113 protein-coding genes and 1 pseudogene (2 of these 114 cut by a window edge) are annotated in these 109,802 nt (G+C 68.2%); 58 read left to right on the top strand and 56 right to left on the bottom strand.

The features are described from left to right. Positions 1 to 213: the 5' end (the start) of a hypothetical protein gene (locus B161_RS0109760; protein WP_018633212.1), read on the bottom strand. Its footprint begins 234 nt before the window's first position; only the first 213 of its 447 coding nucleotides appear in the window; it begins with the start codon at positions 211 to 213; its stop codon lies off the left edge, out of view. A 335-nt stretch (positions 214 to 548) separates the two neighbouring features. Between B161_RS0109760 and B161_RS0109755 the strand changes: the two genes are divergently transcribed. Beyond that, the gene (locus B161_RS0109755; protein ID WP_018633211.1) at positions 549 to 1,088 is read left to right on the top strand and encodes a glutathione peroxidase; all 540 of its coding nucleotides are present in this window, start codon (positions 549 to 551) and stop codon (positions 1,086 to 1,088) included. A gap of 3 nt (positions 1,089 to 1,091) precedes the next feature. Here B161_RS0109755 and B161_RS0109750 read toward each other — a convergent pair whose 3' ends face one another. From B161_RS0109750 to B161_RS17710, 5 genes are all read right to left on the bottom strand, one after another. Next, the gene (locus B161_RS0109750; protein WP_018633210.1) at positions 1,092 to 1,367 is read right to left on the bottom strand and encodes a putative hemolysin; all 276 of its coding nucleotides are present in this window, start codon (positions 1,365 to 1,367) and stop codon (positions 1,092 to 1,094) included. Positions 1,368 to 1,393: 26 nt separating this feature from the next. After that, a complete protein-coding gene (gene glcF / locus B161_RS0109745) occupies positions 1,394 to 2,683 on the bottom strand; it encodes a glycolate oxidase subunit GlcF (protein ID WP_018633209.1) in 1,290 nt (429 codons plus the stop codon). A gap of 19 nt (positions 2,684 to 2,702) precedes the next feature. After that, positions 2,703 to 3,875, bottom strand: a complete 1,173-nt coding sequence (locus B161_RS0109740) for an FAD-binding protein (RefSeq protein ID WP_018633208.1) — start codon at positions 3,873 to 3,875, stop codon at positions 2,703 to 2,705. Further along, entirely contained in the window at positions 3,872 to 5,311 is a 1,440-nt protein-coding gene (locus tag B161_RS0109735) for an FAD-linked oxidase C-terminal domain-containing protein (RefSeq protein ID WP_018633207.1), read from the bottom strand. The genes B161_RS0109740 and B161_RS0109735 overlap by 4 nt, the downstream gene beginning before the upstream one ends. 105 nt (positions 5,312 to 5,416) lie before the next feature. Then, entirely contained in the window at positions 5,417 to 6,826 is a 1,410-nt protein-coding gene (locus B161_RS17710) for an OmpP1/FadL family transporter (protein ID WP_018633206.1), read from the bottom strand. A 370-nt stretch (positions 6,827 to 7,196) separates the two neighbouring features. Here B161_RS17710 and B161_RS0109725 point away from each other — a divergent pair, with 370 nt between their 5' ends. Continuing rightward, the gene (locus B161_RS0109725; protein WP_018633204.1) at positions 7,197 to 7,574 is read left to right on the top strand and encodes an NADH:ubiquinone oxidoreductase subunit NDUFA12; all 378 of its coding nucleotides are present in this window, start codon (positions 7,197 to 7,199) and stop codon (positions 7,572 to 7,574) included. Positions 7,575 to 7,631: 57 nt separating this feature from the next. Continuing rightward, positions 7,632 to 8,078: an outer membrane lipid asymmetry maintenance protein MlaD gene (mlaD, locus tag B161_RS0109720; protein WP_018633202.1), complete on the top strand. Its 447-nt coding sequence runs from the start codon at positions 7,632 to 7,634 to the stop codon at positions 8,076 to 8,078. Between the two features lie 97 nt (positions 8,079 to 8,175). Here mlaD and B161_RS19625 read toward each other — a convergent pair whose 3' ends face one another. Beyond that, complete coding sequence (locus B161_RS19625; protein WP_018633201.1) at positions 8,176 to 8,337, bottom strand: hypothetical protein; 162 nt, start codon at positions 8,335 to 8,337, stop codon at positions 8,176 to 8,178. Here B161_RS19625 and B161_RS18905 point away from each other — a divergent pair. The 6 genes from B161_RS18905 (at position 8,324) to aat (ending at position 14,464) form a co-directional block, all read left to right on the top strand. Continuing rightward, a complete protein-coding gene (locus B161_RS18905; protein ID WP_018633200.1) occupies positions 8,324 to 8,974 on the top strand; it encodes a hypothetical protein in 651 nt (216 codons plus the stop codon). The genes B161_RS19625 and B161_RS18905 overlap by 14 nt on opposite strands. A gap of 283 nt (positions 8,975 to 9,257) precedes the next feature. Then, positions 9,258 to 10,607, top strand: a complete 1,350-nt coding sequence (locus B161_RS0109700; RefSeq protein WP_169338277.1) for a M48 family metalloprotease — start codon at positions 9,258 to 9,260, stop codon at positions 10,605 to 10,607. An 89-nt stretch (positions 10,608 to 10,696) separates the two neighbouring features. Beyond that, entirely contained in the window at positions 10,697 to 11,485 is a 789-nt protein-coding gene (locus B161_RS0109695; protein ID WP_018633197.1) for a DsbA family protein, read from the top strand. A gap of 465 nt (positions 11,486 to 11,950) precedes the next feature. After that, entirely contained in the window at positions 11,951 to 12,460 is a 510-nt protein-coding gene (gene accB, locus B161_RS0109685; RefSeq protein ID WP_018633195.1) for an acetyl-CoA carboxylase biotin carboxyl carrier protein, read from the top strand. Positions 12,461 to 12,467: 7 nt separating this feature from the next. Then, positions 12,468 to 13,814 (top strand): acetyl-CoA carboxylase biotin carboxylase subunit, encoded by a 1,347-nt coding sequence (accC, locus tag B161_RS0109680; protein ID WP_018633194.1) that lies wholly within the window; start codon positions 12,468 to 12,470, stop codon positions 13,812 to 13,814. Positions 13,815 to 13,816: 2 nt separating this feature from the next. Beyond that, positions 13,817 to 14,464, top strand: coding sequence for a leucyl/phenylalanyl-tRNA--protein transferase (aat, locus tag B161_RS0109675; RefSeq protein ID WP_018633193.1), 648 nt, complete (start codon positions 13,817 to 13,819; stop codon positions 14,462 to 14,464). Here the strand turns inward: aat and B161_RS18900 are convergent. Then, positions 14,404 to 14,970, bottom strand: coding sequence for a DUF2155 domain-containing protein (locus B161_RS18900; RefSeq protein WP_157755600.1), 567 nt, complete (start codon positions 14,968 to 14,970; stop codon positions 14,404 to 14,406). The two genes, aat and B161_RS18900, sit on opposite strands and share 61 nt — an antisense overlap. 219 nt (positions 14,971 to 15,189) lie before the next feature. On the opposite strand from B161_RS18900, the gene B161_RS0109665 reads away from it, so the two are divergent. The 8 genes from B161_RS0109665 to B161_RS18895 all read left to right on the top strand — a co-directional run bounded on the left by B161_RS0109665 (position 15,190) and on the right by B161_RS18895 (position 23,384). Beyond that, on the top strand, positions 15,190 to 16,311 hold the full coding sequence (locus B161_RS0109665) for an extracellular solute-binding protein (protein ID WP_018633191.1): 1,122 nt from the start codon (positions 15,190 to 15,192) through the stop codon (positions 16,309 to 16,311). Positions 16,312 to 16,482: 171 nt separating this feature from the next. Further along, positions 16,483 to 17,559 (top strand): ABC transporter ATP-binding protein, encoded by a 1,077-nt coding sequence (locus tag B161_RS0109660; protein WP_018633190.1) that lies wholly within the window; start codon positions 16,483 to 16,485, stop codon positions 17,557 to 17,559. Further along, positions 17,552 to 18,751: an ABC transporter permease gene (locus B161_RS0109655; RefSeq protein ID WP_018633189.1), complete on the top strand. Its 1,200-nt coding sequence runs from the start codon at positions 17,552 to 17,554 to the stop codon at positions 18,749 to 18,751. Before B161_RS0109660 ends, B161_RS0109655 begins: the two co-directional genes overlap by 8 nt. Next, a complete protein-coding gene (locus B161_RS0109650; RefSeq protein ID WP_018633188.1) occupies positions 18,748 to 19,590 on the top strand; it encodes an ABC transporter permease in 843 nt (280 codons plus the stop codon). Before B161_RS0109655 ends, B161_RS0109650 begins: the two co-directional genes overlap by 4 nt. Then, positions 19,587 to 20,273 (top strand): hypothetical protein, encoded by a 687-nt coding sequence (locus tag B161_RS0109645; RefSeq protein ID WP_018633187.1) that lies wholly within the window; start codon positions 19,587 to 19,589, stop codon positions 20,271 to 20,273. Before B161_RS0109650 ends, B161_RS0109645 begins: the two co-directional genes overlap by 4 nt. Continuing rightward, positions 20,270 to 20,857, top strand: coding sequence for a tetratricopeptide repeat protein (locus B161_RS0109640; protein WP_018633186.1), 588 nt, complete (start codon positions 20,270 to 20,272; stop codon positions 20,855 to 20,857). The genes B161_RS0109645 and B161_RS0109640 overlap by 4 nt, the downstream gene beginning before the upstream one ends. Positions 20,858 to 21,240: 383 nt before the next feature. After that, on the top strand, positions 21,241 to 21,615 hold the full coding sequence (locus B161_RS19620; RefSeq protein WP_157755599.1) for a hypothetical protein: 375 nt from the start codon (positions 21,241 to 21,243) through the stop codon (positions 21,613 to 21,615). After that, positions 21,612 to 23,384, top strand: coding sequence for a M23 family metallopeptidase (locus B161_RS18895; protein ID WP_018633185.1), 1,773 nt, complete (start codon positions 21,612 to 21,614; stop codon positions 23,382 to 23,384). Before B161_RS19620 ends, B161_RS18895 begins: the two co-directional genes overlap by 4 nt. Positions 23,385 to 23,423: 39 nt before the next feature. Here B161_RS18895 and B161_RS0109630 read toward each other — a convergent pair whose 3' ends face one another. The 4 genes from B161_RS0109630 to B161_RS0109615 all read right to left on the bottom strand — a co-directional run bounded on the left by B161_RS0109630 (position 23,424) and on the right by B161_RS0109615 (position 26,964). Then, positions 23,424 to 24,062, bottom strand: a complete 639-nt coding sequence (locus B161_RS0109630; protein ID WP_157755598.1) for a hypothetical protein — start codon at positions 24,060 to 24,062, stop codon at positions 23,424 to 23,426. A 32-nt stretch (positions 24,063 to 24,094) separates the two neighbouring features. Then, positions 24,095 to 24,598 carry a hypothetical protein gene (locus B161_RS0109625; RefSeq protein ID WP_018633183.1) on the bottom strand — a complete coding sequence of 168 codons (504 nt, stop codon included), beginning with the start codon at positions 24,596 to 24,598 and terminating at the stop codon, positions 24,095 to 24,097. Positions 24,599 to 24,658: 60 nt separating this feature from the next. Then, positions 24,659 to 26,311: a helicase HerA-like domain-containing protein gene (locus tag B161_RS0109620; protein ID WP_018633182.1), complete on the bottom strand. Its 1,653-nt coding sequence runs from the start codon at positions 26,309 to 26,311 to the stop codon at positions 24,659 to 24,661. An 83-nt stretch (positions 26,312 to 26,394) separates the two neighbouring features. Continuing rightward, complete coding sequence (locus tag B161_RS0109615) at positions 26,395 to 26,964, bottom strand: GNAT family N-acetyltransferase (RefSeq protein WP_018633181.1); 570 nt, start codon at positions 26,962 to 26,964, stop codon at positions 26,395 to 26,397. A gap of 112 nt (positions 26,965 to 27,076) precedes the next feature. Between B161_RS0109615 and B161_RS0109610 the strand changes: the two genes are divergently transcribed. Next, the gene (locus tag B161_RS0109610) at positions 27,077 to 28,666 is read left to right on the top strand and encodes a lysine--tRNA ligase (RefSeq protein ID WP_018633180.1); all 1,590 of its coding nucleotides are present in this window, start codon (positions 27,077 to 27,079) and stop codon (positions 28,664 to 28,666) included. Between the two features lie 56 nt (positions 28,667 to 28,722). Here B161_RS0109610 and B161_RS0109605 read toward each other — a convergent pair whose 3' ends face one another. Both B161_RS0109605 and B161_RS0109600 read right to left on the bottom strand, forming a co-directional pair. Further along, positions 28,723 to 29,013: a hypothetical protein gene (locus tag B161_RS0109605; RefSeq protein ID WP_018633179.1), complete on the bottom strand. Its 291-nt coding sequence runs from the start codon at positions 29,011 to 29,013 to the stop codon at positions 28,723 to 28,725. A 31-nt stretch (positions 29,014 to 29,044) separates the two neighbouring features. Continuing rightward, entirely contained in the window at positions 29,045 to 29,740 is a 696-nt protein-coding gene (locus tag B161_RS0109600; RefSeq protein ID WP_018633178.1) for a glutathione S-transferase family protein, read from the bottom strand. A gap of 158 nt (positions 29,741 to 29,898) precedes the next feature. Here B161_RS0109600 and B161_RS17690 point away from each other — a divergent pair, with 158 nt between their 5' ends. The 3 genes from B161_RS17690 (at position 29,899) to B161_RS0109585 (ending at position 31,262) form a co-directional block, all read left to right on the top strand. Then, on the top strand, positions 29,899 to 30,288 hold the full coding sequence (locus B161_RS17690; protein WP_018633177.1) for a hypothetical protein: 390 nt from the start codon (positions 29,899 to 29,901) through the stop codon (positions 30,286 to 30,288). An 84-nt stretch (positions 30,289 to 30,372) separates the two neighbouring features. Beyond that, complete coding sequence (locus B161_RS18890; protein ID WP_018633176.1) at positions 30,373 to 30,804, top strand: hypothetical protein; 432 nt, start codon at positions 30,373 to 30,375, stop codon at positions 30,802 to 30,804. Between the two features lie 29 nt (positions 30,805 to 30,833). Continuing rightward, positions 30,834 to 31,262: a DUF6748 domain-containing protein gene (locus tag B161_RS0109585; protein WP_018633175.1), complete on the top strand. Its 429-nt coding sequence runs from the start codon at positions 30,834 to 30,836 to the stop codon at positions 31,260 to 31,262. A 30-nt stretch (positions 31,263 to 31,292) separates the two neighbouring features. Here the strand turns inward: B161_RS0109585 and B161_RS20285 are convergent, their stop codons facing one another. The 3 genes and pseudogenes from B161_RS20285 to B161_RS18885 form a co-directional block, all read right to left on the bottom strand. Further along, on the bottom strand, positions 31,293 to 31,544 hold the full coding sequence (locus B161_RS20285; protein ID WP_407635461.1) for an Hpt domain-containing protein: 252 nt from the start codon (positions 31,542 to 31,544) through the stop codon (positions 31,293 to 31,295). A gap of 121 nt (positions 31,545 to 31,665) precedes the next feature. Further along, positions 31,666 to 33,369: pseudogene (locus tag B161_RS20280) on the bottom strand (ATP-binding protein); the annotation flags it as partial. Between the two features lie 494 nt (positions 33,370 to 33,863). After that, positions 33,864 to 34,442, bottom strand: coding sequence for a molybdopterin-dependent oxidoreductase (locus B161_RS18885; protein ID WP_083922948.1), 579 nt, complete (start codon positions 34,440 to 34,442; stop codon positions 33,864 to 33,866). Between the two features lie 393 nt (positions 34,443 to 34,835). Between B161_RS18885 and ccrA the strand changes: the two genes are divergently transcribed. Beyond that, a complete protein-coding gene (gene ccrA / locus B161_RS0109570; protein WP_018633173.1) occupies positions 34,836 to 36,137 on the top strand; it encodes a crotonyl-CoA carboxylase/reductase in 1,302 nt (433 codons plus the stop codon). Positions 36,138 to 36,379: 242 nt separating this feature from the next. Here the strand turns inward: ccrA and B161_RS18880 are convergent, their stop codons facing one another. Next, on the bottom strand, positions 36,380 to 37,120 hold the full coding sequence (locus B161_RS18880) for a hypothetical protein (protein ID WP_157755597.1): 741 nt from the start codon (positions 37,118 to 37,120) through the stop codon (positions 36,380 to 36,382). A 266-nt stretch (positions 37,121 to 37,386) separates the two neighbouring features. Between B161_RS18880 and B161_RS0109560 the strand changes: the two genes are divergently transcribed. From B161_RS0109560 to sctV, 20 genes are all read left to right on the top strand, one after another. Beyond that, positions 37,387 to 38,310 (top strand): hypothetical protein, encoded by a 924-nt coding sequence (locus tag B161_RS0109560; protein WP_018633171.1) that lies wholly within the window; start codon positions 37,387 to 37,389, stop codon positions 38,308 to 38,310. An 8-nt stretch (positions 38,311 to 38,318) separates the two neighbouring features. Beyond that, positions 38,319 to 38,765 carry a hypothetical protein gene (locus B161_RS0109555; RefSeq protein ID WP_018633170.1) on the top strand — a complete coding sequence of 149 codons (447 nt, stop codon included), beginning with the start codon at positions 38,319 to 38,321 and terminating at the stop codon, positions 38,763 to 38,765. A gap of 54 nt (positions 38,766 to 38,819) precedes the next feature. Beyond that, complete coding sequence (locus B161_RS0109550) at positions 38,820 to 39,053, top strand: hypothetical protein (protein WP_018633169.1); 234 nt, start codon at positions 38,820 to 38,822, stop codon at positions 39,051 to 39,053. Positions 39,054 to 39,645: 592 nt separating this feature from the next. Continuing rightward, positions 39,646 to 40,164: a hypothetical protein gene (locus B161_RS0109540; protein WP_018633167.1), complete on the top strand. Its 519-nt coding sequence runs from the start codon at positions 39,646 to 39,648 to the stop codon at positions 40,162 to 40,164. A 21-nt stretch (positions 40,165 to 40,185) separates the two neighbouring features. Further along, positions 40,186 to 40,935, top strand: coding sequence for a type III secretion system inner membrane ring lipoprotein SctJ (gene sctJ, locus B161_RS17670; RefSeq protein WP_018633166.1), 750 nt, complete (start codon positions 40,186 to 40,188; stop codon positions 40,933 to 40,935). Beyond that, positions 40,932 to 41,612 carry a hypothetical protein gene (locus B161_RS0109530; protein ID WP_018633165.1) on the top strand — a complete coding sequence of 227 codons (681 nt, stop codon included), beginning with the start codon at positions 40,932 to 40,934 and terminating at the stop codon, positions 41,610 to 41,612. The genes sctJ and B161_RS0109530 overlap by 4 nt, the downstream gene beginning before the upstream one ends. Positions 41,613 to 41,724: 112 nt before the next feature. Then, positions 41,725 to 42,540: an HrpE/YscL family type III secretion apparatus protein gene (locus B161_RS0109525; protein ID WP_018633164.1), complete on the top strand. Its 816-nt coding sequence runs from the start codon at positions 41,725 to 41,727 to the stop codon at positions 42,538 to 42,540. Further along, positions 42,537 to 43,916 carry a FliI/YscN family ATPase gene (locus B161_RS0109520; protein WP_018633163.1) on the top strand — a complete coding sequence of 460 codons (1,380 nt, stop codon included), beginning with the start codon at positions 42,537 to 42,539 and terminating at the stop codon, positions 43,914 to 43,916. The genes B161_RS0109525 and B161_RS0109520 overlap by 4 nt, the downstream gene beginning before the upstream one ends. Next, entirely contained in the window at positions 43,913 to 44,455 is a 543-nt protein-coding gene (locus B161_RS0109515) for a hypothetical protein (RefSeq protein WP_018633162.1), read from the top strand. The genes B161_RS0109520 and B161_RS0109515 overlap by 4 nt, the downstream gene beginning before the upstream one ends. Continuing rightward, positions 44,452 to 45,489 (top strand): FliM/FliN family flagellar motor switch protein, encoded by a 1,038-nt coding sequence (locus B161_RS0109510; RefSeq protein ID WP_018633161.1) that lies wholly within the window; start codon positions 44,452 to 44,454, stop codon positions 45,487 to 45,489. Before B161_RS0109515 ends, B161_RS0109510 begins: the two co-directional genes overlap by 4 nt. Positions 45,490 to 45,588: 99 nt before the next feature. Beyond that, entirely contained in the window at positions 45,589 to 46,263 is a 675-nt protein-coding gene (sctR, locus tag B161_RS0109505; protein ID WP_018633160.1) for a type III secretion system export apparatus subunit SctR, read from the top strand. 10 nt (positions 46,264 to 46,273) lie between these two features. Further along, positions 46,274 to 46,543, top strand: a complete 270-nt coding sequence (locus tag B161_RS0109500) for an EscS/YscS/HrcS family type III secretion system export apparatus protein (protein WP_018633159.1) — start codon at positions 46,274 to 46,276, stop codon at positions 46,541 to 46,543. A gap of 13 nt (positions 46,544 to 46,556) precedes the next feature. Further along, positions 46,557 to 47,369 carry an EscT/YscT/HrcT family type III secretion system export apparatus protein gene (locus tag B161_RS0109495; RefSeq protein ID WP_018633158.1) on the top strand — a complete coding sequence of 271 codons (813 nt, stop codon included), beginning with the start codon at positions 46,557 to 46,559 and terminating at the stop codon, positions 47,367 to 47,369. Continuing rightward, complete coding sequence (locus B161_RS0109490; RefSeq protein WP_018633157.1) at positions 47,366 to 48,448, top strand: EscU/YscU/HrcU family type III secretion system export apparatus switch protein; 1,083 nt, start codon at positions 47,366 to 47,368, stop codon at positions 48,446 to 48,448. The genes B161_RS0109495 and B161_RS0109490 overlap by 4 nt, the downstream gene beginning before the upstream one ends. Before the next feature lie 173 nt (positions 48,449 to 48,621). Then, positions 48,622 to 48,840 (top strand): hypothetical protein, encoded by a 219-nt coding sequence (locus B161_RS0109485; RefSeq protein WP_018633156.1) that lies wholly within the window; start codon positions 48,622 to 48,624, stop codon positions 48,838 to 48,840. A gap of 2 nt (positions 48,841 to 48,842) precedes the next feature. After that, positions 48,843 to 49,046: a hypothetical protein gene (locus B161_RS0109480; RefSeq protein ID WP_018633155.1), complete on the top strand. Its 204-nt coding sequence runs from the start codon at positions 48,843 to 48,845 to the stop codon at positions 49,044 to 49,046. Positions 49,047 to 49,128: 82 nt separating this feature from the next. Next, on the top strand, positions 49,129 to 50,025 hold the full coding sequence (locus tag B161_RS0109475) for a SctD/MshK family protein (protein ID WP_018633154.1): 897 nt from the start codon (positions 49,129 to 49,131) through the stop codon (positions 50,023 to 50,025). Positions 50,026 to 50,244: 219 nt separating this feature from the next. After that, positions 50,245 to 50,679 carry a hypothetical protein gene (locus tag B161_RS0109470; protein ID WP_018633153.1) on the top strand — a complete coding sequence of 145 codons (435 nt, stop codon included), beginning with the start codon at positions 50,245 to 50,247 and terminating at the stop codon, positions 50,677 to 50,679. Positions 50,680 to 50,681: 2 nt separating this feature from the next. Continuing rightward, complete coding sequence (locus B161_RS17665) at positions 50,682 to 51,059, top strand: hypothetical protein (RefSeq protein WP_018633152.1); 378 nt, start codon at positions 50,682 to 50,684, stop codon at positions 51,057 to 51,059. 103 nt (positions 51,060 to 51,162) lie between these two features. Beyond that, positions 51,163 to 53,250 (top strand): type III secretion system export apparatus subunit SctV, encoded by a 2,088-nt coding sequence (sctV, locus tag B161_RS17660; RefSeq protein ID WP_051085758.1) that lies wholly within the window; start codon positions 51,163 to 51,165, stop codon positions 53,248 to 53,250. Positions 53,251 to 53,345: 95 nt separating this feature from the next. Here sctV and B161_RS0109455 read toward each other — a convergent pair whose 3' ends face one another. The 3 genes from B161_RS0109455 to B161_RS0109445 all read right to left on the bottom strand — a co-directional run bounded on the left by B161_RS0109455 (position 53,346) and on the right by B161_RS0109445 (position 56,346). Then, entirely contained in the window at positions 53,346 to 54,287 is a 942-nt protein-coding gene (locus B161_RS0109455) for a pirin family protein (protein WP_018633150.1), read from the bottom strand. A 132-nt stretch (positions 54,288 to 54,419) separates the two neighbouring features. Further along, complete coding sequence (locus B161_RS0109450; RefSeq protein WP_018633149.1) at positions 54,420 to 55,808, bottom strand: PleD family two-component system response regulator; 1,389 nt, start codon at positions 55,806 to 55,808, stop codon at positions 54,420 to 54,422. A gap of 172 nt (positions 55,809 to 55,980) precedes the next feature. After that, complete coding sequence (locus B161_RS0109445) at positions 55,981 to 56,346, bottom strand: response regulator (protein ID WP_018633148.1); 366 nt, start codon at positions 56,344 to 56,346, stop codon at positions 55,981 to 55,983. 97 nt (positions 56,347 to 56,443) lie between these two features. Here B161_RS0109445 and B161_RS0109440 point away from each other — a divergent pair, with 97 nt between their 5' ends. The 3 genes from B161_RS0109440 to B161_RS0109430 all read left to right on the top strand — a co-directional run bounded on the left by B161_RS0109440 (position 56,444) and on the right by B161_RS0109430 (position 58,333). After that, positions 56,444 to 56,743 carry a DUF3572 domain-containing protein gene (locus tag B161_RS0109440; RefSeq protein ID WP_026310327.1) on the top strand — a complete coding sequence of 100 codons (300 nt, stop codon included), beginning with the start codon at positions 56,444 to 56,446 and terminating at the stop codon, positions 56,741 to 56,743. A gap of 10 nt (positions 56,744 to 56,753) precedes the next feature. Beyond that, entirely contained in the window at positions 56,754 to 57,509 is a 756-nt protein-coding gene (locus B161_RS17655) for a hypothetical protein (protein ID WP_018633146.1), read from the top strand. 146 nt (positions 57,510 to 57,655) lie between these two features. Then, complete coding sequence (locus tag B161_RS0109430; RefSeq protein ID WP_018633145.1) at positions 57,656 to 58,333, top strand: alpha/beta hydrolase; 678 nt, start codon at positions 57,656 to 57,658, stop codon at positions 58,331 to 58,333. Between the two features lie 140 nt (positions 58,334 to 58,473). Here B161_RS0109430 and folK read toward each other — a convergent pair whose 3' ends face one another. After that, positions 58,474 to 59,034: a 2-amino-4-hydroxy-6-hydroxymethyldihydropteridine diphosphokinase gene (folK, locus tag B161_RS0109425; RefSeq protein WP_018633144.1), complete on the bottom strand. Its 561-nt coding sequence runs from the start codon at positions 59,032 to 59,034 to the stop codon at positions 58,474 to 58,476. Positions 59,035 to 59,149: 115 nt separating this feature from the next. Here folK and B161_RS0109420 point away from each other — a divergent pair, with 115 nt between their 5' ends. From B161_RS0109420 to B161_RS0109405, 4 genes are all read left to right on the top strand, one after another. After that, the gene (locus B161_RS0109420) at positions 59,150 to 59,776 is read left to right on the top strand and encodes a LabA-like NYN domain-containing protein (protein WP_018633143.1); all 627 of its coding nucleotides are present in this window, start codon (positions 59,150 to 59,152) and stop codon (positions 59,774 to 59,776) included. A gap of 2 nt (positions 59,777 to 59,778) precedes the next feature. Further along, complete coding sequence (locus B161_RS0109415; protein ID WP_018633142.1) at positions 59,779 to 60,231, top strand: molybdenum cofactor biosynthesis protein MoaE; 453 nt, start codon at positions 59,779 to 59,781, stop codon at positions 60,229 to 60,231. 132 nt (positions 60,232 to 60,363) lie between these two features. Continuing rightward, the gene (locus B161_RS0109410) at positions 60,364 to 60,546 is read left to right on the top strand and encodes a hypothetical protein (protein WP_018633141.1); all 183 of its coding nucleotides are present in this window, start codon (positions 60,364 to 60,366) and stop codon (positions 60,544 to 60,546) included. Continuing rightward, entirely contained in the window at positions 60,543 to 61,151 is a 609-nt protein-coding gene (locus tag B161_RS0109405) for a glutathione S-transferase family protein (protein WP_018633140.1), read from the top strand. Before B161_RS0109410 ends, B161_RS0109405 begins: the two co-directional genes overlap by 4 nt. 24 nt (positions 61,152 to 61,175) lie before the next feature. Here B161_RS0109405 and B161_RS0109400 read toward each other — a convergent pair whose 3' ends face one another. From B161_RS0109400 to dnaK, 5 genes are all read right to left on the bottom strand, one after another. Then, positions 61,176 to 61,439: a hypothetical protein gene (locus B161_RS0109400; protein WP_018633139.1), complete on the bottom strand. Its 264-nt coding sequence runs from the start codon at positions 61,437 to 61,439 to the stop codon at positions 61,176 to 61,178. A 153-nt stretch (positions 61,440 to 61,592) separates the two neighbouring features. Continuing rightward, positions 61,593 to 62,138: a hypothetical protein gene (locus B161_RS17650; protein ID WP_018633138.1), complete on the bottom strand. Its 546-nt coding sequence runs from the start codon at positions 62,136 to 62,138 to the stop codon at positions 61,593 to 61,595. Then, the gene (locus tag B161_RS0109390; RefSeq protein ID WP_157755596.1) at positions 62,114 to 62,641 is read right to left on the bottom strand and encodes a hypothetical protein; all 528 of its coding nucleotides are present in this window, start codon (positions 62,639 to 62,641) and stop codon (positions 62,114 to 62,116) included. The genes B161_RS17650 and B161_RS0109390 overlap by 25 nt, the downstream gene beginning before the upstream one ends. Positions 62,642 to 62,768: 127 nt before the next feature. Next, positions 62,769 to 63,935, bottom strand: a complete 1,167-nt coding sequence (dnaJ, locus tag B161_RS0109385) for a molecular chaperone DnaJ (protein WP_018633136.1) — start codon at positions 63,933 to 63,935, stop codon at positions 62,769 to 62,771. 111 nt (positions 63,936 to 64,046) lie between these two features. Next, positions 64,047 to 65,921, bottom strand: a complete 1,875-nt coding sequence (dnaK, locus tag B161_RS0109380) for a molecular chaperone DnaK (RefSeq protein ID WP_018633135.1) — start codon at positions 65,919 to 65,921, stop codon at positions 64,047 to 64,049. Between the two features lie 311 nt (positions 65,922 to 66,232). On the opposite strand from dnaK, the gene B161_RS0109375 reads away from it, so the two are divergent. Next, entirely contained in the window at positions 66,233 to 68,089 is a 1,857-nt protein-coding gene (locus tag B161_RS0109375; RefSeq protein ID WP_018633134.1) for an ABC-F family ATP-binding cassette domain-containing protein, read from the top strand. A 1-nt stretch (position 68,090) separates the two neighbouring features. On the opposite strand, the gene B161_RS0109370 is transcribed toward B161_RS0109375, so the two are convergent. From B161_RS0109370 to B161_RS17615, 20 genes are all read right to left on the bottom strand, one after another. Then, positions 68,091 to 68,639, bottom strand: coding sequence for an isochorismatase family protein (locus B161_RS0109370; RefSeq protein WP_018633133.1), 549 nt, complete (start codon positions 68,637 to 68,639; stop codon positions 68,091 to 68,093). Between the two features lie 63 nt (positions 68,640 to 68,702). After that, positions 68,703 to 69,560, bottom strand: coding sequence for a TIGR01459 family HAD-type hydrolase (locus B161_RS0109365; protein WP_018633132.1), 858 nt, complete (start codon positions 69,558 to 69,560; stop codon positions 68,703 to 68,705). Positions 69,561 to 69,669: 109 nt separating this feature from the next. Further along, the gene (locus B161_RS0109360) at positions 69,670 to 71,232 is read right to left on the bottom strand and encodes a hypothetical protein (protein WP_026310325.1); all 1,563 of its coding nucleotides are present in this window, start codon (positions 71,230 to 71,232) and stop codon (positions 69,670 to 69,672) included. Between the two features lie 124 nt (positions 71,233 to 71,356). After that, complete coding sequence (locus B161_RS0109355; protein ID WP_026310324.1) at positions 71,357 to 72,448, bottom strand: hypothetical protein; 1,092 nt, start codon at positions 72,446 to 72,448, stop codon at positions 71,357 to 71,359. 186 nt (positions 72,449 to 72,634) lie between these two features. Continuing rightward, on the bottom strand, positions 72,635 to 73,570 hold the full coding sequence (locus tag B161_RS17645; RefSeq protein ID WP_018633131.1) for an ATP-grasp domain-containing protein: 936 nt from the start codon (positions 73,568 to 73,570) through the stop codon (positions 72,635 to 72,637). A 120-nt stretch (positions 73,571 to 73,690) separates the two neighbouring features. Then, positions 73,691 to 74,422 carry a hypothetical protein gene (locus tag B161_RS18875; RefSeq protein ID WP_018633130.1) on the bottom strand — a complete coding sequence of 244 codons (732 nt, stop codon included), beginning with the start codon at positions 74,420 to 74,422 and terminating at the stop codon, positions 73,691 to 73,693. 259 nt (positions 74,423 to 74,681) lie between these two features. Next, a complete protein-coding gene (locus B161_RS18870) occupies positions 74,682 to 75,278 on the bottom strand; it encodes a hypothetical protein (RefSeq protein ID WP_051085747.1) in 597 nt (198 codons plus the stop codon). Between the two features lie 273 nt (positions 75,279 to 75,551). Beyond that, positions 75,552 to 76,397, bottom strand: coding sequence for a hypothetical protein (locus B161_RS18865; protein ID WP_018633129.1), 846 nt, complete (start codon positions 76,395 to 76,397; stop codon positions 75,552 to 75,554). A 184-nt stretch (positions 76,398 to 76,581) separates the two neighbouring features. Beyond that, positions 76,582 to 77,322 carry a hypothetical protein gene (locus B161_RS17625; protein WP_018633128.1) on the bottom strand — a complete coding sequence of 247 codons (741 nt, stop codon included), beginning with the start codon at positions 77,320 to 77,322 and terminating at the stop codon, positions 76,582 to 76,584. A gap of 279 nt (positions 77,323 to 77,601) precedes the next feature. Beyond that, complete coding sequence (gene moaB / locus B161_RS0109325; protein ID WP_018633127.1) at positions 77,602 to 78,129, bottom strand: molybdenum cofactor biosynthesis protein B; 528 nt, start codon at positions 78,127 to 78,129, stop codon at positions 77,602 to 77,604. A gap of 51 nt (positions 78,130 to 78,180) precedes the next feature. Beyond that, positions 78,181 to 79,785, bottom strand: a complete 1,605-nt coding sequence (gene xrtA, locus B161_RS18860; RefSeq protein ID WP_018633126.1) for an exosortase A — start codon at positions 79,783 to 79,785, stop codon at positions 78,181 to 78,183. Beyond that, the gene (locus B161_RS0109315; protein WP_018633125.1) at positions 79,782 to 81,026 is read right to left on the bottom strand and encodes a TIGR03087 family PEP-CTERM/XrtA system glycosyltransferase; all 1,245 of its coding nucleotides are present in this window, start codon (positions 81,024 to 81,026) and stop codon (positions 79,782 to 79,784) included. The genes xrtA and B161_RS0109315 overlap by 4 nt, the downstream gene beginning before the upstream one ends. Positions 81,027 to 81,030: 4 nt before the next feature. Beyond that, positions 81,031 to 82,068: a FemAB family XrtA/PEP-CTERM system-associated protein gene (locus B161_RS0109310; RefSeq protein ID WP_018633124.1), complete on the bottom strand. Its 1,038-nt coding sequence runs from the start codon at positions 82,066 to 82,068 to the stop codon at positions 81,031 to 81,033. 13 nt (positions 82,069 to 82,081) lie between these two features. After that, positions 82,082 to 82,963, bottom strand: coding sequence for an XrtA system polysaccharide deacetylase (locus tag B161_RS0109305; protein ID WP_205619238.1), 882 nt, complete (start codon positions 82,961 to 82,963; stop codon positions 82,082 to 82,084). Between the two features lie 101 nt (positions 82,964 to 83,064). Beyond that, a complete protein-coding gene (locus tag B161_RS0109300) occupies positions 83,065 to 84,159 on the bottom strand; it encodes an XrtA/PEP-CTERM system-associated ATPase (RefSeq protein ID WP_018633122.1) in 1,095 nt (364 codons plus the stop codon). A gap of 97 nt (positions 84,160 to 84,256) precedes the next feature. Beyond that, positions 84,257 to 85,936, bottom strand: a complete 1,680-nt coding sequence (locus B161_RS0109295; RefSeq protein ID WP_157755595.1) for a TIGR03016 family PEP-CTERM system-associated outer membrane protein — start codon at positions 85,934 to 85,936, stop codon at positions 84,257 to 84,259. A gap of 22 nt (positions 85,937 to 85,958) precedes the next feature. Further along, complete coding sequence (locus B161_RS18855) at positions 85,959 to 87,485, bottom strand: P-loop NTPase (protein ID WP_018633120.1); 1,527 nt, start codon at positions 87,483 to 87,485, stop codon at positions 85,959 to 85,961. A 22-nt stretch (positions 87,486 to 87,507) separates the two neighbouring features. Further along, positions 87,508 to 89,280, bottom strand: a complete 1,773-nt coding sequence (locus B161_RS0109285) for a hypothetical protein (protein ID WP_018633119.1) — start codon at positions 89,278 to 89,280, stop codon at positions 87,508 to 87,510. A 44-nt stretch (positions 89,281 to 89,324) separates the two neighbouring features. Continuing rightward, positions 89,325 to 89,930 carry an XrtA/PEP-CTERM system exopolysaccharide export protein gene (locus B161_RS0109280; protein WP_157755594.1) on the bottom strand — a complete coding sequence of 202 codons (606 nt, stop codon included), beginning with the start codon at positions 89,928 to 89,930 and terminating at the stop codon, positions 89,325 to 89,327. A 135-nt stretch (positions 89,931 to 90,065) separates the two neighbouring features. Further along, positions 90,066 to 91,163, bottom strand: coding sequence for a polysaccharide deacetylase family protein (locus B161_RS17615; RefSeq protein WP_018633117.1), 1,098 nt, complete (start codon positions 91,161 to 91,163; stop codon positions 90,066 to 90,068). 235 nt (positions 91,164 to 91,398) lie between these two features. Here B161_RS17615 and B161_RS19210 point away from each other — a divergent pair, with 235 nt between their 5' ends. Then, entirely contained in the window at positions 91,399 to 92,577 is a 1,179-nt protein-coding gene (locus B161_RS19210) for a GNAT family N-acetyltransferase (RefSeq protein ID WP_157755593.1), read from the top strand. Here B161_RS19210 and B161_RS0109265 read toward each other — a convergent pair. Both B161_RS0109265 and B161_RS0109260 read right to left on the bottom strand, forming a co-directional pair. Then, on the bottom strand, positions 92,481 to 93,698 hold the full coding sequence (locus B161_RS0109265; protein ID WP_018633115.1) for a glycosyltransferase: 1,218 nt from the start codon (positions 93,696 to 93,698) through the stop codon (positions 92,481 to 92,483). The two genes, B161_RS19210 and B161_RS0109265, sit on opposite strands and share 97 nt — an antisense overlap. After that, entirely contained in the window at positions 93,695 to 94,273 is a 579-nt protein-coding gene (locus B161_RS0109260; protein WP_018633114.1) for a hypothetical protein, read from the bottom strand. Before B161_RS0109260 ends, B161_RS0109265 begins: the two co-directional genes overlap by 4 nt. A gap of 117 nt (positions 94,274 to 94,390) precedes the next feature. Between B161_RS0109260 and B161_RS0109255 the strand changes: the two genes are divergently transcribed. Next, complete coding sequence (locus tag B161_RS0109255; RefSeq protein ID WP_018633113.1) at positions 94,391 to 95,806, top strand: putative O-glycosylation ligase, exosortase A system-associated; 1,416 nt, start codon at positions 94,391 to 94,393, stop codon at positions 95,804 to 95,806. A gap of 51 nt (positions 95,807 to 95,857) precedes the next feature. Then, positions 95,858 to 98,836: a bifunctional [glutamine synthetase] adenylyltransferase/[glutamine synthetase]-adenylyl-L-tyrosine phosphorylase gene (locus tag B161_RS17610; RefSeq protein WP_018633112.1), complete on the top strand. Its 2,979-nt coding sequence runs from the start codon at positions 95,858 to 95,860 to the stop codon at positions 98,834 to 98,836. 33 nt (positions 98,837 to 98,869) lie between these two features. Here the strand turns inward: B161_RS17610 and htpX are convergent, their stop codons facing one another. Further along, the gene (htpX, locus tag B161_RS0109245) at positions 98,870 to 99,790 is read right to left on the bottom strand and encodes a zinc metalloprotease HtpX (RefSeq protein WP_026310320.1); all 921 of its coding nucleotides are present in this window, start codon (positions 99,788 to 99,790) and stop codon (positions 98,870 to 98,872) included. 88 nt (positions 99,791 to 99,878) lie between these two features. On the opposite strand from htpX, the gene B161_RS0109240 reads away from it, so the two are divergent. Both B161_RS0109240 and B161_RS17605 read left to right on the top strand, forming a co-directional pair. Then, positions 99,879 to 100,064, top strand: coding sequence for a DUF1674 domain-containing protein (locus B161_RS0109240; protein ID WP_018633110.1), 186 nt, complete (start codon positions 99,879 to 99,881; stop codon positions 100,062 to 100,064). A 41-nt stretch (positions 100,065 to 100,105) separates the two neighbouring features. Continuing rightward, positions 100,106 to 100,873: an alpha/beta fold hydrolase gene (locus tag B161_RS17605; protein ID WP_018633109.1), complete on the top strand. Its 768-nt coding sequence runs from the start codon at positions 100,106 to 100,108 to the stop codon at positions 100,871 to 100,873. 3 nt (positions 100,874 to 100,876) lie between these two features. Here B161_RS17605 and epmA read toward each other — a convergent pair whose 3' ends face one another. Then, on the bottom strand, positions 100,877 to 101,914 hold the full coding sequence (gene epmA, locus B161_RS0109230) for an EF-P lysine aminoacylase EpmA (protein ID WP_018633108.1): 1,038 nt from the start codon (positions 101,912 to 101,914) through the stop codon (positions 100,877 to 100,879). Between the two features lie 105 nt (positions 101,915 to 102,019). Here epmA and efp point away from each other — a divergent pair, with 105 nt between their 5' ends. Further along, entirely contained in the window at positions 102,020 to 102,589 is a 570-nt protein-coding gene (efp, locus tag B161_RS0109225) for an elongation factor P (protein ID WP_018633107.1), read from the top strand. A gap of 191 nt (positions 102,590 to 102,780) precedes the next feature. Further along, positions 102,781 to 103,902, top strand: a complete 1,122-nt coding sequence (locus B161_RS0109220; RefSeq protein ID WP_018633106.1) for a PA0069 family radical SAM protein — start codon at positions 102,781 to 102,783, stop codon at positions 103,900 to 103,902. 116 nt (positions 103,903 to 104,018) lie between these two features. Here the strand turns inward: B161_RS0109220 and B161_RS17600 are convergent, their stop codons facing one another. Then, positions 104,019 to 104,360 (bottom strand): hypothetical protein, encoded by a 342-nt coding sequence (locus B161_RS17600; RefSeq protein ID WP_018633105.1) that lies wholly within the window; start codon positions 104,358 to 104,360, stop codon positions 104,019 to 104,021. 123 nt (positions 104,361 to 104,483) lie between these two features. Further along, complete coding sequence (locus tag B161_RS19615) at positions 104,484 to 105,635, bottom strand: OmpA family protein (RefSeq protein ID WP_018633104.1); 1,152 nt, start codon at positions 105,633 to 105,635, stop codon at positions 104,484 to 104,486. Positions 105,636 to 106,241: 606 nt separating this feature from the next. On the opposite strand from B161_RS19615, the gene B161_RS0109205 reads away from it, so the two are divergent. Beyond that, positions 106,242 to 107,708, top strand: coding sequence for a sigma-54-dependent transcriptional regulator (locus tag B161_RS0109205; RefSeq protein WP_018633103.1), 1,467 nt, complete (start codon positions 106,242 to 106,244; stop codon positions 107,706 to 107,708). A 148-nt stretch (positions 107,709 to 107,856) separates the two neighbouring features. On the opposite strand, the gene B161_RS0109200 is transcribed toward B161_RS0109205, so the two are convergent. The 3 genes in view from B161_RS0109200 to B161_RS0109190 are tightly spaced (at most 24 nt apart) and all read right to left on the bottom strand, a layout consistent with a single transcriptional unit that may run on beyond the window. Then, positions 107,857 to 108,624, bottom strand: coding sequence for an ABC transporter ATP-binding protein (locus tag B161_RS0109200; protein ID WP_018633102.1), 768 nt, complete (start codon positions 108,622 to 108,624; stop codon positions 107,857 to 107,859). Positions 108,625 to 108,648: 24 nt separating this feature from the next. Beyond that, entirely contained in the window at positions 108,649 to 109,347 is a 699-nt protein-coding gene (locus B161_RS0109195) for an ABC transporter permease (protein WP_018633101.1), read from the bottom strand. Further along, positions 109,344 to 109,802, bottom strand: partial view of an ABC transporter permease gene (locus tag B161_RS0109190; RefSeq protein WP_018633100.1) — the 3' portion only. Its footprint extends 228 nt past the window's final position; only the last 459 of its 687 coding nucleotides appear in the window; its start codon lies beyond the right edge, outside the window; it ends in the stop codon at positions 109,344 to 109,346. Before B161_RS0109190 ends, B161_RS0109195 begins: the two co-directional genes overlap by 4 nt.

The following is a 109,802-nucleotide window of genomic DNA, read 5'->3' as shown; positions in this document are numbered from 1 at the left end:
CACATAAGCATGGGAGTGCAGCTCCCAGCCCGCGCCTTCCTCTTGTCCGAACCAATGGGTGATGGTGGTGCTCTCGAAGCCGATCCCCACGGTCATCATCGAATGGCCGCTGTAATTCTGATAGATGAAGAATTGCGACGCGAAGAGCAGGATCAGGGCCACGGTCATCAGCTTGCGGGCGGGCGAGGCCCCCCAGATGCGCTTGAAGTGCATTTCAGCCTCCATGAACGCCCATAGATTGAGCGAATCCGGAGCATCCGACAAGAGGGCTCACAGCCTTGCGAGGGCGGCCGGAGGCCCGGCAAACCCGGAGAGGGGTTGCGCCCCGGCGGGGGCGAGGCTCATATGCGAGCTGGTCGCGTTTTTATGACGCGAAGCCTTGCGGCTCCGCTGGAAAACGCTCCCGGTTCTTGTCTGGTCGCGTGTTCACGACGCGAAGCTTTACAGCTTCGCTGGAAAACGCTCCTGCTTCTTGTCTGGTCGCGTGTTCACGACGCGAAGCTTTACAGCTTCGCTGGAAAACGCTCCTCCCAGCGAAAGGCCCCTCTATGACCGCTCTCGCCGAAATCCCTCTGACGCGCATCGACGGCGCGCAAGACAGCCTCTCCGCTCATGCGGGGAAGGTTCTGCTGATCGTCAACGCGGCCTCGAAATGCGGCTTCACGAAGCAATACGCCGGGCTGGAGGCGCTTTACGAAGCTAAGGCCGCGCAAGGCTTCGAGATCCTCGGCTTTCCCGCCAACGACTTCGGCGGACAAGAGCCCGGAAGCGAAGCCGAAATCGCCGCATTCTGCTCGGCGACCTATGGCGTGAATTTCCCCATGTTCGCTAAGATCGTCGCGACGGGGCCGGAGAAGCATCCGCTTTATGCCGCGCTGACCCAAGCCCTGCCGGAGGCGCTCGACGGCGCAGCGACCGCCGCTGATCTCGCGCGCTATGGGATCAGGCCGGGAGCGCCGGGCGAAGTCCTGTGGAATTTCGAGAAATTCCTCATCGGCCGCGACGGCGTTCCTCTGGCGCGCTTCGCCTCGGGCGTGACGCCGGAGGATCCGCGCCTGCTCGCCGCCGTGGATGCGGCGCTCGGCTGAGATTTATTGCGGGTGATCGCGGCGGAAGAGCGCCCATTCCTCCATCTCGCTCCCGTCGGGCAGCATGCAGACGCCGTATTCTCCGCCGCCGTCGGGAGTCCGGCGGATGCTGAGCACGCCGCGCATCTCCGCGCTCTCGCAGTAGATCGAAGCGGGATTGCCCATGCCCGCCATAGGCGGAGGCGCGTCCGAATAATCCGAAGAGGAGGAGCTCCGGGAGGCGCAGGCCGCGAGCAGCACAGGCGCGACGAGGAGCAACGTCAGGCGAGCGGGGGTCATGGGGTTTCTCCTGTGAGGGGGCGGCCTCAGGCGGGGATCGCCGCAGGACGCGGACCGCCCGTCGCCCAATCGAGCAATTGCGCCGTATGGACGATAGGCGCGGGAGCGCCCTCGGACAACTGAGTCATGCAGCCGATGTTCCCCGCCGCGATGACGTCGGGCTTGGTGCGGGCGAGGTTCGCGAGCTTCCTCGCCTTGAGCTTCCCCGCGATCTCGGGCTGGAGCAGATTATACGTCCCCGCCGAACCGCAGCAGAGATGACCCTCCGCAGGCTCCACCACGGAGAATCCCGCCTTTTTCAGCAGAGTCTTCGGCGCCTGCGCGATCTTCTGCCCATGTTGCAGCGAGCAGGCCGAATGATAGGCCACCTTCAGAGCGGGCGTCTCGCCGGAGGGCTTCAAGCCGAGGCTCTCCATGACCTCGGTGACGTCCTTGGCCAATCCGGCGATCACCGCCGCCGCTTCGGCCAAAGTCGGATCGGCGCGGAACATATGGCCGTAATCCTTGACGGTGGTGCCGCAGCCCGAAGCGTTGATCACCACGGCGTCGAGCCCGCCTTTCTCCTCGCGCAGACGCATCCAGGCGCGGATGTTCCCCGCCGCCGCCGCATGGGCGCTCCCGGTGAAGCCCATATGATGCGTGAGCGCCCCGCAGCAGCCCGCGCCCTCGGCGAGGCAGACCTCGACGCCATGACGGGTCAGCAGGCGGATGGTGGCCTCGTTGATCTCGGGATCCAACACGTTTTGCGCGCAGCCGGTCAGCAGAGCGACGCGCATCCGCCTTTCGCCTTGGGCGGGGATGATCCGGGGGCTAACGTCGAAGGGTTTGGGCAGGCTTTTGGGCGCCATGGCGACCATGCCCTTGAGCCGCCCCGGCAGAAACCGCGCGAAGGGCTTGGCCAGACGCGCCCCGATCAGGCTCGCCCGAAAGAGTCCCGGCGAAGGCAGCACCACCGCCAGCATCCGCCGGAGGAGCCGCTCCGGCAGAGGGCGCTTATAAGTGGCCTCGATATGGGCGCGGGCGTGGTCCACGAGATGCATGTAATGCACGCCCGAGGGACAAGTCGTCATGCAGGAGAGGCAGGAGAGGCAGCGGTCCACATGCTTCACCGTGGAGGCGTCGGCGGGACGATTCGCCTCCAGCATGTCCTTGATCATATAGATCCGGCCGCGCGGAGAATCCGCCTCGTCGCCGAGCAGCTGAAAGGTCGGACAAGTCGCCGTGCAGAAGCCGCAATGCACGCAGCGACGCAAGACGCTCTCCGAACGCGCCATATCCGGGTCTTTCAGAAGCTCGGGCGTGAAATTCGTCTGCATGAGGATTCGGCTTTACGGTTCAGGCGCCCATGCGCCCCGGATTGAAGATCCCTTGCGGGTCGAAGGCGCGACGCAGGCGCTGCGTCAGAGCCTCCAGCCCCGGCGCCAGAGGCTGAAAAGGCGGGACTCGCCGCCGCAGGGCCTCGGAGCCGCGCAGGAGCGTCGCATGGCCGCCGCCCAGACGCGCCAAAGCTCCGCGCAAGACCGAGGCTCCGGCTTCGTCGTCCTCGAATTCGCCCTCCGGGATGAGCGCCCAGAGCAGCCCGCCGCCCCAATCGTAAAAGACCTCGCCGCCAAGCGCCCGCGCCTCCTCCGCGAGGATCGGCCCATGGGCGGGCTTCAGCGAAATCCGCCAGACCGCGCCCGGCTTCCCGACGAAGGGCCGGACCTCGGCGATCTCGCGCCAGACGGCCCCCGCCTCCGCGCAGGACAGGATCTCCGCCGCGCCATGGGGTTTGAGCAGCCGGACCAGATCCGCCGCCCGCTCGGGCAGAAGCTTGGCGAAGCCCTCGATGCGCAGATGAGTCTCGCGGCTCTGCGGCAGATGGGCCGCGCCGGAGACCTCATAGGGCGAGCCGAGCGCCGCCGCCATGGCCGCCTCCGCCGCCGCGTCGGAGAGCCCGCGCAGGACCAGCCCCGCCATGGCCTCGGGGATGGGCGCCGTCTTCAGCGCGACCTCCGTGACGAGGCCCAAAGTCCCATGCGAGCCGCAGAGCAGCCGCGTCATGTCGAGCCCGGTGACGTTCTTCATCACCCGCCCGCCCGCGCGATGGACGCGGCCCTGTCCGTCGACGAAGCGCAGGCCAAGCGCATGATCCCGCGCCGAGCCCGCCCGCAGACGCCTCGGCCCGGCGATTCCGCAGATGAAGATTCCGCCCAGCGTCGGCTCGCCTTGGGTTCCGAGAAGCGCCCGCCAATCGGGCGGCTCGAAGCCGAGCCGCTGGCCGCGCGCCGCAAGCGCCGCCTCCACCTCGCGCAGAGGCGTCCCGGCTCCGGCGACGAGGGTCATCTCGCCCGGCTCATAAAGCGAGATTCCCGAAAGCGCGGCGGTCTCCAAGGGCTCGCCCTCCACGGACCGCCCCCAGATCCGATGCGCGCCTCCTCCCCGGATCTCGAATTTGCGGTTGGAGGCGGCGGCTTCGGCGATCCGCGCCGCAAGGGCCGCCTCGGCCTCTCGATAGACGGGAGTCATTCGGCGGCCTCGCGATAGGCCCGCACCGCCGCCAGAGGAAAGACCTTGCCGGGATTCATCCGCCATTCGGGATCAAAGGCCGATTTCACCGCCATTTGCAGCTCCAGCTCATGCGGCGCGAATTGCGCGCTCATGAGTTCGCGTTTCTCCACGCCCACGCCATGCTCTCCGGTGAGGCAGCCGTCCATCTCCACGCAGAGCTTGAGGATTTCGGCGCCGCAGGCTTCGGCCTTCTCCAGATCGCCGGGCTTATTGGCGTCGAAGACGATCAGAGGATGCAGATTCCCGTCGCCCGCATGAAAGACGTTGGAGACCCTCAGGCCGTATCGCTCCGAGATGGCGGCGATGGCGGTCAGAATCTCCGCCAGACGCGACAGCGGCGTCACCCCGTCGAGACAGATGTAGTCGCCCATGGCGCCCATGGCGCCGAAAGCCGCCTTGCGCCCCGCCCAAATCGCCGCGCTCTCCGCCTCCGAGGCGCTGACCCGCAGCGCGACGGGCTGGAACCGCGCCGCCACGGCCTCGATGCGGGCGAGCTGCTCCTGAATCTCCGCCTCCGAGCCCTCGGCCTCGACGATGAGCAGAGCCTCGCAATCGGGGTAATTGGGCTTGGCGAAGGCCTCGCAAGCCACGATGCAGGGGCGGTCCATGAACTCCAGAGCCACCGGAACCACGCCCGCCTCGATGATCGCCGCCACGCAGGCGCCCGCCGCCGCCGCCGAATCGAAGCCGATCAGCACCGGACGCGCGCCCTCCGGCATGGGCGTCAGACGCAAAATCGCCTCCGTCACGAGGCCCAAAAGCCCCTCAGAGCCGCAGACCGCGCCGAGCAGATCCAGCCCCGGCGCGTCCATATGCTCGCCGCCGATCTCCAGAATCTCGCCCTCGGGGGTCACGAGCGTCGCGCCGAGCAGATTATTCAGCGTCACGCCGTATTTCAGGCAATGGGCGCCGCCTGAATTCATCGCCACGTTGCCCCCGATGGAGCAGGCCAATTGCGAGGAGGGATCCGGCGCGTAAAAGAGCCCCTCCGGCGCGGCGGCCCGGCTGACGGAGAGATTCGTCGCCCCCGCCTGAACCCGCGCCACGCGGCTTTGCGGATCGATCTTCAGAACCTGATTCAGCCGCGCCATGCCGATCATCACGCAATCGGCGCCGGGCAGAGCGCCTCCGGTCAGAGAGGTGCCCGCGCCGCGCGGCGTGACGGGGACGTCTTCTTCGGCGCAATAACGCATGAGCGCCGCCGCCTCCGCCGCCGAGCCCGGCAAGGCCACGGCCAGCGGAATCTGACGATAGGCGGTCAGGGCGTCGCATTCATAGGCGCGCAGGGATTCCTCATCGGAGACCACCGCCTGAGGCGGCAGGATCCGGCGCAGGCCCGCGAGGATTTCGTCGCGCCGCGCGAGCACGGCGGCGTCGGGGGTCGGCTGCTCCATCGGGCGTCCCTCCCTTCGGGATAAGCCCTCAGAATAAACGCCGGGGGCGGAGGCCCGCAAGCCTCCGCCCCCGGAGGACGTCTCATGCGAAAGTCTCGCCTGAACTCAGAAGCGGTAGACGCCCGAGAGCATGAAGATATGCACGTTCGCGTTCAGATCGCCCGAGAAGGCGCCGCGCGAGGCGTCGGTTCCCGTGCCGTCGAGCGCGATCTTGGCGTCCTTGGCGGTGATGTAGGTGTAGCCCGCGTTGACCGAGATCTTATCGTTCACGTCATAGCTCGCGCCGAGCGAGAACCAGGTGCGGTCGGTGTCCGGCAGACGCGGCGTGCGGTATGCGGTCGGAACGGGGGTCTGGTCGTAGCCGATTCCCGCGCGCAGACGCAGCTCGGGCGTCGCCTGATATTCCGCGCCGAGGGCGAAATACCACGAATCGTCCCAATGATGCTCGGTGGTGCTGGTGGGGGTGCCGTCGTCGAAGTCGATGACGAGATCCTCGAAGCTGGACCACTGGGTCCATTGCGCTTCGCCGAGCAGCTTGATGCGGTCGTTCAGCTGATGCGAGACGCCGAAATTCAGCATGGCGGGCGTCGAGATGGAGGTCGCGCCGCCGCCGTCGGTCAGGCGGCCGAGGGACTGAATATTGCCCAGCAGCGAAGCCCCCGCGGCGGAGCGCGCATGGAATTCGGCGTCGCCGTCGATGTCGTGCTTGATCTTCGAGCGATAGCCCACGCCGACCATGGTGCCCGGCAGAGGCTCGGCGAGGACGCCCAAGGTGAAGCCCACGCCGAAGTCATGGCCCGAGACCTTGGAGAGCGCGTCGTAATCGGCGACGCCGATGGCGGGCGCCACGGCCGCGCAAGTCGCCGTGCCCGGCATGGCCGAGCAGACGGCGCCCGGCAGGCTGACGGCGCTCTCAAGCTCCGCCTTGGCGTATTGCAGCTGAAGGCCCGCCGCCACGGCGAGGTTGTCGCGGATCTTATAAGCGACGGTCGGCGCGGCGTTGATGGTCGTCAGCTCCGAAGAAGTGGCGTGATAGCGCCCGGCCCAATCGTCGCCGTAATCGGTGGTGAGGCCGAAAGGCGCGTTGAGGCTCAGGCCGACCGTCACGCGGTCGTTGATCGGGGCGGCCACATAAGTATGCGGCACGAGGCCCATCTCGTCGGAGGTCGAGGAGGTCGGGCCGCTGCTCTGGGGCGTGTAGATCAGCGCGCCCGTTCCGGGGTTCACGCCCGCCACGAAGGCCGACTGCACGTTGTCGATCTCGACGTTGGGCAGCAGGATGGCGCCGCCCGCCTCGGTCTGGAGGCCGTCCGCCAGCGCGATGGAGGCCGGGTTGAAGAACATCGAGGCGACGCCGTTGGCGCCCGCCGAGGCGCCCGCGAAAGAAGCGCCCTGCCCGCTCGCGGAATGGGACTTCAGAGCGAAGCCCGCCGCCTGAACCTGTCCGGACGCCAAAAGCGCCGCCGCCGCCGCGCCGAGCGCGAGACGCGTTTTAAGACCGCCGTTGCGGAGCATGGTCTTCCCTCCCTGAGCGCCCCGGTCTTGCCGCCGGAGCCTTGTTTCCGTCCCTCGCGCGCCCTTCCGGCCCTTCCGGACGGGGACGCGCCCTCTTGCGCCGGATCGCGGCGCTTCTGCGTCGAAGGCTATAATGGGGCGGGATCTTTATCCATCGTATCCTAGGGACAGGCGCGGCGCGCGGAGGATCGAATCGCATCGGGCGTGTCTCCTTCGCCGCAGTTTTCATGCGCCGATCCTCCCGCGCCGCCCCCTCCCGCCGGGCGCTCTGGCGGGGCCCCGCCTTCCGCGTCCATCGGTCCCCGCCCGAATCTCTGGACGCGCGGCGCGCTCTGCGCCTATAGTCCGCGCGATCAGCGAGGATGCGAGCATGGGCCTCAGGCAATTCTTCACGTGGTGGAACGGCTGGACCGTCGGCACGCAGGTCTTCACCCGCCGCTATGGCGAGAAGGTCGGCGAGGACGAGCAGGGCAACGCCTATTATCAGACCGCCGACGGCGCGCGCCGTTGGGTGATCTACAACGGCGTGGCCGAAGGCTCGCGGGTGCCGCCCGACTGGCACGGCTGGATGCATCACACCTTCGACGAGCCGCCCACCAAGGCGCCTCTGCCGCGCAAGCCCTGGGAGAAGGACCATCGTCCCAATCCCACCGGCACGCCCGACGCCTGGCGTCCGCCCGGCAGCCTGCACGGCCAGGCCGAGCGCAAGGCCGTGGTCGGCGATTACGAGGCCTGGGCGCCCGAATAAGCCCCGGCCTCCCCGCATTCAGTTCGAGACGAACGCGCTTTCACGACGAGGATGTGCATGGCGGAGAACGCCTTCGAAGCCGCGGTGGGCGCGGTGGTTCTGGCGGGAGCCATCGCCTTCGCCGCCTATGTCGGGCAACGCATGGACGGCCCCTCCAACGGCTACGCCCTCTCGGCGAGCTTCGCCAAAGCCGACGGCCTGACGGTCGGCGGCGAGGTGCGGGTCTCGGGGGTGAAGGTGGGGGCGATCTCCGACATCCGCCTCGACCCGGCCACCTATCGGGCCGAAGTGCGCATGAATCTGCGCGGCGACCTGCGATTGCCTGAAGATTCCTCCGCCAAGATCGCCTCGGACGGCTTGCTCGGCGGCGCCTACGTCTCCATCGAGCCGGGCGGCGACGCGCAGATCATTCCCGCAGGCGGCGCCATCGGCCACACCCAAGGCTCGATCAGCATTCTGGATCTCGTGGGCCGGGCCATCTACGGCGCGGGCGGCGGCGGCTGAACGGAGCGGCCCGCCCCGGAGCGAACCGGAGCGGGCGGCCTTTCAGCGAAGACTTCAGGCGGATGTTCAGACTACGCGGAGAATCCGCGCCTCTGCGTCAGTGCAGGGAGGCGCCGTCGGGCTTGCCGCGCTTGACCTTCGCGACGCCGATGGCTCCGGGCGCGGCGACGCTCTTGGCCTGCGCCTTGCGCGCCACCACCTTCACCGAATCCGGAGGCGTCTGAGCGGCGGCCTTGGGCGCTGCCTTGCGGACGGCCACGCTTTTGGTCGCGCTCTTCGGCGCGGCGGGAGCCTTCACGGCTTTCGGCGCGGCGGCCTTCGCCGCGGCGGGGGCTTTCACGACCTTGGGCGCGGCGGCTTTCTTCGGAGCTTCGGCCTTTTTCACGGCGGGCTTGGCGGCGGATTTCGCCGGAGCGGCGGCCTTCACGGCCTTAGGCGCGGCGGGCGCTTTGGCGACCTTAGGCGCGGCGACCTTCACAGCCTTGGGGGCGGCGACTTTGGCGGTTTTCGGCGCGGCGGGAGCCTTCGCCGCCTTAGGCGCGGCGACGGCCTTCACGGCCTTAGGCGCGGCGGCTTTCTTCGGAGCTTCGGCCTTTTTCACGGCGGGCTTGGCGGCGGATTTCACCGGAGCGGCCTCCTTCACGGTTTTCGGCGCGGCGGGAGCCTTCGCCGCCTTGGGCGCGGCGGGGGCCTTCACGGCTTTCGGCGCGGCGGCTTTCTTCGGAGCGACGGGCTTCTCGGCTTTCGGCGCGGCGAGCGTCTTCGGAGCTTTGGCGATCTTGGGCGCGACGGCCTTGGACGCGACGGTTGGGGCGGTCTTGGCGGCGGGCGCCTTCGTCTTCGGCGCTTTGCGGTCTGCGGCGGGCGAGGGCGTCTTCGTCATGGTCGGTCCTTAATGGAAATTGATCGGTTTCAAGTCCTCGTGCTCGCAGCATGAACGCGATGTCTTGCGCAGTCTTTAAAAAAAATGCGGTTTTTTCTCGATTTCGGTCATGAATTCAGCCTATTCGAGGCTTAACGCCGTTCAGGATCCGTCAATTCCTTCTCAAAAGGGGTTTCGACTCTTCCCCCGGCGGAAATCCGCGCGGACCCGCTGGCGGCGATGACGAAAGCCTCCATATGATCAGAGCGCGATTCCTTCGGGAGCGCGCGGCCAAGACGAGCGAAAGGGACGGAATCATGAGCCTGTTCAGCTGCGGGCCCGGCGCGGGACGACGCCTCGCCTCTGGTTTTCTGGCGCTCGGCCTGATCTTCGGCGCGGGCGCCGCTCCGGCTGCGGCGCGCACGATCATCCGGGATTCCGAAATCGAGCGCACCCTCAAGCGCGAAGCCGAGCCGGTCTTGTCCGCCGCCGGAATTCCGGTGAACGACGTGCGTTTCTTCATCGTGCAGGATCCGAGCTTCAACGCCTTCATCGCCGACGGCCGCACCATGGGAATCAACACCGGCGCCCTCCTCGACATGACGACCCCCGAGGAGGTCATGGCCGTCATGGCCCATGAGGCGGGCCATATGGCGGGCGGCCATCACGCCCGACGCGGAGACGCTCTGCGCGCCGCGCGCGGCCAGATGATCCTGACCACCGTCCTCGGTCTGGCGGCGGGCGCGGCGGCGGGCTCCTCCGACGTGGCGGCGGCGGGCGTGATCGGCGGACAGCAGATCGGACAGCGCGCGGCGCTCGGCTTCAGCCGGGGCGAGGAATCCGCCGCCGATCAGGCCGCCGTCGGCTATCTGGAGCGGGCGGGCGTGGATCCCTCCGCGCTGAACAAGGTGATCGAGCGCCTGCGCCGTCAGGAGATGCTGATCTCCATCCGCGACCCCTATGTGCTGACCCATCCCATGACCGCCGATCGCGCCGAAAGCGTGGCCGAACGCATCGCCCGCTCGCCGCTGAAGGGCGCCGCGCCCGACTCCGACCGCGCTTATTGGCACGCCCGCCTCAGGGCCAAGCTCGCCGGCTTCCTCCAGACCCCCGCGCGCACTCTGGCGGCCTATCCGGCCTCCGACCTCTCGGAGCCCGCGCGTCTGGCGCGGGCCTCGGCTTATCATAAAAGCGCCCTGCGCGACCAAGCCCTGGCCGAGATGGACGCGCTGCTCGCCGCCCGGCCCTCGGATCCCTGGTATTGGGAGCTGCGCGGACAGATTCGTTTCGAAAGCGGCGATCCCGCGGGCGCCGTGGCGGATTACCAGCGCGCCGTCTCCCTCGCGCCGGAGGAGCCGCTGATCCGCGTCGCCTACGGACAGGCCCTTCTCGCCGCCGGACAAGTCGAGGCGGGGCGCGACGCCCTGATCCAGTCCATCCGTCAGGATGAGTTGAATCCGCACGCATGGCGCCAACTTTCCATAGCCGCGGGGCGTCTGAACGATCAGGGCCTCGCGCTGACCGCGGCCGCCGAGGCGCTCGCTCTGGGGGGCGACGTCAAAGCCGCCAAGGCTCAGGCCGAGCGCGCTCAGGCGGTTTCGCCTCACGGTTCCGTGTGGTGGATGCGGGCGGGCGACATCCTCGCCTTGCCCGACGCGCGGCGTTAACGTAATTAGGCGCAAGGATGATCCGTCTTCCGCCCCGGATTTTCGATCTTGGGCGGACGCGCCCCCCCATCCCCCCGCAGGAGCCCCGCATGCGTCCCTCTCTTCGCCGTCTCGTCCTCGCCGCCCCTCTCTTCGCCGCCGTTTCGGGCTTGGCGCTCTTCGCCGCCGCGCCCCGGGCCGAGGCGCTCGACGAGGCCGAGAAGACCGCCCTGCATGAGGAGATCCGCGCCTTCCTGCGGAGCAATCCCGAGGTCGTGATCGAGGCGCTTCAGGCCTATGACGCCAAACAGCGCGCCGAGGCCGCTTCGCTGGAGACCAAGCTCCTCGCCGACAACGCCGACGCGCTGTATTTCGACAAGCATTCCCATATCCGGGGCAATCCCGAAGGCGACGTCACGCTGGTCGAGTTCCTCGATTATCGCTGCGGCTTCTGCAAGCGCGCCCACAGCAAGATCCTCGACATCGTCGAGGCGGACGGCAACATCCGCTACGTGATCAAGGAATTCCCGATCCTCGGGCCGCAGTCGGTTTCGGCGGCCAAGGCCACCCTCGCCTCCATCGGGCTGGACGAGGACAAGACCTCCGCGCTTCAGGATCTGCTCATGACCCATGACGGAGAGCTGGACGACGCGACCATCCTCGACCTCGCCAAACAGGCCGGGCTCGACGCCGACAAGCTGACCGCCGCCATGGCCGATCCGCGCATCGAGGACTTCATCACGCTGAACTACCGGCTGGCCCGCACGCTGGACATCAACGGCACGCCCGCCTTCGCCATCGGCTCGACGCTGCTGCGCGGCGATCTGCCCGCGCCCGACATCCTCGCGGCCATCGAGCAGGCCCGCAAAGGCAAGGAGCCCGGCGTCCGGGCGGAGTGAGGAAAGGCGGGAGGCCCGGATCTCCGGCGCCTCCTCCCCTTTCGCGCCCTTCCCATAGGGAAAGCGGGTCTTGCTCCCCGCGCGCGGCTCGGCTAGAGCTTGCGGCTCGACAAGAACGCCCCCGACCAGCGCGCGGGGCGGCGCGAGGCGCGGGATCCATGACGCGCCGACGCCGAAAGGGAGAGGATGGAACATGGCGGATCGCATGGCGGCGGAGGCGCGTTCCGCCCATCTGCCTCAGGGCTCCGCTCCGTCTTCTCCGGATTTTTCCGGCTCCCCGACCCTCGTCGCGCTTTCCTCCCTCGCCGCCCGCGGCCTCGGGAGGCGTCTCCCCTTCTTCCCTCCGAGCGGCCTCAGGCGCGACCTGAGGCCCCGGCGCGCCGCTTCCGTCGCGGATCTCCGGCGCGCCCTCCCTGCGGCTCAGGCGGAACCGCCGAGGAGCGCCGCCATCAACCGGAGCTCTCGATGAGCAAAGACAAGACGGAATCCGACGTCGCCTTCATCCGCGCCCTCGCGGAGCTTCTCCAGACGACCGATCTCGCCGAGATTTCGGTGAAGCGCGAATATGGCGAGGACGACGAGCTTGAAGTGCGCCTCTCGCGCCAGAGCTCCAGCGCGCCGCCGCAGATCATCTACGCCGGAGCCCCCGGCCTCGCCGCCGCTCCGGCGGCCGCGGCCCCCGCCGCCGCGCCCGCGCCTGCGGCCCCGGCGCCCGCCGCCCAGAACGACCCCGCCAAAGACCCCAATTGCGTGCCTTCGCCCATGGTCGGCACGGCCTATCTCGCCGCCGAGCCCGGCGCCGAGCCCTTCGTCAAGGAAGGCGCGACGGTCTCGGCGGGCCAGACCCTGATCATCATCGAGGCGATGAAGACCATGAACGCCATCCCCGCGCCGCGCGCGGGCGTGGTCAGGCGCATCCTTGTGGCCGACGGAGCGCCCGTCGAATACGGCGCGCCGCTCATGATCGTGGAGTGAGGTCGGGATGTTCGACAAGATCCTGATCGCCAATCGCGGTGAAATCGCCCTGCGCATCCTGCGCGCCTGCAAGGACATGGGCGTGCGCACGGTCGCGGCCCACTCCACCGCCGACGCCGAGGCCATGCATGTGCGCTTCGCCGACGAATCCATCTGCATCGGGCCGCCCTCGGCGACGCAGAGCTATCTGAACATCCCCGCGCTGATCACCGCCTGCGAGCTGACCGGCGCTCAGGCGGTGCATCCGGGCTACGGCTTCCTCTCCGAGAAGGCCGAATTCGCCCAGATCCTCGAAGAGCACGGCCTGACCTTCATCGGCCCCAAAGCCGAGCATATCCGCCTCATGGGCGACAAGATCGCCGCCAAAGAGACCATGCGCCGGCTCGGCGTGCCGGTGGTGCCGGGCTCGGAGGGCGGAATCGACAGCGACGCCGAGGCTTTGGCCGTCGCCGCCGAGATGGGGTATCCGGTGCTGGTCAAGGCGGCGGCGGGCGGCGGCGGACGCGGCATGAAGGTCGCGCGCTCGGCTGAAGAGCTGCCGCGCGCCCTCGCCACGGCCCGAGCGGAGGCCAAGGCCGCCTTCGGCGACGACGCGGTTTATCTGGAGAAATACCTCCAGAAGCCGCGCCATATCGAGGTTCAGCTCTTCGCCGATTCCCACGGCAACGTGGTGCATCTCGGCGAGCGCGACTGCTCGCTTCAGCGGCGGCATCAAAAGGTGATGGAGGAATCCCCCTCCCCCGCCCTGACTCCCGCCCAGCGCGAGGAGATCGGCGAGACGGTGGCCTCGGCCATCCGCCAGCTGGGCTATCTGGGCGCGGGCACCATCGAATTCCTTTATGAGGACGGACGCTTCTACTTCATCGAGATGAACACCCGCATTCAGGTGGAGCATCCGGTGACCGAAGCCATCTACGACGTGGATCTCGTGCGCGAGCAGATCCGGGTGGCGGCGGGCGAAAAGCTCTCCTTCCGTCAGAAGGATCTCAAGCCGCGCGGCCACGCCATCGAATGCCGCATCAACGCCGAGAATCCGAAGACCTTCGTCCCCAATCCCGGCCTGATCAAATATTTCCACGCGCCCGGCGGGCTTGGGGTGCGTCTGGATTCGGCGATCTACGAGGGCTATCGGATCCCGCCCTATTACGACAGCCTGATCGGCAAGCTGATCATCCACGCCGACAGCCGCGCCGAATGCCTCATGCGGCTGCGGCGGGCGCTGAGCGAGATCGTGGTGGACGGGGTGAACACCACTCTGCCGCTCTTCGAGGAGCTGATCGAGAATCCCGATATTCAGGCCGGAGATTACGACATCCACTGGCTTGAGCGCTGGCTGGCCTCTCAGACGGAATGAGCATGAGCGCCGCGCCGTTGAGGATCACGCCGGAGCTTTTGCGGCGAGCCTATGCGGCGGGCGTCTTTCCCATGGGCGATTCGACCCGCCGCGAGGAAGTCCTCTGGTTCGACCCTCCGGCGCGCGGGATCCTGCCGCTGGAGTCCTTCCATATCCCGGCCCGGCTGGCCAAGACCCTCAAGCAAGGGGGCTACGAGGTCCGGCTCGACCATGACTTCCGCGCCGTCATGGAGGCCTGCGCCCGGCCCGACACCTGGATCACCGGGCCGATCATCGAGGCCTATGTCGCGCTCCATCGCGAGGGCGGCGCCCATAGCCTCGAAATCTGGCGCGAGGGGCGCCTGACCGGCGGGCTTTACGGCGTGTCTCTGGGCGCGGCCTTTTTCGGCGAGAGCATGTTCAGCCGCGAAACCGACGCCAGCAAAATCGCCCTCGTCCATCTCGTCGCGCGGCTGAGGGCGGGCGGCTTCCACCTGCTCGACACGCAATTCGTGACGGATCACCTCGCCCGCTTCGGCGCCGCGGAGATCCCCCGCGCCGAATATCAGCGACGGCTGGCGGCGGCTTTGCGGCGCAAAGGCGAGTTCCGTCAATTCGCGGCGGATTCCGATCCTTCGGCGGTTCTGCATTCGGCCACCCAGACGTCGTAACGCGGGTGGTCCAGCGCCGAGAGCGAGGGGCTTAAGGCGAAGATCCAGCCGGAGAAGATCGGGGCTGCGGCGGCGTCTCCGGTCTCCTCGCGGATGCGCAGGAAGGCGGCGGATTCGTCGCCGTCGATCTCGCGATGGCAGGCCAGAACCTCGACGATCAGCCCGCCGTAACGCGCCGTGGAGCCCACCGGCGAGACCAGAGCCCCCCTTGTGGAGGTCCGGCGGTCGAGAAAGCGCAGATGGGCCTCTGCCCCCGCCCGCATGCGGGCGGCGGGCGCGGGCGCCTCCAGAAGCTCGGGCGCGGGCGGCGGCTCCTCAGGGGGCGCGAAAGGGTTGGAGGGATCGGGCGCCGGAGTCACCTGAATCCGCTCGCCCTCGCGCAGCCAGACCTGCGCCGAGGCCGGCGCCGACGGAATCGCGCTCCAGCCCGCGCCGAGCCCCGCCGCCAGCAGAAGGCCCCTCCGGAGACAGGCCGTCCAAATCTTCGCGTCTTTCGCCGACCGCACGCGGTTCTCCTTCGTCATCGCGCCTTCCGCCCTCTTACGCAGGAAATCTAAAGCTTTTCCCCTCTGCGCGACAGGGCGCCTCTGGCCGCAGCCCCTCGGAGGCGCCTCTTGTGACTTTTCTTTTGCGAAAACGTCATGGACAGGTCATGCAGGCGGTGGTTTCAATGGCGCGACCAGCCGCTATGGAAAGGCGGCTCCGGAGAGAAAAGGGAACGCCCCATGTCGAGATTCAACCGCCGTTTCGTCCTGAAGGGCGCGGCCGCCGCCCTCGCCGCTCCTGCGGTCCTGCGCGCGCGCGACGCGCTGGCCTCCTCCGGCTCGGTGAACGTCTTCGCCTGGGGCGATTACATCCAGGACAACCAGATCGCCTGGTTCGAGGAGAAGACCGGGATCAAGGTCAACCTCTCGACCTACGGCTCCAACGACGAGGCGCAGCAGAAGCTCAAGGCCGCGGGCGGCAAGGGCTTCGACGTGATCTTCCCGAGCGTCACCAACGTGGTGGGCTATCGCGACGGCGATCAGTTCCTGCTGCAGGAGATCGACGAATCGAAGATCGACATGGAGAAGATCATCCCCTCGATGGTCCGCGACTCCATCGCGCTCGGCGCGGTGCAGGACGGAAAGCGCGTGGCTCTGCCCTTCAACTGGGGCACCGAGGCGGTCACCTTCGACAGCTCCGTCCATGACCTCGCGGACGCCGACGTCTCTTACGGCTCGCTCTGGTCGGGCAAGGCGAAGAGCGCCGCGCTGCGTCAGCGTTCGGGCATCATGGGCGTGGGGCTTTATCTCGACGCCACGGGCGAAGTTCCCTCGAACCGCATGCTCGACATCTACGCCAGCGAGGCCGAGGCCCGCCGCGTCTGGGATAAGGTCGCCGAGTTCATCATCAAGAACAAAGGCGACATCGGCGCCTTCTGGAACAACGCCACCGAGGCCGGCAACGCCTTTTCTCAGCAGGGCTGCTCCATCGGCCAGACCTGGGACACCACCGGCATCCTGCTCGCGCGCCAAGACGCCAAGTGGAAATACCGCATGCCCAAAGAAGGCGGCCTGACCTGGCTCGATTCCGTGGCGATCCCCGTCGGCGCCGAGAATCTGGATCAGGCCTACGCCTTCATCAACGCCTGCTACGAGGGCGAGATGGCGGGGCTTCATGTGGCCAACACCGGCTATAACTCCGCCGCCGTGGAGGCCGCCGCCCATGCGGGCGAGGATTACGCCAAGACCTTCGCCGAGATCTACACGCCGGAGGCTCTGGCGAATCTCTGGTGGTGGCAGGCCGACACGCCGTGGATCACCCCGCTGACTCAGGAATACGTCGACAAGATCACCAACGCCTGAGCGTCGTCCAGCGAAGCCGGAACGGCTGCGCGTCGTGAAAACGCGATCACGAAAGGCGAGCGTTCAGCGAAGACGTGAGCGCGTCGCGCGGGCGACGCGCTCAGGCGCGATCCGCGCGGGCGGAGGAGCTTCCGCCCGCGCTCTTCCGATTTGAAATCCGCAGGGGGATCCATGCAGGGGCAGGAAGTCGCGCTCGAAAGGCTCGGCATGAGGTTCGGCGAGTTCACCGCCGTCGAGCCCACGGATCTGACGATCAAGGCGGGCGAATTCTTCTCGATCCTCGGGCCTTCGGGCTGCGGCAAGACGACCATCCTGCGCATGGTCTCGGGGTTTCAGAGGCCCAGCGAGGGCCGCGTGCTGATCGGCGGACAGGACATGACCGCCCTCCCCCCCAATAAGCGCCCCACGGCGCTGATCTTCCAGACCCTCGCGCTCTTTCCGCTGATGACCATCTGGGAGAACGTCGCCTTCGGGCTGGAGGCTCAGGGCGTTCCGAAGGCTCAGCGCCGCAAACGCGCCGAGGAATTGCTCGATCTGGTCGCCCTCGGCGGTCAGGAGGAGAAGCGCCCGGCCCAGCTCTCCGGCGGCCAGCGTCAGCGCGTGGCGGTGGCGCGGGCTCTGGCGGTGGAGCCCGCCGTGCTGCTGCTCGACGAGCCGCTTTCGGCTCTGGATCTGAAGCTCCGCCAGCATATGCGCGCCGAGCTGAAGACCATCCAGCGGCGCACGGGCGTCACCTTCATCTACATCACCCATGATCAGGGCGAGGCCCTCGCCATGTCGGACCGCGTGGCGGTGATGCGGGCGGGGCGCGTCGAGCAGGTCGGCCCGACGGAGGAGATTTACAATCGCCCCGCCACCAGCTTCGCGGCCACCTTCGTCGGCGAGAACAACCTCTTTCGCGGGAAGACGACCCGCGCGGAAGGCGGCCTCGCCGAAATCTCGACGCCCTTCGGGCTCCTGCGCGGCGAGAACGCCGATTCTCTGGCCTTGGGCGAGGAGGCCATGCTCTTCATCCGCCCCGAGCGCCTCGCGCCCGCCCGCCCCGAGCATGATCTACGGCTGAAGGCTCAAGTCGAGCGGGCCGATCTGGAGGGGCCTTTCTTCAACCTCTTCCTGCGCGCCGGAGATCAGCGGATTTTGCTCCAGCTGCCCAATGAAGGCGCGACGCCGCCCGAGGGCGAAATGGAGCTGGGCTTCTCCAGCCGCGACGCGCGCGTGCTGCGGGCGGGGGCTCTGGCCCATGGGTGAGATGATCCGCTTTTACGGACGCTTCCTCACCGGGCTGATTCTGGCGCTGGTCGCCTTCTGGTTCTGCGCGCTGATCCTCATGCCGCAGATCAGCATGATCCAGCGCGCCTTTCATTACGAAGCCCGCGACGGCGCGGCGGCTCAGGCCGTGCTGGAGGCCAATCGGCTTCAGCAGCGCGTCGCGACCATGGAGTTCGACATTCGGGCTCTTGAGCGCGAAGTCGCGGCGGGCGGAGCGGGGGCGGCGCCTGCGGCGCCGAGCCCCTCCAATCCCTTCGCGGGCCTCCCGAGTCCCGGAGCCCCCCGCCCCGGCTTCGCGCCTTCGCCGGGCGGAGCCGCCGCCGAAGCCCCCGAGGCGCGGCTTGAGCGCCTGAAGACCGAACGCGAGGGCCTCACGGCGAGCATCGCCGGCGCCCGCGCCGAGGCGCAGCGTCTGCGCGCCGAAGAGGTCGCGGCGCAGGGCTGGTCTTTGCGCAATTTCACGCTGATGAGTCCGCTGCATTGGCGGATCTTCGGCCTGACGCTGGTCTATGCGCTCTGCGTCACGGTGCTGAGCTTCCTCGTCTGCTATCCCATCGCCTACGCCGCCGCTCAGGCGAAGACTCCCCGCCGCACGGCGCTTCTGCTGCTGGCGCTGACCATTCCTTACGCCCTGAACGAGCTTTTGCGGATCTTCGCCTGGACGATGATACTCGCCAATCAGGGCCTGTTGAACCAGACGCTGGACGCGCTCGGGATCATCGACCTGTCTCAAGGCGGCGCCGTCCGCTGGCTGGCCTCCAATGGCTCGGTGTTTCTGGTGATGGTCTACACCTATATGCTCTTCATGGTCTTCCCCATCTACGGCTCGCTGGAGACCCTCGACCGCAACCAGATCGAGGCGGCCAAAGACCTCGGCGCGAGCTCATGGCGGATTCACTGGCGCGTGGCTCTGCCGCATGCGCGGCCCGGCGTGGCGGTGGGCGCGATCATGACCTTCATGCTGGCCGTCGGCTCGCTTTCGGTGCCGCAATTGGTGGGTCCGGGGCTGCATCCCGATTGGTTCAGCCAGATCGTCAACCGCAATTTCTTCGAGTCGAACAATTGGAACGTCGGCTCGGCTCAGGCGCTCTTGCTGCTGGTCTCCTGCACGATCTTCATCTTCCTCGTGATGCGGATCTTCCGCGTCGGAATCCGGGAGATCGCCAGATGAGCGCCCAGACGAAGGCCCCGGCGGATTGGTCGGGCGTGATCCTCAAAGCCTATGTGGCCTTGTTCCTCGGCTTCATGTTCCTGCCGATCCTGCTCATGGCGGGGGCGGCCTTCAACGCCAACCCCACGCCCTCGGCTCTGGACTGGCGCGGCTTCACCACCGATTGGTTCACCGGACGCACGGATGAAGCCGGACGGGTTCTGGTGCGCGGCCTGCCTCAGGAGACGCGATTCCTTCAGGGGCTGAAGCATTCGATTTTGATCGCCTTGGGCGTCATCGCGATTTCGGTGCCGCTCGGGCTGGCGGGGGCTTTGCTGCTCACGCGGCTTGGAGGCAGGGCGACGGGGCCGCTCTATACGGCGTTGGTTTCGCCGCTGCTGACGCCCGGAATCGTGCTCGGCGTCTCGACGATGATCTTCTGGCGCGACGCCTTCGGCGTTCAGGCCGGACTCTTCACCGCCATGCTGGCGCAAAGCTGCTTCATCGCCTCCTATTGCATGCTGATGTTCATGGCGCGGCTTCAGCGTCAGGACCGATCCTTAGAAGAAGCCGCGCTGGATCTCGGGGCCTCGGGATTCTTCGCCTTCCGGCGGGTGACTCTGCCCTATCTCGCGCCGACCATCGTGGCGGCTTCGGCCATCGCCTTTCTGCAATCCAATGAGAATTACAACACGACCTTCTTCGCCATCGGCTCCTCATGGACGCTGGTCACCGAGATCGGCGCGCGGATGCGCTTCGGCGTCTCGCCGACGATCAACGCCATCGGCGTGATCTTCATTCTGCTGACGGTGGTCTTCGCGGCGCTCTGGGCCTTCAGCCTGAGAAAGAAGACCGCGTGAAGCTGATCTTCCGCCGCTCCGCCGAAAGCCGGGGCCTCGCAGAGCCTCGCCTCGCCCGCGAGGCTCTGCCCGATTGGCTCAAGGCCATGCCCGCGCAAGCTTGGTCCGAGGTCGCGGGGGCGGAGCTGCGGACGCTGAAGCATTGCCCGCCCTTCCTCGACGCCATGCGGGCGGGGGCGCTTTTGCCTCTGGCGGAGGATCTGCATTTCGACGGCGAAGACTTCTCATGGTCGGGAGACCCGGAGGCCCCGCCTCTGGCGGAGCGCTCGCCCATCGGGCTGCACGCCCCGGAGCAGGCGACGGGCGCGCCTTTCGCCCCTCAAGGCGAATTCATCGTCAAATTCCTGAACCGCTGGGCGATCGAGACTCCGCCGGGCTGGTCGTTATTGGTGGTCCATCCCTTCAATCGGCTGGATCTGCCTTTCCGCACTTTGGCGGGGATCGTGGAGGCGGATCTCTTTCGGCTCGGGCTGATCCATTTCCCGGCGCTCTGGACGGATCCCGATTTCCGGGGAACTCTGCCGAAGGGAACTCCGGTGGCGCAGATCCTGCCCATCCCCCGCGAGCCGCTGCACATCGAGCTTCGCCCTCTGACGCCCGCAGAGGCCGAGGAGCAAGCCGCCCTGCGCGAATCCCTCGCGACGGAGCCGGGAGTCTATCGCCGCCTCAGGAAGGGCGAATGAAGCCCGATCCGGCGCGACTGGCGGCTCAGGCTCAGGCGGCGCTTTCCCACGCCGACTGGCCCGCCGCCGTCGAGGCCCTGCGCGGGTTGATCGCCCTCGCGCCGCAAGCGCCCGCCGCTTTGGTCTATAATCTGGCTCTGGCGCTGAAATACGCGGGGCGGCCCAAGGAGGCCCTCGCGGAGTTCGACCGCGCCTTGCGTCTGGAGCCGGGGCGTCTCAAGGCGATCTATGAGCGCGCGGCGCTGCTCATGGAGGCGAGCCGCCCCGCCGAGGCTCTGGCGGGCTTCGAAGCCTATCTGAAGGCCGATCCGCAAGACGTCGACGCCCGACGCAATCGGGCGCGGCTTTTGCTGGCGCTCGGGCGCTGGAAGGAGGCGGAGGCGGCTTTCGCCCCCTTCTCCGACGAGGAGGGCGAGCTCGCGCGCCTGCGGCTTTCCGCCGAGCAGGGCCGCGCCGGAGAGGCCGCCGCCCGCGCCCGCGCCCTCATGATCCGGCCCGAAGCCCGGGCGGCGGTCCTCAAGATTCTGACCGCTTCGGGGCGCGGAAGCCTGCCGCTGCGCACCGCGCGCCTTCTGCCCAAGTGAGGCGCTCCGGCCCGGAGCGCGTGCGCCGCAGCAAGGCCGAGGTCGCCCGCATCTGAACGATGAACCCGCATCCGCCCTCCCGCGCGCGCCTTCGCCGAGGGGTCCGGCGCTTCTCCGGAGCGGCGGCGCGGGTCCGGCCTCCGCGGGGGCCTTCCCCAAGTTGGGACGACGCCTGCGGCGCGGCGGAGCGCCGGAATCGATTCCGCCCTGACGGGACGCGGCTTCGCCGCCGCACACGCCGCAGGCGAGAAGCGTTTTTTCTGCAATCGTCGGACCACGCCGAACCTTAGGCGTGCGTCGCAGCCCCATCCGTCTGAAGACTATCCTTTTGCGCAATCCGCCTTGCGATCCTGCGTTGAAGCGCCGCGGCGGCCCCTGATCCGATGTGGCGGGAAATCCTCAGCAATCGCTTCGGTCTTCGCTCAAATATCGGAGGAAAATTGCGTGAAAAGCCGAAAATCATAAAAATTGGAAGGATTTCTTCATATTTCATCAACAAAACGACGCCGACGGGAAAAGCGCCCGAGAACGAATCACGCCGCGGTTCACAGGCGCGGCGAAAGCGCCACATGAAAGCCATTCGACAGCACAATGTTTTCTTTATCAATCATCGTTATTTTTACGACACAGCAGCCATTGACAGCCGGAAACGCTCACGCGATGTTGCGAGCCGGGACAGCATAGAGGGCGCCATGACCGAAGATCATCCTGAGGAAAGCCGCGCGCCGACCGTCAATTCGTCGGGGATTCCCAGATGACCTTACATGCGCCTGAAACCCTGCGCGAAGCCCTCGGCTTCATTGTGCGGCGCCAGATTCTCAGCCGCAAAACCGCGGCCGCCGTCGTCTCCCTCGCGGCCCTCGGGGGCGCCTGGCAGGTCTACGCGGCCCGCCCCGCCGCCGAACCCTCTTATTTCGCCGCCCTCGATCCTCTCTCCTCCGAAGAAGGCGCCGCCCGCCTCGCGACGGGCGACGTCGAGACCGCCGCCCTCTCCGCCCCTGCGGGCGCCGGGCGCCACGGCGGCGCGCTGTTTCGCGGCGCCTCCGAGATCGCGCCCGCCTCGGCGCGGGAATACGGCGATCTGGCTCTGAGCCGCGCCGACGGCGGCCTCTTCGCCTCGGGCGTCCGCGCCACCCCGCAGGAGCGCGCCGAAGCCGTCTCCGTGCCGCGGGTCGCGCCCCGTCCGAGCCTGCTGCCCGGCGGCCTGCGCGCGCCGCCCATGCCCGACCAGCTTTTCGCCTACGCCGATCCGCATCCCTCCGCGCCGCGCGCCTATGCGCCGCAGGTGGGCGACCTCTCGGCGGGCGCGCCTCTGGCGGACGCCCTCGCCGCGCTCGGCCCCAGCACCAAAGAGCTGGTCGCCAAAGAAGGCGACACGCTTTATTCCCTGCTGTTGGCCGAAGGCGTCTCCGAGACCGAGGCCGAAGTGGCGGTGAGCAGCGCCTATGGCGACAGCCCGCGCCGCCTCAACGACGGGGACCGGGTGCAGATCACCTCCATCCCCAACGACCGCTCGGGCGCGACGCTCCAGAAGCTCAGCATCTACAACAGCGGGACGCAAGTCCTGAGCATGCGCTGGCTCTCCTCGGCGGCGAATTTCTGGGAGGAGCCGCCCGTGGTGCGCGCCGCCCTGACGCCGCCCGCCGCCGCGCCCGCCTCCTCCGCGCCGAGCAGCTCGCCCGCCCCCGCCGCGCGTCCGCAGACCGCCGCCGCCCGCCACGCCGAACGGATGTTTCAGGCGCGGGTCTCCGGCAGCATCTACGAGACGGGCGTGGATCAGGGCCTGAGCGCCGGTCAGATCGCCTCCTTCGTCGAGCTTTTCCGCCATAGCGTGGATTTCGAGCGCGACATCCGCCGCGGCGACGTCTTCGAGATCATGTTCGACCGCCGCCCCGACGATTCGGGCGCGCTGCAGGACGGCCCGATCCTCTACGCCGCTCTGAACGTGCGCGGCAAACGCCACGCCTTCTACCGCTTCGAGCGCGAGGACGGACGCGCCGCCTATTTCGACGAAAAAGGCGAGTCCAACCGTCGCGCCATCATCCGCACGCCGGTCGAGGGGCGGGTCTCCTCGCGCTTCGGCACGCGGCGCCATCCGATCAGCGGCTACACCCGCATGCATCAGGGCGTGGACTTCGCCGCCCCCACCGGCACGCCGATCATCGCGGCGGGCGACGGCGTGGTCACGCGGCGCGGCTGGGTCGGCGGCTACGGCAATTACGTCGAGATCAAGCACAACAACCAGTTCACCACCGCCTATGCGCATATGTCCAACTTCCATAAGGAAGTGAAGCGCGGCTCGCGGGTGAATCAGGGTCAGATCATCGGCTACGTCGGCAGCACGGGCAACTCCACCGGCCCCCATCTTCATTTCGAAGTGGTCAAGGAAGGCGTGAAGATCGACCCGATGAAGCTGCAGGACATCGGCGGTCTGCGGCTGGAGAAGGCCGAGCTTGAGGAATTCAAGACCCGCCGTGAGAACATCGCCGCCAAAATGAACGCCTATGTCGCCGATCTCGGCCAATAAGGGCGGCTGATCCAAGCCTTTTCCGAACCAGAGATGACGTCAGGCGGGGCCGCGAGGCTCCGCCTGATCCTTATTGGGGCGCGCGGCGGCGGGCTCCGGCGGCAGACGTTCGCGCAGAATCTGGAGGCTGGCCTCGAAGCCCGCCTCGTCGGCCATTTCGGTCAGGCTGGCGCGCTGGGCGCTCAGGCGCTTCAGAGCCTCGCCCAAAGCCTCGGCGGCCTGACGCCCCCGCTCGGACTCCGGCGCGGCGGCGGCGGCCTGCGCCAGATCGTTCAGAGATTCCGCCAGACGCCGCAGCCGCGTCGCCTGAGCCTCCGCGCCGGGCGCGCTCTCCTGAACCGCGCGGCGGACGGCGCGATATTCCTGCGCCAGACCGGCCAGAATCTCCTGAAGCTCGGGCGCGGCGCCCTCGCGGCGACGCAGCCGGGCGCGGGCGCGCGTCAAAGCGGCCTCCGTCGCGGCGAGCCGCCGCAGGGATTCCGGCTCCTCCGCAGCGGCGGAGGACTCGCGGCGGGCGGGCTTCGGGGCCTCCCGCGCCTCTCCGACGCGCCGCAGCGCGTTCAGAACCACATAGCCCGCAAGGAGCGGAAGCGGGAAGGACTCCTCATCGACCAGATCCAGCAGAGCCAGCGGCGAGAGGACCAGCCCCACCGCCGCCACGAGCCCGATCTCCGTCAACAGGCTCGATCCGAAACGCGAGGAAGGACGGATCATGCGGCGGAAAGGCGCGGACGCACCCGCAGAAGCCGCCCCATCCCATGAGCCGCCAAAGCGTAAAGCGGCGCGAAGACGATCCCCAGCAGAAAGACGAAAAGCCCGTAGATCAGCGGCTGCCAGCGGCTTTCCATCATCTGCGGCGCGGTTTCGGTCCAGCGGCGGGCGAGTTCGGGATCGATCTGCATCGGACCGTAGATCGTCAGATAAATCCAGAGCAGCAAAGGCGCGAGGATCAGCGAGGCGAAATTCGCCAGAAGGCCCCAGATCACCGCGTCGCGCCGGCTCGGATCGCCCAAATTCACCGCCCGCCAGGCCAAAGGCCCCCCGGAGAGGAAATAGGTCGGCGCTCCCACGATCATCGAGACCGCGATGATCGCGCCCAGCCCGTCGAGCCCGGGGACGCGCGAGGCCATCATCGCCGCGCCGAAGCCGCCGATCAGCGTCGGCGCCAGAATCAAAGCGAGCAGAAAGCGCGGAAGGCTGGGCGAGGAGGTCATCAGGGCTCCGTGGGTTTAAAAAGCGTCCAAGAGAGCGGAAGGCCGCCCTCGCTTCAGGACTCAGCGCCGGAAGAGGCCGCCCAGCACGCCCCGCACCAATTGCCGCGTGAGCTGGTTGGTCGCGGTGCGGGCCACGGATTTGGCGATGGTCTCGGCCACGCTGTCGGTGCGGCGCTGGGCGGGCGCGCGGGTTTTCGGCTGAGGCGCAGGAGCCGGAGCGCTCCGGCCATAGGGCCGACCGCCTCCCCCCCCGCCAGAACCGCCGTAAGGCTGGCCGCCTGAGGTTCGGCCGCCGTAAGGCTGGCCCTCATAGGCTTGGCCGCTTTGGCGGTCGCGTTTGAAGTCCTCCCAGCTATAGCCGGAATCTCCGGCGCCGCGCGCCGCCGAATCATCGGCGACGGAAGCGGGCTCCTCGGCGCGGCCGCGCAAGATCTCGAAGGCGGATTCGCGGTCCACGGCCTCCTCGTAAAAGCCGTGCAGCGGCGAGGCGGCGACCACGGCGGCGCGCTCCTGCGGCGAGATCGGCCCCATGCGCGAGCGCGGCGGACGGATCTTCGTGCGCTCGACCATGCTCGGGATTCCGCCCTGCTGAAGCGTCGAGACGAGGGCCTCGCCCACCGCGAGCTCTCCGATGGCCTGCGCCACGTCGAAACGCGGATTGGGACGGAAGGTGTCGGCGGCGGCTTTGACGGCGCGGGCGTCGCGCGGGGTGAAGGCCCGGAGCGCATGTTGCGCCCGGTTGCCGAGCTGCCCGAGCACAGCGTCCGGGATGTCGATGGGGTTTTGCGAGATGAAATAGACCCCCACCCCCTTCGAGCGGATCAGACGGGCCACCATCTCGATCTTCGCGAGCAGAGCCTTCGGCGCTTCGTTGAAGAGCAGATGCGCCTCGTCGAAGAAGAAGACGAATTTCGGTTTTTCAGGATCGCCCACCTCGGGCAAAACCTCGAAGAGCTCCGAAAGCAGCCAGAGCAGGAAGATCGCATAGAGCCGCGGCGACTGCATGAGCTTATCGGCGGCGAGGATGTTGACCTGTCCGCGCCCATCCGGCGCGCGCATCATCATATGGCGCAGATCAAGGGCGGGCTCGCCGAAGAAGCTTTCGGCGCCTTCGTTCTCCAGCACGAGAAGCCGCCGCTGAATCGCGCCCACGCTGGCCGCCGCGACCTGCCCGTAATTCGCGGAGATCTCCGCCGCGTTCTCCGCGACATGCTGGAGGATCGCCCGCAGATCCTTCATATCGAGCAGCAAAAGCCCGCCGTCGTCGGCGACGCGGAAGGCGATGTTGAGCACGCCCTCCTGAACCTCGTTGAGATCCATCAGCCGCGAGAGCAGCAAGGGCCCCATCTCGGAGACCGTCGCGCGGATCGGGTGCCCCTGCGCGCCGAAGAGATCCCAAAAGACCACAGGGAAGGACTCGGGCGCATAATCCGTCTCGCCGATGGAGGCGGCGCGCTCGGCGAAGCCCCTCCACTTGGGCGAGGCCGGATCCGCAGCCTGAGACAATCCCGCCAGATCGCCCTTCACATCCGCCAGAAAGACCGGCACGCCCGCCCGCGAAAAGGATTCGGCCATGATCTGGAGCGTCACGGTCTTGCCGGTTCCGGTGGCTCCGGCGATCAGGCCATGGCGGTTCCCGTATTTCAGCAAGAGATTCTGCGGCTGGTCATAGGCTTCGCCGCCGCCGCCCAGAAAAATCTCGAAACCGCTCATGCCGCGTCTCCCAGAGAAACCAGCCTCAAAACCCGCCTCCCGGATGTAACGAAGCCGCGCGGGAAAATCCAGAAGCGCGGGGGTCAACCGCCCCGGCGACGCGTCCGCCATTCCTCGCGGCTCTGGCCCCAGAGCTGAACCTGCGGCTTGGGCGGCGCGCCGGGCGTCGGCAGGCCGGGCGAGTCGATCATCCCCCGCAGCCGCGAGCCGAGCCTTTGCGCCACCGCCGCCGAAGCGAGATTCGCCGGAGCGATGACATGGACCGCCTCCGTCCAGCCGAGATCCTCAAAGGCCCAATCCATGGCGCGGGCGGCGGCCTCGGTGGCGTAGCCGCGCCCCCAGAAGCGTGGGTCCAGAGCCCATCCGATCTCCGGCGCGGGCCAGCCGGGCGGGAACCAAGGCCCCACCCGCCCGAGCCAGCGCCCGGAGTCTTTTTCAATCACCGAAAACAGCGAAGCCCCGTCGAGGCTCCAAGCGCCGGAGATCATCGCCATGGCCCGCCATGCGCCTTGCAGCGGCTGAGGCCCGCCGAAATGCAGCATGGCCTCAGGATCGGCCATCTTCTCGGCCCAGAAGCCGAGATCGCCCTTCTCCGGCGGACGCAGAATCAAACGATCCGTCTCCAGAACCACGCCGCCCATGCTCGCCTCCATATTCCCCTTCTTGACCCCCCCCGCGCCGCGCTTTACAGCCACAAGACGCGCCGCATCGGCGGCGTCAAGCCTGAGCGCGCCGCGCGGAAGCGGGCGCTATGGAGACTCGAAGATGACGAATTTGCAAGAACTCGCCCTGAACGCCCGCGTCTGGCCGTTCGAAGAGGCGCGCAGAATCGTCAAACGCATCGGCGGGAAGACTCCGGAAAAAGGCTATGTGCTGTTTGAGACGGGCTATGGGCCTTCGGGCCTGCCGCATCTGGGCACCTTCGGCGAAGTCATGCGCGCGACCATGGTCCGCCGCGCCTTCGAGCTGATGGCGCCGGGGATCCCGACGCGGCTCTTCTGCTTCTCCGACGATCTCGACGGGTTGCGCAAGGTGCCGGGCAACGTGCCCAATCAGGAGCTGCTCAAGGCCAATCTCGACAAGCCCCTGACCCAAGTGCCGGATCCCTTCGAGAAATTCCCGAGCTTCGGCGAGCATAACAACGCCATGCTCCGCGACTTCCTCGACCGCTTCGGCTTCGAATATGAATTCCAGTCGGCGACCGAGCGTTATAAGTCGGGCGTCTTCAACCCCATGCTGCTGCGGGTGCTGGAGCGCTTCGACGCCATCATGGCGATCATGATTCCGAGCCTCGGCGGCGTGAACGAGGAGCGCCTCGACACTTATTCGCCCTTCATGCCGATCTCGCCCAAGACCGGCAAGGTGCTCCAGACCAAGACCCTTGAGCGCAATCTCTCCAAGGGCACCATCGTCTACGCCGAGCCGGACGGCGAGAAGGTCGAAATCTCGGTGTTGGACGGGAATTGCAAGCTGCAATGGAAGCCCGATTTCGGCATGCGCTGGGCGGCCCTCGGCGTGGATTACGAGATGTCCGGCAAGGATCTCATCGCCTCGGTGGAGCTGGCGACCGAGATTTGTCAGGCCCTCGGCGAGACCCCGCCCGAAACCTATATCTATGAGCATTTCCTCGATGAGGAAGGCAAGAAGATCTCCAAATCCAAGGGCAACGGCCTGACCATGGAGCAATGGCTCACCTACGCCTCGCCGGAGAGCCTCGGCTATTACATGTTCCAGAAGCCCCGCACCGCCAAGCGGCTCTATTTCTCGGTGATTCCGAAGGCCGTGGACGAATATCATCAGCAGCTCGGCGCTTTCGAGCGGCAGGACGAGGCCGCGCGGCTCGAAAACCCGGTCTGGCATGTGCATCAGGGGAATCCGCCGCAAAGCGATCTGCCGATCACCTTCGCCATGCTCCAGAATCTGGCCATCGCCTCGGGCGCCGAAGACGCCTCGAAGATGTGGGGCTTCATCCGCCGCTACGTCCCCGGCGCCTCGCCCGAGACCCATCCCGGCCTCGACGCGGCGGCGGCTCAAGCGGCGCGCTTCGCCACGGATCAGGTGAAGCGCAATTACCGCCTGCCCACCGAGCGCGAGCGCGCGGCCTTCGCGGATCTGGCGCTGCAATTGCGCAACGCCCCTGTGGAGGCCGACGCCAAAGCCTTGCAGGACATCGCCTATGAGGTCGGCAAGGCCCATGGCTTCGAGAATCTGCGCGATTGGTTCAAGGCGCTCTACGAGGTGCTTTTGGGCCAAGAGGAAGGCCCGCGCTTCGGCGGCTTCGCGGCGCTTTACGGCGTCGAGGCCACGGCGACCCTCATCGACGAGGCTCTGGCCAAGGGCGCGGCCCAAGCCTGAGCTTCAGCCCTGAGCTTGAAGAACGCGGCGGCTCCGAAGATCGGGGCCGCCTTTTTTCATCTGGGCGCGGCGCTTCCCACCCAGCCGTCGCCCATCCGGCAGAGCATGGCCGCCGCGCCGTCCGAAGGCCGGTCGATGCGGAGGCAGCCGGGCGAAAGCTCCGTCTTGACGCATTCCCCCGGCTCGCCGCGCAAGGCCCGCCCGATGCACTCTTCGCCTCCTGCGGCGTGGTTCAGATCAGGCGGCCTCGGATCGACCCAATCGCGCAGCCGAGGCCCGAAGGTCATCCCGACCAGAATCCCCAACAGCAGCAGGCCGATCCGCGGCAAGGTCACGATGCGGAGCATGACGACCACCCCAGACCGGGATCCGCGCGGATCATCCGATCTTTCCGGCCTCGAAAAGCTGTTTGGCGAGGCTCGGCGCCGCAGGATTGACCCGCTTGGCCTCATCCTGCCCGATCAGGCCCTTCTGAACCGCCGGACGCCCGCCCACGCGCTCCAGCCATGCGGAGAGATTCTTCAGCTCCGAAATATCCTGAGCCTGCATCTCCCAGAGCCGCACCCAAGGCCAAAGCGCCATATCCGCGATGGAATATTCGCCCGCCACGAAGTCGCGGCCTGCGAGGCGCTTGTCGAGGACGCCGTAAAGCCGCGCCACCTCGCTGGAGTAGCGCTTTTTGCCATAAGGCACGTCCTCGGGCGCGAAGCGCAAAAAATGATGCGCCTGACCGGCCATCGGCCCCACGCCGCCCATCTGCCAGAAGAGCCATTGCTCGACCTCAGCGCGGGCGCGCGGATCCTCGGGATAAAATTTCCCGGTCTTGCGTCCGAGATATTGCAGGATCGCCCCCGATTCGAAGAGCGCGATCGGGGCGCCGTCGGGGCCTTCGGGATCGAGGATCGCCGGAATGCGGTTGTTCGGCGACAAGGCGAGGAACTCCGGCGCGAATTGCTCGTTTTTGCCGATGTTCACCCAGCGGATTTCATAGGGCAGGCCCATCTCCTCAAGGGCGATGGAGACCTTATAGCCGTTCGGGGTGACCCAGGTATGCAGTTCGATGGGAGCGGACATCAGCTTCTCCTTTGACGAGGCCCCGCCTATCGACGCCTTCGGCGAGGGCTTGTCAATCATCCGCTCTTCACGCTTTCGCCGCGCTCGCGCCGCAATCGCGCCTTACACCCGGCGCAGGGTTGAAATCAGATTGAAGCCTCGCCTTTCAGGAGATCGCGATGTCCCGCCTCCTCTCCCTCGGCGCTTTCGGATTGGCGCTCGCTCTGGCCGGACCGGCCGCGGCGCAAAGCTACGCCTATCCGGCGCCGACCATCCTCGTTCCTCCCGGCTATTCCCCCGGCTATCCGGCCATCGTCGCGCCCGCGCCGCGCCCGCCCTGTTATTGCGTCAAGGCCCCCTGCTTCTGCGACGCGCCCGGAGAATGGGGCGGAGGATGGAGCGAAGTTCCGCGGCCTCTGCCCGGCCGGGGCTGGCCGCCTCCGCCCTCTTGGGGCGGGGGATGGGGGGGCGGGGGATGGGGAGGCGGCGGATGGGGCGGCCCTCCGCATTGGGGCGGAGGCTGGCCCGGCGCCTGGGATCGTCCGGCGCCGCCGCCGCTCTGGCGCTGAGCCCTCAAGGACGCAAGGGAGACGGAGCGCCGCGCGCCCGCCTCCCATCGACGCAGCCGCGCCTTTTTCAGGAGCTTCGGCCTCATGTCCCGCTTTCCGACTCCCCGCTTTTCTCCTCTCCCGGCCCTCGCCTTCGCCCTGATCTGCGCGGCCCCCGCCGCCGCTCTGGAGCCTCCCGCGCCCATCGAGCCGCCCGGCGCGCGCTTCGTGGCCTGCGACAACGGCCTGCGCTGCGTCCGGGCGCCCTGCCCCGCGCGCGACGCCTATGACCTTGACGCGCAGGCGCGCGTCCATGGCGTGGATTTCGACGCCTCGCCCCTGACTCCGGAGGAGCGGACGCGGCTGAACGAAGAGCGCGGGCTCTATTACGGCACGCTCGCGGTGATCGGCCATATCGAGGAGCGGCCCTTCACGCTCCCCGAAGGCGGAGAGCCCCGCAGCCGCCCGGTTCTGGTGATCTCTTCGGTGATCGGCCCCGCGCCGGAGGAAGCGGCGGCGCTTTGTCGAGGCCGCTAGCCCGCCGCTCCATATTCAGGAGAACGCCCATGCCCTTCCCCCTTCCGCGCCTTGCGGCCTTCGGCTTGCTGGGCCTCGCCCTCGCTTCGCCCGCCGCCGCGCGCTCGGCCTTTCCGCGCCAAAGCGCGTGGATCGCCTGCCAGAACGGCTTGCTGTGCGTGCGGGCGCCCTGCCCCTCGATCAACGCCCTGAACCTCGGGACGGGCGAGATCCGGAGCATCCACAGAACGGAGATCTCCCAGCTCTCCCCCGCCGAGCAGGCCGCCGCCATGGAGGAGAACGCCCTCCGGAGCGGAACGCGGGTCCTGGAGGGCGAAATCCGGACGCGCCCGGTTTCCTTCGGCGGGCGCGAGGAGCCGGAGATCAGCCTCGTCGCCGCAGCTTTGGGGCGCGCCTCGACCCCGGCCGAACAAGCGGCCTGCCGGGCGGCGGGCTCGCGCTTCTCGCCGCCCTCCTGATCGGATTTCGTTCGGTCGCGCGATTCGCGCTCAGGCGGCGGCGCGCAGCGCCTCCACGAGGTCGGTGGCGGCCTCGGCCCAATCGGGATCGGCGTCGCTGGCGGCGTCCTCGATGACGCGGGCCGTGTCGGCGAGTTCGTCCATGCCGAGGAAGCCCGCCGCGCCGACGGTCTGATGCGCCAGATCCCGCCCGCGCAAAGCGTCTCCGGCGGCGCAGGCCGCCTCCAGCTCGTCGGCGAGGCGGCGGAACTCGACCAGCGCCCGCGCCCGAAGCTGCGCCACGTCGCTGGCCTCGGCCTCGTCGCGCAGGAGACGCGGCGCCGCCTCGGCGCCGCCCCCCCCTCTGGACCGGCGGCGGCTTGACGCCCCGCGCCTCCATCGCCCGCAGCAGGCTGGCGACCAGCCCGTCGCGCGAGGTGGGCTTGAGCGCCACCTCGTCCACCCCCGCCTCCCGCAGAGAATTGCGGGCGCGCTCGGTGGCGTCGGCGGTGAGCGCCACGATGGGCGCCGCGGCGTTGGGGCCGCCGCCGTCGCGGATGGCGCGGGCGGCCTCGGCGCCGGTCATGCGCGGCGTGTGCAGATCCAGCAGAATCAGATCGAAGCCCGCCGCCTGAGCCAGAGCGAAAGCCTCGGCGCCGTCGCGGGCCAGCTCGATGGTGGCGCCCTCGCGCTTGAGCTGCATGGCCACGATCATCTGATTGATCGGCTGATCCTCGGAGAGCAGCACCCTCAGCCCCGGCAGACGCGGCGGCTCGGCGCCGCCCGGCTCGCCCTCGACCGCTTCGAGGCCCGCCAATTTGCGCAGAGTCTCCATATCGACGGGCGTGACCCCGGCGCGGCCGTTCTCGAAGCCCTCGGCGCGCGGATCCACGCCGGGCGTCGGCGCGTCGAGCCGCAGAGCCGCCATGCGCGCGCCCCGCGCCGCAGGCGTCAGCCGCGCGAGGGCCTCGGCCGCCGCGCGGCCCGGCCCCACCACCAGCACGGCGTCGAAATTCTGCGCCGCGAGCAGCACCTGCGCGCCCTCCAGCGCCCGCGCCGCCCGCACATGGGCGCCCAGATGGATCAAATGCTCGGCGAGGGAGCTCGGCGGGCTCGGATCCACGCGCAGCAGCAGCAGCCGCACGCCCGACAAAAGGCCGGGCCGGGCCTCCTCCTGTCCGGGAGCCTCCTCGACGGCCTCGACCAGCGGGATCTCCAGCCAGAAGACGCTGCCGCCGCCCATGCGCGGCTTATGCCCCATGGCGCCGCCGAAGGCGCTCGCCAGACGCGCCGAAATCGCCAGCCCCAGGCCCACGCCGTCCGAGCGCGGCCCGGCGGGCGTCGAGGCCTGGCTGAACTTCTGGAAGATCCGCTCCTGATCGACCGCGTCGACGCCGGGGCCGCTGTCCTCGACCTCGACGCGCAGACGCGCCTCGCCCCGGGCGTCGACCACCGCGAAGGCGCGGGCGGCCACGCCGCCCTTCTGGGTGAACTTCACCGCATTGGCCACGAGGTTCAGCAGAATCTGACGCAGACGCGCCGGATCGGCCAAGATCGCCGAAGGCGTCTGAGGATCCACCGCATAGGAGAGTTCAAGCCCCTTCTGCCAAGCCTGAGGCGCCACGATGGCGAAGACGTCGGCCAGAAGCCGCAGCGGCGAAGTGGGCTCCGGCGAGAGGGTGAGCTTGCCCTCCTCCATGCGCGCGTCGTCCAGCACCTCGGAGAGCAGCGCCACCAGCGCCGTGGCCGAAGAGCGCGCGATGCGGGCGTGGGTCTTCTGATCCTCGCGGAGCCCCGTCTCCTCCAGAGCGGCCAGCATGCCCAGAACTCCGTTCAGCGGCGTGCGGATCTCATGGCTCATGGTGGCGACGAAATCGGCTTTGGCCCGCAGGCCCGCCTCGGCCTGATGGGCGAGGGTCAGGTTATGCTCGGCCAATTCGAGGGCGCGGCGGTTCTCGGCCTTCAGCCCCGCCAGCAGAGCCAACACCGCCGCCGCCGTGCCCAAGCCCAGCACCAGCACCAGACGCGCGCCGTCGCGCAGCGAGAAGCGCACCTCGGCGGCGATGGCGATGTCGCGCTGGCTGAGCTGCTGCGAGACTCCGCGGAAGGCCGCGCGGACCTCGGTCATCTCATAGAGCAGGTTTTCATATTCCAGACGCGGCCGCTCGATCTCGACGCTCGCGCCCGTGCCCATCCAGGCGTTGGCGTCCAGCGTGACGCGGATGCGCTCCAGCACCTCGCGGGCCTGAGGCAATTCGCGCACGCGGGCGGCGACGTAGCCCTCTTCATAAATGGTCAGCTGCGAGGCGAGGGTCTCATAGGCCCGCCGCAGCTGAGAGGCGGCCACCTGGCGCCAGACCGGCGGATAAGCTTCTTCGGCCTCGTCGCCGCTCACCGCGCTTTGGGCGTTGGCCAGAGAGGCCACCAATTGGCTGAGGTTGGCGTCTGTGGTGAGCGCCTCCACGGTGGCGCGCTCGCGCCCCGTGTTCTGCAAGGCGCGTTCGCTGCGGACGAGGTAAAGCGCCACCACCGCCGTCAGGGCGAGGCCCGCCAACAACGCCAGCACGCCGAGGATGCGGGCCGAAGCCGCGTCCCGCCAGAGCGAAGAGAGCGGCCGCCCGGTCATTCGACCTTCAATTCGGTGAGATTGCTGACCCATCGCGAATTATACAACGGATCGCGCAATTCGCGATGCTCGTCGCGCGGGTAGATCAGCCAAAGCGGACCTTTGTTGCTGGGCTGAAGCGCCTCGCCGTCCATATGGGTGGCGATCAGCATGTCGTAGCGCAGAACGTCCGACATGGGGATGTCCACGACGTAATCCGTGCGGCTGCCGGCCCGCGTCAAAGCGCCCTGAGCGCCCACCGCCGCCAGAAGATCGCGCAGAAGCACGCCCCGGAAGCGACGCTCTCCGTCGGTCCAGTCGGTGGTGGTGGCGAACTCCCGCTGCGGCAGCTTCTCCAGAGTGGCGAGGTCGAAGGCGCTCACGCGCTCGCTGGTGAAGGGGTCGACCCAATTGCGGCGCGCCGGCGCGCCGCCCCAGATCAGAAGCAGCGGATCGAAGCGATCGTCGGCGGGCAAAGGCAGCGCAAGCAGTTCGGCTGCGGGAATCGAGGTGGGGCGCGCGTCGGGGCGCATCGCCGCATAGACGGCTCCCCCTATCAGGAGCGCCCCTAAGGCTCCCATCAGCCAGCTTCTCATTCGGGCGTCTCGTAAATTTTCCGTTTCACGAAACCGAGGAATGCCGAAAACTCTTCGGGATGGCAATGGGCGCGAAAGGTTGGTCGCGGCGGCTTTCGCAGATTTTCGCGAGGCTTGGCCGCGACTCAGCGGAGGTTTCGGGCGCCTTGGGTTGCATGCGCGGAGTTGCGCGCGGCGCGCGTTTCTCCCTCAGGGGGCGCGGCCCGCGCCCCCGTCGGAGCGCGAGGAGAACGGAGGAGGATTCTATGCCGCATCGCAAAAAACGCCTTGCCCTTGCGCAATATCTGAACAATACTTAAGTCCGAATTGTATCTTTCATGCTTTCGCGAGCATCTGACGCGAGAGCGGAGCTTCCGCCCGCAAGACAAACGCCGCGAATTTCAGGAGCAGACGATGACGCAGACGGCCGCCCAGAACCAGGCCCCCAGCGCCACGAAGAGCCTCGCCACGAAAGACCTCTACGAGGTCGGAGAGATTCCGCCCCTCGGCCATACGCCGTCCAAAATGTACGCTTGGGCGATTCGCCGCGAGCGCCATGGCGAGCCGGAGAAATCCTTCGCCCTCGAGGTCGTCGAGACTCCGAAGATCGACAGCAACGAGGTGCTGATCCTCGTCATGGCCGCCGGCGTGAACTTCAACGGCGTCTGGGCGGGTTTGGGCGTGCCCATCTCGCCCTTCGACGTGCATAAGGCTCCCTATCACATCGCCGGCTCCGACGCCTCGGGGATCGTCTGGGCGGTGGGCGACAAGGTGACGCGCTGGAAGGTCGGCGACGAGGTCGTCGTCCATTGCAATCAGACCGACGGTGACGACGAGGAGTGCAACGGCGGAGATCCGATGTTCTCCTCCAGCCAGCGCATCTGGGGCTATGAGACGCCGGACGGCAGCTTCGCCCAATTCGCCCGCGTCCAGAGCCAGCAGCTCATGCCGCGCCCCAAGCATCTGACTTGGGAGGAATCGGCCTGCTACACCCTGACCCTCGCCACGGCCTACCGCATGCTCTTCGGCCATCGCCCGCATATCCTGCGGCCGGGCCAGAACGTGCTGGTCTGGGGCGCGACGGGCGGCCTCGGCTCCATGGCGATCCAGCTGATCAACACCGCGGGCGCCAACGCCATCGGCATGATCTCCGAGGAATCCAAGCGCGAATTCGCCATGAGCCTCGGCTGCCGCGGCGTGATCAACCGCAAGGACTTCAGCTGCTGGGGCCAGATGCCCACGGTGAACACCCCCGAATATAACGAATGGCTCAAAGAGGCCCGCCGCTTCGGCAAGGCCATCTGGGACATCACCGGCAAGGGCAACAACGTCGATTTCGTCTTCGAGCATCCCGGCGAGGCGACCTTCCCGGTCTCGCTGCTGGTGGTGAAGCGCGGCGGCATGGTGGTGATCTGCGCCGGAACCTCCGGCTATAACCTCACGCTCGACGCGCGTTATCTCTGGATGCATCAGAAGCGCGTCCAGGGCTCGCATTTCGCGAACCTGCTCCAGGCCTCTCAGGCGAACCAGCTCATGATCGAGCGGCGAATCGACCCCTGCATGTCCGAGGTCTTCCCCTGGGACGAGATTCCTCAGGCCCACACCAAGATGCTCCGCAACCAGCATAAGCCCGGCAACATGGCCGTGCTGGTCTCGGCCCCGGTCACGGGCCTGCGGACCTATGAAGACGTTCTGGAGGCCTCCGCCGCCCGCTGAGGGCGCGGAGCGAATTCAGAACCGGAATTCAGATGAAGAACGGGCGCGGGGCTTCGGCTCCGCGCCCTTCGCGTTTCAGAAGGAGGGCGGCGGGAGGAAGGCGGCGCGCCCCGCCGCTCCCTCTCCCGGTTTCGGAAAGCGCCGGTCCGGCAAGAAAAAACGCGCCCCTTTTTCAAGGGGCGCGCAGTCGGCTCAAGCTTCGCCGCGTTGCGAGGGAAAGCGAAGCGCTGAGCTGAGCAAGATCAGAAGTTGAAGGACCAATCGCCGAAGTTCAGCATCGAGCTGTTGCCGAAGCCGCCGCCGAAGTTGCCGCCCCAGCCGTTGCCGAAGCCGCCGCCCCAGCCGCCGCCGAAATCACTGCCGAAATCGTCGCCCCAGCCGCCGCCGAAGCTCGGGAACCCGCCCCAGCCGCCGCCGCCGAAGCTCGGCGCGCCGCCGCCCCAGCCGCCGCCGGGGAACCCGCCCCAGCCGCCGCCCGGGAAGCCGCCGACCGGGTAGAACCCGCCCGCCGGGTAGAAGCCGCCGCTGGGGTATCCGCCCCAGTTGTTGCCGATGCTGTTCAGCGAGCTGGCGAGGCTGTTGATCGCGCTGCCGTTGGCTTCGGCCTGAGAACCGATCTGGTTCAGAGCGCCGCCGAGGTTCTGCTCAAGGCCGGCGAGGCGGCGCGCGAGGATGGTGTCGTTGCGCAGGCCGCGCTGCTGGCCCTGGGCGATGGTGCTGATGCCCTGGTTCAGGCCCTGGATGCCCTGATTGACGCCGTTCATGCCCTCGCCGAGCTGCTGCACGCCCTGGGCGGCGCCCTGCGTGAGCTGGGAGAGCTGCTGAACCTGCGCGCCAAGCTGCTGATTCTGCTGGACGAGCGCGTTGACCGCTTCCTCAAACTGCTGAGGATGGACGCTCGGCTGCTGCTGAACGGGAGGCTGCTGGTGGACTTGAGTCGACCGTCCGCCGCCGAAGAGCGCGCCCAAAAGACCTAAGGTCATGATCATTACCCCTGAAGATGCTGTTTTCCGGCCGCATCGAAAAATCATCACAGAAAGACTTTCCGAGCAAGCTTGTGCCATTATGCTACGAAATTGTCCTATTTCAAGAGAAATATAACCAGAGGCATCCTATTTTTGTCGTTAATTTACAATATCAGGATTATTAAAGGAGCCTCGGAACACAATCAGTCTTTGTATGGAACAATTACCTTGAAATCCTCAGAGAGAAACGCCATAATCGGGGACAAGTTCGAAAGGATGACCCCATGCCCGCCCGATTCCTCAGCAAAAGCGCGCTTCGCCTGACGGCCCTGTCGGCCGCCGCTCTTCTTGCGGCGTCGGTTTCGGCGGCTCAGGCCCGCGCCGACGCGGATCAGGGTTCGGCTTGGCTCGCCCGCGCCATGGCGGCGCAAGAGGCTCCGGCCCCGGCGGCGCAGCCGCAGGCCGAGACTCAGACGGGGGCTCCGGCCTCCTCGGCGGAGGCTTGGGCGCCGCGCGCGGTGCAGGCGGGCCTGCGCCCGGCCTGGATGGAGGAGCGCTTCAGCCTCTCCATTCAGGAGCATCCGCTGGGCGAGGTGCTTTCGGAGTTCGCCGCCGCCGCCGGAGCGCCTTTGCGCCTCAGCGAGGGGGCGCCGAAAGACGCTTTGGTCAGCGGCCGCTTCGAAGACGTGAGCGGCGCCGAATTCCTCGACCGCCTCGCGCGGGACAATGGTCTCGACTGGCGTCAGGACGGCGGCGTGATCGAAGTCAGCGGAGTCGGCGAGCGCGTGACGCGGCTGGCGGCGCTGAAAGGGGTCTCGGTGGTGGATCTGGAGCGGACCATGCGTCGGCTCGGGATTTGGGAGGATAAATTCCGCCCGAAGGTCGTGGACGGGGCTCTGGCCCATATCAACGCCCCGCCCCGCTACGTCGCCTCTCTGGAGGTCGTGCTGGAGGAGATGGTCGCCGCCCGCGCGCAGGCTCAGGCGGAAGCCGAAGCCGCTCAGGCTCAGGCCGAAGCCGAGGCCGCCAAAGCCGAGGCCGCCCGCGAGGCCGAACAGGTTCGGCTGAAGGCCGAATACGAAGCGCAGCAGGCCAAGGCCAAAGCCGAAGCCGAAGCGCGGCAGGCCCGCCTCGACGCCGAGGCCCGCGAAAGGGCCTGGCGCGCCGCTCAACCCCCGCGCGTGGTGCGCGGCGGGGCTTGGAATTGAGGAACGCCATGGCGAACGCTCCAGCCGCATGGGCCTTTCAGCCCGCCTGGGGATCGCCGCAGGCGAAGGCGGAGCGCCCCGAGGCGCCCCCGCCGGAGGATCTGCGCCTGATGGCCGAAGTCGGCTTTCTGGCGATCAGAGAGGAGAAGGGCGCGGCTCTGCGCCCGGTCTTCGAGATGCTGGACGCGCTCCAGCCCGACAACGCCGCAGGCGCCATTGGTTTGGCGATGATCGAAGCGGCGGCCGGGCGCGAACGCGAGGCCCTCGCTCTGCTGCGCCGCGCGATTCTGACGCGCAAGCGCTCGGTGCGGGAGGCGAAGGCGGCCTTTTGCGCTCTGGCTTCGGCCTTCGGGCGCGAATCCGAGGCGCTGCAATGGCGGCGCGAACTTTTGCGGGGCCCCGACGGCGGGGCTCGGCGACTGGCTGCGGCGCCTGTGGCGCGACGCAGGAAATGACTCCGGCCGCGCCAGAGGCGCGGCCCGGAAAACGACGATGGAAGGACCAAGGGGATGAACGGAATCAATGGGCTGGGCGGATTCGCCCCGAGCGCGCAGATCGGAGGAGCCGGGGCGGTCGCCCCTGTGGATTCTCAGGGTCAGGAGGCCGCCGCGGCCGAAGGCGCGAAGTTTCAGCAGGCTCTCCAGAGCCAGGGCCTCAAGATGGGCACCTTCGTGATGAGCTACATCATGAACGACATCCTTGAGCAGCTCATGAAAGATCCCAACGATCCGTCGGCCGTCTGAGGCCCTTCGGTTCTTCATCGAGATGAGGCCTTCAGGCCTCCAGCCATAGAGTCGAGGACGAATTCAGATGACCCAAGCCCAAGCCCTGACGCCCGAGGAAGAGGAGGCGGCCCGCGCGGCCGGCGCTCTTCGCCTCGTCGCGCGTCTGGCGCGGAGCTTCGCGGTCACCGGCGCGCTGCGCGTCGTCCTCGACTCGATCACTCGCCCCAAGGCGCGCGGCGCCGCCCCTAACGACAGGCGGGCGCCATTCTCCCATGACGAAGCGTCCTTCATCCTGAAGGCGCCTTTGCGGCTCTCAGGCCACCGGGCCGGCGGAGCGGGAGGAGGCGGCCCGCCTCACGAGATCATGGCTGCGCGCGCCCAGCGCGTCCGTTTCTCCGGAGTTTGCGCAATGCGGCTTCAGGGTGCGGGAGGTTCGCAATCCGTGCGTATGGCCGACCGGCTCCCCTGCGGTCGGCCAACCTCTTTCTAGGGCTTCGGCCGCCGCGACGTTCCTTCCAAGGATTTCCGCAGGCCGGGAGCCGCGCCGGGCGGCGCTGAAACCGCCCCGACATCTTCGGACTTCAACGCTCGTCCTCAGGAGGCTTTTCCTATGGCCATGACCATCGCTCCCGTCTCCTTCAATCCTCAGGCGGCGGCCTCGCCCGCCGCGAGCCTGACGAGCGCTCAGGGCCTTTCCGTGGCCTTCCAGCCGCAGCAGGGCGCCGGACCTCAGAGCGCCTCGGGCGCGCAGAGCTCCGCGGCTCCGCTCTCTTCGCTTGGCTCGGATCTTGCTCAGCGCCTTGAAGCGTTCGACAAGACCCGCCTCGATTCGCGCAAGGCCTCCGAGGCCGCCGCGAAGGATCTGGCGCAAGGCCCCGCCTCCGCCGGAACCTCCGGAGAGGCCGCCTACGCCAAGGCGCGGGCCGAATTGGCCGCCGGACCGGCCTCGCTGCGCGCGGGCGCGGCTCAGACGACCTCGCCGGGCGCGGCGGCGGCGAATTCCGGGCTCTACGACCGCGCTTTCGACGCGATGCGCCAGTCCTTCGACTACGCGATCGAAACGCAGATGGTCGTCAAGACCGGCTCGCAATTCGCTTCGTCGCTCAATCAGCTCATGCGCGGCCAGTAAGGCCCCGTTCAGGAGGCCGACATGCTCAAATTCAGCAAGCCCGCTCTGATCTTCGCCGCCGCGCTGGCCCTCTCCGGCTGCAAGACGGATCTCTACGCCGGGCTCTCGCAGCGCGACGCCAATGAAATGGCCGCCGCGCTGATGCAGGCCGGAATCCCCGCCGAGCGCCGCACGGTCAAGGCGGGCGAATTCACCATCCGCGTCGACGAGGCCCATTTCGCTCAGGCCATGCAGGTTCTGGAGACCCGCGGCCTGCCCCGCGAGCGCTTCAAGGAGTTCGGCGAGATCTTCGCCGGCGACAGCTTCATCCCCACCCCCACCGAAGAGCGGGCGCGGATGATCTACGCCCGCAATCAGGAGCTTTCGCGCACCGTCTCGGAGATCGAGGGCGTGATCCGCGCCCGCGTGCATCTGGTCTTGCCCGAGCGCGACCCGCTCGCGCGCGAGGTGCGTCCGGCCTCGGCCTCGGTGGCGATCCATTACGCCCCGAACACCGACGTCGAGGGCTTGGCGCCGCGCATCAAGCTGCTCATCGCCAACAGCGTCGAGGGGCTGGCCTACGAACGCGTCTCGGTGGCCTTCTTCCCCTACACCGGCGCGGGCGGCGCGACGCTCGACGCCGCCGGGACCGGCGTCATGAACGCCGCCGTGATCGGCGGAGAGCCCAAGCGGGCCATGTCTCTGGTTCTGGCGCTCGGCGCGGCCCTGCTCGGCGCTCTGGCGCTGACCTTCCAGACCGGATCCCGGCGCGGCGGGCGCGACCGGCGATGACCCCCGAACAAATCGACGTCCGCAGAGCGGCGGCCCTTGAGGCCGTGGCTCTGCGCCGCGTGGCCCGCGCCGCCGAGGCCCGCGCCGCGCCCGAGCTTCTCGCTCAGTCGACGCCCCCCGCCTTCGGAGAAGAGGCCGCGCGGCGGCTTCTGGCCGAGCCGCGCTTCCGCAAGCGTCTGGGCGCGCGTCTGGCGCGCCTGACCGGCGTGGGGGCTCCGCCTTGGACCGCCAGCCCCGGCGCCCTCGCCGTTTTGGAGATGGACGCGCCTCAAATCGAAACGCTGCGTCTCGATTCGGGCGCCGCCCTCGAAGCCCCCGCGGTGCTGGGCCTGCTCAAGGGCGAGGAGCAAAAGCGCCTCTCCGCCGCGCTCGGCCGCGATCCGGCCGCGCCCGCCCGCCGCTACGGAGCGGCCGAATCCGAGGATGGCGCGGATTTCGCATGGCCCGATCCCGAGGATCAGCCCGAGCGTCTGACGCCGGAGGAGATCGCCGAGGCCGTCCGGCTCGCCGGGGCTCAGGCCTTCGCGGCCTGGCTGGCCGCGCAGCCGGTCTCTGTGGCGGCGCGCGTCGGGCTTCTGGCGCCTGCGGTCGCCCTCGCGGAGGCTGCGGAGGATCCCGATCTGGCGCGGCGCGGCGCGGAGCTCGTCGAGCGCATCGCCGCCGGAGCCGCCGCCTGACTCGCCGCCTGAATCGCCGCCCGCTCAGGCGCGGAGGCCGCGCGACCCAATCACCACGGGGCCTTCGGCCGATCCGAGGGATCGACGGCCGGGCCTGTTGAGGAGCCTCGCCATGTCCGACGCCATGTCCGATCAGGCGCGTCCCGCCCGCCTCGGCTTCGGGGGGGTCGGCAGACCTTCCCCGCTGCTCAAGGCCGAGAGCCTGACGCCGCTGGCCGAAGCCGAATCCGCGGCTCAGGCCGCCCGCGCCCAAGCCCAGCGCATCATCGCCGAGGCTCAGGGCCGCGCCCGCCAGATCGAGGCCGCCGCCGAAGAGGAAGGCCGCAAACGCGCCGCCGCCCTGCTCGGCGAGCGCGCCGCGCGCTCGGCGGCGGATCTTCAGGAGATGTCGCGCCATCTGCCCGAATTGGTGACCTCGGCGCTTCGGCTGCTGCTGGAGCCCGCGCCGCCCGCCGAACTCATCGCCCGCGCGGCCAAACGCGCCTTGCAGGATTTCGGCTCCGGCGCGCGGCTGACGCTCAACGTGCCCGCGCCGCTGGTCGAGGAGGTGCGCGAGCGCCTGACCCGGCTCGATCCGCATCACGCGCTCGAAGTGCGGGGCGATCCTCAGGCGCCTCCGGGCAGCTCGCTGCTGCAAACCCCCTGGGGCGACGTGGAGCTGGGCCTCGCCGCGCAGATTCAGGCGCTGGAGGCGGGTCTGCGCGCCGCGCTCGAAGCGCCCGAGCCGCCGCAGGCCGCGGGCCGCCCGAACGTCGGCCCCGATCCCTTCGAGGCCGCCCAGCATGCGCCCTCCGCCCCGCCGGGCCCTCAGCCGCAACAGGCCCAAGCTCAACAGGCTCAACCTCAGCCCCCATCTCCGGGCGGCATGACCTTCTCGCTCTCCTCCAGCTATTCGGCGAATTATCCCGGCGAGGGGGAATTGTCATGAGCGGCGGCGCGCAGGGCTTCGCCTCCGCCGCGCGGCGCATCTCCCACGCTCTGGAGACTCCCGGCGCCTTGGAGACGCGGCCTCTGATCGGGCGCGTGGCCAAGGTCTCGGGCGTTCTGGTCGAGGCGACGCTGCCGGGGGCGCGTCTGGGCGAGATCTGCGAGCTCCGCGAGCCGGGCGGCTTCGCGGAGGGCGTCCGTTACGCCGAGGTCGTCGGCCTGCGCGACGGCGCGGCGCTGCTCAGCGTCATGGGCGACATGACCGGCCTGTCGACCCGCACTCAGGCGACCCCGACCGGCGGGCCGCTCATGGCGGGCGTGGGGCCGGAATTGCTCGGCCGCGTGCTGGACGGGCTCGGCCGCCCCATCGACATGGCGACGAAAGGGCCTTTGCGGCCCTCCTCATGGCGTCCGGTCATGGCCGACGCGCCGGATCCTCTGGCGCGGGCGCCGATTCATAAGCCTCTGCCGCTCGGGATTCCCGCCTTCGACGCGCTCAACACCTGCGGCGAGGGCCAGCGCATCGGCCTCTTCGGCGAGCCGGGCGTGGGCAAATCGACCCTCATGGCGGCCATCGCCAAAGCCTCCTCGGCCGACGTGGCGGTGATCGCCCTCGTCGGCGAGCGCGGCCGCGAGGTCTCGGAGTTCATCGAGGAGGCGCTCGGGCCCGAAGGTCTGGCGCGCTCGGTGGTGGTGGCGGCCACCTCGGACCGCCCCTCCATGGAGCGCCTCAAGGCGCCTTTCGTGGCGACGGCCATCGCCGAATATTTCCGCGATCAGGGCAAGAAGGTGATCCTGCTGATGGACAGCATCACCCGCCTCGCCCGCGCCCAGCGCGAGATCGGACTCGCGGCGGGCGAGCCTCCGGCGCGGCGGGCCTTTCCGCCTTCGGTCTTCGCGCTCATGCCCCGGCTGATCGAGCGCGCGGGCGCCGCCGCCAACGGCGGATCCATTACCGCTTTCTATACGGTTCTCATGGAGGATGACGGCGTCGGCGACCCTGTGGCTGAGGAGGCCCGCGCCTTGCTGGACGGACATATCGTGCTTTCGCGCAAAATCGCCGAAGCGGGGCGTTATCCGGCCATCGACGTGCTGGCCAGCCGCAGCCGCGTCATGACCCGCGTGACCAGCGCCAAACATCGCGCCGGAGCGGATCGCCTTCGCGCTTTGCTCTCGCGCTGGAAGGACGTCGAGCTGCTGGTCCGCATGGGCGAGCATCGCCATGGCGCCGATCCTCTGGCGGACGAGGCCATCGCGAAGAAAGACGAGATCGAGAACTTCATCTACCGCTCCCTCTCCCGCCCCGCGGGCTGGGAGGAGACCCGCGCGAAGATGTTCGCCCTGACCGGCGCTCAAGGGGAGGACGCCCCGCGATGAGCCTGAACGACCTCAAGCAGATCGGCCAAATCCGCCGCGTGCGCGAAAACGCCGCCGAGCAACGCTTCCAAAGCGCGAAATCCCGCGTCGAGCAGGCCGAGCAGGACGTCCGCAAGGCGGAGACGGCCTTGACGAAATTCGACGGCCGTCTGGAGCAGCGCATGCGCGAATTCCACGACGCGGCGCTGAAGGGCAAGCCCGTCGGCGCCATGGAGGGCGCGCAGAACTTCCACAGCGACCTCATGCGCGAACGCGAGGGCTACGCCCGCCAGATCGCCATGGCCCGCCTCGAGGTGCGCCGCGCCGGAGAAGCCGCCGAGCGCGCCCGCCGCGATTGGGCGACCGCCCACGCCAAGACCGAAACCACTCAGACCGCCGCTCAGGAGGCGCGCATGGATCTGCGCCGCGTCTCCGAAAAGCGTCAGGAGCAGGATCTCGACGAACTCGCCACCGGGCGCTCCTTCGCGCGCGGCGGGGGAGCGGGCGGAGCAGGCGGAGGAGTGGGCGGCGGGGCCTCGGGAACGGGCCGTGCGTCATGAATCTCCGCGCCTCGCGTCCGAATTTTCAGCCCTATCCTTATCCCCGCCTCACGCCGCGCGAAGCGGACCGGGCGCGCCTGCGCGCTCTTCCGCGCCGGCCTCTGGTCCTCGAAGATCCGCCGCTGACCCTGACTCTGACCGGCGGCCCCGCCGCCGAGGCCGAGCCGGAGCGCCTGCATCTGCACGGCGAATGCGGCGGGACGCCCTTTCGGCTGGCCCTGCCGCGCGGATTGATCGAGGCCCTCATGCGCGAGGGCGATCCGGAGCATGATCCGGCGGAGCTGGACGCCGAAAGCGGCGCGCTTCTGGTCGAGCTGGGGCTCTTGCCCGCGATTCAGGCTTTGGAAGCCCGCCTCGGCGTGAGCCTCGCCCTGACGAAGCTCGCCCCGGCCGCCCCGACCGGCACGAAATATCAACGCCTCGACGCGATGGTGGAGGGATTCGGGGAAGCCTGGCCCGCGACGCTCTACGCGCCGCCGGATCTGACCGCCGCCTTCGAAGCGCTCTGGGAGGCTCAGGAGCCGCAGGATTCTCCCGCGCACGCCGCCGCCGCGGTCGTGATCGCGGCGCGGATCGGCGCCTCGCGTCTGCCGCGGGGCGCGCCCATGGCGGTCGGAGACGTGGTGCTGGTCGAAAGCTTCGCCCCCGGACGAGCGGCCCTGATCGTCTTCGGCGAACGCGCCGCGGCGCCGGGCCAATTCAACCCCAAAGGCGAGGTCGGGGCCACAGGGCCGGCCAGCTTCGAGCTGGCGCGGCGATATGAGGAGTTGGTGATGGCGGACGCGTCCCAAGGCGGCTTCGTGGCGGACGACGCCACGCTGGATGACATCCCGGTGCGGCTGGTCTTCGAGGTGGGGCGGGTCTCGCTTCCCTGGAGCGATCTGCGGGGTCTGGGCGTCGGCTCGGCGATCCCGATCAACCGCGCCCCGGACGGCGCCGTCGACGTGATGGTCGAGGGCCGCCGCATCGCTCAGGGCCAGGTGGTGATGATCGGCGAGAGCGTCGGCGTGCGTCTGACGCGGATCTTCTCCTGATCTCCGCCCCAGAGCCCCCGGCGCCCCCAAACCCTTAAGGCTCCCCGAGAGGTTTCCCAGAACGCTTCCCGAGACGCCCCCCGATCCGGAGCTTCGTCCATGCCCGAGCTCAGCTCGAACATCGTTTCGCTCATCGTCGTCACCATGGCGGTGGGCATGCTCTCCTTCGTCGCGGTGGCGACGACCGCCTTCGCCAAGATCTCGGTGGTGCTGCTTCTGGTGCGCAACGCGCTCGGCATTCAGCAGACTCCGCCGAACATGGTGCTTTACGGCATTTCGGCGATCCTCTCGGTCTATATCGCGGCGCCGGTGGCTCTGGCGGTGCGCGACCACATCATGGCGCCGGGCGTCGAGCTGACGAGCGTCGCGCAATGGACCGAGGCCCTCGACCGCGCCAAAGAGCCCATGCGCGACTTCCTGCTGCAACATGCGCGGCTGGAGGACCGGGCCTTCTTCCTCTCCGCCGCGGCGCGGGTCTGGTCGCCGGAGGCTCAGGCGGCCACCACCGATTCCGATCTGATCATTCTGATTCCCGCCTTCCTCGTCTCGGAGCTGACCCGCGCCTTCGAGATCGGCTTTCTGCTTTATCTGCCCTTCCTGGCGGTGGATCTGGTGGTTTCGGCGGTGCTGATGTCTCTGGGCATGATGATGGTCTCGCCGCAGACCATGGCGGTGCCTTTCAAGCTTTTCCTCTTCGTGGTGGTGGACGGCTGGGCGCGGCTCGTGCAGGGCCTTGTGTTGAGTTACGCCCCCGCCGTCGGCGGCGGCGGTTAGGAGATTCCCCATGGAGACCGATTTCATCGCGCGTTACTTGGGCGAGGCGGCGGGCGCGGCGGCGGCTTCGGCGGGGCCTCCGCTGATCATCGCCACCATCGTGGGCTTCATTGTGGCGCTGTTTCAGGCGGTCACCCAGATTCAGGACCAGACTCTGCCGCTCACCGCGAAGATCATCGCGGTTTCGGCGGCCTTTCTGATGTTCGGCGCGAGCCTCGCGCAGCCGCTGGTGCAGATGACCGACAACGCCTTCCGCGTCTTTCCGCTCCTGACCAGATAGGAGGGCCGCGCAGATGGGTCCCGCCGATCTCGTCGCGGAGATGAGCTACATCTACATGCCCTGGGTTCAGGCGGCGGCTCTCTCCATCGCGCGTCCGCTCGGGATTCTGACGGTGTTTCCGGCCTTCATCTGGCTGGGGCTTCAAGGCACGGTGCGCAACGTCTTCGCCCTGGCCATGGCCGCGCCGGTCATCCCTGAGGTCCACGCCCATCTCGTCGGGCTGGCCGAGCCTCTGGCGGCGCAGAATCTCGGGCTGCTGATGGTCAAGGAGGTGCTGGTGGGGATCGCCCTCGGCGCGCTCTTCGGGGCGCCCTTCTGGGCCGCCGAGATGGCGGGCACCCAGATCGACGTCTATCGCGGCGCCATGTCCTCGACCATCGTCGCCCCCGACGCCCAGACCGAACCCCTCGTCACGGGCGCCATCTACGCCTTGGCCATGACCGGCATCTTCGTGGCGGCCGGGGGCCTGAGGGATTTGATCTCGGCGCTTTACGGCACTTACGGGCTCTGGAGCGTCTTCGACGCCTCGCCGCCGCCGCTGGACAACGTCTGGCCGATGATCGTCGAGGTGCTGCGCAAGGTGTCGAGCCTCGCCATAGCTCTGGCGGCGCCTTTGCTGATCGCCATGTTCCTCTCCGAAGTCGCCTTCGGCATCGCCAGCCGCCTGTCGCCTCAGGTGAACATCTTCGATCTGACGCTCTCGATCAAGAATCTGGCCTATCTCTTTCTGACCCCGGCCTTCCTCTATCTCTACGCCTCCTATTACGCCTCGGACGCGCTGGATCTGCGCGAGACCATGGCCTATCTGGAAAGGGCGCTCGAATGAGCGGCGGCGACGACAGCTCAGAGGAGAAAAGTCTCCCAGCCACCGAACATAAGATCAAGGAGCAGCGCAAGAAGGGTCAGGTGGCGCAAGGCCGCGACCTGATCGTCGCCTGCTCCTTCATCGTCTGCGTGATCTATCTCCTGCTGGCCTGGCGCGCGATGCAGGAGGGCTTCGTGCATATGTTCGATCAGATGGCCCTCGCGGCCTCGGCGGAGGGCGGGCCTCGCCCCAGCCATTGGCCCGCCGCCGTGCGCAGCGTCTGGAGCGACTCGGCGGCGATGGTCGCGCCTTTGATGCTTCTGCCGCTGCTGGCGGCCTTCATCGGCTCCATCGTGGCGCATAAGGGGCTGCTCTTCGCCGCCGAGCCGCTCAAGCCCGCCTATTCCAAGATCGATCCGGTGAAGGGCTTCAAACGCATCTTTTCGGTGCGCAACCTCATCGAATTCCTGAAGTCCCTGTTCAAATCCCTGCTGATCATCGGGATCGTGGGGCTGGCGGGCTGGTGGGCGATGCCCGCCGCCATGCAGACGCCCCTTTGCGGCGCGAGCTGCGTCGGGCTGGCTCTGAGCAAGGCCATGATTCCCATCGCTCTGGCGAGCATCGCCATCTTCGCGATCAACGCCCTGTTCGACACCGGGATTCAGAAATGGCTCTTCCTGCGCGAAATGCGCATGACCCACACCGAAATGAAACGCGAGCGCAAAGAGCAATTCGGCGATCCCACCATCATGATGCGTCGCCGCGAGATGCGGTATGAGACGGCCATGGGCGAAGGCGAGACGACGGGTCAGGCCAAATTGGCCAGCGTGGTGCCGACTCTGGTGGTCCTCGGCCGCGAGGGGCAGGCCGTGGGCCTGCGCTACGTGCGCGGCGAAACCCCGGCGCCGGCCATCGTCTTCATCGGCAAAGGCGCGAAGGCGGGGTTTTACGCGCGTCAGGCGGCCATGGACGGCGCCTTCATCGCCACGCAGCCCGATCTCGTCGAGGCTCTGACCGAAAAAGGGCGCGAGCGCCGTTATATTCCAGAGGCGCATTTTCAGGACGTGGCGAATTTAATGTCTCAAGTCGGCGCCTTGTGAGATTTCGGCACGGATTTCGCATATTTGCGACTCAAGTCTTGAAATGAGACGATTTCCGTTTATTAAGAACAGGATACGCACCATCTATAAAATTATTTTCTTCATAAATCGTTTGATCTCGGGACTTGTTTCATATAAAAACATCTCAAGGCAGAACCGGGATGAAATCCTTAATGACCACCTCTCTTCTTGCTCAAGATGATTTGGCGAAGACTCTGGCGCGCGATCCTCAGGGAATCGTGTTGCGGGATCTGCGCCGTCAGCTCCTCGAAGGAAGGGCGGTCTGGACGGCGTCTCGCCCCGGCCACGGAATCGACGTCGCGGCCCGCGCCTACGACGCGGCTCTCGCGGCGCTGCCGGACTTGTGGAAGGCTCAACAAAGGAGCAAGTGAAGATGGCCAGCAATGTGACCAGCACCGGCGCCTCGGGCGCCGCTTCGTCGGCGGCCGGCGGCAGCAGCAACGCCGATTCGGACGCGCAGATCGCCCAGATGCAGGCGGGCTTCGACCGCGCCATCGCGCAGGCGTCGAAGATGACTCAGCTTCGTCAGGAGGCCGGTTCGGCCCTCTCGGCGGCTCAGAACCGTCTGAACAACTAATCTTTCGACCCCGGCGCCCTGCCCCGCATGGGCGCCGGGTCTTCCGTCTTTCCGCCGTTCCTGATTTCGGAGTCGCCTCATCATGGCTTTCCCGCTTTTGAGAGAGGCGCGCCGCATAAGGCTCGACTTCATAGCCGGCGCCCATAAGGGGGCCAGCGAAGAGCTCGCTTCAGGCCTCTGGAGCATCGGCGGCGCGCCTGATTCGCAGATCCGCCTCGGCGATCCCGCCTTGGCCGACACGCGCCTGACTCTCGATTCGAAGCATCTCCTCGGGCCGCGCCTGCGCCTCGACTCCGGCGCCGCGACGCTGGAGGGCCAGCCTTTGCCGCTCGGCGTCTGGCGCCGGGCTCCGCGCGACGCGCGCGTGACGCTCGGCCGCGAAGTCTTCGAGCTGTCGCGCAAGCCCCTCTTCGGCCATTCGCAGGCCATCGCCCCGCTGGCGGCGGGCGCTTTGGGCCTTGCGGCTCTGGCCATGGGCTCCGGCGTCACGGGCGCCCCGAGCCCCGTTCCGCCCGATCCCACCCGCCACATCGCCCAGATGGCGCAAAGCCGCGTCGCCGAGGGCGCCGCCCGCGAGCTTCAGGCCCGCCTCAACGCCGCCGGCGCCGGAGCCCTTCAGGCTCAGGGCGATTCCGCCAATGGCCGCGTGCAGGTCTCGGGCCCCATGACTCCCGCTCTGCGCCCGCTCTGGGAGGCGGAACGCCTCTGGTTCGATTCGGTCTACGGCGCGCGCCTCGCCCTGAGCGAGCGCTTCGGCGCTCCGGCGGCGCCCGCCGCGGAGCCGCCGCCCCCCGCCGAGATCACCTTGCCTTTCGCGATCCGCTCGGTCTGGACCTCGCCGCAGCCCCTGATCATCCTTCAGGACGGCTCGCGCAACCGCCCCGGCGATCTGCTGCCCGGCGGCTGGCGCTTCGTCGGCTTGCAGGACGGCGACCTCCATCTGGAGCGCGGCGGCCAGATCGTCGCCATCGCCCCATGATCCGCCCCCCGCCCCGAACCGGAGGCGGAGGAGCGGCGCCCGATCGAACGGCCGAGGCCGATCCCGCTCCAGCGGGGTCGGCTTCGCCGCCTCCGGCGAGAGGCTTCCGAAGGGGCCGCTGGTCCGGATCTTGCTGAGTTTCAGGCTCCGGGAAGGCCCGGAGCCGCCGTCATGTTCTCCGGGGCCGTCCCGGCCCCGCTCCAGAGGAGGCGTCACGCCATGAGCAACCTGCGCACGACCGGTCCCTCGTCCGGCCTGCCCTCCGCGCGCTCCTCCGCCATAGGCGGCGTGGGCGGCGTCCGGAGCCCCCGGCGTCCGCCCACCGCCGCGAGCCTCCAGCAGAGCGAGGCCGAGCGCCTGCGCCGCAGCGCCCAGCAGACCGCCGCCCAGAGCCTCGAAGGCGCGGGCGGCGTCGCGGAGGGCGCGGTTTTCGATCCGCCTCCGGTGGACGAGGCTCTGGCGACCTTCCTCGCGGCGCCCGCGGGGGGGATGCGCGTGGTGGATCCCGCCGCGACCATCGCCCTGACCGACGCCGCCGGCGAACTCGCCGCCAGCGCCGATCCGGTGGACCGCTATGCGGGCGTGGTGGTGGAGACCCATCTCGCCGCCCGGCGCGAGCTGTCGCGTCAGATCAACGCCCTGCTGAAGGCCTGAAGATGAGCGGCGAAATCCTCGGCTTTCGGCCCGCCGCGCCTTCGACCCGCACGACGCCCCTCGCAGGGCGCGCCGCCGAGGCTCTGACGGCGCTCGGGCGGCTTTATCTGACCCAAGGCTTTCCCGAGCAGGCTCTGGCGCTGTTGTTGTCGGCCCAGCGCCGCGCCCCGCGCGACGGCGAGGTGCTGCGGCTTCTGGCCTGCGCCCATCTGCTCACCGACGCGCCGGAGAAGACTCTGGCCGTCCTCGACAAGCTGGAGCCGACGCTCGCCGAGGCCGAGGATCTGCGCGCGGCGCTGCATCTGCGGGCGCGGGCTTTGCTGGCTCTGGGCCGCGTCCGCGAGGCTCAGGCGCTTTTCGACGAGCGGCGCCGGGTCTGACGGCGAGACTTCAGGGAGCCGCTTGCAGGCTCCCTCTTTCCGGGAGGCCCCGGATTTCGACGGATCGCGCCCGGCCTCCCGCGGCGCCGTGAAGAGGTTGGGCATGCGCAAATTCCTGCATATGGTCGGGCAGCGTCAGGATCTGGTGGTCGTGGTGCTGCTGGTCTCGGCCATCCTCATGATGATCGTGCCTCTGCCGACCTGGGTGGTGGACACGCTGATCGCGATCAATCTGGCGGCTTCGGTGCTGCTGCTGATGATGGCGCTGTTCATCAAGGATCCGCTCGAGCTTTCGACTCTGCCCTCGATCATTCTGATCGTGACCATCTTCCGCCTCGCGCTCAGCGTGACGACGACGCGCCTCATTCTGGTTCAGGCCGATGCGGGCGAGATCGTCAAAACCTTCGGCGAATTCGTGATCGCGGGGAATCTCGCGGTGGGCATGGTGGTCTTCCTGATCATCACCATCGTGCAGTTCATCGTGATCACCAAGGGCTCGGAGCGCGTGGCCGAGGTTTCGGCGCGCTTCACCCTCGACGCCATGCCCGGCAAGCAGATGGCCATCGACGCGGATCTGCGCAACGGCGACATCGACGCCGCCGAGGCCCGTCGCCGCCGCAACGCCCTGAATTCCGAAAGCCAGTTTCACGGCGCCATGGACGGCGCGATGAAATTCGTGAAGGGCGACGCCATCGCGGGCCTCGTCATCGTGGCGATCAACCTGCTCGGCGGCATGGCCGTGGGCGTGATGCAGCATGGCATGACCGCCAGTCAGGCCGGCGGGATCTATTCGCTGCTGACCATCGGCGACGGCCTCGCGACGCAGCTTCCGGCCTTGTTCGTCTCGCTGGGCGCGAGCGCCCTCGTGACGCGCGTCTCCGCCGACGGCGGCCGCAACCTCAGCGCCGACATCACGCGTCAGATGTTCTCCAGCCAGATGGCTCTGCGCATGGCGGGCGCGGTTCTGGCGGTGGTGGGCCTGATCCCCGGCTTCCCGACCATCATCTTCCTGCTGCTCGGCGCGGCCTTCGTGGCCCTGAGCTACGCCGACCAGATCCGCCGCCGCATCTTCGGCGATCCGGAGCCCGAAGCCGTCGAGCAGAACGAGGAGGCCCGCGCCGCCGCCGCTCTGCTGGAGGCCAAGGCCAGCCCCTTCGCGCTGCGCGTCGATCCGAATCTCCTCGACGAAGCCGAGGCGGAGAGCTTCAAGGAGGCCACCCGCGCCTCGACCCATGAGCTCAACACGAAGATGGGCCTGACCATCCTGCCGCCGCGCCTCATCCGCGACGCCTCTTTGCCCGAGGGCGCCGCCCGCATCGAGCTGGACGAGGTTTCGGTGGCTGAATTCCATCTGCGCCCCGGCGCGCTCATCACCGACGCCGAGGAGGAGAATCTCCGGCTGGCGGGCGTGCCCTTCGAGGCCGCGCCTGAGACGCCTCTGGGCTTCGCGCGGATGGGCTTCGCGCCCGAGGCGGCCCGTGAAAAGCTCATCGGCGACGGCCTGACCGCCCTGACTCCGGCTGAGGCTCTGGCGCGGGTGGCCTCGGCGGCGCAGAAGCGCTACGCCAGCGCCTGCGTGGGCGTTCAGGAGGCGCGGCTTGCGGTCTCGGACGCGGCCTCGCTTTACCCGGACCTCGCCAGCGAATCGCGCAACGCCCTTTCGGCCAATAAATTCGCCGAAGTCCTGCGGCGTCTGGTGGACGAAGGCGTGCCTTTGCGCAATTGGCGCGTGGTTCTGGAGGCCATCGCCGAATGGGGCCCCAAGGAGCAGGATCCGGTGGTCTTGTCGGAATATGTCCGCACGGCGCTCAAGCGCCAGATCTGCGACAGCGTGGCCGGACCCGACCGCGTGATCCCCGCCTATCTGCTCGACCGCAGCCTTGAGGACGTGGTGCGCGGCTCGATCCGTCAGACGACGGTGGGCGAATATCTCGCGCTGGACGACATGATGTCGGCGCGGATGGTGGAGGCGATCCGGGGGGCTCTGCGCGAGCCCATGCCGGGGGCGCCTCAGCCGGTGATCCTGACCTCGCTGGACGTGCGGCGCTTCACGCGCACGCTGCTGGCGAACAACGGGCTGCGCCATGTGCCGGTCCTGTCCTTTCAGGATCTCGCCGACGACTTCACCGTGGCGCCTCTGGCGACCATCGGGCCGGGCGGCGCGATGAATCAGGCTCAGGCGGCCGAGTGAGCCGCCGCGCATGACGCGAAAACGCCCGCCGGAGGAGACTCCGGCGGGCGATTGCGTTTCGGGGGATTCTCGCGCTGGACGCCGGAGCGCCCCCCTCACCGCTCCGGGGCGTCGATATATTCGTAATCGTCGCCGGGCGGCAGATGAAACAGGCCGTCGCGGAAGTCGCCGCGACGCCAAGCCTCTTTCGCCTCCTCGATCTTCTCCTTCGAGGAGGAGACGAAATTCCACCAGATATGGCGCGGCCCCTCCATGGTCGCCCCGCCCAGCATCATGATCCGCGCCGGAAGCCGTCCCACGGATTTCACGTCGATGGGATCCCCCGGACGAAAGACCAGCATCCGCCCCGGCAGGAAGCGGCGTCCGGAGATCTCCACCTCGCCCTCCAGCACGTAGATTCCGCGATCCTCATGCTCGGCGGTCAAAGGCAAGGTCGCGCCGGGCTGAATCAGAGCGTCGGCGTAAAAGGTCTCGCTGAGCATCTCGGCGGGCGCGCGCTGGCCGTAGAGAGTCCCGAGGATCAGCCGCACCTGTTTGCCCTCGGCTTCGATCACCGGCAGGCTCTCCCTGCCGTGATGGGCGAAGCTCGGGGCGCGGTCCTCCTGATCCTCGGGCAAAGCCATCCAGGTCTGGACGCCGAAAAGCTCATGCGGGCCTTTGCGCGTCGCGGGACGGGTGCGCTCGGAATGGGTGACGCCCTTGCCCGCGATCATCCAGTTCACCGCCCCCGGCTCGACGACCTGAGCCGCTCCGGTGCTGTCGCGATGGAAGAACTCGCCGCGATAGAGATAGGTCACCGTCCCGAGGCCGATATGCGGATGAGGCCGCACGTCCACGCCTGCGCCGGTGAGGAACTCGGCGGGTCCCGCCTGATCGAAGAAGATGAAAGGCCCGACCATCTGCCTCTGAACCGAAGGCAGAGCGCGGCGCACCTCGAAATCCCCGAGATCCCGCGCGCGCGGCACGATCTCGAATTGGATGCGGTCCACCTCGTCGCCTTCGGGACAGACGGGGTCCAGCGCGGGGTTCCAGCTCATGGCGGCCTCCTCCTTGGCTTTTTTCGCTCAGGGTCTCGGGCCAATATGGACCGCGAAGCCCATAGGCCCAAGCCCGGAAGCCTCAACGCAGAGTCGCCGCAGAGGAAACGATGAGCGAAAAAGGCGGGCGAGTCAGGCCGCCGCGCAGGTCACGCGGTTGCGGCCCATGCGCTTGGATTCGTAAAGCGCCCCGTCGGCGCGGCGAAGCAGATCCTCCGGATCGTCGGGCTCAAGGCCCTTGCTCTCCGAAACCCCGACGCTGATCGTCACCTCGATGGACAGCGAAGAGCCGTCGTTCTGGGTGATCACGAAAGGGGCGGCGGCCATGGCGTCGCGCAGCCGCTCGGCGACGCGCAGGCCCTCGGCCTGATTGGCGCCGGGCATGACCACGAGGAACTCCTCGCCGCCGATGCGCGCCGCCAGGTCCAGATTGCGGATCTTCTCGCGCATGCGCCGCGCCACCTCGACGATCACCGCGTCGCCCGCCGGATGGCCGTAGCGGTCGTTGATGCTCTTGAAGCGGTCGATGTCGAGCAGCAGCGCCGCGAGCGGCGCCTTATCGACCGCCCCGCGCCGCATGAGCGTCGAGAGATGGACCCCGGCGTAGCGGCGGTTATAGAGCCCGGTCATGGGATCGGTGGCGGCCATGCGCAGCCCCGCCGCCATATTGTCGCGCAGACGCTCCGAGAAGCGCTTGCGGCGGATCTGGGAAAGGGCGCGGGCGATGAGCTCATGCTCGTCCACCGGGCGCATGACGTAATCGTTCGCCCCGAGATCCAGAGCCCGGGCGATGGTCTCGTAATCGCGGTCGTCCACGATCAGCACGAGGGCGCTGTGGCGCGTGTCCGGCGAGGAGCGCAATTCGGAGCAGAGCCGCAAAGCCTCGGTGTGGACCATGGCGGCGTCGATGAGGAAGAGATCCGTCTCGGCGGCGCGGGCGGCCTCCAGAGCCTCCTCGCGGCCGCGCGCCCGCAGGCAGCTCAGCCCGACGCGCTCGGTCAGAGCGGGCTTCACCGTCTCGAAGAGCGGGCCGCGCTCGTCCACCACCACCACGCGGCCGTCGAAGCGGCGGGCGCTCGGATCGAGCCAGGGGGAATCGAGCCCGAGGCTGCGGCTGGTCTCGTCGCGCATGCGCAATTCGTCGATCATCATCTTGACCCGCACGAGGCTGCGCACGCGCGCCAAAAGGGCCAGTTGATTCGGCGGTTTGGTCAGGAAGTCGTCGGCGCCGACCTCCAGTCCGCGCACGCGGTCGGAGGGCTGGTCCAGCGCGGTGACCATCACCACGGGAATATGCGCCAGCTCCGGATCGGCCTTCAGACGGCGGCAGACCTCGAAGCCGTCCATGCGCGGCATCATCACGTCGAGCAGGATGAGGTCCGGCTGCTCCTCGCGCGCGACGCGCAGGGCGTCGAAGCCGTTGCTGGCGGTCAGGACGGTGTAATACTCGGCCTTGAGCTTGGCTTCGAGCAGTTTGACGTTGGCCGCGACGTCGTCGACCACCAGGATGCGCGCCGACATCTCCCCTCCTCTGAATTCCCGAAGGCCGTCCTGATGAATCCGCGCCCGGATTCAGGAGATCAGCGCGCTGAGAACATCTTTCGATCAAGCCGGATCATGCTGAAGGCTCCCGCTCTTTCACTTGGCCGCGCCGTCGCGACGCGAAGCCGGAGCGGCTTCGCCGGACGACGCTCTAGTCGACGTATTTTTTGACGGTGTTCAAGAAGCTGACGACGGAGATCGGCTTCGCGATGTAGTCTTCGCAGCCGCCGTCGCGGATCTTCTCTTCGTCGCCCTTCATGGCGAAGGCCGTGATGGCGATGACCGGGATATGACGCAGATCGTCATCCTCCTTGATCCATTTGGTCGCTTCGAGGCCCGAGACCTGAGGCAGCTGAATATCCATCAGAATCAGGTCAGGAACATGGCGCCGCGCCAGCTCCATGGCCTCCATGCCGTCGTAACTCTGGAGCACGTTATAGCCCTGCGCCACGAGCAGGTCATGAAAGAGCTTCATGTTCAGCTCGTTATCCTCGACGATGAGGATGGTCTTCGACATGAGCTCGCTCCGCAAGGATAAGGCCGGGCCTGTTGACGCCCCGCGTTTCGAAGACCAGATTGGCGCGAGGGAAGTTAAGGAATTCTATAGGACGATCATGAAATCCCGCCTGAACCGCGAGGAAGCCGAGGCCGTCGCTTTGCGCGCGCTCGCCTGGACCGCCGCCGACCCGGAGCTTTTGGGCGGGTTCCTCGCCTTTTCGGGGCTCGAACCCGCAGAGCTGGCCGCGGCGGCCCGCGATCCCTCGGCTCTGGGCGGGCTGCTGGACTGGCTTCTGGCGGATGAATCCGCCTTGCTGGCCTTCTGCGCCGAGGCGCGGCTCGCGCCGGAGGAGCCCATGGCGGCGCGGGCCGCCCTGCCGGGCTTCTCCGGGGATCATCTGCGGGATTGGGCGTGAGGCTGACGGCATGAGCGGACAAGTGAACGACAAGCCCGGTTGGGGCGCGCGGATTCTCGCAGGACTGAAAGGCGGACGCAAGGAGAAGCCCTTATCTCTGCGCGGCTATCCGATTCATGATCTCGTCTGGCCGCAGCTCTTCGAGCTGGAGCTGAAGAAAGGCCGCCCTCTGGCGGTCTTCGACGCCGACGACGTGCTGCTGGACTTCGCCGCCCATTTCGACCGTTATCTCGGCGAACGCGGCTATCGCCTGAGCTTCGCGCCGGGCTATCGCCATACGGTCACCCGGATCGCGGATCCCGAAAACCGCATCGAGACCGAAATCTCGGATCCTCTGGTGGAGCAGTTCTTCACCACCGAGACCCGCCGCCAAAGCGCCTTTCCCGGCGCCGCCGAGGCTCTGGCGCGGCTTGCGGAGGAAGGCGCGCAAGTGGTCGTGCTGACCAATTGCCCAGTCTCGGCCCGCGAGGACCGGATCTTCAATCTTCAGGATCTGGGGATGCCGGTTCCGGTGGTGGCGAACATCGGCCCCAAAGGCCCGGCGCTGAAATATCTCAGCGACCTGATCCGCGCGCCCGTGACCTTCGCCGACGACACGCCGCGTCAGATCGCTTCGGCGGCCCGCGCGGCGCCCGACGTGCATCTGCTGCATTTCGCCGCCGATCCCTGGGTGCGCGAGGCCGCCGGACGCTCCGACGAGGCCCATCACGCGCCCGAAGGATGGCCCGATCTCGAAGCCCGCATCCGCAGCCATCTTTTCCGCTGAGAGATGGGCGCGCTTGCGTCGAATCGGGACGCGCCTTACCTTTTCGTCAAGCGGGGGCGGAGGACCGCCCTCGCCCTGATCCTGTTTTTCCGGCGCGCGTCCGGCTCCGGCCGCGGAGCGCGCCCCAATCCCGAGGAGCCCGACCTATGAGCCGTCTGGATGGTCCGCGCGCGGGCGCCGCGCCGGGACGCGCGAAAAGCCTTGTGATCTTCGTCCATGGCTATGGGGCGAACGGCGAAGACCTCATAGGGCTCTCGCGGCCTCTGGGGACGATCCTGCCCGAGGCCGCCTTCGTGGCGCCGGACGCGCCGCAGCGCTGCCGGGCTTCGCCTTTCGGCTTCCAATGGTTCCCGATTCCGTGGATGGACGGCTCCTCCCAAGCCGAGATGGAGCGCGGCTTCGTGGCGGCGGGCGCCGCCCTCGACGGCTTCCTCGACGCCGAGCGCGAGCTTTACGGCCTGCCGGATTCCCGCGTGGCTCTGGTGGGCTTCAGCCAAGGGACCATGATGAGCCTCGAAGTGGGCTTGCGCCGGACCAATCCTCTGGCGGCCATCGTGGGCTTCTCCGGGCGCCTCGTCCATCCCGAGATCCTGCTTCCGCAGATCCGTTCGCGGCCTCCGGTGCTTTTGGCCCATGGCGAAGAGGATCCGGTGGTGCCCTTCGCCGCCATGGGCGAGGCCCGCGCCGCGCTGGAATCCGCCGGCGTGGACGTGATGACCCTCGCCCGCCCCGGCCTCGGCCACGGCATAGATCCCGAGGGCCTGACCGCCGCCGCCCAGCTTCTTGAGGCCCGGCTGGCCTCTCCCGCTCCGAAAGCGCATTAGAGCGTTCTCCGGCGAAGCCGCAGGCTTCGCGTCGTGAAAATGCGGCCACAAAAGAAGTCAGAGCGTTTGAACGACCCAACTTGGTCGAAAGACGCTCCCCCCGCGCCGCCTTCGCCCCGATGCGCGCAGAGGCGGCGCTCTCAGCCCCGGAGCAGCCCGGCCATCTCCTCCAGCGCGCGCCCGAAGACCGGATGACGCCACTGCGGCGCCAGCTCGGCCGCGGGCTCCAGCGCGAAGAAGCGCAGATGCAGCCGGGGATGCGGCAGCACGAGGAAGGGCTGACCCTCCGGCGGATGCGAGACCTCGGCCAGACGCCGCCATTCCTCAAGCTCCGGACGCAGGGTCTGGCCATAGGTCAGCAAGTCGAGATCGCAGACCCGCGGCGCCCAGACGGCTTCGCGGACGCGGCCCATCTCGGCCTCCGTTTCGAGCAGAGCCGCCAGAAGATCCTCCGGCGCGAGCTCCGTCTCCAGCAAGGCCGCGCCGTTGACGTAATCGGGTTGATCGGAGCCCGGCGGCCAAGGCGGCGTGCGCCGCCAGCGCGAGCGCGCCGCCACGCGGATCCCCTCCGCCTCCAGACGCGTCAGCGCCGCCTCCAGCGTCGCGACGGGCGGCCCGATCAGGCTGTCCAGATTCGCGCCCAATCCGATGAGGATCGCCTGATCCTGATGGAGAGGGGCGCGCGCTCGCCCGTCATTCACATTGATTCTCCTGCGCGCCGGACTATCTTGCGCCCAGTTCCCCAATTCCAATGGAATCGGGCGTTTCATTATGTCCGGACTCCTTTCATACTTCCAAAACCATAGAGGCATACAGATGTTTTATCGCGACGACAGGCTCGCGCTTTTCATCGACGGCTCCAATCTCTACGCCGCCGCGCGCGCGCTCGGCTTCGACATCGATTATAAAAAGCTGCTCAGCGAATTTGCGGCGCGCGGAAAGCTGGTGCGGGCCTTTTACTACACCGCTCTGGTGGAGAACGACGATTATTCGCCCATCCGCCCTCTGGTCGACTGGCTCGATTATAACGGCTACAGCATGGTCACCAAGCCGACCAAAGAATACACCGACGCGGGCGGGCGCCGGAAGATCAAGGGCAATATGGACATCGAGCTGGCCGTGGACGCCATGGAGCTCGCGCCGAGCATCGACCATCTCGTGATCTTCTCCGGCGACGGCGATTTCCGCCGCCTCGTCGAGGCGCTTCAGCGGATGGGCAAGCGCGTGAGCGTGGTCTCGACCATCTCCTCAAGCCCGCCGATGATCTCCGACGATCTGCGCCGTCAGGCGGACAGCTTCATCGACCTGAGCGATCTGCAAGGCGTCATCGGCCGCCCGACGCGCGTCGGCGAGCCGCGCCCCGAGCGCCGCCCCCGCCCCGCCCCCGCCTCGGAGGCCGCCGCCGAACCCGACGCCGAGGCGCCGGATTCCTCGGAGTCCTGAAGATGGCCGTCCGGGTGCAAGCCGAGGATTTCGATCCGGCCGCCGAACTCGCGGCGCTCGCCGAAGAAGCGGGCGCTCCGGGCGCGGTGGTCAGCTTCCTCGGCCATGTGCGCGGCGAGAAAGGGGCCGTCTCCGCCCTGACGCTGGAGCATTATCCGGGCATGGCCGAAAAGGCTCTGGAGGCTCTGGAGGCCGAGGCCCGCGGGCGCTGGGCTCTGGAGGGCTGCCGCATCCTCCATCGCTTCGGGCGGCTGGAGCCGGGCGCGCGCATCGTGATGGTGGCGACGGCCTCGCCCCATCGCGGCGACGCCTTCGCCGCCGCCGCCTTCCTCATGGACCGCCTCAAGACCGACGCGCCTTTCTGGAAGCGCGAGGAAGGCCCGCAAGGCGCCCGCTGGATCGGCGCCCGCGAATCCGACGCCCAAGCCCGCGCCCGCTGGGACGAGGAGGGCTGAAGCCCATCTTCCCGCACGGGCCCATCTTCCCGCACGGGCCCATCTTCCCGCACGGGATTGACCCCGAGGCCGCGGAGCCCCAGATTCCGACGACGCCGCTCCGCCCCTGAGGCGGCTTTCCGGGAGGCCCAGATGCTCCGCACCCTCTTGACGCGCGCCGCTCAGGCGGCTTTCGCCGCCGCCCTCGTCCGCCGCGCCGTGAAAGGCGCCTCCTCCGCGCGCGAAGAGGCCAAGGCCCCGCCGAAGCCCGAACCCGCCCAGCCCGCGCGTCGGCGTCCGCCGCCGCATCGCCATTCCCCGAAGGACGCGTCATGAAGCTCTATTGGTCTCCGACCTCGCCCTATGTCCGCAAAGTCATGCTGCTCGCCCATGAGGCGGGCCTCGCCGACAAGCTGGAGCTGATCGACGGGCGCGGCACGCCTTGGGACCGCAATTCCGAGACGGCGGCTTATAATCCGCTCGGCAAGGTGCCTTGCCTCGTTCCCGAGGAAGGCCCCGCGCTCTACGACAGCCGGGTGATCTGCGAATATCTCGATTCGCGGCATGAAGGCCCGACCTTCTTCCCTTCGGGCGAAGCCCGCTGGCGCGCTCTGACGCTGCAATCTCTGGCGGACGGGCTGCTCGACGCCGGAATCCTCATCCGCTACGAGACCATGCGCCCCGAGGCCGAACGCTCGCAGAGCTGGATCCTCGGCCAGACGAACAAGCTTCAGGCGGCGCTCGACCGTCTGGAGGCGCGTTGGCTGGCCCATCTCAACGGGCCTCTGGACATCGGGCATCTCGCGACGGCTTCGGCGCTCGGATGGCTGGAGCTGCGCAAGGCGGTCTCGCCGGGGCTGGAGAGCCGCCCCAAGCTCAAGGCCTGGTTCGAGGGCTTTTCGCAGCGCCCCTCCATGAAGGCCACCTTCCCGAAGGAGTGACCTCCCGCGACGTCGGGCGGCGCGTCAGAAGGCGACGAAGGAGATCAGCTTGCGGCCGTCGGGCCGCAGGGAGCTGGTGGCCTGAAGTCTCGGCTCGGCGGCGAAGCCGTCCGCGCCGACCTCCGCGCCGGGGGCGGCGGGCGCGTTGCAGCGCGGCTTTCCCTCCGCCGTCGTCCAGCAGGACAGAGGCACATGCGCCGTCAGACGGAAGGTCAGACCATTCGCCGAAGCGGAGGAGGCCGCCGCGCCCATGAGGAGGGCGGCGGCGCAGAAGGCGAGGATTTTCATGGGGAGACGCCTTTCGATCCAGCAGAGGCCGGGCCGGAGGCCGGGGCCTGTCCGAGGAAAGGCTAGACGGGAGCCGTTTACATCCGCCTAAATCTCCGGGAGAGTCTTTCGGTCGGACCTCGCGGATCCGGACGCGCTTCGGAAGACGCGCCCTCAGGGCTCGGCCATGGCGACGAAGTCCGGGGCGCATTGCAGGCTCCGATCCTCAAAGCCGACCATCCGCACCCATTGCCCCGCTTCGCCCGAGGAGGAGCGGACCAGATGGGCCGTCCATTCGCCTTCGGCCTCCTCGCCGCGCACCCGCCAGCAGCTGGGTTCGTCATAGGCGAAGCAGAAGAGCGAGCCCTGCGCCGTCCATGAGGCTTTTTGACAGCCGCCGTCGACATAGCGCCAAGTCACGTCCCGCCCGTTGGGGTCGAAATACTCCTCGCCATAGGGCAGGCCCATGGGATCCGCATAGACCACCACCTTGCCGGAGGCCCGCGCCATGAAGGCCGCCTTGTCGAGCGCCTCCTCAGGCGAGGGCGAGGGCGGCGCTTCGACCGCATCCTCATAAGGCGCCTCCTCGACGCGCGGATCCTCCTCCGGCTCCTGAGCGAAGGCGGGGGCGGCGAAAGCGAGGACGCCCGCCGCCAAAAGACGGGCCGGAGCGCGGGAGATCGGGAGCCGGGAAATCAGGACGTGGGAACGGGCGCGCATGTCACAACCTCCTCGCTGACGCGGCGCACGACCACGTCGGGCATGCCGCCGCCGCGGGCGCGATGGCGATAGCCGTAAGGGCCCTCGATCATCGCCCAGCACCCGCTGCTGCCGTCGTCGTAGAAATAGCAAAGCGTCTCGCCTTTGGCGACCCAGGCGCCCTTGAGGCAAACGCCGTCCTCCATGCGCCAGACCGCCCGACCATCCGCGGAATGGCTCTCCTCGCCGCGCGAGCGGCCGCGCAGCAGATAATGCAGGGTCTTGCCGGTCAGAGCCTCGCGGATCTCGTCCGCGTTCAGCCTGCGCCAAGGGCCGGAGGAGAGCACGGCGCCGCGCTCCGTCTCGGTCAGGCCGGGCGGAACCTTCAGGCTGGGCCGGTCGTCGAGAGGGGCGGGAGTCGGGGCGGGCGCCTGCGCCTCGGCCTGCGCCGCTCCGGGGAGGGCGCCCCAAAGCGGAGCGAGGAGGGCCGCGGCCCGCAAGGCCGCTCCGAAGTTCATCCGCACGAGCTTCGTCCTCCCTTTGAATTTTTCCGGTCCGGCCGGGTCGTCCGCCGAAATCATTCGCCCGAAATCATCCGCCGAAATCGCCCGCCCTCCGGAGCCCCTTGCGCGGCTCCGGAGGGCGTCGCGCTCAGCTCTTTCTCCACAGCTCCCGGATTCGGCTCAGGAAGCCTTCCGCCGAGGGGCTGTTGCGTCCGTCGCGGCCTTCGCGGCGGAACTCCTCCAGCAACTCCCTTTGTCGGGATGAGAGGTTGACCGGAGTCTCGACCTCAAGCTCGATGTACATGTCCCCCACCCGCTCGCCGCGCAGCGTGGGCATGCCCTTGCCGCGCAGACGGAAGCGCCGCTCGTTTTGCGCGCCCGCCGGAATCGAGACCCGGGCCATGGCGCCGTCGATGGTCGGCGCCTCGACCTCGGAGCCGAGCGCGGCGTCCACCATGGAGATGGGCACCTTGCAGTAAAGGTCCATGCCGTCGCGCTGGAAGATCGGATGCTTCTCGATGGCGATGAAGATGTAGAGATCGCCCGGCGTTCCCTGAGGCCCGCCCGAATCGCCTTCTCCGGTCAGCCGGATGCGGTTGCCGTCCTCGACGCCCTTGGGCACCTGCACCGAGATGGCGCGCTCCTTGCGCACGCGGCCTTGTCCGCCGCAGCCGTGGCAGGGGTTCTTGATCGTCTGGCCGCGCCCGCCGCAGGCGGGACAAGGGCGCTCGATGGTGAAGAAGCCCTGCTGCGCCCGCACCCGCCCCGAGCCCTTGCAGGTGGGACAGGCCACAGGCGCGCTTCCGCCCTCTCCGCCCGTGCCGTGGCACAGCTCGCAGACGGTCAGAGTCGCCACCCGCAGATCCTTCGTGACGCCCGCATAGGCCTCTTCGAGGGTCAGGCTGAGCTTGGCGGTCTGGTCGCCGCCCCGGGCGCGGGCGAAGCCGCCCCCGAATCCGCCCATCCCGCCGCCGCCTCGGCCGCGGCCCTCGCCGAAGAGGTCGTCGAAGACGTCGGAGAAGGCGGAGGCGAAATCGGTCGCGCCGAATCCGCCGAAGCCTCCTCCTGCGCCTCCGCCGCCCATGCCCGCCTGCATGCCCTCATGGCCGAAGCGGTCGTAGACGGCGCGCTTCTGAGGATCCTTCAAGGCGTCGTAGGCCTCGCTGGCTTCTTTGAATCGGCGCTCGGCGTCAGGATTGTCGCGGTTGGCGTCGGGATGGAACTCCTTGGCGCGCTGGCGGAAAGCGCGCTTGATCTCCTCGTCGGAGGCGTCGCGGCTCACGCCGAGCACGTCGTAAAAATCACGTTTAGCCATCATCGTCCCATGGCGCGGCGGCTGACGGGGGCGGAGCGCGTCCGCGCCCCAAAGGCTGCTTCGCCTTCAGGGCGCGGCTCGGAGGCTCGCGGCGAACGCCGATCACGCGGCTTAGTCGTCCTTGCGCTCGGTGAATTCGGCGTCGGTCACGTCGGAGGCGCCGCCGGGGTTCTTGGCCTGCTCGTTGCGATACACGCCCTCGCCGAACTTCATGGCCGCCTGAGTCAGGGCCTGAGTGGCCGATTTCACGGCGTCGACGTCCTCGCCCTCGAGAGCCTTGCGCAGCTCCTCGATGGCGGCGGCCAGCGGCGCGCGCTCGGCTTCGGCGACCTTCTCGCCATGCTGCTCAAGCGAGCGCTCGGCGCTGTGGAGCGCGGCTTCGCCCTGATTGCGGGCTTCGGCCTCGCCGCGGCGCTGACGGTCGACTTCGGCGTGCTGCTCGGCTTCCTTGACCATGCGGTCGATGTCGCCGTCCGAAAGTCCGCCGGAGGCCTGGATCGAGATCCGCTTCTCCTTGCCGGTGGCCTTGTCCTTGGCGCTCACGTTGACGATGCCGTTGGCGTCGATGTCGAAGGCGACCTCGATCTGCGGCACGCCCGAGGGCGCGGGCGGGATGTCCTCAAGGTTGAACTGGCCGAGGAGCTTATTGTCCGAGGCCATTTCGCGCTCGCCCTGGAACACGCGGATCGTCACCGAGGTCTGGTTGTCTTCGGCGGTGGAGAAGACCTGCGCCTTCTTGGTCGGGATGGTGGTGTTGCGGTCGATGAGGCGCGTGAAGACGCCGCCCTTGGTCTCGATGCCGAGCGAGAGCGGGGTCACGTCGAGCAGCACCACGTCCTTGACGTCGCCCTGCAGCACGCCCGCCTGAATGGCCGCGCCGAGCGCCACCACCTCGTCGGGGTTCACGCCCTTATGGGGCTCGCGGCCGAAGAAGCTCTTCACCACCTCGAGGACTTTGGGCATGCGGGTCATGCCGCCGACGAGGACCACCTCGTCGATCTGGGCGGCGGTGACGCCCGCGTCCTTGAGGGCCGCCTTGCAGGGCAGCAGGGTCTTTTGGACGAGATCCTCGACCAGCGACTCGAATTTGGCGCGGGTGAGCTTCATCGTCAGATGCTTCGGCCCGGAGGCGTCGGCGGTGATGAAGGGCAGGTTCACGTCGGTCTGGGTGACGGAGGAGAGTTCGATCTTCGCCTTTTCGGCGGCCTCCTTGAGGCGCTGAAGCGCGAGCTTGTCCTTGCGCAGATCGATGCCGCCGCTCTCCTTCTTGAATTCGTCGGCCAGATAATTGACCAGACGAATGTCGAAGTCCTCGCCGCCGAGGAAGGTGTCGCCGTTGGTGGCCTTCACCTCGAAGACGCCGTCGCCGATCTCAAGGATCGAGATGTCGAAGGTGCCGCCGCCGAGATCGTAGACGGCGATGGTCTTGCCGTCCTGCTTGTCGAGGCCGTAGGAGAGCGCGGCCGCGGTCGGCTCGTTGATGATGCGCAGCACCTCGAGCCCGGCGATCTTGCCGGCGTCCTTGGTGGCCTGACGCTGGGCGTCGTTGAAATAGGCCGGGACGGTGATCACCGCCTGCGTGACCTTCTCGCCCAGATAGCTTTCGGCGGTCTCCTTCATCTTCTGAAGGATGAAGGCCGAGACCTGCGAAGGGGAATATTTCTGACCGCGGGCCTCGACCCAAGCGTCGCCGTTGGCGCCCTCGACGATCTTATAGGGCACCATGCCCTTGTCCTTCTCCACCGTCGGATCGCCGTAGCGGCGGCCGATCAGACGTTTGACGGCGAACAAGGTGTTCTCGGGGTTGGTCACGGCCTGACGCTTGGCGGGCTGGCCCACCAGACGCTCGCCGTCGTCGGCGAAGGCCACCATCGAAGGCGTGGTGCGCGCGCCTTCGGAGTTCTCAATCACGCGCGCCTGCGCGCCGTCCATGATGGCGACGCAGGAGTTGGTCGTTCCAAGATCGATGCCAATGACTTTGGCCATGTCGTTCCTCGTGCTGGCGTCGTGGACGAAAGCGTGCAGCCTTTCGCCCGCTTCCCTGAAGATGGTTCCGGCGGATTCGAGCCCTCCGCCGAAATCTCGGCCGGAGCGGCTTTAGCGGCTATATAAGAAGGTCCGCGCGGCGCCGCAAGAAAGCCTCGCGCAATTTACGGGGCCTTCGGAGCGGGCCTTGCGCGTCTGAAGAGAACTCCCGCCAGGCCTGCCCCCCTTCCCTTGCGCGGCGCGGGGCTTTAGGTAAGGCGCTCCGAACCTCCGCCCTTCGTCTAGAGCCTCTCCGGAGGCTGGAGTCCCTCATGGCGCCCTCGCCCCTGCTCACGCTCTCGGACATCTCGCTCACCTTCGGCGGAGCGCCGCTTTTCGAAGGGGTCTCGCTCTCGGCGGGGCCGGGAGACCGCCTTTGCCTCGTCGGGCGCAACGGCTCGGGGAAATCCACGCTGATGAAGATCGCGGCGGGATTGGTCCTGCCCGATTCGGGGACGCGCTTCGTCCAGCCGGGCGCGAAGATCGCCTATCTGCCGCAGGCCCCGGATTTCTCGGGCTTCGAGACCCTCGGCGCTTATGTCGCGGCGGATCTGCCCGAAGAGGAAAGCTACAAGGCCGAGGCCGCCATGGAGGGCCTGCGCATCGACGGCGCCCGCGAGACCTCCGGCGCCTCGGGCGGCGAAAAGCGCCGCGCCGCCCTCGCGCGGATGATCGCCGGAGAGCCGGACTTCATGCTCCTCGACGAGCCGACGAATCACCTCGACATTTCGGCGATCTCCTGGCTGGAGTCGGAGCTTTCAGCCACCCGCACCGGCTACGCCCTCATCAGCCACGACCGCGCCTTTCTGGAGAAGCTCACGCGCGCGACGCTGTGGCTGGACCGGGGCGTCATGCGCCGTCAGGAGCGCGGATTCGCCGAATTCGAGGCTTGGCGCGACAAGACTTGGGAGGAGGAGGATCAGAGCCGCCATAAGCTCGACCGCTTCCTCAAGGCCGAAGGCCGCTGGGCCGTCGAGGGCATTTCGGCGCGGCGCAAACGCAATCAGGGGCGTCTGCGGCGGCTTCAGGAGCTGCGCGGCGAAAGGCGCGCGCAGGTCCTGCGCAAAGGCCCCGCCGCCATGGCTCTGGAGGCCGGGCCGATCTCGGGCAAGAAGCTCGTCGAGGCTGAGGAGATTTCGAAAAGCTTCGGCGAGCGGGTTCTGATCCGCGAGTTCTCCGCCATCATCCAGCGCGGCGACCGCGTCGCCTTCGCCGGACCCAACGGCGCGGGCAAGACCACCCTGCTGAAGACGCTCACCGGCGAACTCGCGCCGGATTCGGGCAAGATCAAACTCGGCACGAACATCGTCGCGGCGCGGCTGGATCAGGACCGCACGCTGGATCCGACGATCTCGCTCTGGGAGACTCTGACCGGAGATCCCCTGCTCGGCGCCAAAGGCTCGAACGATCAGATCCTCGTGCGCGGGACGCCCCGCCATGTGGTCGGCTATCTCAAGGAGTTCCTCTTCGACGAGCGTCAGGCGCGGGGTCCGGTGGGGGCGCTCTCGGGCGGCGAGCGCGCGCGGCTGCTGCTGGCGGCGATCATGGCGCGGGAATCCAATCTGCTGATCCTCGACGAGCCGACCAACGACCTCGATCTGGAGACGCTGGATCTGCTTCAGGAGCTGCTCGCCGATTATGAGGGCTCGGTGCTGCTGGTCAGCCATGACCGCGCCTTCCTCGACGCCGTGGCGACCTCGGTCGTCTGGCTGGACGGCGCGGGCGGCGCGACCGAATACGCCGGAGGCTGGACCGACATGCTCGCCCAAGGCGGCGGAATCGCGGCCTCGGCGGAGGCGGACAAGCCCGCCGCGCGGACCCTCCAGAAAGCGGGCTCCAAGGCGGGATTCAAACCCGCCGCGGCCCCCGCTCCGGCTGCGGCTCCGGCGACCAGGAAGCTGAACTACGCCCAGACGCGGCGGCTGGAGCTTCTGCCCGGCGAAATGGAGAAGCTCGCCCGCGAGATCGTCAAGCTGGAGGAGTTCATGGGGAATCCGGCGCTCTACGCCAAAGACCCCGGCGCCTTCGCCAAGGCCACGGCGGGCCTGACCGAGCGCCGCGCCGCCCTCGAAGCCGCCGAAGAGGAATGGCTGGAGCTGGAGGCCCTGAAAGAGGAATTAGGCGGCTGAATCACCTCTCCTTGATCAGCGCCAGAACCTCGCGGAAGGCGGGGTCTTGCGCCTCGCCGAGCCATTCGAACATGACCATCTCGCTGGTGACGACGGGAACCCCCGCCGCCGCCAGACGCGCCAGACCCGCCGCCTCGTCCGATTCGAAGCGAGAAGACACCGCATCGGCGACCACCACCGGCGCGAAGCCCGCCGCCTTGAGCCCCAGCGCGCTTTGCAGCACGCAGACATGGGCCTCGGCGCCCGTGACCGCCGCCAGAGGCCGCCCCAAAGCCCGCAAATCCGCCAGAGCCTGCGGCTCCTCGGCGAGGGAGAAATGAGTTTTCCTGAGAATCTCCTCAGGCCGGAGCAAGGCCCGCAAGCCCTCTTCGGTCGGGCCGATGCGCTCGGCGCAATGCTCGCTGACCCGCACCGGAACGCCGAGCGCCCGCGCCGCCCGGATCAGGCGTCCGCTGGTCTTCAGCGCCTCCGCGCCGCGCCGCATGGCGGGCATGAGCTTGCCCTGAAGATCGACGATGAGCAGAAAGCTTTCGGCGCGGCGCATGAGCATGACGACCTCCCTCGTTTTTATGCGCGCCCAGTCTGCCCCATCCGGCGGCGCGAGGGGAAGTCCTCAGGCCAGATGCGCCATAGCGAAGGCCGGAGCCAGATCATGGCGCTTGAGAAAAGCCTCCAGCAGGTCCGGCCGGATTTCCCCGTCCCGCATGGTCTCCTGAACGGCGATTCCGCCCGTCACGAAAAGCGCCGGAATCCCCGCCTGAGCCGCCCCGAGAACATCCGTGGCCGGGCCGTCGCCCACCGCCAGAATCCGCGCAGGATCCGGCGCCTCCCCCAGAATCTCCCCGAGCCGCTTCAGCGCCAGATCATAGATCGGGCGATGCGGCTTGCCCGTGAAGACGACCTCTCCGCCCTCCCGCGCATACCAATCGGCCAGAGCCCCCGCGCAGGGGACTTCGCGCCCGCCGCGATGAATCAGCAGATCGGGATTGGCGCAGAGCATCGGCAGATTCCGCGCCCGGCAGCGGGTCAGAAGCTCGACGTAATCCGCGACGGTCTCGGAGGCGTCGTCCGCGAAGCCCGCGCAGAGAACCGACTCCGCCGCCTCCGGCGCGACGCGCTCCAGAGGCAGGCCCTCCAGAAGGGGCTCGTCCTTCTCCGCGCCGATGAAGACCACGCGCCGTCCCCAGCGCCCGGAGTCCAACTCGGCCCGCGTGGCGTCCCCGGAGGAGACCACGCCGTCATAGGCCTCGCGCGGCGCGCCTAGAGCCTCCAGCTGAGCGATGACGCTCGGCGCGGGACGCGGCGCGTTGGTCAGCAGCAGAACCTTGCCGCCCCGCGCCCGATAGGAGACGAGCGCCTCGGCGGCGGCGGGGAAAACCCGCAAGCCGTCATGCAGCACGCCCCAGAGATCGCAGAGCAAAGCCTGCGGCGCGGGCGGGATTTCCGAAAGCCGGGAGATCAGGCGGGTCATCGGCGGGTCTTTCTGACGCGAGAAGCTGGAGACGCGAAGGCGGGGCCGCCCTATCACGGAGGCCCCGCCTTCGCCAAGTCCTTCGCGTCCGATCTCGTCGCCCGCAGGGTCAGCCCTGCTGCGGCGCGGGCGCCGGACCGGCCTGCGCCAGAATCTCGGTGGCCGGGCCGGAGACCAGCGGAATCCCCGCGATGGAGAGCGCCTGCAACATCACCGGATCGCCGACTTCGGTGGCCATCAGCGCCATGCCCATCTGCATGGCGTGCGGCGCCATGGCCAGAGCCAGCAGCGAGGGCGCCGCCGCCAGCTCGACCTTCAGCCGCGAGAAGATTTCGGCGCTGAGGCCCTCCGGCGAGGCCACGTCCGCCCGCAGCGCCACGCCATGGGCGCGCAGCGCGTCGATGGGCTCCACCGCCACCTCGGCCAGATCGGCCAGCGGCGCGGAGATCACCAGACGCCGCCCCAGCTCGGGATTCGCCACGAGGGCGGCCTCGATCTCGGCGGCCGCGCCGGGAGTCAGATGGGCCGCGCGGAGCGGCAGATGCACGCCCTCCTCCACGCCCGCCGCCGCGAGCTCGGCGACCTTGGCGGCCGCCAGAGCCAGACGCTCGGCGAGCGAAGATTCCTCCGCCACGCCCAGATCATGCCCCGCGATCACGCGCGGCGCCAAAGCGTAGATCGGCGCGCTCTGGCCGGGCGCGAGCGGCTGAGGCCCGCCGGGACCGGGCGCCGCCCGGCCGTTCGGAGCCTGTCCGCGCTCCGCCTGAGCCTGCGGCGCCTGACGGGCCTGCGGAGCCTGAGCCTGAGGCGCCGCGCCGCCGTTCGCCATGGAGGCCAAAGAGGCCAGAGGCGTCAGACCGGCCAGCCCCTCGGCGTCGCCCGCCGGAAGCGGAGCGGCCTGAGGAGCCGGAGCCCGGGATTGGACGGCGGCGCTCTGACGCGCCTGCTGAACTTCGCGGGCGCGGTGGCGCAGGCTCTCGGCGAGGTCGCCCGGACCTCCGGCGATTCCGCCCGCCTGAGGCGCGGAGCGCGGCGGCGGCGCGGGAGCGGGCTCCGGCTGGGGCTCGGCCCGGCGGCGACGCGCCGAAGCGCTCGCCACATCGGCCAGAAAGGCGGTCGCCGGATCGGACTCGCGCGAGGGCCGCGCAGGCGCGTCCGCGTCTTCATAGGACTCCGCTGAGGAGAAGCGCGGCGCGGGCGCGTTCTGGCGCAGGGCGGCGAGCGCCTCGTCCAGAACCTCCAGCCGCCCCTCCAGAGCGCTGAGGCGGCCATGGGCGCCGCTCTCGGCGGGATCTATGGCCTGAAGGCGGTTCTTGATCTGAGTCACCGCGGAGGCGCTGTCCGCCAGAGCGCGGCGGTTCTCGTTCACGAGATCCTCAAGGATGTCCTCCATGCGGGCGAGGTCTTCGGCGGCGTCATGCGCCACCTTGCCCACCGCCCCCACTTCTTCGCGCAGAGCCTCGGCTCCGTGTTCGGCCGAACTCAATCCGAGCCAGCTCATCATGGCCGGCCAATTCGCCGCCAGAACCGCCGCCGCCGTCGCGAAGGCCGCCGCCCCGAGCCATTGTCCCGTCGCCGCGCCCAGAGCCAGCGCCAGCAAAGCCAGACAGCCCAAGATCAGGCCGGAGCTCCGCAGCGCCGGAGTCCGCATGTTTTCCGTGAGATCGCGCATGGAGCGTCCCGTTTTCCGTAACCTCGACACAGGCGCATCCTGCCCTGCGGGTCTTGCCATCGGATGAACCTTTCCTCTCGGACGGATCTCCTCGGGCGCGTCTTCGGTCATGGCGGCCATGGCGTCACCGGGCGCGGGTCAGAGCGCGGACGCGGTCCAGCGCCGAGGGATCGCCCGAACCGGCCTCTCCCGCCGCTTCGAGGGCGTCGAGGAAGTCGCCGCCGCGCGGCGCGGTCCGGGAGGGGCGCCCCGCGCCCCGCGCAGGCTGCGCGAGGGGCGGCTCTTCGGCGGCGAATTCGCGCGCCACCCGCGCGGCGGCGGCGCGGGCGGGCGAGGCCCCGTCCGGATGTTCGTCGTGATGTTCGGCGCCCTTGGGCCAGGTGTCGCGGATGGAGGCGGCGAGCCGGTCGAGATTGGGCCGGCGCGGCGCGGGCGCGCGGGCGGAAGCGGCGCGGGCGCTTTGGGCGGGCGCGGGCGCTTCGGCCCATTCCTCGCCCCAATCCTCGTCAGGCGCGGCGGCGGGGCGGCTCCGGACGACGGCGGCGGGCGCGCTGGGGCGGGCCTTCGTCGCGCGGCGGGCGGCGACGGCGAAGCGGGCCTCTTCGGGCGCCTCCTCCTCCCAGTCGTCGGCGGGCGCCCGGGCGGCGGCGCGCGGCGCGGGGCGCGTCGGCTTGCGGCGCTTCGGGGCGGGCTTGGGCGGGTTTTGTCCGAAGCCCAGAAGCCGCGCGAGCAGCAAAAGCCCGAGCAGGCCGAGCAGCGCGCCCAGCATATAGAGCGTCGCGGCGGAGAGGCCCCAGCGCTGGGCGGCGCTCTGCACGATCTCGTCGCCGCGCGCCCCCGCCCGCCCGAGGCTCTGGGCGTCGATGCGGGTCGGCTCGGCGCTGAAGCCCAAGCCGGCGGCGGGCGTCGCCCCGGAGGCGGCGGCCGCAGGCGCGCCGACCGGAACCGCGGCCGTCGTCGCGGGAGCGGCGGCGGGACGGTTCTGGAAACGCGGCTCGGGCGCGGGCTCGAAGGGAACGGCGGAGAGCGGCCGCGCCGCCTCCGGCTGCGGCGACTCCTGCGGGGCCTCCAGCAAAGCCTCCATGGGATCGTCGAAGAGCGGAGAAGCCGTCTGGGCCGCCAGCGGGCCGCAGAGCGTCAGCGCGACGACGAGGACGGCCGCCCCTTTCGGAAGGGGCGTCCGGGGCCGACCAGCGGTCTCGATATGGATCGACACAGGGACATTCCTCCTGAACTAAGACACCCGCCTCTTGAATCGACCCATAAAGATACGAAACCTAGAGGGGCAAGGCCATTCTTTCAGGATTTATGCCAAAAATAGACTATGCGGGAGAAGATATAGCGCCCCGCGCGCAAAAGACGCTCCCAAAGATGTACGGCGGCAGGAGCGACGTCGCCCGGATCAGAGCGGCTCCTCGCCCATCAGAACATCCAGCATCCCCCCGCAGAGCGCGCCCTCGCAAGCCATGTCGAAGCCCGCGAACATGGGATTGGAATTGATCTCCATGAAGCAGAGCGCCCCGTCCGAAGCGCGGGTTTTGAAATCGGCGGCGCAGAAATTCAGCCCCAGCTCGTCCGAAACCCGCGTCAGGCCGGGCAGAAGCTCGGCGGGGGGCTCGATGGGGACGAGGGTCGCGTCCTGATGCTCGCGATAGTCCAGCGAGGGCGATTCGACCCGGAAGGCGAAGAATTTCGGCCCCACGCGGAAAATGCGGATCTCGGGCGCCACGAGCCGCTCCTGAAAGATGTAAGGGCGCGGCAGGACGCCCTCGCCGTAGATCTCCAGATTCTCGACCGTCAGGACGCGGCAATGATCGCCGCCGTCGATGGGCTTATACACCACCTCCTCCTGAGCGGCCCAAGCGCGCAGCTCGGCCGCGAGGGCGGTCAGGCGCGTGCGCGGCACCTGAAGCCCCGCCCGCTGCGCCTGCACCAGAGCATAGGGCTTATTGGCCGAATCCTTCAGGAAGAAACCTCGGTTGAAGCGGCGCACCTGCGGATTGGCGGCCAGCCAGGCCTCCATGAGCACCCGCCAGGCGCGGGCGTCTACGTTGTCCATGTCGTGATTGGTGCGCAGAAATTTGAAGACGTCCTGACGCAGAAAGGCGGCGTGGGCCCTCAAAGGCTCGCCGCGTTCGTCGGTCATCTGGGAGGCGCCTTCGGAATCGAGGCTCCAGAGCACGCCGCGCGGCCCCTCGTCCAAGGTGATCATCGGCGAAATCTCGAAGCCCCGCGCATGGGCGGCCTCGGCGAGGCGGCGCAGCTGCGGATCTTCGCCGCCGCCGACGAACATCAGAACGCGGGAGGAGCCGCTCGCTCCGGAAGAAGATTCAACCATCGAAGACAGCGCTCCTGAGCCGTGATCGCTTGATCATGAACAAGTCAGCGCCCCGCCGGAGAGGCGGGGCGCGACGCGAAAGAGGGTCGAAGAGGGGCGCGAAGCAGGCGCCCGTCAGGCTCATTCTCCCCATGCGCGGGTAAGCGGAGGATGAACGGGCGGCTGAATTTGCGGTTGAGGGTCGTAGCGCCCCGGCAAAGGCTGGGGATAAGGCTGCGGCGCCGCGGATCCCGCCTCTTCGCCGAGGGCCATGGTGGTGAGCTTATTCGGCGGAGCGGGCGTCGGCGCGCTTCCCGCCTCCTCGCCCATGGCGTAGGTGGTCGCGGGCCCCCAAGAGCCGGTTTCCTCGCCGAGGGCCATGGTGGTCGCGTTCCCGGAGGAAGGCGGAGGCGTGGGCGAGAGGCCGCTCTCTTCTCCGACCATGGCCGTGGTGACGGTCGGGCCGCCCTCCTCGCCGAGCGCGAGGGTGCTCGGCTGGCCGATCGCGGGCGGATGGGAGGGATGGACGCTCGCCCCCTCCTCGCCGAGGGCGAGGGTGGTGGCGACGCCTCCGCCTTCCTCGCCGACCATGCGGGTGCTCGGCTGCGGAGCCGCCGAGGGCGGCGGCGTGACGATCGGGCCGAAATCCTCGCCGACCATGCGGGTGGTCGCCTGAAGCCCGCCATGGGCCTGCGCGAGCTGAAGGTTCTCGGCGGGGCGCTCGAAATCCGAGGGGACGCCGCGCAGGCCTTGCGGCGTCGGAGCGGCGACGGCCGCGCCCGCCAGCAGGCTCTGCATCGCCAGATTGGCCAAAGCCAAGGCGCTCAAGGCGCTCCCGGCCTTCCGCGAAAGGGTTTCGCTCGTGAGATTCATCGATCTCTCCTCGTCGTCTTACGTATCCGATGATCGGCCGACCTGACCGAAGAGAGCAGGGTCTGAGCCGTAAAAACGGCGAAATTACAGCGGTCGTCTGAGGATCTCCTCATCTTCGCCCGCCGCCGGAGCCGCCGCCGCGCCGGGATTCCGATTGCGGAATCCTGAACGGAGGCGACTTCCCCCTCAGGAGACGAAGGGCGGCGCGAAGGCCGCCCTCCATCCGAATTTCGGCGCCCCGAACTCGGCGCCCCCAAACCTAACGCCAATGCCGGGGCGGCGGGCGATGCGGGTTTTCCTCGCCGAGCGCCATGGTCGTCGGGCGATTCGGAGTCCAGCCGCCGCCGCCCTCCTCGCCGAAGGCGTAGGTGGTCGCGCCCCAGCCCGGAGGACGCGGCGCGGGACGATGGATTCCGCCGCCCTCCTCGCCGACGGCGTAGGTCGTCGCGCCCCAGCCCGGAGGACGCGGCGCAGGGCGGTTCCAGCCGCCGCCCTCCTCGCCGACGGCGAGGGTGGTCGCGTCGCCCCAACCCGGAGGACGCGGCGCGGGGCGATTCCAGTTCGGATGCCGCGGCGTGAAGTTCTGCGCGCCCTCCTCGCCGACGGCGAGGGTGGTCGCCCAGTTCTGCGCCAGCTCGACGCCCTCGCCCGCTTCGGCCTGAGCCGCGGCGGCCGCCGGAGCGGCGGCCTCGACGAGATCAAGCGCCGAACCTCCCGCCGAACCTCCGAGGCTCCCCGGCGTGGGGGCGGCGACGGCGGCGCCGGTCAGCAGGGTCTGCAGCGCCAGATTGGCGAGCGCCAGAGCGCTCAAGGCGCCGCCCGCCTTCCGCGAGAGATGTTCGCTCGTCAGATTCATGATCCACTCCTTCAAGCAGAATGCTGGGACGCCCTCGGATCGCCTCGCGGCGCCTCCGCCCACAGAACGGCTTTAAGGGTCAAAAGCGGCGAAAATACAGCCTCTTGCGGCGCAGAGGATTTTTTACTCCCTCCGAAATCCGAACCCGGAGGAGATGCGGCCTCCGCGCGCCGGACTCAGGGCGCGCGGGGGTCCGCACAAGATCCTCACGCAAGACACGGGCGCCCCGCGACATGCGGGGCCGCCCTTTCTCCCGGTCCCTCCTGCGGGCGCTCAGAAGCCGCGCCGTGCGCCCAGAGACCAGAGCGCGAAGCCCATCAGAGAGCCGCCGCCCGTCCCGAGGCTCGTCGAGGAGCGCCAGCCGCCTTCTTCGCCGATGGCCAGAGTGGAGGCGAAGAAGCCGCCCGAACCCGTCCCCGAAGCGGAGCCGCCCGTGGAGGCGCCTTCCTCTCCGGAGGCTCCCGTGGTCAGCACGCCGCCCGAGGAGCCGTAGCCGATCCCGCTTTCGCCGACGACATGAGTGACGAAGCTCCCGGCGCCGGACGCGGAGCTTTGGGAGGTCGAGGCGGATCCCTCCTCGCCGATGGCCAGAGTGGAGGCCGCCGAGCCGGTCGTCGAGCCAGTCGTGGAGCCGCCTTCCTCGCCGATGGCGAGGGTGGTCAGCACGCCGCCCGAGGATCCGTAGCTGCGCCCGCTCTCGCCGACGACATGAGTGACGAAGGCTCCCGAGCCCGCCCCCGAGCTCACCACGGAATTGGGGGTCAGGTTTTGGGTCGAGCCTGAGGCGCTCGTCGCGGATCCCTCCTCGCCGATGGCCATGGTCGTCGCCCCGGCGCCCGGAGCCTGAGGCGAGGGCGTCGAGGACGTCCCCTCCTCGCCCGAGGCGAGGGTGGTGAAGAAGCCGGAGCCCTGATAGGCGGTGGCCGAGCCGCTTTCCTCGCCGACGGCCAAAGTGGTGACCATCTGGACGACGGGCGAAGAAGAAGAGGCGGAGGAGGTCGCGCTCTGGGCGCTCGGGACGACGACCTTCCGAACGGCGGATTGAGGCCCGGCCCGGAAAGCTTCGATAAAGGTTTGAGGCCGCGTGGAGAGCGGAGAGGCGGTCGGAATGACGGTCATGAGGATCCCCTTTCGCAAGCGCCGGTTCGGCGCGACGGAATCCCCTGTTCAAGATTCAGGCCCGAAAGGCCCCCGATCCTCCGCAAGCTCCCCGAAGCCTCGCGCGGGAAGGCTCTGACGCGCCCTCCCGCTCGGTCCGCCCGACGCCGATCCTCGGGGATCGGCGCCGGGGGATCTCAGGTCTTCAGCGGCGATTGCCGAAACCGCCCTCTTCGCCGATCGCCATGGTGGAGAGGGTCAGGCCGCCGCCCGAACCGTTTCCGCCCGGACGATGGCCGCCATGCTGGCCGCCGCCGCCTTCCTCGCCGATGGCGTAGGTGGTCGCGCCGCCCGAACCGCCGGGACGATGGCCGCCGCCCTCCTCGCCGATGGCGAGGGTGGTCGCGCCGCCAGAGCCGCCAGAGCCGCCGCCTTCTTCGCCGAAGGCCCGCGTGCTGACGTCAGGGCGTCCGCCGGAGCCGCCCGGACGATGGCCGCCATGCTGGCCTCCGCCTTCCTCGCCGACCGCCAGAGTGGTGGCGTCGGGACGTCCGCCGGGGCGCTGGCCGCCGTGCTGGCCTCCGCCTTCCTCGCCCATGGCGTAGGTGGTGATGGTGGGGCCGCCGCCGCCGGGGCGGGTTCCGCCGCCCTCTTCGCCGACCGCGAGGGTGGTCGCCATGCCGGGATTGCCCGGACGCCAAGCGCCATGGCCGCCATGGTCGCCGCCGGGACGGGTTCCGCCGCCCTCCTCGCCGATGGCGAGGGTGGTCACGCCGCCCGAACCCGAACCCGAGCCCGAACCGCCGGGGCGCCAGGAGCCGTGATTCCCATGGCCGCCGCCGGGACGGGAGCCGCCGTCCTCTTCGCCGACCGCGCGGGTGCTGCCCACGACCTGACCGCCGCGTCTGTTTCCGAGCAAAGAGCCCAGGAAAAGAGAAATTGTCATGATGATTCCCCTGAATCTAAATATCTTGTTTCAAAATAGCACATTACATGGTTTTAGCAATCCGACTCCTCGAGGGAATTTTTAAGAAAAGAATGTGGAATCTTCAGGGTTCTTCATAATTAACCCTATGATATTCAATAAAATCTCTCAATATACGCGGTGGACAGATCAATTCAGAGACAAGAAAGGCGCGGGTCTTGGGAATCCAACACCTTCCCCATATGTCCTGAAATAATCCGCACCGCCCCTTTTTAGGACAAACGCCCTCGCCCGCTCCGGTCAGACCTCGGTCAGGCGGTCGAGGATCTTGGCGAAATTGCAGGGCCGCCAGCGCGAATCCAGCTGCTTGACGAGGATTTCGTCCCAAGCGTCGCGGCAGGCCCCCGGAGAGCCCGGCAAAGCGAAGAGGTAAGTCCCCCCCGCCACCCCGCCGCAGGCCCGGCTTTGCAGAGTCGAGACGCCGATGTTTTTGAAGGAGACCATATGGAAGACGGTGGAAAAGCCGTCGATCTCTTTTTCATAGACCGCCTGATGGGCCTCCACGGCGACGTCGCGGCCCGTGAGCCCGGTGCCGCCCGTGGTGAGGATCACGTCGATCTCCGGATTCGCGATCCAGAGCCGAAGCCGGGCTTCGAGCGCGGCGCGGTCGTCGGGCATCAGATCGCGGGCCGCGAGGAGATGACCCGCCGCCTCCACCCGCCCGGCCAGAAGATCGCCGGAGGCGTCGTCTTCAGGGCCTCGCGTGTCGGAGAGGGTCAGAACCGCGATGCGCAAAGGCAGGAAAGGGCGGGTTTCGTCGAGGCTCATGGCGGCGGCTCCTGATCGCAAGAGCCGCCAATCTAGAGCCTCGCTGCGGGTTTATCGAGAGGCCAGAGCCTCCAGCGGAGCGTCGAGGGGGCCGAAGTCCTTTAGGAACTCCTCCAGCGCCGCCAGAGCCGCCGCCCGATCCGCCGGGCGGGCGTAAGGCGTGGAGAGCGCCAGAATCGCCGCCTCCTGAGGCCCGCCCGTCAGACGCGCCGTCATGGCGTTGAGCCCCGCGCGGCGGGCGTCGGCGCTGAATTCGCCGCCCGTCCAATACCAGGCCGCGACGAGGCGGCTGGCGAAGCTCGCGCCGCGGCCCTCATGGATGCGGGCGTGGCTGAGGTCTTCGAGGCGGCTCGGCAAGCCGCCGATCTCGGCGCGGGCTTGGCGCGACCGCACCCAAATATCATCGTCCTCGAAGCGGTTGGTGGATTGCCCCGCCTCGGCGCCGGGGCGCTCATAGCGGTAATAGCCGATGACGAGATCCACCTGAGCGCCGTCCTTCATGAAGCCGAAGCGGTAAAGGCGGTCAAGACCCTGAAGATGGGGCGTCCAGTCCTCGGCGGGGGGGACGGAGGCCCAGCCCGCGGGCGCCGCCAAGACCCAATCGGCGGGCGGCGGGAAGAGGCCGCGATCCGGCGCCGTGATCGAGAGCGCCGCCGTGGGCGTCGCCAGCAGCAGAGCGCCGAGGCTCAAAGCCGCCCAAGCCTTGCGGGAATCCTGCGGGGCGGGCGCGGCGGCGACCGGCGCAGGCTGAGGCGCGGCGGGAACGGAGGCGGCGTCCCATTTGAGGTCGGCGAAGCGGCCGCCGATCCAGAGCAGCAGCAGCATCACCGCCGAGAAGAAGACCCAGCCGTAAACCAGATGATCCACGCCCGCCGCCACGCGCCCGTCGGTCAGATGGGCGATCATCATGATTCCATAGGCGCGCAGGAAATTCGCGCCCACCGGCACGACCACCGCCAAGATTCCGAACAAGGCCCATTTCCAGAGGCGGTTATAGGAGAGATGCGCGAAAGCCGCCGCCACCACCATCATCGCGATGAGGAAGCGCAGACCCGCGCAGGCCTCGGCGACCTCGAAAAGGGCGTTGGGCAGTTCGATCATAATCCCTTCGCGATAGGTCGGCACGCCCGAGGCCCGCAGCAGCCAGACCGAGACGTCCGCCGTCCATTCCTGCAGCAAAGGCGTGAGTTCGTCGCCGAAGGGGACGAGGAAGATCAGAAAGGCCAGAGGAAACCAGAAGCGCCGCGCGAATTCGGAGCCCGCCGCCAGAATCGCCACGCCCATCAGCGAGAAGGCGACGGCGGCGTGTTCGAAGATCGCCGCGCCCATCAGCCCGCCGAGGGTCGCCAGAGCCGCCGCCAGAGCCAAAGGCGCCAGCCCCCAGAAAGAGACTCGCGGCGCGATCTCGCGCAATTCGGCGCGTTTGCGCCAGACGAACCAAAGGCTCGCGGGCAAGACCAGAAAACCGTGATTATAGGTCGGCGAGGAGATCCAGACGCCGATCATGTCCCAGACCGCCGGAGCCTGAAGCCCCAAAGCCAGAACCGCCAAAGCCGCCATCGACCAGATGGTCCGGCGCCATGCGGGCCAAGCCTCGCCGAAGAAGCCTTCGGGGAGGGAGGATCCTTGAGGCGGGGCGAGGCTTTGATCGGTCATGCGGCGTCCTGAGTTTGGTCGGGCGGCTCGGCGAGCGCCTGCAGCATCGTCGCCTCCAGAGCCTCAAGGCGGCTCGACCAGTCGTAGCGGTCGCGCATGGCCCGAAAGGCGTTGGCGGAGAGCAAGGCGCTCAGGCGGGAATCGAGCAAGAGCCGCGCCAGAGCCGCCGCGAATTCCGAAGCTGACGCGCTTGTGAGGAGATCCGCGCCGGGGGTGGCCGAAATCCCCTCCAGAGCCGCCGGAGTGGCCACGGTCGGCACGCGCGAGGCCATGGCCTCCAGCAATTTATTCTGCACCCCCCGCGCCAGACGCAAAGGCGCCACCGCCGCCGCAGCATGAGCCAAATAGGGTCGCATGTCTTCAACGCGGCCCGTCACGCGCACGCCTGTCTCCTGAAGCGCGAGGACTTCTTTCGCCGGACGCGCGCCCGCCGCCACGAATTCGAAAGGCCCCGCCAGAGCCTTGGCGCGCGGCAGGATCTCGCGGGCGAACCAGACCGCCGCCTCGACGTTGGGCGGATAATCCATGGCGCCGGTGAAGATCACGCGCGGAATCTTATCGTCGGGATAAGGCGAGGCCATGGATTTTCCCGCCGCCCAATAGTCGCAATCCACGCCGTTCTCCACGGCGAGGAGCTTGCCCGTCCCGCCGCGTTTCGCGAAAAGGTCGCGCTCGGCGGGAGTCGCGAAGAGGCAGGCTGCGGAGCTGCGCGCCAGATCCTCCTCGACCCGCTTCAGGCGCCGGGCCTCGCGGGCGTAGACCCAGCCCATCGGCGAAGAGGATTTGCGCGCCAGATCCTCCCATTTGGCGGAATCCACATCCACCATGTCGAGGATCACCGGCGGACGCGGATCAGGCAAAGCCTCCAGATAGCGCGCCCCGCCCGAACCATAGAGCAGCACCGCGTCGAAAGGCGTCTTGCGGGCGGCCTCGGCGATGCGGGCCGCCAGAGCGGGATCGTGGAAATGCTCAAGGCTGATCGGCGCGCCGGAGTTCAGAGCCCTCAGCCCCGAAGCCGCCCTTGAACGTTTCGTCAGATCGCCAAAGAGAATCTCCGCGACGCCGAGGCCGGAGAGCGCTTCCCTCGCCTCCCAGTCCTCGGCGCGGTCGACGGGCGCGGCGAGCGTGATCTCCCAATTCCGCGCCAGACCCTGGACGAAGCGCCAAAGCCGCATTTTTTCTCCGGTGAGCGGCGGAACCGGGGCGCGATGGGCCAGAACGAGCAAACGGCGTTTCATCATGGGATCACCCGAGCCTCCGCGCGAGATGCGGCCCGAGAAGATTGGCCGTCCAGAGCGGCAGACGCCGCCAGAGCGCCACGAAACGCCGATATTTAGGGCTGAGAGGATTCACGTCCGGCGCCTCGGAGGCCCGCACCAGCCGATAACGCTGAACCAGAGGCTGAGGCGCGAAGCCCCAGTGAGTCTTGTAGTCGAAAGCTCCGGTCCCGAATTTCGAGCGGCCGAAGTCGAAGACCTTCAGGCCCTTGGCGGCGGCGCGCTCCTGCTCCTCCCAATAGAGCCGGTCATAGGCCCGCAAGGCCCGCGCCTCCGGCAGGGCGCCCCCGAAATAGGGCATGACCCGATCCCGATGCTCGAAGCTCATCAGCGCCGCCACCGGACCCGCAGGCCCATGCACGAGCGTCACATGGCAGGATTCTCCGAAAGCGGCCTTCAGAGCCCGCATCCAGCGCAGGGAAGGCGTCGGCGTGCCGAGATCGCGCAGGCTGCGGGAATAAATCGCGTGGAAAGGCTCCAGAGCGGCTTCATGCTCGATCTTGAGATCCGCCTCCATGGCCTTGCGGACGTCGGCTCTTTTCTTGCGGGGGATTTGCAGCAAGCGCTTTTCGGAGGTCTCGGCCATCTCGCGGCGGAAGCCCGCATAGACGCCTTCCTTGACGCCCCAGTCTTCAGGAGCCTCGCCGCCGCGCAGCTCCACCGCGCCCACGCCCAGACGAAGCCCCAGAGCCTCGGCCTCGGCGGCCAGAGCGGCGCGCGCCTCTTCGGATTCGGCGAGGATCCCGCCCCCCACCGCGAAGGCGCAGGAGGTCAGATTCGCGCCGCCGAAAGGCGCCGGAGCCTTCACCAGAGGCAAGACTCCGCGCAGAACGCCGCCCTCCCAGGCTCCGAGCCAGAAGCAAGGCAGGCCGTAAGCCTCCTGAACGGCGCGCCGCCAGCCGGAGAGGTGGAAAGGCTCGCTTTCGGGATGGTTCAGGACATAGGAATCCCAAGCCGCCCATTCGGAGGCTTCCGCAGGTTCGCGCATGAGGAATCGAACGGCCATGGCGGCTCCGGAGTCAGGCCGCCCCGATCCTGTCCGCGTAAGCTTCGCGCATGGATCGCCAGCGGCGTTCGGCGAGGAGCGCCGCAAGTCGGGATTCGGCGCGGCCGAGTCCGATCCTGTGGCGCAAAGCCGATTTTAACGGCGCGCCCTTAAGGCGTGGTTGATCCGGATCGATCTCCCAGGGGTGGAGGTAGAAATTCGGCGCGATTCCAAATTCTTGCGCATAGGCGTCGAGGCCCGAGCGCGTCCAGAACAGCGGCGCCAGACGAAAGAACCCGCCCCCCGCGAAAGGCAGGCGCCGCCCGCGAACCATCCGCGTGGAGACCGGAATCTCCCAAATCCCCGCCGTGGGCTCGCGATGGGGACTCCGGGGGGCGGTCGGGTCGCCGTAATGGTCGTGCTTGATGGGATGCGAGCTGGAGGACCAGCCATGGCCCGTCTCGGCCATGACCTCGTAGGCCCATGGGCTGCGCGCGTCGACGGAGAAGCTCGGGGCGCGATAGCCGCTCACGGCCCGGCCGCCGGCCTCCTCGATGGCGCCCTTGGCGCGGCGGAGGTCTTCGGCGAATTCGGCGCGGCTTTGCTCGAACACCCGGAAATGCCGGTCGCCATGGCTGGCGAGTTCATGGCCTTCGGCGGCGATGCGCCGGATCAGCCCCGGAGCCGCCCGCGCCACGCAGCCCAGACAAAAAAACGTCGCCTGAGCTTGATGCGCGGCGAAGAGGTCGAGCAGACGGTGGGTGTTGGCCTCGACGCGGCTTTGCTGCTTCGGCCAATCGGCCCGGTCCAGCACGCCCGCGAAGGCGGAAACGTGGAAATGCTCCTCCACGTCGATCGTCATGGCGCCGCAAGCGGCGCGGGGCGTCATGGCGCCGATCCCGGCGCGGGGGGTCATGGCGCCGATCCCGGCGCGGGAATTCGTCGCGCCGCCGACGGCGCGGGGAGGGGCGGAAGGCTCAGGGCCTTCCGATCCCGGCTCCGGCGCCTCGCGGAGGGTCAAAACCCGCCTGCGCGGCGCGGCGGCTCCTCGGCCATGCTCTGCTCCAGCAGCGTCGAGACGATTTCGATCATCTCGCGGATCGCGCGATCGTGATCCTCGGCGCGGGATTCCAGCAGGCTGATGCGGGAGGCCAGAGCGTTGACCGCCGCCAGAACCGCCTGTTCGGCCGCCACGCTCGCCGCCGCGATCTGGGCCGGATGCGCCGGATGCGCCGGATGGCCCGGAGGCACCGGAGCCCCCTGCCCCTCCGTCGTCCCCTCGGCGGGGCGCGAGGCGGCGAAAGCCTCCTTCTTCAGATCGGCGACCACCGTCTCGACGGTCTCAGGCGTGATCTCCTGGAGCTCCTCCAGAGCGGAGAAGAGCATGATCCGGTTCGCCAGAGTGTTGATCCGGCGCGGCACGCCCTTGGTCTCGGCGTAGATGCGCGAGAGGGCTTCCGGCGTGAAGGTCGGGTTCCCCTGCCAGCCCACCATCTCCAGACGATGGACCACGTATTCGCTGGTCTCCTGCTCGGTCATCGGCTCGAGGCGATAGGAGGCCGTCACGCGCTGCAGAAGCTGCGCCAAATCCGGATGCGCCAGAGTCCGCGCGAATTGCGGCTGGCCCACGAGGAAGATCTGAAACAGAGGCTGGCCGCCCAGAGTGAAGTTCTGGAGCATGCGCAGCTCTTCGAGCGTGCGCATCGGCAGGTTCTGCGCCTCGTCCACCACGAGCAGCACGCGGCGGCCATATTGATTCTGCTCGACCAGAAACTGCTCGAAGGCGGTGAGCATGCTGGCTTTGTCGTCGCTGGCGGGCTGGACGCCGAAAGCGTCGCAGATCAGGCGCACGACGTTTTCAGGATCGACCTGCGTGGTGCCGATGGTGGCCGCCACCACGTCGTTTTCATCCAGCTCCTCGAACAGCTGGCTGATCAGGGTCGATTTGCCGGTGCCGACGTCGCCGGTGATGACGATGAAGCCTTCGCCCTGATAGAGCCCGTATTTCAGGTAGGACATCGCCTTGCGATGTCCCTCCGAGCCGAACCAGAAGCGGCGGTCGGGGGTGAGGCGGAAGGGGCAGGCCGACAGGCCGTAATATTCTTCATACATCGCGTCGTCCGACTCCCTGATGCCGTTCGTCCCGCCCCGCGGCGGCGCTTTTCTGACCGTTTCGCGCGCCGCCCGAGGAAGAGTTCGCGGCGGCGCCTTAGAAATCCGCCCTCAAACCCAGCACGCCTGCGTTCTCCTGATATTCGTCCAAAGACGAATCGGAGAAGCGTCGTGTGTAAGTGTATCGCGCGAAAGCGTTGACAATTTCCGTAATCCGATAAGACGCGCCCACGCCGAAGGAGAGGGTCTGCTCCTTGGCCAGACGCGGATCGTCCGGAGCGTAGAGGATGAAGGCCGCCGAAGCGTCCACGCCCACGCGGGAGGTGAGGTCGCGGTTCACCGCGCCCGCCAGAGTGAGCGTCCATTCGTCGTCGTCGAGCGGGCCGCCGTAATCGCGGCGCTGGGCCGCCCCCACGAGGCTCACGCCCGTCTTGCCGGTCGAGCCCGAGAGCGCCAGCGTGGCCGAATCGACCACCGCGTCCTGAGTCTGCCGACTGAAGGCCGGATCGCTCGCCAGACGCAAGGAGCCGTCCGCGAGGCTCACCGCCAGAGCTTCGGCGCGGTTGGAGGTCAAGCCGCCCTCCGCCGAGCGGTAAAGCGGATTTCCGGAATCGTCCGTCCCGGCGTCGAGCAGGGCGTAGGGCGCGCCGCCGAAGTCGAGGAACTCCACCGAGCGCCCCGCCGAGGCCGAGATCCCCAGCCGCTCCGCCAGCGCGTAGCGCAGGTTCGCGCCGTAATCGAGGCCCTGATTCCGCCAGCCGAGATAGGCGTCCATGTTCAGGCGCCGGCTCGGGACGAATCGCGCCCCCACGTTGACGTAGCCGCCGCCCACCTGATCCTCGTCGAGGCTGGTGCCGCGCACATGGTCGTAGCCCGCCGCGCCCATCAGCGCGAGCTTGGGGCTCACCGGAACCTCGACCGAGCCGCCGACCGTCGAGGCGCGGCGTTTGTCGTCCAGTTCGTCGTCGTAGATCATATGGGCCGCCGAAAGGCCCCAGCCGAATTTCTGAAAGCGCCGGGGATCGGAGACCAGAGCGCCGCTGAAGCCGTGCATCCATTCGTCGGCTTCGTCGCCGTCCTCATAGAAGCTGCGGGCGTGGGTGTAACGGAGCTCCGCGTTGGCCCAGCCCCCGAGATTCCGGCGCAGAGCCGGGCTGACCGAGCCGAAATACACCCGCTCGCGGTCGTCGCGCCCCGCCACGGGGTTCAGCGAATATTTGCCCTCGCCGCGCGCGAAGCTCTCCGCCGCCGAGCCCGCCACGTCGAGATAGAGCAGGCCCGGAACCACCGTCGCCGACAAAGCGCCCGCCAGATCATGGCGCAGGCCGTCGTCCTGAGAATCTTCGAAATAATGGTCGTAATGGGCGGCGTAGTTCAGAGAGCCCTTCGCGCGGGTTCCCTCCACGGTCGCCCGCAGGCCCACCGTGCCGGTGAGCACCGTGTCCGAACGCTCCTCGCCGCGCGGATCCAGCCCCACGTTGTCGGTGACCGTCACTTGAGTCGAAGCGTAGGGCCGGACGCTGGTCTTCCAGAGACGCCGGGCGGTGGGCGCCGCAGGCTCGCCCGAGCCCGCGGCGGGACCGGGACCGGCTCCGGCGGGCGGGGCGAATCCGCCGCTCATGTCGGGCGTCAGCACCACGCCGCCCGATTCCAGGCCGGAGGGCCCGAGCGTGTCGGCCTGAGACGGCGCAGGATCCGTCCAGAAATAGGACTCGGCCGAGACGGGGCCGGCGCCCAGCGCACAGGCCAGAGCCAGGCCGCTCGCGCGGAGCCTCAAGGCCCGGCGCGCCGGGCGGCGATCAGGATTTCCGGGGAGCGCTGTCATTGGCGTAAGCCTCATAATAGCTGCCGAACTGCTCCAAACGACCCGAGGCCGTGGCCTTGTTCAGCACAAGATTCACGTTGCACTCGGGTCCTAGCAAATCCAGCGCCGCCTCCACGGCCTTGCGGGTGGTGCGCTCGGCGTCGACCACCATGACGACTTGTCCGGCGTGGCGCGCCAGCTCCACCGGCTCGGTGCTGGCGAGCAGCGGCGGGCCGTCGATGAGGATGATGCGGTCGGAATAGCGGTCGGCGAGATCCGCCATCAGGCTGCGCATGGCGTCGCCGCCATAAAGATCGGTCGCCGATTCCACCGCCTCGCCCGCCGGAATGAAGGTCAGCGGATGATCCGGCGTGCGCAGCATGCGGCCGCTGACGTCGCTGCGGCCGTGGCGGGCCTCCTCCAGCAGATCGGTCAGGCCCTTGAGATTCGGCTTGAGCCCGAGGATCTTCGAAAGGCTCGGACGCGCCGCGTCGGCGTCGACCAGCAGCACGTTCAGCCCCTCGTCGAGGATGATCGACAAGGCCAGATTCACCGCCACGAAGCTCTTGCCCTCGCTGGGCTTGGCGCTGGTGAAGAGAATCACATGCTGGCGTCCGCGCGGAGCGCGGCTGCGCGATTGTCCGGGGCGGCGGGCCGTCTCCTCCAGAGTCATGCGGCGGATCAGGCGGCGCTTGATCAGGCGGATCTCCTCCGAGAGCCGCGAGCGGCGGGCGCTCGGCGTGATGAAGCCGAATTTCCTCAGGCGGTCGAAGTTCAGGGCGAATTCGCGGCTGCGCTTGCGGCCGTCGATGTCCTTCGCGCCGCCGGGCGCGCTGATCAGCTCGCCCCGCCCGGCGCGGGCCGAGGGCTTGGACTCCTTCAGCGAGCGGCGCAGGTCGCTCAGAGGCGAGGCCGCTTCAGAGACCGAAGCGCCGAGGCGCTCGGGCGCGGGGCGCGGAGAGGGAGGCGGCGGAGCGGGCTCGCGGGCGAATTCCGAGAGGAAATCCTCTCCGGCGCCGGGCGAGGCCTCGGGCGGATCGTCGGAGAAGGCGGCGAGGAATTCGTCTTCGAAGCTGCGCGCGCGCGGCGGAGCCTCCGCCGGGGCCGGGGCCTGAGCGGGCGGAGGAGGAGCGGGGGCCGGGGCCGGGTTCTGGACTGGATGAGGGGCCGAATTCTGGGTCGGGCGCGGCGCCTGAGCATGGGCCTTATACGGATCCTCGGCGCCGGAAGCCTCAGGCTCAGGCGTCCGGGGCGCAGGCGTCCGGGACTCGGGGGTCCGGGGCTCGGGCGCGCGCGCGAGGGGCGCGCGGGCTTGCGGCGCCGGCCCGACGAAGGGCGGCTCCGGCTGGCGCGGGGTTTGGAGAGGCGGAGTCCGGACGGGGGCCGCCCGGGCGGAGGCGGCGCGCGGAGGAGCCCCGGCCTCCAGACCGAGCTGGCGCGCGAAGCGCCGCCGCAGCATCGCGTCGCCCGCGCTGAGTCGCGGGCGCTCCTGGGGGCTCTTGAACTCGTCTGACTCGCTCATGGCCGGACTCCCTCGTTCATGCTCATCCCAGAGCCGCCCGCGCCTGAGAAGCGATCACGCCCAGATCGGGCCGCCACAGGGCGAAATGATATTTGTAGACCAGCAGGGCGAAGGTCATCACGAAGAGCGAGGCCAGCCCCATGAAGAGCAGATTCCCCAGCATCGCGCCCGCCGCCTGTTTTTGATCCTCCAGCCGCGAGACTCCGCCGAGAATCGGCAGGTCGAAGGCCTCGCGCACATGGATGATCGAGGGCATGGTGTCCATCATCTGGATCCGCAGGAAGGCGAAGCCCAGACCCGCGCCCAGACCCAAAATCGCCGAGCCCAGAAACAGGATCAGACGATTGGGCGCGATGGGCGCCGTGGGGGTCTTGGGCCATTCGGAGACGGTGAACTTCACCACCTGCTGCTGACCCAATTCGTTGGTGGCGCGCAGCAGCTTGATCTTATCGTCGATGGAGGCCAGTTCGCGGCGCGCCTCTCCGGCCTCTTTTTCAAGATGGTCGTAGCTCTGAGTCACCGCAGGCTGACGCTGAAGCCGCTCGCCGACCTCGATCAGCCGGGCGCGGGCGGTCTGGATCATCTGATCCACCGAAGCCAGCCGGCTGCGGCGCTGGCCGATCTGCGCCTGAATCTGGGCGTAGACGGGATTCTCGCCGTAGACCACGTTCACGATGGGCTCGGGCTCGGGCTGCATCTGGCGGATCTGCCAGTCGCGGTAAGCGGCGTCCACCTGAGCGTTGTAATCCAGAGCGGCCTGAATCCGGGCGCTGCGCGCATGGACCGAAGATTCGGCGGCGGCCCTCAGGCCGTCGGCCTCGGCGCGGGCGCTTTCGGCGCGGCGCTGAGCGGCGACCATGTCCGGATGCTGCGGCGTCAGGCGCTGAAGCATCTCCTGAATCTCGCGCTCCATCCCCGTCGCGCGCTGGCGGGCGGCCTCGTAACGCTGCTCCTCCAGAGTCGGCATGGCTTCGGGCACGGGCTGCTTGGCCGTCGCCGGAGGCGGCTCCTGAATGCGGCGCGGCGGGCGGATCACGTCCTCGCCGGTCTTGACCTGCTGCGGAGTCGTGCGCAGCTGGGCCTCCAGCTCGCGGATCTCCTGCTGATAGAGCGTCTGATCGCCCTGAAGCCGCGCGAGATCCATCTCAAGGCTGCGCCGCTCCGAGATCAGCGCGGCGGGCAGAGCGATCACCTCGCGGTTTTCGCGCTCGAATTCGGCGAGGCGCGCCTCGGCGTCGCGCAGGCGGGCGGCGGAGGTCTCCTGCTGCTCCATGGCGAAGCGCAGGGCCTGCTCGGCGTCCTGAGAGCTGACGCCCGAGCCGCGCGAAATGCCCTCCTCCACGAAGAGATCCACCATGGTGGCCACCACCTGACGGGCCTTTTCGGCGTCGGAATGCTGGAAGGAGATGCGGTAGAAGTCCTGTCCCTCGCGCACGAGGCTCAGGCGCTTCTCGACGCTTTCCACCAGAGCCTCGCGCTCGCGCTCGTCGCGGACGCGCAGGTCGAGGTCGGTCATGCGGATGATCTTTTCGAGATTAGGCCGCGCATACATCAGCCGCCGCACGTTCTCCAGCTGCTGGGCGGGATTCTCGAAATGCACCTCGCCCTTGAAGAGCGTGTGCAGCAGCGAGCGCGTGTCCACGAAGACCGTGGCGCGGGCGGCGTAGACGTCCGGCTGCTTCGCCGCGAAGAAGGCGGCCGTCAGGCCCACCGCCCAAGCGATGATCAGCGTGCTCCAGCGCCGCCGCCAGATCTCGTGGAGGTAATGCCCGATGAGGAATTTCAGCTCGCCCATGACCGATCCCGTATGACTTCAGCCGCGCCTCTGGCCCAGCAGGCTCAGAGCCAGCTTTCCGGGATGATGATCGTGTCGCCGGGCATCAGCGGACGATCCGCCGCGATGTCGCCTTTGCGCACGAGATCGTCCAGACGCAGCCGGTAGGAGACTTTTTGTCCGTTCTCCTCGCGGACCAGAACGGCGCGGTTGCCGTCGGCGAATTCGGTCAGGCCGCCCACCGCGATCACCACGTCCAGAGCCGTCAGCCCCGAGCGATAGGAGAGCGAGGAGGGATTCACCGCCTGACCCAGAACCTTGACCTGCTGACGCGGATCGCCCGCCCCGTTGACCTGCGCGATCACCGTGACGATGGGATCCTGCACATAGGCCTTCAGGCGGTCCTCGATGTCGCGCGCGAGCTCGGTCGGGGTCTTGCCCGCCGCCGGAAGATCCTCGACCAGCGGCATGGAGAAGCGCCCGTCCGGACGGATCGGCACCACGGTCGACAATTCCGGCGCGCGCCAGACGAAGATCTGGATGTTCTCGCCCGGCCCGAGCCGGTAGTTCGGCGATTCCGGCGTCAGCGGCTGCGGCGAGCTCGCCACCACCGGCGCAGGCGCCAGAATCCCCGTCGAAGGCGCTCTCAGAGCCCCCTCGCCGCCGAACACAGAGGAGACGCTCCCGCAGCCCGCAAGCGCGACAAGCGTCGTGATCAGAACGGCAAGAACAGGAAAGCGCCGCGCAATCATCGCAAGATCCTCATCTGGGTCGCGCCTGAGGAGGGACTTCGGCGCGGGGCCATGTTAGGCGGCCCGGGTTAAATTTTCGCTGTGCGCGGCGGTTTCTCCCCCGGCGGGAGGCGAAGGCCGCGCGCTCCGCAAAGGCGCCGTCCGCAAGGCGGCCTCCAGAGCGGAGGCCGAAGGGAACTCCGCGCCCATCTCCTCGCGGAGAAAGGTCAAGATCTCCTCAAGACGCCGCAAGAGGGCGTCGCGGGCGGCGGCGTCCGGAGCATAGGGCGAGCCCCCGACCTGCAGGGACGAGCTGTGGTAGCTCACCACGAAGACCCGCTCTCCGCGCGCGCCGAGCGCCCGCGCCAGACGCCGCAGATCGCGGATCCGGGTTCCCTCCGGCGAGAGGCGGATCCGCTCCGCCGCGCCGGAGCGCGCCAGCAGGGCGGGCAAACGCAAGCTTCGGGCCAGCGGCGAGTCGAAGAGCCCCGCCAGAGCCTCGCCATGGCGCGCGCCGAAGAAGCCGGCCACGCCCTCGGTGGTGGGAATCTCGACGATCCCGCCGGGGCCGTCGAGCCAGAAAGGGCCTTCCGGGGCGCGGCTGAAGTCGGGTCCGCCCTCGGCGGCGAAGCTGCGGCGGGGCGTCACGGAGAGATCCGCCCCATAGCCCAATTCGCGCAGGAGTCCCGCCGTGCGCCGTCCCAATCCGTAACGCCCCGCCCGATAGGCCCGCGGACGACGCCCGAAAGCCTCCGTCAGAATCTCCGTCAGAGCGGCCAGCTTGGCGCGCTCCAGAGCGAGCGGCAGATTTCCCGCGAAGGATTCCCGCAAAGACGCGCCTTCTTCGTAAGGCGGCGTGATCCAAGGGTGCAGATGGGCGCCGATCTCGCAAAGCCCCGCCTCGGCCCAATCGCCGAGAAGCCGCGCCGCAGCCGCGTCGCGGGCCACGGCCCAATCGGTCAGATAGAGCGGCGGGGCGCCGAATCTCGCGCAGATCTCCTGAGCCCGCCCCTGCTCGGCCACGTTGGAGACGTCGCGCGAATCGCGGCGGAAAGGCCCGCGCCAATCAAAGGACTCCTCCGTGTCCACCGTCACCAGACAGAGCGGCGGCGAAGAGGCCGGAAGCTCCAGGCGCTGGAAAGGCGGCGCGAGGCTATGGACGTGAGGGCGCATAGGGGGCCAGCTTTTGCTTGGGGCGCGCGACGCCGCCAGAGGCCGGGGGGCGGCTCCTGAAACGCGCGCAGGCTTCGTCCGGCCGCGTTTTCGGGCCGCGCTCCGGAACGGCCGAAGCCGCGCCCCATTGCACGAAAGCTTCATGAAGATTTGTTTTCGTTCCGGGAGAATTTCGATTGGGAGAATTTCCGACCGGGAGAACTTCCGGCCTCGGATCAATCCGAAAGGTTCAGACATGCGGGTCCATCTGGAGCCCCTCGCCTCGCCCGAGGCCCTCGCGCCGCTCTGGCGCGCTCTGGAGGGCCGGGCCGAAGGCGGCTTCTTCCTCAGCTGGAGCTGGATCGGGCCCTGGGCGGAGCTGGCTTCGGCGCCGCTCTGGCTGATGCGGATCGAGCATGAGGGCCGCGTGGTCGGGCTGGCGCTTTGGGGGGCCTGCGTCGAGCGGCGCCGGGGCATGCGGGTGCGGCGGCTCGCGCTGCACGGCTCCGGCGACGAAGAAGAGGACGCCGCAGGGATCGAATATAACGGAATCCTCGCCGAAGCCGGGCTTGAGGCCGAGGTCTGGGCGGCCGCGCTGCAAGGGCTGCTCAAGGCCCGCGAACCCCTCTGGGACGAATTGACCGCTCTGGGGCTGGCGCCGGAGCAGGCGGCGCGCTTCGCGGCGCTCGGGCTTCCCTCGCGGCGGCTCGCGGAGACGCGGGCGGCCCATGTCGATCTCGCGGCTTTGCGGATTGCGGGCGTCGCGGATCTCGACGGCTATCTCAAGGCTCTGGGCAAGAGCACCCGCGAGCAGATCCGCCGCAGCCTGAGGCTCTACGAAGCGCGAGGCCCGATCCTTCTGGAGGCCGCCCGCGAACCCGCTGAGCTTCTGGAGTTTTGGGAGGAGATGCGGCCCCATCACCAGGCGCGCTGGGAATCGCGCGGCGAGCCCGGCGCCTTCGGACGGCCCTTCCTCGTGCGGATGCAGGAGAAGCTGCTCGCGGCGGCCTCGGGCGAGGCCGAGATCCTGCGCGCCAGCGCGGGGGGAGTCCCTTTCGGCTGGATCTATAATTTCCTCGAAGAGAGGCCGGAGGGACGGCGGGCGCTCTTCTATATGGGCGGCTTCGCCTACGCCGGGGATCAGAAGCTCAAGCCGGGGCTGGTCGCCCATGCTCTGGCGGCGGAGCGCTATCTCAAGCAAGGCTTCGCCGCCTATGACTTCATGGGCGGAGATTACCGCTATAAGCGCAATCTCGGCGTCGAGGGGCCGGAGATGGTCGCTCTGGCGGTCCGGCGGCGGCGGCTCCTGCTGGAGATGGAGGAGGCCGCCCGCAAAGGCTACGCCGCTTTGAAGGCCGCGCGGGCGGCGATGGCCTCGCGGAAGACCGCCAAGGTTCCCGAAACCGTCTCCTCCCAGGAAAAGCGCTCGGCGTAGGCCCGCGTGGCGGCCCGGCTCGGCGGCGCGGCGAGGAGATCCGCCAAGGCGGCGCGGAGGCTCTCGGCGCTGCGCTCCGGCGCGAGGCGTCCGGCTTCGGGGGCCGCGACCACCTCGGGCGCGCCCCAGACCCGCGTCGCCACGGCGGGCGCGCCGCAAGCCATGGACTCCAGCAGCACGTTCGCCCAGCCCTCGCGGCTGGAGGACAGAACCGAAGCCTCCGCCGCGCCGTAGAGCGAGGCTAAATCCTTATGCGGCACCGAGCCGAGCAGCCGCGCCCTGCCCTCTAAGCCCAAAGCCTTGATTCGCGCCTCAAGCGCCGCCTTCTCCGGCCCGGCGCCCGCGATGAGCAGCCTCGCCTCGGGAATCCCCGCCAGAGCCTCAAGGGTCAGATGATGCCCCTTGCGCTCCACCAGAGCCCCCACCGAGACCAATAAAGGCGCCTCGCCCGCGATTCCCCAGCGCGCCCGGACCTTGGCGCGATCCTCGGGCGGGCGGAAGGCTTCGAGATCCACGCCGTTGCGCAGAACTCTGATCTTCGCCCCATCCGCCCCGAGATCCACCAGCGCCGATTTCAAAGCCGCCGCCACCGTGACGATCCTTTCGGCGCGGGCGGCGGTCTCCAGAATCCGGCGTTTGGCGAAGGGATGGACCAAGGGAATCTCGCTCACGTCCGAGCCTCGGGCCGTGACGACCAGCGGCAGATCCAGCTCATCCGCCAGACGCAGGGCCGCCGGGCCTTCCGGATAGAAATATTGCGCGTCCACGAGGTCGAAGGCGCCCTCCTCGCGGATCAGCCGCCGCGCCCGACGGCTCAGGCTGCGATACACCGCGTCGGGCTGGCTGCGGGCGCCGATCTTCGGCAGCATCAGATAGCGCGGATGATCCGCCGTGATCGCGCCGCGGGTCTCGCGGTCGGGAATGGCGGCGAATTTGGCGTATTCGCCCCAGCACGCGCCTCGGAAAGGAAACCACGGAACCGGAGTCAGCACCCGGATGCTCGCCTCGCCCGCCGCCTGCACGCGGCTCAGGCGGTTCTCGACGAAGATTCCGTGATTGGGCCGCGTGGAATCGGGCCAAAGCCCCGCGACGGTCAAAATCCGCATGGGCTCGTCCTTCATGAGAGTCCTCCGAAGCGCCGACGCGCTTTCTCCATGGCCTCGGTCTCGCGGCGGGCGAGGGCCTCGCGGGCGGCGGCCTCGGCGGCGGCCTGAGCCGCGCGCTCGGCCTCCTGAGCGGCGAGGTCGGCGGCTTCGCGCTCGGCCTTGCTGCGGGCGAAGAAAGGAATCTCCAGCGTCAGCTCCTCTTCTTCGGGCGCGGCGCGACGGCGCGGCTCGAAGGAATCGCGCTCGGCCTCGGCGATCTCGGCGGCGATCACCGCCGCCTCCGCCTCATGCAGCACCGCCAAAGGACGCAGCCCCTTGGCGACCGCGGGCTGAGCCGCGGGATCCGGAGCGCCCCAGCGCTCCTGCGCCTTGCGGCGGGCCGTCCCGACGGGGGGCCGCGCCTCCTGAAGCCCCGCCCCGCCCTTGCCGAAGCGGCGCTTCTTGCCCGCCAGAGGCCCGGCGCGTCCGGCGGTCATGGAGAAGAAGCCGCCGCGCGGCGCGGAATCGGCCAGATCGTCGTATTTATTCGCCCAGAGCAGGATCAGCCCCATGGCGCTGACCGTCATGAGCAGCATCAAGCCGCCGATCATGGGGCCTCTCCCAAATTTTAACCTCGCGCGCCCATGATGCCCCCTGTGACGGCGACGGCGCGGGCGTCATTCTGCGCCGGGCCGCTTAAGACTCTCTGACCGGAGGGGGCTTCCCTCATGCGCGACCTCGTGATCGTCCTCGGCGTGATGGCGATGCTGCCCTTCATTTTGAAGCGGCCCTTCATCGGCGTGCTTGTCTGGACCTGGATCGCGATTCTGAACCCTCACCGCGAGGCCTTCGGCTTCAGCGTGAGCCTGCGCTTGAATCTGGTGATCGTGCTGGTGACGCTGATCGCCTTCGCGGCCTCGCCGGAGCGCAAGCAATGGCCCGGCGGCAAGATCGCCGCCCTTTTCGTGGGCTTCATCGCCTGGACCACCCTCGCCTCTCTGCTGGCGGTGGATAGGCCGAGCTCTTTTCAATTCTGGTTCGACTTCGTGATCAAGATGGCCATCCATATGATCTTGGCCATGATTCTGATCACCTCGCGCCACAGGCTCATGGCGCTGGTCTGGACCTACGCGCTTTCGCTCGGCTATCACGCGACCAAGATCGCCCTCGTGACCATCTATAGCGGCGGCTCCATCGGCCAGCTCGCGGGCTTCGGCCCGAGCGGCACCATGATCGAAGACCGCAACCATTTCGCCCTCGCCATGGCGCTGCTGACGCCCATCCTCTTCTTCATCTGGCGCAGGGCCGAGCATAAATTGCTCCGGATCGGCGCGCTGATGCTCATCGCGGCCGCGATTCTGGCGGTGATCGGCTCGCAGTCGCGCGGCGGCTTCGTCACCATGGCGCTGGTGCTGGGCTATCTCTGGACCAAGACCCGCCTCAAATGGCTGACGGCGGGACTCGTGGTGGTGGGGGCGCTCGGGATCTTCGCGGCTTTGCCGCCCGAACTCAAAGAGCGCCTCGGCACCATCACCGCCCAACTCGACAAAGGCGAGGATCGTTACGCCAACGAAGCCCCCGAGCTGGACGAATCCTTTTGTCTGCGTCTGGCGGCCTGGCATGTCGGCTGGGACATGACCATGGACAGCCCCGTCTGGGGCTCGGGCCTGCGCTCCATCCAGAGCCCCATCGCCGCGACGCCCTATCTCTCGCCGGACCATCCCTGCGCCGACAGCCCCAAATACGGCGTGCGCGCCGCCCATAACATCTATGTGGAGGTGCTCAGCGACAGCGGATTCGTCGGGCTTGGGATCTTCCTGACGCTGCTGGCGGGAAGCTGGCTGCTCTGCCTTTCGGTGATGGTGCGGGCGCGGCGGATTCCCGGCATGGAATGGGCGGCGGATCTCGCCTCGATGGTTCAGGTGGGGCTGATCGCCTACGCCGCGGGCGGGGTGCTGCTCTCGCTGGCCTATTACGACGGCTATTTCCTGCTGATCGTGATGGTCGTCTGCGCGGATCGCCTGCTGCGCGAGGCCGAGGGCCGCGCTCCGGCCCGGCGCGCCCTGCCCGACGAGACTCCGCCCGGCCCCCGCGAGATGCGTCGGCGGCGCAAAGCCCCCGCCGCCCGGCCCCTCCGCGCTTGACAGTCGGCGCCCGCCTCGTTTCTCTGGCGCCTCCCGGAGCAGGAGGCGAGGATGACCGACGCGCGCGAGGAATCTCTTGAAGAACGGCTCGGCCCCGGCCCGGTCCCCTTCTCGCCGGAGGCCGCCCAATGGGCTCTGGAGGCGATTCAGGAGGAGGCTCCCGAAGCCGAAGACGGCGAGGCCCTGAAGGCGCTTCTCGCCGCGCCCAAGCCCCGCGCCTTCATGGAGGGCGTGGCCGGATGCAGCCCCTATCTCGCCGACGTCATGCGTCAAGAGGCCCTTTGGCTGCCTGAGTTGTTCGCCGCTTCGCCGGAGAAGACTCTCGAGAAGCTGAAGGCGGGATTCGCCGCCGCCGCCCGCTCCGCCGCCGACAAATCGGCTCTGATGCGGGATCTGCGCATCCTCAAGCGCCGCACCGCTTTGCTGACCGGCTTCGCCGACATCGGCGCGGTCTGGACGCTGGAGGAGGTCACGGGCGCCCTCACCGAAGCCGCCGACGGGGCGGTCAAGGCCGCGCTCGACTGGCTTTTCCTTCAGGAGGCGAAGCGCGGCAAGCTGCCGCTCGATCCGGAGGATCCTGCGGCCACTTCGGGCTTCATCGTGCTGGCCATGGGCAAGATGGGCGCGCGGGAGCTGAATTACTCCTCAGACATCGATCTGATCCTCTTCTTCGATCCCGACCGGCTCGGCGAGGAGCATCACCTCGAAGCCAAGGACCGCTTCAACCGCATGGCCAAGGATCTGGTGCGTATCCTCTCGGACCGCACCGAACACGGCTATGTCTTCCGTACGGATCTGCGCCTGCGCCCCGATCCCGACGCCACCCCGCCCTGCATGTCCACCGAGGCCGCCGAGCATTATTACAGCTCCCTCGGGCGCAACTGGGAGCGCGCCGCCTATATCAAGGCCCGCCCCTGCGCCGGAGATCTCGCGGCGGGCGCGGCCTTCCTGAAAAGCATGGCGCCCTTCATCTGGCGCAAGACCCTCGATTTCGCCGCCATCGAGGATGTGAAGACGATGAAATATCTGATCCACGCCCATAAGGGCCATGGATCCATCTGCGTCTTCGGCCATGACCTCAAGCTTGGGCGCGGCGGCATCCGCGAAATCGAGTTTTTCGCTCAGACCGAGCAATTGATCCTCGGCGGACGCGACCCCGCCTTGCGCGATCCCACCACGCGGGGGGCTCTGGCCGCTCTGACGGCGGCGGGCTGGATCTCGGAGGAGGCCCGCGCCCAGATGCTGGAGGATTACCGCTTCCTCCGCCAAGTCGAGCATCGGATTCAGATGGTCGAAGACGCCCAGACCCACGCCGTGCCCGCCACGCCGGAGGGGGTGGCGCGTCTGGCGGCCTTCCTGCGCTATCCCGGCCCCGAAGCCTTCGCCGGAGACCTCCGCCCGCGCCTGACCCGCGTCGCGGCGCGCTTCGACAAGCTCTTCGAGACGGACAAGGCCCTCGAAGAGGAGGCGGGCGGACTCGTCATCGCTCTGGAGACTCCCGACGGGGCTCCGGCGGCGGCGGCGGCGCTTCAGGAGATCGGGTATCAGGAGCCGGAGCGCTCGGTGGAGATCCTGCGCGGCTGGCGCACGGGGCGTCTGCGCGCGGCCCGCACCCCCCGCAGCCGCGCCAAGCTGGAGCGCCTGACTCCGGTGATCCTGCGCAAGCTGACCGCCGCCCCCGTCCCCGACGAGGCTCTGGCGCAATTCGACAATTTCCTCATGGGGCTTCCGGCGGGAGTCCAAATCTTCTCGCTGCTGGAGTCCAATCCCAATCTTCTGGAGGTGCTGACGCAGATCTGCGCGGCGGCGCCGCGTCTGGCGGCCTATCTCGGGCGCAATTCCGGCGTGCTGGACGCCATGCTCTCGCCGAGCTTCTTCGAGCCCCTGCCTCCCCGCGACGTCCTCGCGGCGGATCTCGCCCAGCGTCTGGAGGCCGCCCACGGCGATTACGAGCGCACGCTGGACATCGCCCGCGTCTGGGCCAAGGAGCGGCAATTCCAACTCGGCGTGCAGCTGATCTCCGGCCTGACCGACGCCGCCGAAGCCGGACCCGCCTTCACCGATCTGGCGGAATTATCTCTGCGGGCTCTGGAGCCCATGGTGGGCGCGGAGTTCGCCCGCCGCCATGGTCCGCCGCCGGGACGCGGCGCGGCGGTGCTCGCCATGGGCAAGCTCGGCGCGCGGGAGATGACCGCCACTTCGGACCTCGACATGATCGTGGTCTATGACGCCGACACGGAGGACATGTCCTCCGGCGAGCGCCCGCTTTCGGCGCCGGAATATTACGCCCGCTGGACGCAGAAGCTCGTCTCCGCCGTGACGGCCCCCACCTCGGAAGGCGCGGTCTATGAAGTGGACATGCGTCTGCGGCCTTCGGGCCGGGCGGGGCCTCTGGCGACTTCGCTGGCCTCCTTCCGCCATTATCAAGCGGAGGAGGCCTGGACTTGGGAGCATATGGCTTTGACCCGCGCGCGCATCGTGGCGGGGTCGGAGGCGGCGGCGCTCACGGTGCGGGCCGCCGTGAAGGAGGTGTTGAACCGCCCCCATGACCGCGCCAAGGTCATGACCGACGCCCGCGACATGCGCCGCCGCGTGGACGAGGCCAATCCCAAGGAGACCGCCGACCTCTGGAGCCTCAAGCTGACGCGGGGCGGCGCGCTGGACGTGGATTTCATCGCCCAGACCCTGCTGCTCACTGAAGGGCTCGCCGGATCGGCGGCCATGGGCACGCGCCCGGCTCTGGCTTTGCTCAAACAGAGGGGAGCCCTGACCAAGGCTCAGGCGGACCGGCTGCTGCGGGCCTTCGACCTCGAACAGACCCTGCTTCAGATTCAGCGCGTGGCGGTGGAGGGCGTCTTCCATCCCGAGACGGCGGCGGTCGGTCTGAAGGCGGCCATGGTCAAGGCGACCGCGGCCGAGGATTTCAGCGCCATGGAGGCGGAGCTTTCCGAAGCGCAGACCGAGGTTCTGGCGCTCTGGCGCGAGATCCTCGGCGCCGGAGCCGAAGAGACGGCGCAGGCGGAGGCCTGAGCCCCCGCCTCCCAAGCCCCCGCCTCCCAAGCCTTAGCCCCAAGGGCCGCCCTGAGCGCCCCCGGAGGCGCCGCCGCGCCCGAATTCGCGGCCGCGCGGCGCCAGACGCGCGCCCATGGCGCCCGCCATCTTCTCCAGCTCCGCCACGCGGTTCTCGGTGCGCGGATGGGTCGAGAAGAGATTGTCGAGCCGCGCGCCGCTCAAGGGGTTGATGATGAACATCGGCGCGGTGGCCGGATCGTTCTCCGCCGAGATCATCGGGCGCTGCTGAACGCCGCGCGAAATGCCCTGAAGCGCCGAGGCCAGCCAGAGCGGATTTCCGCAAATCTCGGCGCCGCGCCGGTCGGCGGCGTATTCGCGGGTGCGGCTGACGAACATCTGAATGATCATGGCCGCCAGAGGCGCGGCGATCATGGTCAGAATCAGGGCGATGGGGTTGCTCCGCTGACTATCGCCGCGTCCGCCGAACATCATGCCGAAGCGCGCGATCATCGAGACCGCGCCCGCGATGGTCGCGGTGATGGTCATGATGAGCGTGTCGCGGTTCTGGACATGCGCCAGCTCATGCGCCACCACGCCCGCGACCTCCTCCTTGTTCAGCGTGCGCAGAAGTCCGGCGGTGACCGCCACGGCGGCGTTCTCCGGATTGCGGCCCGTGGCGAAGGCGTTGGGCTGATCCGTATTCATCAGATAAACCTTCGGCGTCGGCAGGCCCGCGTTCTTCGAGAGCAGATCGACCATCTCGTAAAGGCCGTAATGATCGCCGGGAAGCACGGGCTGAGCGCCATGCATCCGCAGCACGGCCTTGTCCGAGCCCCACCAGGCCCAGAGATTCGTCGCGGCGGCGAAGAGCAGCGCGATCAGCATCCCGCCCTGTCCGCCCAGAGAATAGCCGACGCCCATGAAGAGGGCCGTCATGCCGGCGAGCAGCACGGCGGTCTTGACGTAGTTCATCCGAAGCCTTTCTTTGGTCTCAGGCGCGCGTCGATGGGCGCGATGGAGAATATAGAACGAATCGTCCCGATTCAGGAGAGGCTTCGGCATGGATTCCGAACAAGTTAAAGATCTTCCTCCGGCGGCTCTGCGCGCCCTCGCCGAAGCCGAGGCGCGTCGCAAGGCTCAAGAGGCGGAGCCCGCCCTCCCGCCCGAATGGGGCGGACGCCTCAAAGGGCTGGAGCCGGTGCGTTACGGCGATTGGGAGAAAAAGGGCCTCGCGGTGGATTTCTGAGGGCCGAAACGCAGAGCCCCAAGCGCGAAAAGGAGCCCGTCATGAGCGCGGCCGAATTGATCGTCGAGGCTCCCGGCGCGCGGCTGAAGCTGCGCCGCATGGGCGATCCGCAAGGCCGCCCCCTGCTCTTTCTGCATGGCGGCCTAGCCTCCAGCGAGGATTACGCGCCGCTTCTGCCCCATTTCGCCGATTGCGCCTGTTGGCTCCTCGACAGCCGAGGCCATGGCCGCTCGACCATGGACGACCGCGCCATGCGCTATCCCCTGCTCGCTTCGGACGCTGAGGCGGCTCTCGCCGCTCTGAAGCTGAAGGATCCGGCGGTGATCGGCCATAGCGACGGCGGAATCACGGGGCTGCATCTCGCGGCGCGTGGAAAAGCGCAGATCGGCGGGCTGATCGCTTTGGCGGCGCAGATGCGCCCCTCCTCGCCGGAGATCGTCGCGCGCTCCTATGCGCCTCTGAACGCCGAAAGCTGGCGGCGACGCTTCCCCGACTCCGCCGCGCGCTATGAGCGGGAGAATCCGGAGCCGGATCTCGCGCGGCTGCTGAACGCCGTCCGGGAGATGTGGATGGCCGAAGAGCCGGAGAATTATCCGGGCGACGTCCTTTCCGCCGTCTCGCGCCCGACGCTGATCCTCGGCGGCGACGCGGACCGCCTCGTGCCGCGCCGCGAGACCTTCGACCTCGCGGAGGCGATTCCGGGGGCGGCTCTGGGACTCCTCCCCTTCGGCGGACATGGCTTCCATCTGGCCGATCCCGCCGGGACCGCCGCCCTCATGCGCCGCTTTCTGGAGAAGATCCCCGCTTAGCTTTCAGACGAATCCCGTCTCCACCGGCGACCAGATCACGTCCCGAATGTCCGCAGCGCCGGTCAGCAGCATCACGAGGCGATCCGCGCCCAGAGCGATCCCCGCCGCCTCGCCCATCAAAGGCAAAGCCGCCAGAAGATCGGCGTCCAGAGGATAGGAGAAGCCGTAAAGCTTGCTCTTGAGGGCTTGGTCCGCCTCGAAGCGGGCGCGCTGCTCGGCGGGATCGGAGAGCTCGCCGAAGCCGTTGGCCAGCTCCACCCCGGCGCAATAGAGCTCGAAGCGCTCCGCGATGCGCGGATCCCCCCGCTTGCGCCGCGCCAGAGCCGCTTCCGGAACCGGATAATCGCAGAGCAGAGTCGGGCGGCCCATGCCCAAGCCCGGCTCGACATGCCCCACCATGATCTTGGTGAAGAGATCGCCCCAGGAATCGTCGTCGGCCACCCGGATTCCCGCCGCCCGCGCCCCTTTGCGCAGAATCTCCGCCGAAGGACGCGCCGGATCCTCAAGGCTCTCCAGAAGCTCGATTCCCGTGGCCCGCCGCACCGCCTCCACGACGGTCACGCGCTCCCAAGGCGCGTAAGGATCGCAGGAATTCGCGCCCCAGCGCAGAGACTCCACGTCCAGCGCCTCGGCGGCGCAGCGCAGAAGTCCGGCGCAATCCTCCATGAGGTCGCCGTAATTCCCGCCCTTGCGATACCATTCCAGCAAAGTGAACTCGGGATGATGCAGCCGCGAGGCCTCGGCGTCGCGCCAGACCTTGCCGAGGCTGAAGATCTTCTCCTCGCCCGCCGCGAGCAGCTTCTTGCAGGCGAATTCCGGCGAGGTGTGCAGCCAGAGATCCGCATGCTGGCCGTCGCCCGAGGTCACCCGCGCCGCCACGGCGTGCAGATGAGTCTCCAGACAAGGGGTGCGCTGAAGCGCGGCGGTCTCGACTTCGATGAAATCCCGATCCTCGAACCAGTCGCGGATCACCCGCATGGTCGCGGCCCGGGCGGTCAGATACGGCCTCCGGCGCGCGTGATCGTCACGGCTCCACCACATGCGCGTCTCTTTTTCCTGCAAGCTTTCCCTCTGGCGAGTTGAACCGGCGCGCGCGAGGGAGTAGCTTCCGCGCCACATTCACATTTTGCAGATAAGAGCCTTTCCGTGGTCAAAGTCAACGCCAACACGCTTCGCAACGGCAATGTCGTCGAGATCGACAGCAAGCTTTACACGATCCTCAAAGCCGACAACATCCAGCCCGGCAAGGGCACGCCGGTCACGCAGCTGGAGATGCGCCGCATCTCCGACGGGGTGAAGATCGTCGAGCGTTACCGCACGACCGAATCCGTGGAGCGCGCCTTCGTGGATTCGCAGGACTTCACCTTCCTTTATGAAGAGGGCGACAACTTCGTCTTCATGCATAAGGAGAATTACGAGCAGCTTCCGGTCCCCAAGGAGATCCTCGGCGATCAGGGCGTCTATCTTCATGACGGCATGGAGGTCGTCCTCAGCCTGCATGAGGGCACGCCGATCTCCGCCGAGATCCCCCAGCGCGTCACGCTGGAGGTCGTCGAGACCGAGCCCGTCATGAAGGGCCAGACCGCCACCTCCTCCTTCAAGCCCGCCGTGCTCTCCAACGGCGTGCGGACGGGCGTGCCCACCCATATCGGCGTCGGCGCGCGCATCGTGGTCGACACCGGGACCAACGGCTATATCGAGCGCGCCAAGGACTAAGCTCGATCCGACGAGAAGCCCCGCCCCTTGCGGCGGGGTTTTTTCACGGCCCCTATGGACATGAGACGTTCCGCGAATCTCTGCGCCGGACGGCGTTTGAGAAATACGCCTGTCAAGCGCTAATTGTTCTTTATTCGTTCTATTGTTCGCGTATAGTTCGCCCATCAGCCTCAGCGAGGGAGAACAAACGCATGACGCAGACCCCTGGTTTCGCCGATCTCGCCGCCCCCGCCCTGCCGACGGGCTTCGTCCATCCCCGCATCCGCCGGGGACGCGGCGCGGTGGAGAACCTCCCCGGCCGCTATGAGCGCGAGATCCGCGCCCCCGCCCCCGATCTTGACGAGGGCCTGCCCGAAGAAGAGCCGCTCGCGCCTTTGCGCACGCAGGTCCACGCTTACCGGGACCGCGAAGTCCTCACCAAAGTCGACTCGCCGGATCTGCCTTTCGACCGCAGCCTGAATCCTTACCGGGGCTGCGAACATGGCTGCGTCTATTGCTACGCCCGCCCGACCCACGCTTATCTCGGGCTTTCGCCGGGGCTGGATTTCGAAACCGAGATCTTCGCCAAACAGGACGCCGCGGAGCGCCTCGCCGAGAGCTTCCGCCGTCCAGGCTATCGCCCCGCGCCCATCGCCATCGGCACGGTCACCGATCCTTATCAGCCCGTCGAGCGGGATCTGAATCTGATGCGGCCGATCCTCAAGCTTTTGCTGGAGACGCGGCATCCGGCGATGATCGTCACCAAATCGGCGAGCGTGCTGCGGGATCTGGACCTGCTGGCGCAGATGGCCCGGCTGGAGCTGGTCAGCGTCGGGATCTCGGCGACCACCCTCGACCATAAGCTCGCCCGCGCCATGGAGCCCCGCGCCTCGACGCCGCAACGCCGCCTCGCGGCCATGGCGGCGCTTTCGGCGGCGGGCGTGCCGACGACGATCATGGCCGCGCCGATCGTCATGGGCCTCAACGACCATGAGCTGGAAGGGATCCTCAAGGCCGCCGCAGGCGCCGGAGCCCGCTCGGCGCATTATCAGCCTCTGCGTCTGCCCGGCGAGACGCGGGCCGTCTTCGACGCCTGGCTCGATGAAAAGCTCCCCGAGCGCGCCGCCCGCGTGAAGCGCGCCGTGGCGGAGATGGAGGAGCAAGGCTTCGGAGAGCGCTTCAAGGGCAAGGGCGTGGCCGCGCAGCTTCTGGCTCAGCGCTTCGCCCTCGCGATGCGGCGCCATAAATTCGGCGGACGCCCCGCCCTGCGGACGGATCTTTTCCGCCGCCCCCTGCGGCGCGGCGATCAGATCAGCTTCTTCGACAGGCTCTGAAGCCCTTGGGCGCGCCGACCAAGAACTTGCACGCCAAGGAACGCAGCGACCTCGGATGATCCGCGCCGGAGAGCGTTTTCCAACTCGGCCGAAACGCGCGACGACGCGGCCCGCCTCTAAAGCTCCACGGCCTCGTCGGAGCCCTCCGCGCCCGGGACGGGCTTCGCCGGAGCGTCGGCGGCCTCCTTCGGGATGCGCCGGATGAGGATGTCGCCGTTGGGCAGGATCTCCGGCGCCTGATAGGCGGGCAGCGAATCCACGAAGATCGTCATGCCGCCGAGCGCCATCTCCACGGCCTTGGCCAGACGCTCGGCGGCGCGGCGGGCGGCGGAGTCAAGTTCGCTCTCCAGCTGGTTCAGACCGCCGGGCGCCGGGCTCTCCTGCGCGAAGGCGGCCATGGGCGCGAAGGCGCAAGCGGCGGCCAGAACAACGGCGGCGGGACGAAAGCTCCGGGTCATGTCAGGCCTCCTGAATCTCTGGATCGCTTAGGCATATAGCGCGCCCGCGCATGAAAACAGCCCCGCGTCGAAGACGCGGGGCCGCTTTTTTTCAGGTCGCCTGATCGGCTGAGGTCGATCCGCTTAGCGGACGATCTCGACCGTCACGCGGCGGTTCTCGGCCTGACGCACGGAGTCGCCGGTCGGAACGGCCGGAGCCAGCTCGCCCGAGGCGGAGACGCGCAGATTGCCGCGCGGCACGCCCTGAGCCTCAAGAGCGCTGCCCACGGTCTGGGCGCGACGCTCGGCGAGACGCTGGTTATAGGCCTTCGAGCCCGAGGTGTCCGCATGTCCGATGACGTTCAGGAAGGGATTCCCGAAGGCGCGGAAGGCGGTCACGATCTCAGACACGACCTGATTGGCCTCGGCGGTCAGATCGGAGCGATCGAAGCCGAAGTAGATCGTGTAGAGGGTCGGGTAGGTCGGCTGCTGCACGACCGGCGGCTGCTCGTAGACCGGCGGCTGAGGAGCCGGGGCCGGAGCGGGCGCAGGCACGTAGACCGGCGGCTGAGGAGCCGGGACCGGAGCAGGCGCCGGAGCCGGCACGTAGACCGGCGGCTGAGGAGCCGGGACCGGAGCAGGCGCCGGAGCCGGAGCGGGCACGTAGACCGGAGCGGGCGCCGGGGCCGGAGCAGGCGCAGGCACGTAGACCGGCGGCGGCGGCGGCGGGGGAGGCGGCGGCGGGGGCGGAGGAGGCGGCGGGGGAGGCGGCGGCGGGGGCGGCGGAGGCGGAGCCACCGTCGGCGTATAGCCGCAGGCGTTCAGCGCTTCCTCAAGCAGCGCGCGGATCTCGTTCGGATCCGAGCACGCATGATCGCCCTGCGACAACTCTTCGAGATATTTGTCGAAGAGCGCCTGAGCGCGGGCGCAAGCCTGCGGGTGACGGTCGCGGTTCGCCGCGACGGTGGAGGCCACGCGCTGGTAAAGCGCGAGGGTCTCGCCGCCGAGGCCCAGCGAAGCCGGATCCCACGGGCCGACGGCCTGACCGGCGAGCGCGGCCTGAGCGCGGCTCTGGTAGGCGGTGGCGTTATACCAGTTGACGTCGCGCGTGGCGGTCCACTCGGCCATGGCCTGGTATTCCCGGGCCAAGGCGGCGTTGAAGCCATCGCCGACGATCTGGTGCTTCAGGAAGGGCCCGACGCTGAAGGTCTGGCCGAAGTTGGCCTCCGGCAAGGTCGAGCAGCCGGCGACAGCCAGAAGGCTCGTCGCGGCGAGAAGTCGGGAGAACGCTTTCATCCCTCTCTCCGTTCGTTTGTATCGTTCACTCACACCGCGAAAGCGGCGCATGGCGATTTCTTTATTTGCTATGGCGCGCGCGCCCAGTGAGCCGGTATTCCCATGCTCGCACGCCAAGATCAACGGTTTTGCGCGGGGGCCCGTCCCATCCCCCCCGTTTTAAAAGCGCCGTAACCTTTTCACCACACCGCGCAAGAGATCGTTAGGAGCTCGCCCGATCCGGAGGGGCCGCGAAGGCGCGGGCGCCCGCTCGGCAGGGGGGCTCGGCGGAGGCTCGGCGGGGCCCGCCGGGAGGGCGGCGCAAGCCCGTCGGGCGGATTTTCCGCCTTTTTCGCAGATGAAACGACGCTTCAAGAAGTCGCGTTTACTCTTTGTTAAGATTTTAAGGCTCGTATCAATTCGAGAAACATAGAAAGATTCCGCGCCATTTTGAACGCGACGTCTTGCAAGGGAACGCCGGGCGTCGTCTAAGAAAGAGCAGGAATCAGGCGAAACGCCGCATTTTGCGCAAGAGGCGCGCGCTGGGACGCCCCAGAACGCGTCACGCGCTCAACCGGAAGGGGAGTCCGGGCGGCTCAAGAATGGATCAGAGGCGGGACGAACATCATGGCGCAAAGCATTCTCATCGTCGACGACGACCCTACGCAAAGACGCATTCTCGAATCCGTGATCGGCTCGCTCGGCTACCGCACGGTGGTCGCTTCGGACGGACGCGAGGCCCTTGAGCTGCTGCGCAGTCCGCGCGGGGCCGAGATCGACCTCATGCTGCTGGATCTGATGATGCCGGGGCTCAACGGCATGGCGGTCATCGACGAACTCCGCCCCGAGAAGCCCAATCTGCCGATCATCGTGCTGACCTCGCACGGCTCGGTGGCGACGGTGGTCCAGTCCATGCAGGCCGGGGCCAACGACTTCATCGTCAAGCCCGCCAGCCCCGAGCGTCTGAAGGTCTCGATTCAGAACGCCCTGAAGCTGCGCACCCTCGCGGGCGAGGTCTCGCGGCTCTCGCGCAAGGCCGACAACCGCCTGCGCTTCAGCGACCTCATCGCCAAAAGCCTCGTGATGCGCCAGACCATCATGCTGGCCGAGCGCGCCGCGCAGTCGAATATTCCGATCCTCATCGAGGGCGAATCCGGCGTCGGCAAAGAGGTCATGGCCCGCGCGATTCAGGGCGCCTCCGACCGGGCGGGCAAGCCCTTCGTGGCGGTGAACTGCGGCGCGATCCCCGAGAATCTCGTGGAATCCACCCTCTTCGGCCATGAAAAGGGCTCCTTCACCGGGGCCTCGACCAAGCGCGACGGCAAATTTCAGGAGGCCAGCGGCGGCACGCTCTTCCTCGACGAGGTGGGCGAACTGCCGCTGAGCATGCAGGTCAAGCTGCTGCGCGCCATTCAAGAGGGCGAAGTCGATCCCGTCGGCTCGACCAAGCCGGTGAAGGTGGACATCCGCCTCATCTCGGCGACGAACCGCAATCTGCAACAGCTTGTGGGCGAAGGGAAATTCCGCGAGGATCTGTTTTATCGCCTCAACGTCTTCCCCCTCACGCTGCCGCCGATCCGCGAGCGCCGCGAGGACATCCCCGAGCTGATTCAATATTTCGTCCAGAAATTCGCCGCCGAAGAGGGCAAGACCCTGCGCGGCGTCGAGTCTTCGGCCATCGACATGCTGGTCAATTACAAATGGCCCGGCAACGTCCGCCAGCTGGAGAACGCCGTCTATCGGGCGGTGGTGCTTTCGGATCGCGAAGTGCTGACGCTCCACGACTTCCCGCAGATCGTCGGGCTGGCTTCGGGCGGCGACGCCTATGGCCGCGGCGCGCCTGAGCGCGGCGCCGACGGCGAAGGGCTTTATGTCGGCAAGAGCCTCGACGGCTTCAGCGTGCTGGACGACGACGGCCATATCCGCCCGCTCGAAGAGGTGGAGGGCGACATGATCCGGCTCGCCATGGAGAAATACAACAACCATATGTCGGAGATCGCCCGCAGATTGCGGATCGGCCGCTCGACGCTCTACCGCAAGGTCCGGGATCTCGGCTTCGACAATCCCGACGCCGAGACCGACGACGCCGCCTGACGAAAGGCGCGCCGGAGCCTTCCGGCGCCCCCTCCCAAACGAAGACCCCCGCGCCTTTTCCAAGGCGGCGGGGGTCTTTTCGTTCCGGCTTCGGGCGGCTTGCGGACGCGGCCGACGGACGCGGCGGGCGGGAGGCGGCTTTTCTCCGTTATTTCTGCGCCGCCCGCGCGAGGAATTGCTTGAGGCGTTCGGAGCGGGTCGCGTTGAAGACGGCCTCCGGCGCCCCTTGTTCTTCGATCACACCCTGATGCAGAAATACAATCTCCGACGCCACCTCACGGGCGAAATTCATCTCATGAGTCACCATGAGCATGGTCCGGCCCTCCGCCGCGAGATCGCGGATGACCTTCAAAACTTCCCCGACAAGTTCAGGATCCAGCGCCGAAGTCGGCTCGTCGAAGAGCATGGCCTCAGGATCCATCGCCAGAGCCCGCGCGATGGCCACGCGCTGCTGCTGGCCGCCGGAGAGCTGGCTCGGATAATTGTCCTCTTTGCCGACCACGCCCACTTTCGCCAGAAGATCGCGCGCTTTTTCAATCGCTTCGCGCTTGGGCAGGCCCTTCACGTGGACCGGCGCCTCGATGACGTTCTCCAGCACCGTCATATGCGCCCAGAGATTGAAGGACTGAAACACGAAGCCCAGCTTCGAGCGCAGGCGCTGAAGCTGTCTGGCGTCGCCGGGCTTGCGCCCATGCAGGCTTTTCACCAGCTTCACCGTCTCGCCGGTGATCTGGATCTCGCCTTCTTCGGGGATCTCCAGCAGATTGCAGCAGCGCAGGAGCGTCGATTTCCCCGAACCGGAAGATCCGATCAGCACGATCACGTCGCCTGAATGGGCCTGAAGCGAGACGCCTTTCAGCACCTCGAAATCGCCGTAGCGTTTATGGATGCCGGAGAGGGATAAGCGAAGGGTCATGGCGGCTCTCTCCAGAAAGGCGGATCAGCGAGGGGCGGCGACGGGCGCCAGATGGCGCATCAGGCGCTTCTCCAGCTGGCGGAAGATCGCCACGACCACGAAGGTCACGGCCAGATAAAGGACCGCCGCCGAAACGAAGCCCTCATAAGTCACGTAATAACGCGCGTTGATCGTGCGCCCCACGCCGAGGATGTCCTGAATGGTGATCACGCTCGCGATGGCCGAGCCATGGAGCATGAAGACCACTTCGTTGGAATATTGCGGCAAAGCCTGACGAAAGGCCGCCGGAAGCACGATCCGCCGCAGCCGCGTGAAGGGCGACATGCCGTAAGCCACGGCCGCCTCCAGCTCGCCGCGCCGGAGGTTCGCAATCGCGCCGCGCAGGATCTCGGTGGTGTAGGCCGCCGTGTTCAGCGCAAAGACCAGAAGCGCGCAAAACCACGGCTCGCGCAGCCAGGGCCAGAGGAAGCTCCGGCGGATCTCCGGGAATTGCGACAGCCCGTAATAGACGAGGTAAAGCTGAACCAGCAGCGGCGTGCCGCGGAACACGTAGACGAAGCCCCGCACCAGCCATTCCAGCACGGGAATCCGCTCGGTGAGGATCACCGCGCAGATCACCGCCAGAACCAGCCCGACGGCCAAAGAAGAGCCCGTCAGCCAGAGGGTCGTCCAGACGCCCCGGAGCAGATCGGGCGCATGCCGGAAGATGAGGTCGAAATTCACGCCGCGCCTCCCCTGTTCACACGCTTCTCGATCAGCTTGAAGAGGAGGCCGGACAGGCTGGTTAGGATCAGAAAGATCATCATGACCGCAAGGAAGAAGGTGAAAGGCTCGCGCAGAGACTTGCCCGCCTTATCGGCGATGTTCACCACGTCCTGAAGGCCGATGATCGAGACGATGGCCGTGGCCTTGATCAGCACCAGCCAGATATTCGCGTAGCCCGGCAAGGCGTGGCGCATCACCTGAGGCGCCATGATCCGCCGGAGCGTCAGGCCGGGCGACATGCCGCTGGCCTGAGCCGCCTCCCATTGGCCTTTCGGCACGGCCAGCCATGCGCCGCGGAAGGTCTCGGTCATATAGGCGCCGTAGACGAAGCCGATGACCCCCACCCCCGCCGCGAAAGGCGAGATGTCGGGGCCCCGCTCATAGCCCGTCAGCAGCGCGAGGCTGTTGATCAG

The sequence above is a fragment of the Neomegalonema perideroedes DSM 15528 genome (assembly GCF_000374145.1).
GTDB classification, from domain to species: domain Bacteria; phylum Pseudomonadota; class Alphaproteobacteria; order Rhodobacterales; family Rhodobacteraceae; genus Neomegalonema; species Neomegalonema perideroedes.
Note: the sequence above shows the minus strand (reverse complement) of the source record. Positions and strands in the feature narration are given on the sequence as shown.

Coding starts and splice junctions, on each gene's coding strand:
- B161_RS0109755 (WP_018633211.1), top strand. CDS start 549: ATGACCGCTCTCGCCGAAATCCCTCTGACGCGCATCGACGGCGCGCAA.
- B161_RS0109750 (WP_018633210.1), bottom strand. CDS start 1,367: ATGACCCCCGCTCGCCTGACGTTGCTCCTCGTCGCGCCTGTGCTGCTC.
- glcF (WP_018633209.1), bottom strand. CDS start 2,683: ATGCAGACGAATTTCACGCCCGAGCTTCTGAAAGACCCGGATATGGCG.
- B161_RS0109740 (WP_018633208.1), bottom strand. CDS start 3,875: ATGACTCCCGTCTATCGAGAGGCCGAGGCGGCCCTTGCGGCGCGGATC.
- B161_RS0109735 (WP_018633207.1), bottom strand. CDS start 5,311: ATGGAGCAGCCGACCCCCGACGCCGCCGTGCTCGCGCGGCGCGACGAA.
- B161_RS17710 (WP_018633206.1), bottom strand. CDS start 6,826: ATGCTCCGCAACGGCGGTCTTAAAACGCGTCTCGCGCTCGGCGCGGCG.
- B161_RS0109725 (WP_018633204.1), top strand. CDS start 7,197: ATGGGCCTCAGGCAATTCTTCACGTGGTGGAACGGCTGGACCGTCGGC.
- mlaD (WP_018633202.1), top strand. CDS start 7,632: ATGGCGGAGAACGCCTTCGAAGCCGCGGTGGGCGCGGTGGTTCTGGCG.
- B161_RS0109700 (WP_169338277.1), top strand. CDS start 9,258: ATGAGCCTGTTCAGCTGCGGGCCCGGCGCGGGACGACGCCTCGCCTCT.
- B161_RS0109695 (WP_018633197.1), top strand. CDS start 10,697: ATGCGTCCCTCTCTTCGCCGTCTCGTCCTCGCCGCCCCTCTCTTCGCC.
- accB (WP_018633195.1), top strand. CDS start 11,951: ATGAGCAAAGACAAGACGGAATCCGACGTCGCCTTCATCCGCGCCCTC.
- accC (WP_018633194.1), top strand. CDS start 12,468: ATGTTCGACAAGATCCTGATCGCCAATCGCGGTGAAATCGCCCTGCGC.
- aat (WP_018633193.1), top strand. CDS start 13,817: ATGAGCGCCGCGCCGTTGAGGATCACGCCGGAGCTTTTGCGGCGAGCC.
- B161_RS0109665 (WP_018633191.1), top strand. CDS start 15,190: ATGTCGAGATTCAACCGCCGTTTCGTCCTGAAGGGCGCGGCCGCCGCC.
- B161_RS0109660 (WP_018633190.1), top strand. CDS start 16,483: ATGCAGGGGCAGGAAGTCGCGCTCGAAAGGCTCGGCATGAGGTTCGGC.
- B161_RS0109655 (WP_018633189.1), top strand. CDS start 17,552: ATGGGTGAGATGATCCGCTTTTACGGACGCTTCCTCACCGGGCTGATT.
- B161_RS0109650 (WP_018633188.1), top strand. CDS start 18,748: ATGAGCGCCCAGACGAAGGCCCCGGCGGATTGGTCGGGCGTGATCCTC.
- B161_RS0109640 (WP_018633186.1), top strand. CDS start 20,270: ATGAAGCCCGATCCGGCGCGACTGGCGGCTCAGGCTCAGGCGGCGCTT.
- B161_RS19620 (WP_157755599.1), top strand. CDS start 21,241: ATGTGGCGGGAAATCCTCAGCAATCGCTTCGGTCTTCGCTCAAATATC.
- B161_RS18895 (WP_018633185.1), top strand. CDS start 21,612: ATGACCTTACATGCGCCTGAAACCCTGCGCGAAGCCCTCGGCTTCATT.
- B161_RS0109625 (WP_018633183.1), bottom strand. CDS start 24,598: ATGACCTCCTCGCCCAGCCTTCCGCGCTTTCTGCTCGCTTTGATTCTG.
- B161_RS0109620 (WP_018633182.1), bottom strand. CDS start 26,311: ATGAGCGGTTTCGAGATTTTTCTGGGCGGCGGCGGCGAAGCCTATGAC.
- B161_RS0109615 (WP_018633181.1), bottom strand. CDS start 26,964: ATGGAGGCGAGCATGGGCGGCGTGGTTCTGGAGACGGATCGTTTGATT.
- B161_RS0109610 (WP_018633180.1), top strand. CDS start 27,077: ATGACGAATTTGCAAGAACTCGCCCTGAACGCCCGCGTCTGGCCGTTC.
- B161_RS0109605 (WP_018633179.1), bottom strand. CDS start 29,013: ATGCTCCGCATCGTGACCTTGCCGCGGATCGGCCTGCTGCTGTTGGGG.
- B161_RS0109600 (WP_018633178.1), bottom strand. CDS start 29,740: ATGTCCGCTCCCATCGAACTGCATACCTGGGTCACCCCGAACGGCTAT.
- B161_RS17690 (WP_018633177.1), top strand. CDS start 29,899: ATGTCCCGCCTCCTCTCCCTCGGCGCTTTCGGATTGGCGCTCGCTCTG.
- B161_RS18890 (WP_018633176.1), top strand. CDS start 30,373: ATGTCCCGCTTTCCGACTCCCCGCTTTTCTCCTCTCCCGGCCCTCGCC.
- B161_RS0109585 (WP_018633175.1), top strand. CDS start 30,834: ATGCCCTTCCCCCTTCCGCGCCTTGCGGCCTTCGGCTTGCTGGGCCTC.
- B161_RS18885 (WP_083922948.1), bottom strand. CDS start 34,442: ATGAGAAGCTGGCTGATGGGAGCCTTAGGGGCGCTCCTGATAGGGGGA.
- ccrA (WP_018633173.1), top strand. CDS start 34,836: ATGACGCAGACGGCCGCCCAGAACCAGGCCCCCAGCGCCACGAAGAGC.
- B161_RS18880 (WP_157755597.1), bottom strand. CDS start 37,120: ATGACCTTAGGTCTTTTGGGCGCGCTCTTCGGCGGCGGACGGTCGACT.
- B161_RS0109560 (WP_018633171.1), top strand. CDS start 37,387: ATGCCCGCCCGATTCCTCAGCAAAAGCGCGCTTCGCCTGACGGCCCTG.
- B161_RS0109555 (WP_018633170.1), top strand. CDS start 38,319: ATGGCGAACGCTCCAGCCGCATGGGCCTTTCAGCCCGCCTGGGGATCG.
- B161_RS0109550 (WP_018633169.1), top strand. CDS start 38,820: ATGAACGGAATCAATGGGCTGGGCGGATTCGCCCCGAGCGCGCAGATC.
- B161_RS0109540 (WP_018633167.1), top strand. CDS start 39,646: ATGGCCATGACCATCGCTCCCGTCTCCTTCAATCCTCAGGCGGCGGCC.
- sctJ (WP_018633166.1), top strand. CDS start 40,186: ATGCTCAAATTCAGCAAGCCCGCTCTGATCTTCGCCGCCGCGCTGGCC.
- B161_RS0109530 (WP_018633165.1), top strand. CDS start 40,932: ATGACCCCCGAACAAATCGACGTCCGCAGAGCGGCGGCCCTTGAGGCC.
- B161_RS0109525 (WP_018633164.1), top strand. CDS start 41,725: ATGTCCGACGCCATGTCCGATCAGGCGCGTCCCGCCCGCCTCGGCTTC.
- B161_RS0109520 (WP_018633163.1), top strand. CDS start 42,537: ATGAGCGGCGGCGCGCAGGGCTTCGCCTCCGCCGCGCGGCGCATCTCC.
- B161_RS0109515 (WP_018633162.1), top strand. CDS start 43,913: ATGAGCCTGAACGACCTCAAGCAGATCGGCCAAATCCGCCGCGTGCGC.
- B161_RS0109510 (WP_018633161.1), top strand. CDS start 44,452: ATGAATCTCCGCGCCTCGCGTCCGAATTTTCAGCCCTATCCTTATCCC.
- sctR (WP_018633160.1), top strand. CDS start 45,589: ATGCCCGAGCTCAGCTCGAACATCGTTTCGCTCATCGTCGTCACCATG.
- B161_RS0109500 (WP_018633159.1), top strand. CDS start 46,274: ATGGAGACCGATTTCATCGCGCGTTACTTGGGCGAGGCGGCGGGCGCG.
- B161_RS0109495 (WP_018633158.1), top strand. CDS start 46,557: ATGGGTCCCGCCGATCTCGTCGCGGAGATGAGCTACATCTACATGCCC.
- B161_RS0109490 (WP_018633157.1), top strand. CDS start 47,366: ATGAGCGGCGGCGACGACAGCTCAGAGGAGAAAAGTCTCCCAGCCACC.
- B161_RS0109485 (WP_018633156.1), top strand. CDS start 48,622: ATGACCACCTCTCTTCTTGCTCAAGATGATTTGGCGAAGACTCTGGCG.
- B161_RS0109480 (WP_018633155.1), top strand. CDS start 48,843: ATGGCCAGCAATGTGACCAGCACCGGCGCCTCGGGCGCCGCTTCGTCG.
- B161_RS0109475 (WP_018633154.1), top strand. CDS start 49,129: ATGGCTTTCCCGCTTTTGAGAGAGGCGCGCCGCATAAGGCTCGACTTC.
- B161_RS0109470 (WP_018633153.1), top strand. CDS start 50,245: ATGAGCAACCTGCGCACGACCGGTCCCTCGTCCGGCCTGCCCTCCGCG.
- B161_RS17665 (WP_018633152.1), top strand. CDS start 50,682: ATGAGCGGCGAAATCCTCGGCTTTCGGCCCGCCGCGCCTTCGACCCGC.
- sctV (WP_051085758.1), top strand. CDS start 51,163: ATGCGCAAATTCCTGCATATGGTCGGGCAGCGTCAGGATCTGGTGGTC.
- B161_RS0109455 (WP_018633150.1), bottom strand. CDS start 54,287: ATGAGCTGGAACCCCGCGCTGGACCCCGTCTGTCCCGAAGGCGACGAG.
- B161_RS0109450 (WP_018633149.1), bottom strand. CDS start 55,808: ATGTCGGCGCGCATCCTGGTGGTCGACGACGTCGCGGCCAACGTCAAA.
- B161_RS0109445 (WP_018633148.1), bottom strand. CDS start 56,346: ATGTCGAAGACCATCCTCATCGTCGAGGATAACGAGCTGAACATGAAG.
- B161_RS0109440 (WP_026310327.1), top strand. CDS start 56,444: ATGAAATCCCGCCTGAACCGCGAGGAAGCCGAGGCCGTCGCTTTGCGC.
- B161_RS17655 (WP_018633146.1), top strand. CDS start 56,754: ATGAGCGGACAAGTGAACGACAAGCCCGGTTGGGGCGCGCGGATTCTC.
- B161_RS0109430 (WP_018633145.1), top strand. CDS start 57,656: ATGAGCCGTCTGGATGGTCCGCGCGCGGGCGCCGCGCCGGGACGCGCG.
- B161_RS0109420 (WP_018633143.1), top strand. CDS start 59,150: ATGTTTTATCGCGACGACAGGCTCGCGCTTTTCATCGACGGCTCCAAT.
- B161_RS0109415 (WP_018633142.1), top strand. CDS start 59,779: ATGGCCGTCCGGGTGCAAGCCGAGGATTTCGATCCGGCCGCCGAACTC.
- B161_RS0109410 (WP_018633141.1), top strand. CDS start 60,364: ATGCTCCGCACCCTCTTGACGCGCGCCGCTCAGGCGGCTTTCGCCGCC.
- B161_RS0109405 (WP_018633140.1), top strand. CDS start 60,543: ATGAAGCTCTATTGGTCTCCGACCTCGCCCTATGTCCGCAAAGTCATG.
- B161_RS0109400 (WP_018633139.1), bottom strand. CDS start 61,439: ATGAAAATCCTCGCCTTCTGCGCCGCCGCCCTCCTCATGGGCGCGGCG.
- B161_RS17650 (WP_018633138.1), bottom strand. CDS start 62,138: ATGCGCGCCCGTTCCCACGTCCTGATTTCCCGGCTCCCGATCTCCCGC.
- dnaJ (WP_018633136.1), bottom strand. CDS start 63,935: ATGGCTAAACGTGATTTTTACGACGTGCTCGGCGTGAGCCGCGACGCC.
- dnaK (WP_018633135.1), bottom strand. CDS start 65,921: ATGGCCAAAGTCATTGGCATCGATCTTGGAACGACCAACTCCTGCGTC.
- B161_RS0109375 (WP_018633134.1), top strand. CDS start 66,233: ATGGCGCCCTCGCCCCTGCTCACGCTCTCGGACATCTCGCTCACCTTC.
- B161_RS0109370 (WP_018633133.1), bottom strand. CDS start 68,639: ATGCTCATGCGCCGCGCCGAAAGCTTTCTGCTCATCGTCGATCTTCAG.
- B161_RS0109365 (WP_018633132.1), bottom strand. CDS start 69,560: ATGACCCGCCTGATCTCCCGGCTTTCGGAAATCCCGCCCGCGCCGCAG.
- B161_RS0109360 (WP_026310325.1), bottom strand. CDS start 71,232: ATGCGCGATCTCACGGAAAACATGCGGACTCCGGCGCTGCGGAGCTCC.
- B161_RS17645 (WP_018633131.1), bottom strand. CDS start 73,570: ATGGTTGAATCTTCTTCCGGAGCGAGCGGCTCCTCCCGCGTTCTGATG.
- B161_RS18875 (WP_018633130.1), bottom strand. CDS start 74,422: ATGAATCTCACGAGCGAAACCCTTTCGCGGAAGGCCGGGAGCGCCTTG.
- B161_RS18870 (WP_051085747.1), bottom strand. CDS start 75,278: ATGAATCTGACGAGCGAACATCTCTCGCGGAAGGCGGGCGGCGCCTTG.
- B161_RS18865 (WP_018633129.1), bottom strand. CDS start 76,397: ATGACCGTCATTCCGACCGCCTCTCCGCTCTCCACGCGGCCTCAAACC.
- B161_RS17625 (WP_018633128.1), bottom strand. CDS start 77,322: ATGACAATTTCTCTTTTCCTGGGCTCTTTGCTCGGAAACAGACGCGGC.
- moaB (WP_018633127.1), bottom strand. CDS start 78,129: ATGAGCCTCGACGAAACCCGCCCTTTCCTGCCTTTGCGCATCGCGGTT.
- xrtA (WP_018633126.1), bottom strand. CDS start 79,785: ATGACCGATCAAAGCCTCGCCCCGCCTCAAGGATCCTCCCTCCCCGAA.
- B161_RS0109315 (WP_018633125.1), bottom strand. CDS start 81,026: ATGATGAAACGCCGTTTGCTCGTTCTGGCCCATCGCGCCCCGGTTCCG.
- B161_RS0109310 (WP_018633124.1), bottom strand. CDS start 82,068: ATGGCCGTTCGATTCCTCATGCGCGAACCTGCGGAAGCCTCCGAATGG.
- B161_RS0109305 (WP_205619238.1), bottom strand. CDS start 82,963: ATGACCCCCCGCGCCGGGATCGGCGCCATGACGCCCCGCGCCGCTTGC.
- B161_RS0109300 (WP_018633122.1), bottom strand. CDS start 84,159: ATGTATGAAGAATATTACGGCCTGTCGGCCTGCCCCTTCCGCCTCACC.
- B161_RS18855 (WP_018633120.1), bottom strand. CDS start 87,485: ATGAGCGAGTCAGACGAGTTCAAGAGCCCCCAGGAGCGCCCGCGACTC.
- B161_RS0109285 (WP_018633119.1), bottom strand. CDS start 89,280: ATGGGCGAGCTGAAATTCCTCATCGGGCATTACCTCCACGAGATCTGG.
- B161_RS17615 (WP_018633117.1), bottom strand. CDS start 91,163: ATGCGCCCTCACGTCCATAGCCTCGCGCCGCCTTTCCAGCGCCTGGAG.
- B161_RS19210 (WP_157755593.1), top strand. CDS start 91,399: ATGCGGGTCCATCTGGAGCCCCTCGCCTCGCCCGAGGCCCTCGCGCCG.
- B161_RS0109265 (WP_018633115.1), bottom strand. CDS start 93,698: ATGAAGGACGAGCCCATGCGGATTTTGACCGTCGCGGGGCTTTGGCCC.
- B161_RS0109260 (WP_018633114.1), bottom strand. CDS start 94,273: ATGATCGGCGGCTTGATGCTGCTCATGACGGTCAGCGCCATGGGGCTG.
- B161_RS0109255 (WP_018633113.1), top strand. CDS start 94,391: ATGCGCGACCTCGTGATCGTCCTCGGCGTGATGGCGATGCTGCCCTTC.
- B161_RS17610 (WP_018633112.1), top strand. CDS start 95,858: ATGACCGACGCGCGCGAGGAATCTCTTGAAGAACGGCTCGGCCCCGGC.
- htpX (WP_026310320.1), bottom strand. CDS start 99,790: ATGAACTACGTCAAGACCGCCGTGCTGCTCGCCGGCATGACGGCCCTC.
- B161_RS0109240 (WP_018633110.1), top strand. CDS start 99,879: ATGGATTCCGAACAAGTTAAAGATCTTCCTCCGGCGGCTCTGCGCGCC.
- B161_RS17605 (WP_018633109.1), top strand. CDS start 100,106: ATGAGCGCGGCCGAATTGATCGTCGAGGCTCCCGGCGCGCGGCTGAAG.
- epmA (WP_018633108.1), bottom strand. CDS start 101,914: ATGTGGTGGAGCCGTGACGATCACGCGCGCCGGAGGCCGTATCTGACC.
- B161_RS0109220 (WP_018633106.1), top strand. CDS start 102,781: ATGACGCAGACCCCTGGTTTCGCCGATCTCGCCGCCCCCGCCCTGCCG.
- B161_RS17600 (WP_018633105.1), bottom strand. CDS start 104,360: ATGACCCGGAGCTTTCGTCCCGCCGCCGTTGTTCTGGCCGCCGCTTGC.
- B161_RS19615 (WP_018633104.1), bottom strand. CDS start 105,635: ATGAAAGCGTTCTCCCGACTTCTCGCCGCGACGAGCCTTCTGGCTGTC.
- B161_RS0109205 (WP_018633103.1), top strand. CDS start 106,242: ATGGCGCAAAGCATTCTCATCGTCGACGACGACCCTACGCAAAGACGC.
- B161_RS0109200 (WP_018633102.1), bottom strand. CDS start 108,624: ATGACCCTTCGCTTATCCCTCTCCGGCATCCATAAACGCTACGGCGAT.